Origin of the sequence: Cricetibacter osteomyelitidis (assembly GCF_004340985.1) — a bacterium.
Taxonomy (GTDB): Bacteria; Pseudomonadota; Gammaproteobacteria; order Enterobacterales; family Pasteurellaceae; genus Cricetibacter; species Cricetibacter osteomyelitidis.
In genome coordinates, this window is record NZ_SLYB01000003.1 from 1 (window position 1) to 115,343 (window position 115,343).

The following is a 115,343-nucleotide window of genomic DNA, read 5'->3' on the forward strand; positions in this document are numbered from 1 at the left end:
GGCTTTTTTGTATTGTTTATGGCTCAAATTATGCTCGTCTAGAGTATTTGCAAAAAAATCAGGGAAAATGACTGCTTGTGTGGTTATCTGAAAGGAAAAATCAAGAGAAAAGCGATAATGTAAAAAAACAAACCCACTTTTATCAAATTATTTTGAAAAGGTGGGTTTGTCAGTGGTCTGAAGAGCCGCAAGGCTCTTTTTTGTTTACTCAAATTGCTTATAGAGTTTCAACATAAAGTGCGGTAGAATTTGTAAAAATTTTGTAAATCCGATTATTATGCGAAAACTTTATTCCTTTATATTTTTATTCTTAATATTTTTCAGCCTCAATCTGCACGCCGGTTTATTTGATAATAATAAATCCAAATATTTGCGTTCGGAGCAAGCCTTTGTATTTTCTGCTCAGCAACAATCGCAACAAATGACATTGCATTGGCAAATTGCCGATGGCTATTATTTGTATAAAAAAGAAATCAATATTAAACCGCTTAATGCCGAAATTGGGAACATTGTGTTTCCTGTTGCAGAACAATACCACGACGAATTTTTCGGTAATGTGGAAATTTTCCGTCACGAATTAAATATTGATGTGCCGCTCACGCAAATCGCCCGGAATGCACTGTTGGAAATCACTTACCAAGGTTGCACCAAAGGCTTTTGTTATCCGCCGGAAACCCAAAGGATTACGCTCAAAAGTGCGGTTGAAAACGCCGAAATTTCTGCAAATTCCACCGCACTTTCCGAACAAGACCGACTGGCACAAGGCTTGGTACAAAATAAAACATCTATGTTTTGGTTTTTCTTACTGGGTTTAGGCTTAGCATTTACCCCATGCGTATTACCGATGCTGCCGTTGCTTTCCGCCATTGTAATCGGACAAAACCGCGGTAATACGATTCGTGCCTTTGGCTTAAGTTTTACCTATGTACAAGGCATGGCGGTCACTTATACGGCAATGGGCTTAATTGTCTCTGCCGTCGGTTTGCCCTTCCAAGTGGCATTACAAAGCCCTGCGGTGTTAATCACATTATCGGTGATTTTTGTCTTGTTGGCACTTTCCATGTTCGGTTTATTTGAATTACAACTGCCAAGCAGCCTACAAACAAAACTCACGGCTTGGAGCCAAAAACAACAAAGCGGAGCATACGGCGGCGTGTTCGCAATGGGTATGATTGCCGGACTTATCGCCTCACCCTGTATCACCGCGCCTCTATCCGGCGTATTACTCTATGTGGCACAAACCGGTGATATGCTTACCGGCGGATTAACGCTCTATTTGCTGGCATTGGGAATGGGCGTTCCGTTAATGCTGATTACCTTATTCGGCAATAAAGTCCTGCCGAAATCCGGCGATTGGCTGAACGCAGTCAAAACCGCATTCGGTTTTGTGATGTTGGCCTTGCCGGTATTTTTAATTTCCCGATTATGGCCTGAATGGGAATGGCGATTATGGTCGTTGTTGAGCGTGAGTTTCTTAATTTGGCTCGCTCTGCAATTTAAACAAGGCTGGTTCGCCCGTGTGGTGCAAGTGATTTTGTTAGTTGCTGCCATTATTATTGCGAAACCGCTACAAGATTGGATTTGGCAACCCACGGTTACACCGCAAAGTGCGGTGGAAAATTACAATAATTTTCAAGCCATCACCACTTATGAAGAACTACAACAAGTATTAGCCGATAACCCTAAATCTTTTGTGATGCTGGATCTTTATGCGGATTGGTGTGTGGCTTGTAAAGAATTTGAGAAATATACCTTTAGTGACAGAAACGTTCAGCAAGCCTTTGCAAATCTGCTGCTATTACGGGTAGATATGACAAAAAATTCAGAAAGCAACCGCACTTTAATGACGCAGTTAAACGTAATCGGTTTACCGACAATAATTTTCTTTGATCAACAGGGCAAAGAAATTTCCGGTTCCCGCGTTACCGGTTTTATGCCACCGGAATCGTTTTTAGATTGGTTAACAAATATCGGTATTATTAACAAATAAGAAAAAGTTATTTTCTTTTTTAATTATTGTTAAAAAATTGTAAGCTCACTACAATACGCCCCGAACAAACAATTCAACAATTTTTATAAAGGAAAAATAAAAATGGAAAAATTAAACAAATATCATCCCCTTGCTTTAGCATTATTACGTATCGTTGCCGGCTATATGTTCTTGTTGCACGGTACTGCGAAATTCTTTGAATTCCCGATTTCAATGACCGGTGGCAACGGCAGCGTACCATTATTCTCAATGTACGGCATAGGCGGTTTAATCGAAGTGAGCGGCGGTTTATTATTAATCTTAGGTTTATTCACCCGCCCGGCAGCATTTTTAATGTCCGGTCAAATGGCTTACGCCTATTTCATTATGCATGCCAAAGCGGCGGATATTTTCCTGCCATTGGCCAACCAGGGCGAATTGGCATTATTATACTCTGTCGTATTTTTCTTATTCGTGTTCAGCGGTCCGGGTGCATTTGCATTAGATAATAAATTTGTGAAAAAATAACCGCACTTTTTACCGGAATAGCTAAAGGGAAAACTATTGTGTTTTCCCTTTGTTTATTGATAAAGTCAATAATTTTAAACTCTCTCCCGTAAACGGGGGAAGATTTGTCAGCAATCTAAGGAAAACCCATTGTGTTTTCGCTTATTTTTTATTCCGCTCCCAATGCTGTTCCAACATTTTTACCAAATAGGTCATTACTTTGCCTTGTGATAGTTGACGGGAACGCAGGCAAATCACGGGAATCACATTGCCTTCCGGTTCGGCTTCCAATTTTAATTTTACCAATCGGCCTTGTTTTAACGCATTTTCCGCCAACCGTTCCGGTACATCTGCCCAACCAATATTGCCTTCCGCCAAATTCAATAAATTGTAGTAGCTGTTGGAATACCAAGGCATTGGTGACAAAGCATTGCTGAATAAATGCTCTTTATGCTCCAAACTTCGATGAACTAAATGGCGGTGACGGGTCAAATCATCCAAAGAAACAATGTCCGACTTTGCTAACGGATGTTCCGGTGCCGCCACGGCAATAAATCGGTTATAACCAAGAAAGAACATATCTAATTGATTTTGCGAGGTATAATTGCGATAAGCCACACCTAAATGAGCCTGCCCCGAATCAATCATTGTTTCAATATCAAAGGTGGAAGCCGTGATTAGTTCGATAATCGTTGTAGGAAATTGTTCGGCAACCTGTTGAAATAAGTCTGTTAAATCATCGCTCAGCAAGGTTTCATCAAAGGCAATAGTAATTTGATGTTCCTGAGTTTGTTCAAGTGCGGTGAGTTTTTGATCTAAAAATTGCGATTGTTGCAATAATAATTTAATCTGCGGTAATAATGCCTTACCGTTTTCCGTAAGCGTCACCGAACCTTTTTCCCGCACAAATAATTCTTGATTAAATTCAATTTCCAAATTGCCAATAGCCTGACTGATGCCGGATTGAGCCCGATTAAGCTTGCGAGCCACCGCAGAAAATGAGCCCAATTCCGTTACAGCGACAAAAATTTTTAATTGCTCTAATGTGTACATTTTGGCTTCCTACACTTCTACCCTATCACTTTTAGTGATAGAGTTTAACTTCTTTTATCATAAATTACGAGTATAATTCGTAGCAACGTTTGATTAAACTAAATTTTAGGAGTAAAAATGTCTTTAACAGAACGTATTTTCCACGCGATTTTATTTGAAATCTTTGTAGTGCTCTTCACTGTGTTATTAATGGCGGGAGCCACTCATCACGGAACCGGGGCATTATCCGGTACGATTATCGGTATTTCAGTTATGGCAATGGTGTGGAATATGGTGTTTAACTGGGCATTTGATAAATTCCATACGGGAGCAAGAGAAAAACGCAGTCTGGTTACCCGTTTATTGCACGTAACTTTATTTGAAGGCGGGTTGTTGCTCGCTACGATTCCCTTTGTCGCTTGGGCATTGAATATCAGCTTATGGGAAGCTTTTGTAATGGATATTGCGATGACAATTTTTGTGACGGCTTATTCTTTTGTTTATAACTATATTTATGATCATGCCAGAGCAGCTCTTATTGCCCGTCGTGGTGCAAAAAGAGTAAAACCGGCATAATCAAAAATCAACTATTCATTAGACGGCCAAGCATTAACCACCGCTTTTACTAAGGTTGCAAGGGGAATGGCAAAAAAGACGCCCCAGAATCCCCATAATCCGCCGAAGATTAATACGGCAATAATGATCGTAAGCGGATGCAAATTCACCGCTTCGGAAAATAAGAATGGCACTAATAAATTGCCGTCTAATAATTGACTAATCACATAAGCCGCCATGAGATAACCAAAGGTCGGGCTGATACCGAATTGCAGTAATGCCACCAACGCAACCGGGATCGTGACTAAGACCGCACCGATATAGGGCACTAATACGGAAAAACCTACGGCAACCGCTAATAGCAACGGATAACGCAATCCGAAAAATAAGAAAATAATATAGCTGACTACGGCTACAATCAGAATTTCAAGGGATTTTCCGCGGATGTAATTTGCAATTTGAAATTGCATTTCTTTCCAGACTTTAGATGCCAACGTACGGTTTCGCGGTAAAAAACGGCTGACTGCCGCCAATAATTCTTTCTTGTCTTTTAGCAAGAAAAAAACCATCAAAGGTACAAGAAAAATATAAATACCGATTGTCACCAAACTCATTAAAGAGGTTATCGAAAGTTTTACCACAGATTCGCCATAGCCTAGAATGCGTTCGCGGGATGCATTAAACAGGCTGTCCACCATGGCATAATCAATGACTTCGGGATAATGTTCCGGCAATGATAAGACCCATTCCTGCAATTGATTCACCATATTCGGCAAATCTTGGATTAAACTGAGCGTTTGGTTCCAGAGCGTCGGTAGCAAGAACACGACCATAAAAAATACGAGACTGATAAAACCGCCCAACACTAAAAAGAGAGAAAGTGCATGGGGTAATTTTAACGTATCGGTAAGAATTCGAATCGGCCATTCCAATAAATAGGCTAATACAATGGCAATTAATAGCGGTGCTATTAAGTGACTGAAAAAATAAAAGACAATAAAACCGAAAAATAAAATGGCAAACAATCCCATTGCTTGCGGATCGCTGAAGCGGCGTTTGTACCAACTTTTAATCATCTCAATCATAATGATTCCTTTCGTCGTTTTTCTTTGAATTATAACAATGATTAAGGCAAATAAACCAGGATAATATTCTGATAAAAATGAAAGTCGTTATTTTTTCAACAATTGATTTAAAGTTTGTCGGCTACCTTTGCTGATCACGCCAAGTTGTGTCAGTATATCAAAAATTTGTATCAAATCACCCGCACTTTCCGGCTGAATCAATAAACGTTTTCCAGTATTTAAATCAATCACTAAGATCTTGTCTTCGGTCAAATTAATTGCATGAATTTTATTATAATGGACAAACAAATTGCCATAAAAAAAGCCGTTATTTTTGAGAAGTAATGCCGGAAAACGGATAAATGCCGCATACACTGCCAAAATAATAATTGCAACCAATAAATATAAAGAAACTTTTTCAATACTGACCGCACTTTGGTAAATAATAATGCCGATTAATCCGATGAAGATGACGGCATCAATTTTCGCCCGCTTTTTTAACCGCACTTTAAGCAACGTTTTACCATACAAATGATCCATACCGAATTGATCGTAAAAAGCAAAAATAAAAAAGAAAATAATGCCGATGAGAATTAAAAGATTTGTCATATTAAGAAAACAAAAAATTCTCTCCCTTTCGGGAGAGAGAATAATTACATGTAATTAAGCTAAGATACCCGTCCAAGCACCGAAAATACCGATAGCAAAGAAGCCGACGATAATCCATAAAGCATTTACACGATTGCGTAGTAACCACATACAGCCAAAGGTGACTAATAGCGGCAATAAACCGGGCATTAAGCTATCTAAAATGCTTTGCACAGTAGTGACTTCCAAGGTACCGTCTTGCTTTTGGATTTCGGACACCACCAATGGCACGTTAATGCTGGTCCATTTTTGTACCAAGGCACCGATAATAAACAGACCTAGGATAGAAGCCCCTTCCGTGAGTTTTTGCAACAAACCGCCGCTCATATCGCCCACGACATCCAACCCTTTTTTATAGCCATAGGTTACGCCGTAGTAACGAGTCGCCAAGCGCACTAAGTTGAATAATAGGAAGAATAGAATCGGGCCTAAAATATCGCCGTTAAGCGCTAAAGTCGCCCCTAATGCCGCAAAAATAGGACGCGCGGTTCCCCAATAAATTGGATCACCCACGCCGGCAAGCGGCCCCATAAGACCGACTTTGATCCCATTGATCGCCGCGTCATCAATTTCTTTACCATTAGCACGTTCTTCTTCCATTGCGATAGTTACGCCCAATACCGGCGCGGCAACGAAAGGTTGGGTGTTAAAAAATTCAAGGTGGCGTTTTACGGCGTTTTTACGCTCTTCGGAATTTGGATCCGGATATAAACGTTTGATTACCGGCGCCATTGCATAGGCAAAGCCTAAAGCCTGCATACGCTCAAAGTTCCACGAACCTTGGAATAAATTGGAACGGAGCACTACCGCATTTAAATCACTTTGCGTTACTTTTCTTACTGTTTGTGAATTTTCAGTTGTCATAATTCAATCCCTATTAATCTAAACGGTTATCCAAGCCATTGTTATCTGCTGCTGCAACTTGCACTACTTGTTGGCTTTTGTTGTATTTAGGGTGTAATTGGATATAAAGGATAGCCATAATTGCCCCTAACACGCCTAATGCCACTAAGTTGAAATCGGTAAAACCGGCGATAACAAAGCCCGCATAGAAGAATGGCATTAAATGGCCTGCGCGCATCATATTGATAACCATCGCATAACCCACGATAGCGATAAAGCCACCGGCAATTTTCAGCCCCGTTGTGACTACTGCAGGAATGGCATCTAACATCGTTTGTACGGCATCGGTACCTGCTGTTAATGCAACGATTAATGCCGGGATCGCAATACGCATTGCTTGCAATAATAATGCCGAACAATGAAGCCAATCCAAACGGCTTAAATTACCGTCTTGAACGGATTTATCCGCCGCGTGTTGGAAACCGACGGTAATCGCACGCACTACATAGGTCAACACCTGTCCTGCAGCGGCAAGCGGAATCGCTACGGCAATACCGGTAGAAATATCCTGACGGCCCACAATAACCAAAATAGTGGAGATAATTGAAGCCAAAGCGGCATCCGGCGCAATCGCCGCACCGATGTTCATCCAGCCGAGCGCCATTAATTCAAGCGTACCGCCAATGATAATCCCCGTTTTAATATCGCCCAATACCAAGCCGATAAGCGTACAGGCAATAAGCGGACGGTGGGTTTGCCATTCATCAAGAATTGATCCCATACCTGAAATACAGGCAACGAGGAACACGAAAACAATTTGAATTGCTGAAATTTCCATTGTTATTTCCTTAGATTAAGTTGTTTTTCTTTAATAGATCCATCATATATTGACGGTTATCGTTAGAGACTTTGCGCACATCCAATTCAATGCCTTGTGCATCAATTTTCTTGAAGGCTTCAATATCCTTCTCATCAACCGATACTGCACTGGTGATCATCTTTTTACCATCTTTATAAGCAATACCACCGATATTCACAGACGTCATTGGCACGCCTGCATCAAGTAAACGCACGATATCACTAGGGTTGGTGAATAATAGCATAACACGATCATCTCCGTATTCCGGGTTGTTATAGACACGGATCATTTTTTCCACATCAACCACGTGAGCGGTCACACCCGGAGGTGCTACGCTTTTTAACATTGTAGAACGCACGGAATCTTTTGCCACATCATCGTTCACCACGATAATACGACTGACTTTGCTTTCTTTTGTCCAACGAGTTGCGACTTGACCATGAATTAAACGGTCATCAATGCGGACCAGACCGAAGGTCATACGTTTACCGTTATCCACAATTTGCGGCTGTGTTGCCGGTTGTGGTACGGCTTGTTGAGTAACAGACGTTTCTTCTTTTTCCGCTTCTTGGGATTTTAACGCACGCACACCGATACGGCCGCTTTCCAATGCAATTTCCACTAATTCGGACAGACTCGGACCGTCATCACGTCCCATAAAGGTTTCCACCAACATAGGTACGTTCACGCCGGTCACAATATCCATATTGTCTTTACCGTCTGCTACGCGACTTGCTGCATTAAACGGACTACCGCCCCAAGTATCTACCAAAAATAGCACTTCATCGCAGTGAGCCAGCTCACCTGCTAATTTTGCTTGATACTTTTGCATGATTGTTTCAGCATTTTCACCGGGCACGAAATCAATAAAAGCAACGTTTTCTTGTTCGCCAATCAACATTTCCGTTGTTTTCAGTAACTGCTCTGCTGCTACGCCGTGAGTTGCAATAATAATAGCAATACTCATTTTGAGCTCCTTATTTAATTTTAGTTAGAATTATTTTATTAAATAAAATTTATTAAATAAATTCGGGGGGAAGTCTATCACAATCAAGAAAAGAAATTGATATTAATTTACAAAATAGGAATAGCTTTTATTTGGAAATGTGATCTAAATCACAAAAAAATAACCGCACTTTTCTGCTATCAAATAAAGTGCGGTTAATTTTGATTAAATTTTATTGCGTACTGGTACTGGTCGTCGTACGATTTGCACGTTTACGTTCCATTTCAGTCAATAATTTTTTACGAATACGCACAGAAGTCGGAGTAACTTCCACTAACTCATCATCATCAATAAATTCTAAGGCTTGTTCCAAGCTGAATCTTAACGGAGTAGTTAATTGAATCGCATCATCTTTACCTGAAGCGCGCATATTGGTTAATTTTTTACCCTGCAAACAGTTTACGGTTAAATCGTTTGAACGGCTGTGAATACCAATGATTTGACCTTCATACACATCCGTACCGTGATCAATCATTAATTTACCGCGTTCTTGCAAACCCCAAAGTGCATAAGCCAGAGCTTTACCCGTTGCATTAGAGATTAACACACCGTTTTTGCGTTGACCGATTTCGCCCGGTTTTACATCATCATAATGGCTGAAACTGGAATATAACAAACCCGTACCGGAAGTCATGGTCATAAATTCGTTACGGAAGCCGATTAAGCCGCGACTTGGGATTACATATTCCAAACGGGTACGACCTTTGCCGTCCGGAATCATGTCGCGTACTTCGCCTTTACGATAACCCAAAGCTTCCATGACCGCACCTTGATGTTGCTCTTCGATATCGACAGTTACTTGCTCGAACGGCTCCTGTTTATGGCCGTCTTGTTCTTTGAAGATTACTTTCGGACGGGATACCGCCAATTCATAACCTTCACGGCGCATATTTTCGATTAATACGGATAAGTGCAATTCGCCACGACCGGAGACTTTAAATTCGTCCGGATTCACGGTTTCTTCTACGCGTAATGCCACATTGTGTACTAATTCTTTGTTCAAACGTTCTAAAATTTGACGAGACGTGACATATTTACCCTCTTTACCACAGAACGGAGACGTGTTCACACAGAAGAACATGGTTACGGTCGGTTCGTCCACGCTTAACGCAGGTAACGCTTCCACATTGTTTACATCACAAATGGTATCGGAAATATTCAATTCACCCAAACCGGTAATAGCAATAATATCGCCTGCGTTAGCAACATCTTCTTCAAAACGTTCCAAACCTAAATGCCCCAACACTTGACCCACTTTACCGTTGCGGGTTTTGCCTTCGCTGTCGATAATCGTCACTTGTTGATTCGGTTTAACAGAACCGCGTTTGATACGCCCGATACCAATAACGCCCACATAGTTATTATAGTCAAGTTGAGAAATTTGCATTTGGAACGGTGCATCTAATTCTACTTTCGGCGGCTCAACATATTTCACAATGGCTTCGAATAACGGAGTCATATCCGCTGCTAAATCTTCATGTTCCAAACCTGCCACGCCGTTTAATGCGGAAGCATACACAATAGGGAAATCAAGTTGTTCGTCTGTTGCACCAAGGTTATCGAATAAATCAAACACTTGATCCACTACCCAATCCGGACGTGCTCCCAGACGGTCAACTTTGTTGATCACGACAATTGGTTTCAAACCGTGAGCAAAGGCTTTTTGCGTTACAAAGCGGGTTTGCGGCATCGGGCCGTCGAACGCATCCACGATCAGCAATACGCAGTCTACCATGGAAAGCACACGCTCTACTTCGCCGCCAAAGTCCGCGTGTCCTGGGGTATCTACGATATTAATACGATAATCGTTCCAGTTAATTGCAGTGTTTTTCGCTAAAATAGTAATGCCACGTTCTTTTTCCAAGTCATTGGAATCCATTACACGCTCGTCTGATTCTCCGCGAGCGGCTTCTAATGTACCGGATTGTTGCAATAATTTGTCCACCAAGGTGGTTTTACCGTGGTCAACGTGAGCGATAATTGCGATATTACGCAATTTATTGATATCTAATTCGTTTTTCATTTGATATGTCTTGAGTTACTAAAGATAAAGAATATATAGTGAATTAAATTCGTTTTAGGACAGAACGGCGAATCGCTCGCACAGCGCGAAAACGAATTTAATCCACCATGTTTTTAAAAGCGGGCAATTATACAACGTTTTCCTCTTCTCGGCTATGAATTAATCTGCGGTAATATAAAAATTTTTGAAAAAACCACCGCACTTTATGTTTCTACTTGATTTTTCTACTTACGTTTCAGGCGTCCTAATAAACTGATGGAAGTGATAATTATCACGGCACCAATCCAGAAATTCACCGTCGGCGAGTTCCGCCACACCAACCAATCGCACAAGCTGGAAAAGATAACGCCGGTAAAAATAAACGGGCTAACCATCGCCACATTTTGAAAGCGAAACGCTTTGGTTAAGAAAATTTGGAAAATCAATCCGGTGATACCTACCAATACTAAATAATAAAATTCCGTTAAATTCGGTATCATCCATTCATAAGCAAAGATCATAGGGATAATCAATAAACTGACAAAATAGAAATAGAAAATAATTTCTAATGGAGAATGGGTCTGATTAAGTTTTTGTAAAGCAATAAACGCCAATGCAGAAAAGATCGCACCAAATAAACCGAGTAATAAATAATACAAGGAAATATCTTGAGTGATATCGCTTAATGTAATAGCAACTCCCACAAATCCCATCAACGTACAGCATACCGCTAACAGGGAAATTTTATTACGGAAGAGCAAAAAGGCAAACAACGGTACAAATAATGCGGATGTATTCATCAACAATACGGACAGCGAAACCGGTAAGTATTGCAAACTGTAAAACATACAAATCATACCGAGTAAACCGAAACCGTCGCGCATGGCGGAATAGCGTTTATCGCGAATTTTAAAACTAAAACGGGCATCTTTTTTGATCATCGGCAAAATAAATAGAAACCCTACAAAAAAGCGGGCAAACAACACTTCATTGGGCGGCAACGTGGATGACGCATATTTTACAAATACGCCCATTAATGCAATGCTGGCATACGCGATAATCATATAGAAAACAGATTTACCGTAGGATTGCGGTTGAGTGATTTTTTTCATTTTCCATGCAAATCTTATTAAACAATGATTAAAAATAGTATAGAATGTCGGACTTGTAAATTTGTTTTTTTAATTTTAAAGGATGTTTCTATGACAAATGCTGCGGCAATTGATGATGTATTTAGATTAATTGAAGAAAACGAGATTAAATTTGTTTTACTTCGCTTTACTGACATGAAAGGCAAAGAACACGGCGTTTCCATTCCGGTAAGTTTGGTTGATGAAGACTTATTTGAAGACGGTAAAATGTTTGATGGTTCCAGTGTGGAAGGTTGGAAAAGCATTAATAAAGCGGATATGCTGTTAATGCCGATCGCCGAAACCGCAGTCGTTGATCCTTTCGCTCAAATCCCTACCCTTTCAATCCGTTGTAGTATTTATGAACCAAGCACAATGCAGCTTTATGATCGCGACCCCCGCTCTATTGCCATTCGTGCGGAAAACTATTTAAAATCCACCGGTATTGCAGACAGCGTATTAGTGGGTCCGGAACCAGAATTTTTCTTATTTGACGATGTGCGTTTCGGCGTGGGTATGAACGGTAACAGCTATGAAGTTGACGATATTGAAGCGGCTTGGAATACCAATAAACGCTATGAAGACGGCAACAACGGCTATCGCCCGTTGAAAAAAGGCGGCTACTGTGCCGTTGCACCAAATGATACCGCTCATGATATCCGTTCTGAAATGTGCTTGATTCTGGAAGAAATGGGCTTAGTCATTGAAGCACACCATCACGAAGTGGCAACAGCCGGTCAAAACGAAATTGCAACTAAATTCAATACGTTAACATTAAAAGCAGACGAAACCCAAATTTACAAATATGTAGTACAAAATGTGGCTTACGAACACGGTAAAACCGCCTGTTTTATGCCTAAACCAATCGTCGGCGATAACGGTTCCGGTATGCACTGCAATATGTCATTAAGTAAAGAGGGTAAAAACGTATTTATGGGCGATAAATACGCAGGGCTTTCCGAAACCGCATTGTATTACATCGGTGGTATCATCAAACACGCGAAAGCATTAAATGCGTTTACCAATCCGTCCACCAATTCTTATAAACGTTTGGTACCGGGCTTTGAAGCACCCGTGTTGTTAGCATATTCCGCCAGCAACCGCTCCGCCTCAATCCGTATTCCGGCAGTGACTTCACCAAAAGCAACTCGCGTGGAAGCCCGTTTCCCGGATCCATTGGCAAACCCGTATTTAGCTTTCTCCGCCCTATTAATGGCAGGCTTGGACGGTATTATCAATAAAATCCATCCGGGCGATGCTATGGATAAAAACCTTTACGACTTACCGCCGGAGGAATTAAAAGATATTCCGGCAGTAGCAAGTTCTTTGGAAGAAGCGTTAAACGCCTTGGAAAACGACTACCAATTCTTAACCCAAGGCAGCGTATTCAGCAAAGACTTCGTGGATGCTTATATCGGCCTCAAACGTAAAGAAGTAGAACGTTTGAATATGACTCCGCACCCGGTTGAGTTTGAGATGTATTATTCATAATTTATTCAAATACCTATATTTAAGGACTAAGTTTTAAGCAAAAACTTAGTCCTTTTTATTTTCTGTTTTAAATTTACATAAAATTTCATATAATGATAACCATTTTTATTTAAAAATTTGTAAAGGAATTAATCAAATGATGATAGACAAACGGCTCATTAATACCGTGCCTGAAAGTAAAAAATGGATTTTGATCAATGTATTATGGAACTGGTTGGCATTACTGGGCGGAATTATAAGTGCGGTCATTTTCGGCTTAATTTTACAAAAAGCCTGGCAACATAATTTAACCGTCACACTCATTATTTTTTCCACCCTCGGTTTAATTGTTGCACTGGCATTACGCTCTTTCGCCGGTAAAAAAGCCGTGCAAGCCTCTTATTTGGCCAGTGTAAAAGTAAAACATCAACTTCGCACTTTAATTTATCAAAAACTGGCATACATGCCGCTTAATCAAGTAAACCAACAATCGACTTCGTCCATCATTCAAGTAGCTTCCGAAGGAGTGGAACAACTGGAAATTTATTTTGGCCGTTATTTACCGCAACTATTTTATAGCCTACTTGCTCCGCTCACATTATTTATTGTTCTCGTTTTTTTAAATGCCCCCACTGCGTTGATTTTACTCATTTGTGTGCCTTTGATTCCGCTTTCCATTATTGCCGTTAATAAAATTGCCAAACGCTTATTAGCAAAATATTGGGCGATTTATGTGGGATTAGGCAGCAGTTTTCTGGATAACTTACAAGGTCTGGTCACATTAAAAATCTACCAAGACGACGAATATAAAAGCAAACAAATGGATATTGAAGCGGAAAATTTCCGTACGATTACCATGAAAGTGCTGACTATGCAGTTAAATTCCGTATCTATTATGGATTTGCTGGCTTACGGCGGTGCTGCCGTCGGTATTCTGACAGCATTATTAGAGTTTCAAGACGGAAATTTATCTGTTTTTGCGGTAATCGTCTTTATTTTATTGGCATCGGAATTTTTTATTCCGCTGCGTTTACTCGGCTCTTTTTTCCATGTAGCAATGAATGGTAAAGCAGCTTCCGATAAGATTTTCACCCTACTGGATCTGCCGGTGGAACGTAACGAAAGTGCGGTCAAATTTGAAGAAAAAAATGAAGTAGCTATTCGCATAGAAAACCTGCACTTTTCCTATAACCCTGAAAAAACAGCCATTAACGGTTTAAGCCTAACTATTCAACCGAAGCAACTCACCGTCTTTGTAGGGAAAAGCGGCTGCGGCAAATCGACATTGGTTTCGTTGCTAATGGGATTTTATCGGGCACAATGGGGCGATATTTGGTTTAATCAACAAAATAGCCGGGATTTAGACCGCACTTCGCTGTATAAACATATTTCCCTTGTCAGCCACAGCAGCTATATTTTCAAAGGAAGCGTGCGAGAAAACCTGCAAATGGCTCAACAATATGCGGACGATAATCAGATGTATCAAGCCTTGGAACAAGTAAACCTGGCACAATTTATCCGAGAAAACGGCGGATTAGATATGCCGTTGCTCAGCCGCGGAACAAATTTATCCGGCGGACAAATCCAACGTTTAGCCCTTGCCCGTGCTTTATTACAAGACAGTGATGTTTATATTTTCGATGAAGCCACCAGCAACATTGATGTGGAAAGTGAAGAGATTATTTTGCAATTTATTCAACAACTCAAAACAGAAAAAACCATTATTATGATTTCTCACCGCTTGGCTAATGCGATCAATGCCGATCAAATTTATGTATTGCAAAACGGACAATTAGCGGAACAAGGCAAACATGGCGAATTAATGACCGAAAACAGTATTTACGCCGAAATGTTCCGACAACAAAAAAATTTAGAAATGCTGCGTGCTATATCTGATCACAAGGAGGTGCAATATGCGTAAGAACGGTTTTGTTATTATGTGGCATTTGCTTAAACTCATCACACCGCTCGCTCATATTATGGCATTCACCATTACAATGGGTACACTGGGTTTTCTGACCGCAATTTTTATTATGGTATTCGGTGCATTGGGATTATTGAATTTACTTGATTTTCAAGTTCATTTCAGTTTTTCCCAAATTCTCACCGCACTTATTGTATTCGCCGTGCTGCGTGGCATTCTACGTTATCTGGAACAGATGTCCGGTCACTACATCGCTTTCAAATTATTAGCATTATTGCGAAATAAAGTTTTTAGTGCATTGCGTAAATTGGCCTTCGTCAAACTGCAAAACAAACAATCCGGTCAACTTCTCTCTTTAGTTACAAACGATATTGAATTATTGGAAGTATTCTATGCCCACACCATTGCACCGATTGCTATCGCTTTTGTGACATCGGTCATTCTATTATTGGTCTTTGCACATATTTCTTTATGGTTTGTCTGGGTTGCGCTAGCTGCCTATCTCACCATCGGCGTAATTTTGCCGATTATCACCACTCAATCTGCACGTGAAGACGGCAGAAAATATCGAGAATTGGTCGGCGAAATGAACGATTATTTCTTAGACTCTATTCGCGGTATGAAAGAAGTACAACTGTTCGATAATCAACAGCAACGTTTGGTGGAAATCAATCGTCGCAGTCAGGCAATCGATCAAGCGTTCTTGAAAATCAAAGCTCAAGAAGGCAAAGTACGTAGCTACACGGAAATTGCCGTGTCTGCCTTTAATATTTTGATTTTATTGGTAGGATTATTTTTATACCAACAAGAAAGCATCAATTTTGCCGGTTTATTAACCGCAATGATTTTATTAATGTCCAGTTATGGACCGGTAATTGCCCTCAGCAATCTTTCCAATAATCTGTTGCAAACACTTGCCAGCGGTGAACGAGTATTAACCCTATTAAGTGAAGAACCGACACTGTCCGATGTGAAAAACAAACGGAATTTAGCTTATGTCGAACAAATTAACGTGCAAAATCTTCATTTTTCTTATGACAATGAACTGATTTTACAGGATCTGAATCTTACGTTACATAAAGGACAGATTTTGGGTATTCACGGTCGTAGCGGCAGCGGTAAAAGCACATTATTAAAATTGATGATGCGATTTTTTGATCCGCAACAAGGACAAATTCAGATTAATCAATATCCGTTATCGGAAATTAACACAGCCAGCTTGCGTGATAATATGGCATACGTTACTCAACAAACGTATATTTTCAATGAAACCATTTATGAAAATATTGCGATGGCAAACCGTTCGGCAAGCCGTGAACAAGTGATTGAAGCCGCACAAAAAGCATCTATTCACGAGTTTATTATGAGCTTACCGGAAGGTTATGACACTAAAATCAACGAATTAGGCAGCAATCTGTCCGACGGGGAAAAACAACGCATCGGCATTGCCCGTGCATTTTTGCACGATGCACCGATTATTTTATTGGACGAACCGACCAGCAATTTAGACAGCTTAAACGAAGCCATCATTTTGCAATCGCTCATTCAAGAAAAACAAGATAAATTGATGGTATTAGTTAGCCACCGAGCATCCACCATGGCAATTTGTGATCAAGTGATTGAAATTGAAAACGGACGAATGTCTTAATTTATAGCAGGGATAGCGACTAGGGCTATCCCTGTGTTATCACTGATTAACCCCTGTATCCGACAACGCCTGTAACAGCGAGCAATCGGCTTTTTCGCATAACCGGCTTGAGGAAAATGCTCCGTTAATTTAAAGCAGGTATCCAATAAAATGCTAAAAGAATCATGTGTGCTGATATTTGGCGGCAAGTCAGACATAAAAAAACGCCATTTAAAAACTTAGAATATAAATAGAATCCTTTTTATTCCATCCCCAAACTGTTTATAAAAAAGTGCGGTGGAAATTTTCAGATTTTCCACCGCACTTGATGAGCTTAGTATGATAATTTACGGATACAGCCGCTCTTTAATCCATTCACCGTTCTCCAATCGGTAACGGATACGATCATGCAGACGGCTCGGGCGACCCTGCCAGAATTCGATCATATCGGGAATAACGATATAACCGCCCCAATGTGCCGGACGTGGTACGTTTACCGGATAAGTCAGGGTGATTTTGGCAGCACTTAGCAATAGCGATGAATAATTTTCTAATACTTGGCTTTGCTGGCTTGCCCAGGCTCCAATGCGGCTGGTGTACGGTCGAGATGAAAAATATTCATCAGAATCCTGCTCGCTGATTTTCTCCACTCGTCCTTCAATACGCACTTGGCGTTGTAATTCCGCCCAGAAAAAAGTGAGATTGGCGAAAGGGTTTGCCGCAAGTTCCTGTCCTTTGTGGCTATCGTAATTGGTAAAAAAAACAAAACCTTGCGTACTAACTTCTTTCAATAACACCATTCTGGCACTCGGTCGCCCGTTTGCCCCTACGGTGGCGATATTCATTGCGGTTGGTTCGTTGACCTTGGCTTGAATGGCTTCTTTTTGCCACAGCTCAAATTGTTTAATCGGATTATCATCACATTGTTTAATGGATAATGCCCGTTTGGTGTATTCCTCTCGAATGTTATGTAAATCCATGGTTTCCTTCTTTAAACGAAATGAAAAGTGCGGTGAAAATTTTAACATTTTCTACCGCACTTGGTTCTTATTTCGCTAATAAATAAGTGCTTAATTTCGCAAAATCATTGTCCATTTCATCAGATAACAACGGTAATTTGTTATGTTTATCCAATGTTTCCGGTAATGGCAATTCAAGATCTAAAATGCGTTCCACGGATTCTTTGAATTTCGCCGGATGTGCGGTGCACAAGAACAAGCCGGTTTCGTTCGGTTGCAAATCGCCTTTTAATACTTCGTATGCAATAGCACCGTGCGGTTCACATAAATAACCTTTACCATACATTTCACGCAAGGTTTGTTCTGTTTGTGCATCTGAAATTGCTGCGGAATGCAAATCGCTTAACGACCAGCCGTTGCGTTTAAATAATTCTTCCACGCGCGGCCAATTGTTCGGACGGCTCACATCCATCGCGTTGGATAAGGTTGCTACCGTCGCATTCGGTTCCCATTTGCCGCTGGTTAAATAACGCGGCACAGTGTCGTTAGTATTGGTTGATGCAATAAAGCGTTTAATCGGCAAACCTAAAGTTTTGGCGATCAATCCTGCCGTTAAATTACCAAAATTACCGCTCGGCACGGAAACCACTAGATTTTCACGTTGTTCTTTAGAAAGCTGTGCAGCCGCTTCAAAATAGTAGCACACTTGAGCCAATAAACGGCTGATATTAATGGAGTTTGCCGAGTTCAAACCGATAGCTTCACGCAATTTTGCATCATCAAAAGCCTGTTTGACTAAGGCTTGGCAGGCATCAAAATCGCCATTGATTGCCACGGTACGAATATTGCCGCCCAACGTACAGAATAATTTTTCTTGTAACGGACTGATTTTGCCTTTCGGGTATAAAATCACCACATCGATATTTTCTAAGCCGTAAAATGCGTGAGCTACTGCCGCACCGGTGTCCCCTGATGTAGCAGTCAAAATAGTGATTTTGCCGTCGCCGCGTACAGTGGCTAAAGCTTGTGCCATAAAACGACCACCGAAATCTTTAAATGCCAGTGTCGGGCCGTGGAATAACTCTAACGCATAGATATTGTCTTCTACTTTTGCGACCGGTGCCGGGAATGTGAAAGCATTTTTCACCATTTCGCTTAATTGATAAGTCGGGATTTCTTCACCGATTAACGCCCCTAAAATTTTTTGGCTGCGATCTACCAAAGGCAATGCCAATAATTCATCGATGTTATTTAAAGTTGGGATCACTTTGGGAAAAAATAAACCTTGGTCTTTGCCTAAGCCTTGACGTACAGCTTGTGCAAAACTTACTTGTTCTTCCGGGTGTTTGATGTTGTATAAATTCATTTTGATTTCCGTTATAAAATTATTGGCGGATATTTTATATCCGCCCTATAAAATTAAGCAAGCTCTCTCGCCCCTTTATTATCAACTTTGCAAATATGCACGAAACCTTCGTTGTTTTGCAAATAATGGTTTTCTAAATAATTGGCTAATTTAATCGCTGTGGCTAAATCCGGTGCGATGCTGAACATCGTCGGACCTGAACCGGAAATACCAGAAACCAATGCCCCTAAATCACGGGCAGCCTGTTTCACTTCGGCAAAATTCGGCAATAGCGATTCACGATAAGGTTCGGCGATCACATCTTTCATCATCAATGCTGCCAGTGCGTCTTGATGAGTATGACAGGCGTGTACAAAGCTGCCTAAATGACGACCGTGTGCGATAACATCCTGACGGGTATATTGCTTCGGCAAAATCGCACGGGCTTCCGCCGTGGACACTTCAATGCCCGGATAAGCCAACACCCAATACCATTCATCAAAAAACGGCAATGTCTGGCTGATATTGCCCAAAGACTGCACCATTAACTGCACACCGCCCAAATAGCAAGGTGCTACGTTGTCATAGTGGATTGAACCGGAAATTCGCCCTTCCAATTCGCCCATCATTTCCAATAATTCCATTTTAGAAAACGGTTCATTATGGAATTTATTTAATGCTACCAAGGCTGCCACAATAGAACAAGCACTTGAACCTAAACCTGACCCGATAGGCATATTTTTTTCCAAGATTAAACGTAAGCCTTTGATGCGACCGCCGGCCAATTTTAAACGCTCACTAAATAGCACATAGGCTTGATAAACAATGTTTTTTTGTGGTTCTTTTGGTAATTTTCGGACAAAATAACCCGCACTTTCCAATTTAAAACCGCTGGCAATTTCATCAATTTGCACCACATCGCCGAGCAATGAACCGTCAATCGGCGAAATCGCCGCACCTAAGGTATCAAAACCCACGCTGATATTGGCACTGGATGCCGGTGCGTAAATGCGTAACATTAATTGGAGCCCCCGTTTTGTAGTGTTCTTAAAATATCGGCAAAGATCCCTGCGGCAGTCACCGCATTACCTGCACCGTAACCACGTAATAATAACGGAATCGGCTGATAATAGCGAGTATAGAATGCCAGAGCATTTTCACCGTTTTTCACTTTGTGTAGCGGATGATCACCGTCCACTTCCATAATGGACACTTTGCACTGACCGTCGTTGATTTGACCAACATAACGCAGCACCTTACCTTCTGCTTTGGCTTTTTCCACACGGGTTTTAAATTCAGCATCTAATTGCGGTAGCATTGCCATAAATTCATTAGCCGATTTTCCTTCGGAGAAACCTTTCGGCAACACACCTTCGATCACAACATCTTTTAATTCTAAATTCAAACCGCTTTCACGGGCTAAAATCAATAACTTACGGGCTACATCCTGACCAGAAAGATCATCACGCGGATCCGGTTCGGTAAAGCCTTTTTCACGGGCAAGTGCGGTAGCTTCCGACAGAGAAAATCCTTCTTCCAGTTTACCGAAAATAAAGGAAAGTGAACCGGATAAAATACCGTTAAAACTTTCCAATTCATCACCGGCAGCTAATAGATTTTGCAGATTTTCGATAACAGGTAAACCTGCCCCCACGTTGGTGTCGTATAAAAATTTACGTTGGGTGTGACGGGCATTTTCACGCAATTCTTTGTAATATGCCAATTCACGAGTGTTGGCTTTTTTATTCGGTGTGACAACATGAAAACCTTCTTTTAAGGCGCGAGCATATAAGCCGGCAACAGAATCTGCAGATGTGCAATCCACAAAGACCGGATTGACTACGTGATGCAATTTAATAAAGGACAATAATACATCAAAATCAGATGGCTGTGTGGCATTGTCTAAATCAGACTGCCAGTTTTCCAAATTCAACCCATTTTCGTTCAATAACATTTTGTTGGAATTTGCCAAAGCACAAACGCGGATTTCAATATCTTTTTGAGCAAGATAATTTTTTTGGCGTTTGACCTGTTCAATCAACTCCCCCCCGACACCGCCTACGCCGACTAAGAAAATATCGACCACTTTTTTGTTATTAAATAAGGCTTGATGGGTAGATTTTACCGCTTCAATGGCTTTGTTCAATGGCACGACCGCTGAAATAGAACGTTCGCTGGAACCTTGTGCAATAGCTACAATGCTGATATTAGCGTGTGCTAAAGCAGAGAAGAAGCGGGCTGCAATACCTTTGGCCGTTTTCATTCCATCACCCACCACGGAAATGATGGAAAGATCTTTGATAACATCAATAGGTTCAAGCTCTTTTTCCGCTAATTCTTTCGCAAATTCTTGGTTTAAGGCCTCTAACGCCCCTTTATAGAATTTCGTCGGCACACAGAAACTGATACTGTATTCTGAAGAGGATTGGGTGATTAAAATCACTGAAACACCGGCTTTTGACATTGTTGAAAACACGCGAGCCGCCATTCCCACCATTCCTTGCATACCCGGACCGGATACGTTAAACATTACCACATTATCCAAGTTAGTAATGCCTTTCACTTGCAAGCCGTCGGATTTCACATCCGCATTGATAATTGTCCCTGCTCCGCTCGGATTGCCGGTATTTTTGATTAAGCACGGAATATTGGTTTGCACTAACGGACCGATAGTACGCGGGTGGATCACTTTTGCACCGAAATAAGACAATTCCATGGCTTCGCGATAAGACAGGCTTGGCAATAAACGGGCATCCGGCACTAAACGCGGATCGCAAGTGTAAACACCGTCCACATCAGTCCAAATTTCACACATACTTGCACCTAAACAAGCTGCCAGGCACGCGGCAGAATAGTCGGAACCGTTACGACCTAACAGCACTAATTCGCCTTTTTCATTACCCGCAGTAAAGCCCGGCATTAATACGACATTTTGTTTTGGAATGGAACTCGTATCCACACGTTTGGTGGATTCGTCGATATCCACAGAAGATTCTAAATAACTGCCGTGAGCCAATAATTTTTCTACCGGATTAATCACCGTTACCGCATAGCCGTTGGCTTCAAACCAGGCTTTCATCATTGCGATGGAAAGTTTTTCGCCGCGAGAGTCGATAGTGGCTTTTACTGCATCTGGACATACGCCGGTTTTACGCATTTCATCTAATAAACCGGCAATTTGAGCAAATTCCGCATCAATAATAGCTTTGGTACCTGCTAGGTCAAATTGATTATTTTTTTCGTGTAAGCCGTTGATGATGTTGTAAAAGATGTTGACTGCGTCATTGAAATTTTCATCGGTAGGTTGGTTGGCAGTTGCTTTTTCAGAAAGGGCAACCAAGTGATTGGTGATTTTTGCCGGTGCGGAAAGAACGCCGCCCGCCTGCTCTTCCAAATGTGCCTGTTCGATCAGTTGGGCTGCCTGTACAAACCGCTCCGGATTGGCCAATGATGTGCCGCCAAATTTAAGAACTCGCATTGTGTTTCTCCTGTAAAATAAATTTTAATTTGTAATTATGAAAAAACCCGCTTTTTAGCGGGCCTTTGTGTATTCACTAAACGCACTCACCCGCACTACCTAATGGTAATGGTCATAATAATGGTGGTGGTTGAAGTGCGATTATTTTTCATAAAAGTTTCTTTTCAAAAATTAATGTCGTTAGAAATACCGAAAAATGCGTTCATTGTCAAATAGAAATTAAAGAAATTTTTAATTTGTTGAAATTTCTCAAAAACGAACCGCACTTAGCTCATTACCAGCCTAACATCGGTTTTCGTCCCGTTTTAACACAATCACACAAATATATTGTGTTTATGGAAACCAACAAAATCAATAAAGTACGGTTGTTTTTAAAAAAACTTATCCAAAATTTTATAATATTGTTTACCGATAGTCAGTGCCATTTTTTTCACCAGACGACCGCCATAGATACTTGGAATTTTCAGACCTTCAAACACACGCAAACGGTGATCATCACCTAAAATCGCTTCGCCGATGATCCGACCGGCTAATCCGCTTAATGCTACGCCGTGTCCCGAATAACCGTGAGCAAAATAAAGATTTTTTTGCAACTGACCGAAATGCGGTTTAGCATTTATGGTCATATCAATAGGCCCTCCCCAACCATAATCAATTTTGACATTTTCCAGTTGCGGAAAAACGTGCAGCATATTACGTTGCATAACCTCAATCATATGTTTATTGGAACTGGAGTCGCTGCCGAATAATAACCGATTATCCGCACTCAACCGATAATAATCCAAAAACAGATTATTATCGCAAACGGACATACCGTTATTGATCACTGAATCTGCCGTAGCCTGATCCAAAGGTTCGGTAGCAATAATAAAACTTTCCACCGGTAAAATTTTACGGGCAATACCTTGATGGATTTTTTTCGGCAAAATATCCACATAGGCATTGGTCGCCAACACTAAATTTTCTGCGATAACCGTGCTTTTTGCGGTTTTCACAATTACTTGGGAATCCGACGGTAATGCCACATCCACTACCGGGGAATTTTCATAAATACGTACGCCCAATGACAAACAGGCTTTTGCCAAACCTAAACAATAATTCAGCGGGTGCAAATGACCGGAATTACTGTCATACAATCCGCCAACATAAATATCTGATCCTAAATGTTGCTTGAGCTGTGCCTTATCCCAAATCTGCATATTAGGATAACCAAAAACAGTGCGGCAGGATTGAGCAGAAAAGATCAAATCATTCATTCTTCGATGATTCAATGCCGCCGTTAAATAGCCTTTTTTCCAATCGCATTGAATACCATACTTTGCAATGCGTTCATCAATAATATCAATGGCTTCCAGTGACATTTCCCACAAATAACGCGTGTTTTTCATGCCGATTTCGGTAATATATTCGTCAATACCGTCTTCAAAACCGTTAATTGCCTGCCCGCCACTGCGTCCCGACGCTCCAAAGCCAATACAAGCCCCTTCCAATACAATTACGCTTTTGCCTTTTTCCGCTAATTCAAGTGCGGTAGATAATCCGGTAAATCCCGCACCAATCACGCACACATCGGCACTCTCGGCTTGAGTTAATTCGGGTTGAGCCAATTGAGTATTTATTGTGTCGGAATAATAAGTTTTCAGGTGTTTTTGATAAGCAAACTTCAACATAAAATAATCCGTTGATTAAAATAAATTAATCCTACTCAGATCAGAAAATAAGTCAATTTATTTTCAATTCTGTTATAATTTTGCGAAATTTAACCGCACTTTAACTTAAATTCAGGAGAACAACATTGAAAAAACAATTATTCCGTACTTTAAAAATTTTAACCCTTGCCGGAACAACCTTATTCAGCAGCCTGTCTTTGGCCGCTGAAAAACTTTATGTGTATAACTGGACAGAATACATTCCATCCACTTTATTAAATCAATTCACCAAAGAAACCGGCGTAGAAGTGATTTATTCCACCTTTGAAAGCAACGAAGAAATGTATTCCAAATTGAAATTAGTACAAGGCGGTTATGATTTAGTTTTCCCTTCCAGCTATTACACGGGCAAAATGATTAAAGAAGGAATGTTGGAAAAGATTGATCTCGGCAAATTATCGAACGTTAAAAACATCACACAAAGTTTGCTAAATCAAGATTACGATCCGAATAATCAATATTCCCTGCCTTACGTTTATGGCTTAACGGGAATTGGTGTCAATGCAGCCGATGTTAATCCAGACAACGTAACCGGCTGGGCGGATTTATGGAAACCGGAATTTAAAAATAAAGTATTATTAATGGCCGATGCCCGGGAGGTTTTCCATATTGCCTTGTTATTGAACGGAAAATCCCCAAATAGCTCCGATGAAAACGAGATTAAAGCCGCTTACGAACGCTTAGAAACATTATTACCAAATGTTATCGCCTTTAACTCCGATTCACCGGAAATGCCATTCTTGCAGGGCGAAGCCTCCATCGGAATGTTATGGAACGGATCGGCGGATCGTGCACACAAAGAAAATGCGGATATTCAATTTATTTATCCGAAAGAAGGGGCGATTTTATGGATGGACAACTACGCTATTCCGAAAGGGGCAAAAAATATCGAAGCTGCTCATCAATTTATTGATTTTATGCTTCGCCCTGAAAATGCCAAAGTCGTTTTAGAAACAATGGGTTTCTCAATGCCAAACGAAGAAATGAAAGCTTTATTATCCCCGGAAGTGGCAAACGATAAAGTGTTATTCCCATCCGCAGAAGAAATTCAAAAAGCGATAATGCAATCTGATGTGGGTGATGCCGTAGATATTTATGAAAAATATTGGAGCCGTTTGAAAACTAATTAGTTTTTGACCGCACTTTATACCTTTATATTTAAAAAATTTTACTTTTTTTATTAACTTCGAACTGTTTATTCGTTGAAAAGGAAACCTAATGAAATTTGAATTAAAAACAACCAACGGCAGAGCCCGCCGCGGTCAATTAATCTTTAATCGCTCGCAAGGAGAGTTTACCGTGCAAACACCGGCGTTTATGCCGGTGGGAACCTATGGCACGGTAAAAGGAATGACACCGGAAGAAGTGAAAGCCACCGGAGCGGAAATTTTACTCGGCAATACCTTCCATTTATGGCTTCGTCCAGGGCAGGAAGTGATGAAAATGCACGGTGATTTACACGATTTTATGCAATGGCACGCACCAATTTTAACGGATTCCGGCGGTTTCCAAGTGTTCAGTTTGGGGAAATTACGCAAAATTACGGAAGAAGGGGTGAAATTCCAGAATCCGATTAACGGAGAGCGTATTTTCTTGTCACCGGAAAAGTCAATGGAAATTCAATATGATTTGGGTTCCGATATTGTCATGATTTTCGATGAATGCACGCCCTATCCCGCCACATTTGATTATGCAAAAAACTCAATGGAATTATCGTTGCGTTGGGCGAAACGCAGCCGTGATCGGTTTGACGAATTGAAAAACCCAAACGCGTTATTCGGGATTATTCAAGGCGGCACCTATGAAGAATTGCGGAAAATTTCTGTAGAAGGCTTAAAAGAAATCGGTTTCGACGGTTACGCCGTAGGTGGTTTGGCAGTGGGCGAGCCGAAAGAAGAAATGCACCGTATTTTAGAATTTATCACCCCGCATATTCCGGCGGATAAACCTCGCTATTTAATGGGCGTAGGCAAACCGGAAGATTTGGTGGAAGGTGTGCGTCGCGGTATTGATATGTTCGACTGCGTAATGCCGACCCGCAATGCCCGCAACGGCCATTTATTTGTCACCGACGGTATTGTGAAAATACGCAATGCGAAATATCGCAATGATACTTCCCCGCTCGATCCGGAATGTGATTGTTATACTTGCAAAAACTACAGTAAAGCCTATTTATATCATTTAGATAAGTGCGGTGAAATTTTGGGTGCAAGATTAAATACGATTCACAACTTGCGTTATTACCAACGTTTAATGGCTCAAATTCGCGAAGCTATCGAACAAGGCGGCTTTGAAGATTTTGTGCAGGAATTTTACGCCCGTATCGGCAAAGAAGTCCCGCCGTTAGACAGTTACTATAAATTTGAAGGATGAATTATGCTAAATATCGAACCGCAACAATTCGCCAGTTGGGCAGAGCCTATTGAAATGCTGTATGCCTGCCATAGCAAGGCCAAACGTTTTTGCAGACAATTGCAAATTTTGCCCGATTATTTGGCTAAAAACGGAGTAAATCAGGCGGTAAAAAACGACGTACAGCAAATTCTTACTTATTTTACGGTGTCGGCTCCGTTACATCACGATGATGAAGAAAAAGATTTTTTTCCGGCATTATCAAAGCATTATCCTGAAGCACAAAAAAATATTGATGAACTAGAAAATCAACATGTACTGTTACACAGCAATTGGGAAAAATTATCGGTGCAACTTAAGGAACTATTAAGAAATGAACGGGATAATATTTCTCGAAAACTGATCGATCAGTTTGTGGCCGGTTATGACATACACATTGCCCTTGAAGAACCATTATTTGAGTTAGGTAAACAATATCTATCTGAAAATGAATTAAACTCAATGGGTAAAATTATGTCAGACCGTCGACACGTTTAATATTTCGATATTTTATGCAATATCAATTGAATGTCACAAAATACCGTTGCCCGATACCGGTTTTGACGGTAAAAAAGGCATTAAAAACATTAAACGTGAATGATGAACTGCGGGTGTTGATCAACAATGAAAGTACGGTGGAAGATTTCAAATTATTATGCGAAACCAATCACTGTACTATACTTCTTGAAGCCACCATTGAAACCAACCATCCCGCTCAAAAAACATTAATTATTCGGAAAGTGAATCAGTAACCCGTGAAAGTGCTGTTGATTTTCGATATTTTTACAAGGATCTTAATATGAAAAATGTATTAAAAACTACCGTTTTAGCAACCATTATCGGTTTAAGCTCTGCCGGCGTATTCGCAAAATCCATACCAAGCGAAATCTATCAACCACGCGGTGCCCAATTAATCAAATCCGATCGTCAAGGTAACGGTGAATAGGAAGTGGAGTACCGCTTAAAAGGCAACGATGTTCGCGGTTTGGCGAAAAAAGTTATCGCTCATGCCAAAAGCAAAGGTTTCCGTGTGGAAGAATCTGAAATCGAGCGTGACGATGCTGATCTAAAATTTGAACGCGGTAATCAGGAACTTGATGTTTCCATCGAACTGAAAGGCAGAAACCGTATTGAATATAAAGCGGATTTGGATTTAGATAAAAACTAATTTTAACTAGGAAAGCAAATACAAAGTGCGGTAAAAATTTTTAAAATTTCACCGCACTTTTTTACTTAAAAATCTGACAGTTATTGTGATTTTATGTTCGCTTCAATCATTACGATTAAATCGGCACTCTCGCGCCCATATCGTATAAGACATTCGCTGACTTCATCGATTCTATCTTCTTGACATAATATTCTTAACTGAGCATAAAACTTCTTCGCTAATTGACGGGCTTGAGGAACGGAAAAGAATAGCATTCCTAGCTGCAAATAAGTCTTTTTAAAACTATTCAAAGCTAAGGTATAGAGCGGATTAGGTGAAACTTTCGCTAATTTACGAAACAAATCGTAGTCATATTCCACATAGGATTGCACATCATCCGTCAGGGCATCCTGATCGTTTAAAATCTCTAATGACTGTTCTTTGGCATATTTAAACGATTTCGGTATATACAACGTAGCCAATTCGGTTCTGGTTGCACGCATATTTGCCCTTAATTTTGCATGTTGTTCTTCATCAAGATTAATGATGGTTTCAATGATATGCAGACCTGATGTTTCCCAAATATCATTTACTCTGGTCGGCTTGCCGTGTTGAATCGTTAACCAACCGTCGCGCGCCAAACGCTGTAACACCTCGCGTAAAGTGGTACGGGTAACACCTATTTTTTCAGCGAGATCCCGCTCTGCCGGTAAAGCCGTACCGGGAGGGAAAATATGATTCCAAATGCTTTTGACCAGATATTCTTCTGCCAAAGCTGCCGGACTACGGGCTTGTAATATATCTTTCTGATTATTCATAGTTTAGTCTTTATACAATGAGGAAATAAAAAATGTGATCAAATTAACATTTTTCAAAAAAGCCTTATGATGGTATTATCCTTTAAAGTTATTTATATTACAATGATTAATGTCAATTAAACGCATTGACATAAATTATAATTAGGGTCATAACTATGCAAACTTTTTTAAAAAACTTTTTAGGCAAAAGTCCGAATTGGTACAAGCTGTCCATTCTGGCTTTTTTAATTATTAATCCAATCGTTTTTTTCTTTGTCAGTCCCTTTTGGGCGGGTTGGATGTTGGTGGCAGAATTTATCTTCACCTTGGCAATGGCATTAAAATGTTATCCGTTACCGGCAGGGGGATTACTTGCCATTGAAGCCGTTATGATAGGGATGACGCATCCTGAACATGTAAAAGCGGAAATCATGGCCAATTTTGAAGTGATTTTATTATTGATGTTCATGGTAGCAGGGATTTATTTTACTAAACAATTACTACTCTACGCTTTTACCAAACTCCTATTGAGTATTCGTTCTAAAATAGTTTTATCTCTGGCTTTCAGCTTAAGTGCCGCATTTTTATCGGCATTTTTAGATGCATTAACCGTTGTAGCGGTAATTATCAGTGTATGTATGGGATTTTACGGTGTCTATCACAAAGTTGCTTCCGGCTATCATTTTGACGATTCGACGGATATTACAACCGATAATAAAATCACCAATCATCAAGAAACTCTGGAAGAGTTCCGTGCATTCTTACGTAGTCTTATGATGCATGCAGGCGTAGGTACGGCATTGGGCGGTGTGATGACGATGGTTGGCGAACCGCAAAACCTGATTATTGCCGAACAAGCGGCATGGAATTTTAAAGAATTTTTCTTACGTATGGTGCCGGTCACAATTCCGACATTGATTGCCGGTATTTTTGTTTGTATCACCGTAGAAAAATTCAGATTATTTGGTTACGGAGCCAAATTACCGCGTAAAGTTTGGGCCGTACTCGCCTCTTTCGACCGGGCTCAAGAGAAAAAACTTAACAAACAAGAGCGTTTAAAACTCTATACACAAGCCATTATTGTAGTTTGGTTAATTTTCGGCTTGGCGTTCCATTTAGCCTCCGTTGGCTTAATCGGCTTAACGATCATTATCTTTGCCACATCGCTTACCGGCGTAACCGATGAGCATAGTTTTGGTAAGTCATTCCAGGAATCGTTGCCGTTTACCGCACTCTTGGTGGTATTTTTCTCTATCGTAGCAGTAATTATCGATCAAAAATTATTTGCACCGATTATTAGCTATGTGTTAGCCGCCAGCGAAAGCACACAACTTGCACTATTTTATATTTTTAACGGGATTTTATCCTCTATTTCCGACAATGTTTTTGTCGGTACAGTCTATATCAACGAAGCAAAAACCGCCTTTGAATCCGGTGTAATTTCTCACGAACAATTCGAATTGATTTCTGTGGCTATCAATACCGGTACAAATCTACCATCAGTGGCAACTCCAAACGGTCAAGCGGCGTTTTTATTCCTGTTGACTTCATCCTTAGCGCCACTTATTCGTCTATCTTACGGTAAAATGGTCTATATGGCTTTACCTTATACTATTGCACTATCAGTGGTCGGGTTATTTGCCGTAGAATGTATCTTACCGCCGGCAATGCGTTGGTTAGAACATGTCGGCTTGTTGATTGCGGTTTAATATGAAGGAATAACAAATAATGCTGAGTTTTTTTAAGACACTTTCATTACAACGCAAATACTGGCTTCTGTTGCTTATTTCAACTTTAGCTTTGGAAGCCACCGCACTTTATTTTCAGCATGGCATGGGATTAAAGCCTTGCGTAATGTGTATTTACGAACGAGTGGCATTATTTGGAATTGCGTTTGCCGCTATTTTTGGCAGTCTTGCGCCCGGTTTGTTGATTATGCGTCTTATTGCCTTAGTAATCGGTCTGGGCAGTGCAATCAAAGGCTTAACGATCACATTAACGCATTTGGATTATCAAACCAATCCCGCACCGTGGAAACAATGTTCTTTTTTTGCAGAATTCCCGGAAACCTTACCCTTGGATAAATGGTTACCGGCAGTGTTTAATCCGACCGGTAACTGTGCCGAAATTAGTTGGCAATTCTTAGGCTTTACGATGGTGCAATGGTTGGTATTTATCTTTGCATTTTATGTAGTTTTACTTGCTTTGCTTTTAATCAGCCAAGTCAAACGCAGCAGACCTTCTCAGCGTAATCTATTCCGTTAAAATTTTCTGAAAACTTACCGCACTTTCCCTTTTAGTTAAGACTAAAAGGGAAATCTGCTTTTTTTAAAGGTAACAAAAATGACAATTATCGGTCCTTATATTAATGCCGCCGCAATTATTATCGGCGGGTTAATCGGTGCGGCAATCGGCGGTCGCGTACCACAGCAATTACGCAGTAATCTTACTCTTGTGTTTGGGCTTTGTTCCATGGGTATGGGAATCACGATGGTGGCAAAAGTCGCCAGTATGCCAGCAATGATTCTATCGATTTTGTTGGGAACAATTGTCGGTGAAATTATTTTATTGGAAAACGGCATTAACAAAATTGCGGCAGCTACAAAAAACGTTATGGAAAAATTTGTACCGCCAACATCCGACCAAGATTCCCATGAAGAATTTTTGCAAAAATTTGTAGCGTTAATGATTTTACTTTCCTTTAGCGGAACAGGCATTTTTGGTGCAATGAATGAAGGGATGACGGGTGATTCCAGCATTCTAATCATTAAATCTTTTTTAGATTTCTTCACTACGATTATTTTTGCCACTACATTAGGCTTCTCCGTATCCACTCTTTTCATACCGCAAACACTGGTGCAATTGATTTTAGCTTACTGTGCCGTGTTTATCATCCCCTACGCCACAGAAGCTATGCGGGCGGATTTTGCCGCAACGGGCGGACTATTGATGATCGCTACCGGCTTACGTATTTGCAATATTCAAATGTTCCGTGTTGCCAATATGCTGCCGGCACTCTTTATCTCAATGCCGATTTCGGCGGCTTGGCTGCATTTTTTCAGCTAAAATTTTCAAAAAAATAACCGCACTTTATTGCATCGTTTTATGAATAAAGTGCGGTTATAATTTTATCCTTTTTACTTACTCAACTGCTTTTATGTTCCAAATACAGCACCGTTGCCGCTACACGGGAATGTACATTTAGTTTGCGTAACAGGTTACGGATATGCACTTTAACGGTTTCTTCGGAAATAAACAATTGACCGGCAATTTGTTTATTGGATAATCCCGTCGCAATAAGTTGTAATACGCCCAATTCCCGCTCGGTCAACGCATTAAGCGGATTATGCATTGAATGGCGTTCCAATAAAAATCCTTTGATGGAATCACTCAAAATCACTTCCCCCTGAGCAATTTGCTTAATTTGAGAAAGCAATGTGTCCGGTTCGGTATCTTTCAGTAAATAACCGTCCGCCCCGGCATCGACCAACGCAAAAATATCCGATTTTGCATCCGATACCGTTAAGATTACAATTCGTGCATCCACATCTTCGTTACGTAATGCCTTCAATGTATCTAATCCTGACAGCCCTTTCATATTGAGATCTAAAATGATCAGATCCGGCGAAGTTTTTAATGCCAAGGTAATACCTTCATTGCCATTACCGGCATCCCCTACCACTTGGAAACGATCTTCTAATTCGATTAGTTGTTTGATACCGCGACGCATCAACGGATGATCATCAATCAATAGTACTTTGATTTTTTCATTCATAAGATATACCGCTTTTTATATGACTCTATGTTGTTTATTATTCAAAAATATGTGTGGACTATTTTATACGGATTCACTGAAATGTAAATTAAATAAGTTATCTTTTCTGACTATACAACTCAACTTTTATTGAACCGTTTTCATTAATAAGTTGATAAAATTGCGGATAATTAAATTTATGAGCAACTTTACGATAAGCACCATCATCAACGCTGGATACCGTATAAATATGATTAATTTCTTTCACTTTTTCCATTTTACTGCCTTCGCAATGACGATAAATCTCTAAATGATTCATTTCGTCCAAAATATAGACATTAAAAGTATCATCATTATTGTCTTCGAAGAAAAACTGCATAAAACCTTCGCTGGCAAAGCTGTTAATAACCGTCGGATATTTTTGAGAAATGCCCTTCACCGTATTCGTCGTAGTAAAACCACGATTATCCGCCAAATTCTCGCTGTTTTTCGACCGCTCTCCAATGATTTCCTGCAAATTGATGCCCCGCTCGGCAAAAAAAAGTTGCCAGGTTTTCCCCGCCACACGCAAATTGCGAACGGTCGGCGAATGCTCATTATTATTTCGATTCAATATTTTCTGCACTAATTCGCTGACAGCCGCCTTCAAGGTCAGCCCGTAACGGTGGCTGTAACAAAAAATATTCAAGCCAGCGGTCTGCAAACTATTGCTGAACGTTTTGTGCGACAACATTTTGAGTGCCTGTAAAATAGCATTCGAACCGGAAAAATGATGCGTATGCACCTCGTTCCAAGAATTACGAAAAATAAGATCGATACTGCCCAATAAACTTTGTTGTTCCGGACCGAAGCTAAATAAATCGCTTGCTTGAAGTTCCATGCGGGGTTCGCCCACTAAACGTCGAGTCGGGTCATCGGTTAAATTCACACCAATCATGACATGACGAATTTCATAAGAACGCTGTAAATCTTCATTTTGTGCAGGAAGTGTATCTTTTGCTAACGACAAACGTAAATCCGTGAAAAATTGCCGTAATGCCGCCAAAGTCACTGTTGAGCTGGAAATATGTAATTGCGTCTTTACCGTAAACAATCCGTTAAAATAAGCATATGCTACTAAATAGCTGAGATTTCGATGATATTTCACATAACGTAAATTAGAAAACGCATTGACAAACGGAGCCTGATTAATTAAATACCAACCCGGTTGATGCACGCTACTGTTTTCCACTTGCACAAAAGTCAAATGCTTTTCCGACAAATTATGTGACATTTGTAAATTGAATAAATTAATTTTATTCGGTAATTCTTCAAAAGCGGTATAAAGTTTACGGGTCAAAATATAAATATCTTGCGGCATAATACTGGCATCAACATGATATTTCCGACCGAAATTCACTAAATTCCGATAGCTGAGCATCAGCATACTCATTAGCATTTCGTAACTTTTTTTCACCCGTTTGATTTTCCAAAACGGACGGTTATTTAAATCGTCGATCTTTTTTTGCGGCCACTGCCAATCTTTAATTAAACGTTGTAAAAAACAAATACGCCAATTATTTTTTTGATCAAAATGCACAATATCTTCACTGGCTTTTAAATAGAAACAACGACGGACAAAATCCAAACGCTGCGTGTCACCAAGTGCGGTCAAATATTCCGTCACTTTATCTAACATTGCGATATAAGGATCAAAACCTTCCACCGCTTCGCCTTGTAATAAACGACGTTTGAAATCTAATGCGATCAGTTGCGTATTCGGATATTCCTGCGAATAAACTTCCAATAAAAGAATTTTCAGTGCAGATTTATAAGGTGCGGCAATACTTTTATTTAATAACCACAATATCGCACCAAAATATTCATTGGCCGATAATCGCCCTAAGCCGCCAAAATCCACCCATTCGCTTAAGTCAACTTTACCCTCTTCTACTAATCGCTTAACTTGATTTTCATATTCGTGCTCATTTTCCGTATACACGTGCAACCATAACAACGGTTTTCCGGCTAATCGAATACTGGAACGATAAAATTCTTCCAATAACAGCATATATTGACTTGAACCGCAATTCTCACCGCATAATTCATCGATACGATGTTTATGCTTGAAACTTTGTTGATCCATCAAGAAAATATTAATATCAATTTGATATGTCTTTGCCCATTCCTGCAATAATAAAGTTTTTTGTTCCAATAACCGAAGATCATTCGAATCCAAATCCTGAATATGACAGAGCCAAATATCCAAATCTGAAGAAGAGGTTTGCGTAATCGACGAAATACTGCCCATTACATACAGCGCATCAATGGTATAATCCGCGCGGGTATTAAATTCTTTTACGGTATCTTCGAATCGACTTTTGGCGACCGAAACGGATAAAAACTGTTTTTGATAATCGGATAAAGTGAAGCCGGCAATACCTTGAGGTGCATTAGGCAAATAGCCCGGCAGTGCCGGGTGATTGGCGTGTAATAATAGGCTGATCAATTGGAATACATGACGAAAGGCATAGGAAGAATCGGATAACGCTTGATTAAAACGTACCTTATCCAATTCCTGCACATACTTTTTCGCTGCTTCCAAATTAAAGTACATCAAACACCAATCCTTTCCCCATCAAGCGTTATACTAAAAATCGGGAGATAAAATAAAATTTTTTGAACTCTACCACTTTTTAATGATTAGATCAAAGACTTAAATTATCACTGACTTTTCACCACAACAATGGTAGGATATAACACAATGAATTAGTTATATAATCACAATTATGAAAGAAAAAAATAAATTAAAAATTGCCACTCGCCAAAGTCCGCTGGCATTATGGCAGGCAAATTTTGTGAAGGGCGAATTAGAACAACGCTATCCCGATTTAACGGTGGAATTAGTGCCGATGGTAACAAAAGGTGATGTGATTTTAGATTCACCGTTAGCCAAAATCGGTGGTAAAGGTTTATTTGTTAAAGAACTGGAAAATGCACTGTTAGACGGACGGGCGGATATTGCCGTTCACTCCATGAAAGATGTACCGATGACGTTTCCTGAAGGATTGGATTTAGCCGTTATCTGTCAACGTGAAGATCCGCGTGACTCATTTGTTTCCAATACTTACCGCACTTTAACGGAACTACCGCAAAGTGCAACCGTCGGCACATCAAGTTTACGTCGTCAATGTCAATTAAAAGCGTTACGTCCCGATCTCAATATTCAATCTTTACGCGGTAATGTCGGTACCCGATTGAGCAAATTGGATAACGGCGATTACGATGCCATCATTCTGGCTTCTGCCGGATTAATCCGCTTAGGATTGGCAGAACGTATCGCGTCTTTTATCGAAATGGAAACCTCGCTGCCTGCGGCAGGACAAGGTGCAGTAGGAATTGAATGCCGCACGGATGATATAGAAACCAAAACATTGCTTGCACCTTTGGTTCACCAAGCCACAACTTATTGTGTATTAGCCGAGCGGGCTATGAATAACCATTTACAGGGCGGTTGTCAAGTACCTATCGGCGGTTTTGCCACATTACAAAACAATGAACTTTATTTACGTGCCTTAGTGGGAGCAGATGACGGTTCGGTAATTTTACGGGCCGAGGGCAAAAGTGCGGTCGAAAATGCTGAAGTTTTAGGCATTCAAGTTGCCCAATCCCTGCTGAAACAAGGTGCGGATAAACTGTTAAGTAAATTGCAGCAAGCTTAAATCAAGCGGACTACACATGGGAATTTTAATTACCAGACCGAACGAAGCCGGCATCACACTCACCGAACAATTAAATAAAGTCGGCATTACCGCATTGCATTTTCCGTTGTTGACGGTTTCCGGCGGTCGAGAATTAAATACGTTGCCGAATAAAATCAATCAGCTTAAAGCCGGTGATTATGTGATGGCCGTATCTAAAAATGCTGTTTTTTACGCTAATAAAACGCTCAAAGACGTAGGATTCCATTGGCGGAAAGATTTACATTATTTTACCGTAGGTAAAGGAACCGCTGCCACATTTTCCGCGGCAACCGAGTTGCCTACGCATTACCCGAACCGACAAGAAAACAGCGAAGGTTTATTGGCATTAGAAAAGATGCAATCGGAGCATGTTGAAAATAAAACCGTGCTTATTTTACGCGGTAACGGCGGTCGCGAACTATATCAACAAGAAATGCAACAACGCGGTGCAAAAATAGAAATTATTGAATGTTATCAACGTTTAGCAGTAATATATGAAAATAATTCGGAACAGGTAAGTTTATTGCAACGTTCCGGTATTAATAATATTTTAATCACAAATGCAGAAAGTTTGACTTATCTTATGGATTTTGTGCCGGAAAGCGAACATAATTGGTTAAAGAATTGTCAGCTTATCACAATTAGCCAACGTATTGCCGATATGGCGAAAATGTTCGGTTGGCAAAAAATCGTTATTTCGCCAAAAGCTGATAACAGCAGTTTAGTTCAAACGATTTTAGCGAATCAACCTATTTAAAAATTGAACACGATGGGGAACTCTATGGCAAGACAAAAACGCACATTTTCAGAAACTGAAAACAATGAAAATGTTACCACTGTAGATCAACAAGAAACGGAACAAACGACAGACCCTCAAACATCCGAAATACCGGATGAAATGGAGAAAACCGTTAAAGTCGAAACTGAAACTACCGATAAAAAATCAACCGCTAACAAAGAACCACAACAAGTTATTGTTAAAAAAGGCGGGGCAGGTTTAGCATTTTTGGCATTATTAGTGGCTCTGGGGGTCGGTGGAGCCGGCTATTATTTCGGCCAACAACAACTTGACGAAATTCAGCAAAAACTAACCGCACTTCAGAATGTATCGGCAACCGCCAGCGAAAGCGGCCAAATTGCAATTGAAATGCCAAACTTTGATCAAGAGCGAGCTCAAATCGAGCAATTAGCCAAAGATTATCAAGCCGCACAAAAACAAATCGGATTATTGGAACAGGATTTGGCCAGCAAAACTTCCGATGTCAATAACTTGCAAGCTCAAATCAATAAGCTGAATGCAAATACTAAAACGGATTCTAACGACTGGTTGCTTTCCGAAGCCGATTTCTTATTAAACAATGCATTACGCAAATTAGTTTTGGATAATGATATTGATACCACCATTTCTTTATTGAAATTGGCGGATGAAACATTAGAAAAAACCGGTAACGCAAAAGTCGCCGCCGTACGTACAGCCATCAACAATGACTTAAAACACTTATTGGCGGTAAATAATGTAGATCAAAACGCGATTATGCAACATTTATCCCAACTGGCAAACAGCTTGGATGAACTCACCGTATTGAATGTAAATTTTGAAGAGCAGGCACAAAATGACACGCCGACCGATTCACTGGAAGATTGGCAAGCTAACGTAGAAAAAAGTGCAACGTCATTCTTAAACCACTTTATTCGCGTCACTCCGCGCGGCGAAGCAGCCGATAAAGGTTTACTTGCACCAAATCAAGATATTTACTTACGTGAAAATATCCGCCTGCGTTTACAAATCGCTATTCTCGCAGTGCCGCGTCAACAAGACGATTTATATAAACAATCTTTAGAAGCCGTTTCTTCTTGGATCCGCAGTTATTTCGATACTAATTCGACCGAAACACAAAATTTCTTAAAATCAGTGGATGAATTATTAGATCAATCCATTTATGTCGATGCACCGGATCAACTCACCAGCCTAAACGCATTGGATTCTCTGCTTAATCGCCAAACCGTTGAAATGAAAAAAGTAGAAATCAACGTAGATAAAGGTTTAACGGAAGCTACCGAAGCAAAACAGGAAGAAGTGAACCCCAAAGTAATAAAACCGGAAGCCGCTGCCGAAAAAAGTGCGGTAGAAAATAAAGAAAATTCCGAACCTTCGGCTGAACCGAACGTTGAACAACTGCAAGAACCGCAACAATAAGGGAGAAATAGAATATGTTAAGAGTGCTATTCTTAATGCTCGTCTTATTGGCAGGGCTGATTGGTGGACCATATTTAGCGGGTAAACAAGGCTATGTATTGATCCAAACGGAATCCTACAACATTGAACTCAGCATCACAACCTTAGTGATATTCTTCGTGCTGGCTATGGCAATCGTCTATTTCTTAGAATGGATCGTCAGCCGTTTTTTCCGTTTAAGCAATAATACCTACTCATGGTTCTCTCGCCGTAAACAGAAGAAAGCCCAAAAACAAACCCTCGAAGGCTTAATGCGAATGGATATGGGCGACTACTCCAAAGCAGAAAAACTAATCGGTAAAAATGCCAAACATTCCGATGAACCGATTTTGAACTTTATCAAAGCTGCCGAAGCAGCCCAACAAAAAGGTGATGAATTTACCGCAAATAAATATTTAATTGAAGCCACCGAACTTGCCGGTAGCGACAATTTATTATTAGAAATTGCCCGTACCCGTATTTTATTGCAACAACATAAATTACCGGCGGCACGCAGTTCTATCGACAGCTTATTAATTCTTGCTCCGAATAATCAAGAAGTGCTTAAACTGGCGGTAGATATTTATTCCAAATCCAAAGCCTATCAAACCCTTGACGGTATATTGGAAAAAGTCGAACGTAGCGGCTTATATTCACAAACCGATTTTGTCGCCCTAAAACATCTGGTGGAAAACGGTATTTTAGATGAATTACTAAACGAAGAAGGACAAGACGGATTATTAGCCTGGTGGAAAGCACAACCACGCAAACGCCACAATGATGCCTTTGTACGTATCGGTTTAATTCAGCGTTTGATCGAATGTAACGATCATGAAACCGCCTCTGAATTAACCGAAGAAACGCTAAAAAAATTAACGGATCATCAAACTTCCGAATTAAAAGCGTTATTCGCCCAGATTATCCGATTACAGCCTTCTGACAGTTATAAATTAATCAAGCTACTAGGAAAACGGGAAAAATCGATTCCTAAAGAATTACAACATGATCTACATCGTGCCTTGGGTTATCTTTATGCACGTGACAATCAATTTGAAAAAGCCCGTCCATTCTTCCAAACCTTGCTTGAACAAGAACGCATAGCACATGGTGATGCAACAATGGCCGCTTACATTTTTGAACAACTTGGCGATAAAGTCGCCGCACAACAAATCCGCGAACGCGATTTGCAAGAAGTCATGGCAACATTACCAACAAACAATGTTTCATCTGCGCTTGAATCGGAATCAATAGATAATGCTGAAATCATCGCAATAGAAAATAAAGCGGAAAAGCAAAACTAAAAACCCAACTTAATTAACCTCACATAAAGAAAATGGCTATGAACGAAAGTTCATAGCCATTTTTGTTTGTATCAGAAGATTATATTTTTCTAATCATAATTTCATTTCATAGCCTAGTTAAAATGTTAACTAGATCACAAAATAATAAAAAAACACAAAAACAACTTTACTATTTTTTATAATTCAGTAAAGTAATTTACAAATTAGCTAACTATTGTTAAGGAAATATAAAATGGAAAAAATCAAATTTGCAACTCGATTAAATTCATTTGCTTCAAAAGCACATACTTATTGGCCTAATTTAAAAGGAAAACCATCAACTCGCCAAGTGATTGAAAGAGCTTCAACAGTAAAAGGATTGACTGATGTAGACTTAAATTATCCGCAACATATTCATGAAGATCCTAAAGAATTGCGTAAATTTATTGAAGGTTGTGGCTTAAAGGTCAATGGTATGGCTATGCGATACAGTATAAATCCGGAATTTCAATTAGGCGCATTTACTCATCCCGATGCTAAAGTTCGCAGTGATGCTATTGAATTAACAAAACGCGGTATTGATTGTGGTCATGAACTAGGCACAAATTTGATGACTATTTGGTTGGGACAAGATGGTTTTGATTATAGCTTCCAAGCTAATTATGAAAAAATGTGGGATGATTTAATTTTTGCATTTCGTGAAATTGCAGAATATGCCCCAGATTGCGATATCAGTATCGAATATAAACCGAACGAACCTCGTTCTTTCAGTATATTACCTGATGTTTCCACAACATTATTGGCTATAGCTGATATTGGCGCTAAAAATATAGGTATGACTCTTGATTTCGCTCATGTCCTATATGCAGATGAAATGCCTGCCTTTGCCGCATCAATGATCGCTCGACGTACAAAAATAATGGGATTGCATTTAAACGATGGTTATCACAAACGAGATGATGGCTTGATGGTTGCATCAGCCAATCCACGAGCAACTTTAGAATTAATTTGGCAATTAAGAAAAGAAGGTTTTAATGGGGCTTATTACTTTGATACATTCCCGGATGCTAGTGGTCTTGATCCTGTTCGTGAGTGTGAAGTCAATATTCAAACCGTACTTAAATTAATCAAAATATCCGATCAACTTAATAATATCAAAGAGTTGGAAGACGCTATCAATCAACAAGATGCTGTAGCCAGTCAAGCTATTATTAATGAATTTTTACTAGGGAAATAATCAGTTTTTAGGATTATTTTCAAATAATTCACCTTACTTAGAGGAAAAATATATGTGTAAATTTATTAAAACAGTATTAATTACGACCGCACTTTCTTTATCTGTTTCGCCGCTATACGCACAGTTGGCTCCACTTAATTCCGATACTGAAACGGATCGTATTAATTGGACTGAATTAGAAAGTAAGTTAGGACAATTTCCAACATTAAAAGATGGCCTTAAAATTGGTGGTGTTTCAAAAACTTTAACTAATGAATATTGGCGCTCTTTAGGTGAAGGATACAAAAACTTTGCCGATAAATATAACGTATTCGTATCTTACCAAGCTGCGGCAAACGAAGGTGATCAATTAGGTCAACTCTCTATTGCAGAAACTATGATCACTGAAGGTTATAGTGCATTACTATTCTCTCCTCAAACCGACGTCAATTTACAACCAGCTGCAGAAGTAGCACAATCCAAAAATGTACCTGTAGTAAATGTAAATGATGCAGTAATGCCGACTGCAACACATTATGTTGGGAATGTACAAAAAGATAATGGTGTTCGAGTAGCTAACTGGTTTATTGATAATCGACCTAACGGTGGAAAAGTAGCCGTTATTGAAGGACAACCTGGTGTATTTGCGGCTAAACAACGTACTGAAGGATTTACCGAAACAATCAAGAAATCAGGTAAGTTTGATGTGGTAGCCAGTGTCCCGGCTAACTGGAGTCGCGAACAAGCCTATAACGTTGCTACAACTATTTTGCAACGCCATCCTGATTTAATTGGTTTTTATGTCAATAATGATGGTATGGCGTTAGGTGTAATTGAAGCTGTAAAAGCAGTGAAATTGCAGGATCAAGTAGCAGTATTTGGTACTGATGGCATTTCCGATGCCTATAAATCTATCTTAGCTGGAGAACTTACCGGTACAGTGGATAGCTTTCCTGTGTTGACGGGTGAAGTTGCGATGGAAGTTGTACTGCGCTTGCAAGCAGGACAAAAACTACCGCGAGTAGTGACTACTCCGCAAGCATTAATTACTAAAGATAATGCAAAAACTTATTCAGATGCTAATCCTGAAGAGTTAAGAAAAATTTTGGCTAACTAAAATATCAAAAATACGGAGGGTTCTATGTGTGCAGATCGTCTAAGTATGCGTGGAATGACAAAGAAGTATGGTCAAGTCACTGTATTGCAGGATGTTTCATTCAATGTCCGCCCCGGTGAAATTCATGGATTAATCGGAGAAAATGGTGCAGGAAAATCCACCTTGCTTAATTTGCTATCCGGTGTACGTGAAGCAACCGAAGGCGAAATTTATATTGATGGACAAAAAGTCAATATCCATTCTCCTAGAGCTGCTAGAGAATATGGTATAGCGATGATCCATCAAGAATTGCAAAATGTACCGGAACTTTCCGTATTTCAAAATATGTTTCTAGGTCATTCCATTAAAAAAACATTCGGGTTATTTGTAGATAAAACGCAAGAACGCAATGTAGCGCTAGAGATACTGCGTAATTTAGATCCTTCTATTAATCCTGACGTTCCGATTAAGGAATTGAAAGTTGCTCAGCAGCAGATCGTCGAAATTGCTCGAGCATTATTGGCAAATGCAAAAATCATTGCTATGGACGAACCGACTTCCAGTTTAACGCCAAGTGAATTTGAACGTTTGGCTGAATTAATTAAAGGCCTAACATCGCAAGGGGTTTCAATTATTTATGTATCACACAAAATGGATGAATTATTTCAAGTTTGCAACAGAGCAACGATTTTACGTGATGGGAAATTTATTGATTGTGTTGAGATGTCGCAAGAAACCGAAGAGAGCTTAGTAACTAAAATGGTCGGACGTAAAATTGAAAAATTAACTCACCGCACTTATGCCACTGAAGAATGCATATTAGAAGTTAATAATTTGAGTCGAAATAAAGCTGTTCGGAACGTTAGTTTTAAAGCAAACAAAGGCGAAGTTCTTGGCATTTCAGGATTAGTCGGTGCCGGTCGAACCGAATTATTTAGATTGATTGCAGGTTTAGATAAGCCTACTTCGGGAGAAATAATTATTCACGGTAAAGCACTAAAATTGCACAGTGTTCGAACTTCGATTTCTAACGGTATCGGCTTAGTACCGGAAGATCGTAAAAAAGAAGGTATCCTGAGAGATCGCAATGTATCAATCAATATTGCCATGCCATCGATGAATAAATTTAGTCGCTCAGGATTTATCCGCAAAGGGTATTTGAACGATATTTCCTATAAATTAATGAATGAACTAAATTTAAAACCGTTGGATTTAAATAAAACGGTTGGTACTTTTAGTGGGGGAAATCAACAAAAAGTTATTATTGGTCGCTGGTTGGCCGCCGGTACAGAGATATTCTTATTTGATGAACCGACGAGAGGAATCGATATCGGAACAAAATCTGAGATTTATGATCTTATAGAACAATTAGCCAAAGATGGAAAAGTGATATTAGTTGTATCTTCCGAAATGCCGGAAATTATCAGAATTTCAGATCGCGTACTCGTAATGAAAGAAGGAAAAATTGCCGCCGAATTAATCGGTGATGAAATAAATGAAGAAAATATCGGCCAATATGCAATTGGTCAACAAAAAGCCGCAGCTTAACAATAAATATTAGGAGCATTCAATGAGTACAGAAACTATCGTAAATAAAAGTGCTTTTTCGCTTAAATTTAACGTAAGAGATGCCGGCACATTAGTTGGATTAATTATTATTTTTGTCGTATTTTCGCTACTGTCACCAGTATTTTTTACAGTTCCGAATTTACTCAATATTTTACAACAATCGTCCTTAAATGCCGCTATTGCCCTGGGAATGACACTCGTTATTATTTCTGCAGGTATTGACTTATCAGTCGGACCAACTGCAGCTATTGCCGCCGTTCTGGGGGCTAGTTTGATGGTTTCAGGCATACCGGTACTTATTGCGGTACTTGGTGCATTGGCTATCGGTATGTTGGGTGGTTTATTTAATGGTATCTTGATTGCGTATGCCGGGTTACAACCATTTATCGTTACTCTAGGTAGTTTATCGTTATATCGAGCATTATCACTAATTTATACTGGCGGTAATCCAATTTTCGGTATTCCACCCGAATTTAGAGCATTTATGAATGGTTCGTTGCTCGGTATTCCGAGTTCTATTGTGATTGTTGGCATTATAGCATTATTACTCTGGATCGTATTAAATAAGACCCCTTTAGGTGAATATATTTTTGCGATTGGTGGTAATGAAGAAGCTGCTCGGATATGCAGTGTGCCTGTTGCTAAAACCAAAGTGGCAGTTTATATGATATCTGGATTTTTATCTGCAACTGCGGGACTGGTATTAGTTGGTCGTTTAGGTGCAGCGGATCCGACATTAGGCAACCTGTGGGAATTAGATGCTATTGCAGCAGCAGCTATCGGTGGGGCATCGCTAATGGGTGGAAAAGGTAGTATTATAGGAACTATTTTAGGGGCAATAATTCTCGGCGCTTTGCGTAACGGGTTAACATTGCTAAATATTCAAGCTTTCTATCAATTACTGGCCACCGGCCTGATCATCATTGTTGCTATGCTAATTGATAGAGCAACCAGAGGAAAATAACAATGGCTCAGCTAGATCCGAAATCAATCGGTGCACATATTCGTACACGAAAACAACAACTCACACCTTTAGAGTTAAAAGTGATTGACCAGATTCTAGCTAAGCCTGATTTTTCAGAGATAACCCCATTAAAAGAAATTGCTGATGAAAATCAGGTTTCTGAAGCAATGATTGTGAAAATTGCAAAAAAATTAGGTTTTTCCGGTTATAGAGAACTACGTTCTGGTCTAGCATATTATAAGCAGTTAGAAATTGCTAATTTACATGCTGAAATATCTGAATCCGATAGCTCTGCTCAATTAATCAAGAAAGTGTTTGAAACATCAATTCAAGCTCTAGAAGAAACAATGGCTATTTTAGATATTGATGCATTCGATCGCTGTGTTGATATTCTACACAATGCTGAACATATTGATCTTTTTGGTATTGGTGGTTCGGCACAAATTGCAAAAGATATGATGCATAAATTTCTAAAAATAGGCATTAAATCCTCTGTTTATGATGATTCTCATATGATGCTAATGTCTGCATCAGTTTGTAATGATTTTAGTGCTGTTATTGCTATAAGTCATTCCGGGACAACAGCAGATGTAATTGAGCCCTTACAACTGGCAAGGAAAAATGGGGCAAAAACTATAGTTATTACTAACTATGCTACATCACCAATTACGCAATATGCTGATGTAGTGTTAAATTCCACATCGCAAGGCTCTTTGCTATTGGGTGAAAATGCAGCTTCTCGTGTAGCTCAATTGAATATTTTAGATGCTTTATATGCTGCGGTAGCCAAACGTGATTTAGATCGTTCCGAACGTAATTTACAAAAAACTCGTCTTGCGGTTAAGGGAAAACGAGTCAAATAAATCAGAGAATTTTATTATGAAAAAAGTAATTGTTGTCGGCAGTTTACATTATGATATTGTTGTTGAAGCGTCTCATAGACCTGTTAAAGGTGAGACTATATTAGGTCAAAAGTGGTTTCCTAAGTTTGGGGGCAAAGGTGGTAATCAGGCCGTTGCCGCTGCTAAAGCCGGATGTTCGGTTACGATGGTAAGTGCGGTAGGAAATGATGATTTTTCCGCATTTCTTTTAAACAGACTGAAACAATCTAATATCAATACTAATTTTATACAGCATATCGATTCTGCAAGTTCCGGCATGAGCGTAGCTATTATGGATGCTGAAGGCGATTATGGAGCAGTGGTTGTTTCTGGAGCGAATCTGCTTATTGATACACAACAATTAAAAAATGAGCACCTATGGGAAAATGCCGCCATGCTGATCTTACAAAATGAAGTTGCAGAAAAAGTTAATATTGCAGCTGCACAGCAGGCTCGTCAACACAATGTGCCCGTATGCCTCAATGCCGCACCAGCCAAAATACTTTCTCCCCAATTAATAGAGTTAATTGATATTTTAATTGTGAATGCAGTTGAAGCGGAAAATATGTGTGGTATTCGTGTCATTAATTTAGATTCTGCATTAGAGGCAGCCTTGATATTAGGTAAGCAATTTAGGCAAGTCATCGTTACAGCCGGTGGAGATGGTGTTGCTTATACAAACCAACAAGAACAGGGGTATGTACCATCAATAAAAGTAAAATTAATCAGTACGCTTGGTGCGGGAGATTGTTTTGTCGGTCATTTGTGTGCTTCATTGATTGACGGAACGCCACTGAGTGAATCAGTGAAACATGCCAACCGGAAAGCAGCAGAGCATGTATCAATGATTCAAAGTTAATAATTCAAAAATGTCAAAATGGCTATGAATTTTCATTCATAGCCATTTTTGTTTATATATCACTCAATTAATAATATGAATGTTCGCCGCGTTGATGTTCGGTGATGTCTTTAGCACCGTTCAATTCTCCGGGGAACATATTAACCAATTGTTTTTCCACACCATCTTTTAAGGTAACATCAACCATTGAGCAACCATTACAACCACCGCCGAATTGTAAAATGGCATAACCGTCTTCGGTAATTTCCATTAAAGTAATTCTACCGCCGTGGCTGGCTAATTGCGGATTAATTTGCGTTTGAATGATATATTCCACTCGTTCGATCAACGGCGCATCATCCGCAACTTTACGCATTTTGGCATTGGGTGCTTTTAACGTAAGCTGTGAACCCATTTCTTCCGTCACATAATCAATTTCCGCATCTTCTAAGAATGGCAAGCTGATTTCGTCGATAAATGCAGAAAAACCATTATATTTCAATTCAGTATCCGTTGATTCTACTGAATTAGCCGGACAATAAGACACTCCGCATTCTGCGTTTGGCGAACCAGGATTTACCACAAAAATACGAATATTGGTGCCTTCTTCTTGGGTTTCCAATAAACGGACAAAATGAGCCTGTGCAGCTTCTGAAATATTAATTTGTTCCATAATTGTTCCTATATCTGACTTTTTCAGTCGGAAATGATACGCCTCTCAAGGCATTTTGTCTATTGATAAAGTGGGATAAAGTTGCGATTTTACTATATCACGGTTAAAATGAGAATAAATCACAACAAGAAGGAACGATTGATGATTTTTCCCCTGTTATCTATCACGAGCTATTTTATCAGCACCCTGTTGCTCACGCCTACACTAGCGAAAATTCAAGCGGGCGAACAAAATATAAAGCCAAATAAAGAATTATTTTTTATTACCGCACTTTTAGCGGTAATCCTGCATTTTTTCAGCATTCTTCCGTTACTCGATCATATTAGCCACGGCGAAGTGTTTACTCTCACCGATATCGGTTCGTTGGTTAGCTTGCTCGTTGCCGCATTTATGACCTTCGCCATGCTTAGAATTAATACAATGTGGTTCTTATTGCCTATTGTGTATTGCTTCGCGATCATCAATTTATTATTTGTGATCGTAATGCCGGATCACGTGTTATTGATGTTGAGCCAAGATGTCGGTTTAACCATCCATATTATTCTTGCTTTATTTGCTTATGCGTTGTGCTTTATTGCGACGCTGTATGCCATTCAACTTTCCTGGATCGATCATAGTCTCAAAAATAAAAAAATGACTTTTTCACCGATAATCCCACCGTTAATGACGGTAGAACGACATTTTTTCCGTATATTATTAAGTGCCGAAATACTGCTTACCGTGACGTTGATTTCCGGTGCACTGTACTTGGCAGATTTTTTCGCACCACAAAATATTCAAAAAGCAATCTTCTCATTTTTAGCCTGGATTGTCTTTGGCTTGGTCTTAATTGGTCATCAAAAACTTTATTGGCGTGGAAAACGAGTGATTATTTATACAATTTCAGGTATGATACTATTCACTATTGCCTATTTTGGCAGCCGAGCAATGTTAAATATTTAGTTTTGTAGCGGTATAACAGTAAAAGTGCGGTAAAAATCACCGCACTTTTGAATGATTAATCAACAAAGGATTTATGCCTTGGACAGTATCCCCCTTAGTAGCTTATTTATAACTCTCATTATCTTATTGGTTTTATCTGCATTTTTCTCCAGTTCGGAAACAGCACTCCTTTCCCTTAATAAATATCGTATGCGATACTTAGCAGAGAAAGGGCATCGCGGAGCCAAAAAAGCAGAAAATCTGTTGAAAAAAACTGACAAACTATTAAGTCTAATCCTTATCTGCAATAATTTAGTAAATATTTTGGCTTCTGCTATTGCCACTATTATCGGTATGCGATTATATGGCGATATGGGGGTGGCTATCGCTACCGGCGGATTAACATTCGTCATGTTGATCTGTTCGGAAATTTATCCAAAAACCGTTGCGGCAATTTATCCGGAAAAAATTGCTTTCGGTGCGAGCCATATTTTATCGGCTTTAATGAAACCCTTAATGCCTTTGGTTTATTTGATGAATATCATCATCAAAGGGTTAATCAAACTGACCGGCCTGAATACCGAAGCGAAAGCTCATTCTTTAAGTCCTGAAGAATTACGTTCTATCGTAAATGAGTCCGGCAAATTTATCCCGTCCGCTCACCAAGAAATGCTACTGTCTATTTTAGATTTGGAACAAGTTACCGTGGACGATATTATGGTGCCGCGTAACGATATTGGCGGGATCGATATTGACGATGATTGGAAATCCATTATGCGTCAGCTTAATCATGCGGCACATAGTCGCGTTGTGCTGTACAAAGACAATATGGATGCTAATGTATTGGGGATTTTACGCGTGCGTGAAGCCTATCGTTTAATGTTGGATAAAAATGAATTTACCAAAGAAACCTTAATTCGTGCGGCAGATGAAATTTATTTTATTCCCGAAGGCACGCCGTTGAACGCTCAATTGCTGAATTTCCGTAATAATAAAGAACGGATCGGTTTAGTGGTTGACGAATACGGTGATATTAAAGGTCTGGTAACCTTAGAAGACATTCTGGAAGAAATCGTCGGCGAATTTACCACGTCCACCACGCCGACCATTGATGAAGAGGTAACTACACAATCGGACGGTTCCGTATTAATTGACGGTTCGACTAATATTCGTGATATTAATAAACTGTTTGACTGGAATTTACCCACCGAAGGTCCGAGAACCTTTAACGGCTTGATTTTAGAGCATTTGGAAGAAATACCGGAAGAAGGCAAAGTCTTCGACATCGACGAATTACAAATCACCGTCTTAGAAGTTAATGAGAATATGGTGAAACAGGCGAAGGTCGTTAAATTAAATAATTCAATCGGACTAGACTAACGCTAGTCCTATCCTTTTTCCGTCATCATTTCAAAGCCAAGCCGGCGGTAAATTTTATAACGTTCTCTCGCAAGAGCTTTTTCATTTTCTGCTTGCGGCACAAAATCAATAACCTGATGAAAATTTTGGGCAAAATCCGGCACGTTGTTTTGCAAAGAAATCAATAAATCACGGCGTTGGGCATTACGTTTGCCGACCCAGGAAATTTCAATCGGCGTGGCATAATTGGTAATCTCACCGGATAAATTATGCGGCACAAATTGATCAGGCTCCCGTTGCCACAAGGCCTCATCTAAATTCAATGCTTGTTGTTCCGTTTCACAGGCAATCAACACCCGCTTGCCAATCCGCCACGCATCAGCCGCCAAATCACAGGCAAGCACTTCTGCCGCAGATAATTCAGCGGTAGATTGTGTATGCTCAATCACATAAAACTTTGCTTGTTTTGCCATCTTGCTCACCTTGTACTTAACCCAATAAGGGTTGAATTTTAGCGAAAAACAACATAAAAATAAAGAAAATTACCCGTTTCAGTGATACACTACGCCTCAAATTTTATTTCTGATTTAACGTATTTTAACACTATGCTAGTTTCCGATTTCCATTTTGATTTACCCAATGAACTCATCGCCTGTTATCCTAAAACCGAACGCAAATCCAGCCGTTTATTGCAGCTCAATGGTGAAAACGGGGAGATTTTCCACCGCACTTTTGCCGATGTAATAGATTTAATCAATGAAGGGGATTTGCTGATTTTCAATAACACCCGCGTGATTCCCGCCCGTATGTTTGGACGCAAAGCCAGTGGCGGCAAAGTTGAAGTGTTAGTTGAACGCATATTAAGCGAAAGCCGTTTTCTCGCTCACGTTCGTTCATCCAAAGCACCGAAAGCCGGAACGGCGCTGTATCTCGGTGAAGATAAACTAGGTGACGGCAACGGTGTAAAAGCAGTAATGATTGGTCGACAAGATGCGTTATTTGAATTAGAAATTGCCGAGAAATCCACCGCACTTTTAGACGTATTACAACAAATCGGCCATATGCCACTGCCGCCATACATTGACCGCCCTGACGAAGAGGCGGATCAGGAACGTTATCAAACAGTATATAGCAAAGTGCCCGGTGCAGTGGCCGCACCGACTGCCGGTTTGCATTTTGATGATGAATTATTGGCTCAGCTTAAAACCAAAGGGGTAAATTTTGCTTTTGTAACGTTGCACGTCGGCGCGGGAACGTTCCAACCGGTGCGGGTAGAGAAAATTGAAGATCATCATATGCACGCAGAATATGTGGAAGTATCACAAGATGTGGCGGATGCCGTATTAGCCACAAAAGCGGCGGGAAAACGTGTTATCGCGGTAGGAACAACATCAGTACGTTCTATTGAAAGTGCCGCGTTGGCATCAGAACAAAATCGCAGTGGGAATTTGCTTGATCCGTATTTTTCCGACACCTCTATTTTTATTTATCCCGGCAAAAAATTCCGTGTGATTGATTGCCTAATCACCAATTTCCACTTACCGGAAAGTACGCTAATTATGCTGGTTTCCGCCTTTGCCGGTTATCAGCATACAATGAACGCCTATAAAAGTGCGGTAGAAAAGCGCTATCGTTTCTTCAGCTATGGCGATGCGATGTTTATTACTAAAAACACGGCGCTTTAAACAAAGTAAAAGTGCGGTAAATTTTCAAAAAGTTTACCGCACTTTATTGTTATTTCTATTTCTTAGAAACCTGAACCCTATAAGACTGGTTTCGCTTCCGCATTCCCACTAACTTTTGCTGCCATACTTCAACTGCTTTTTCATAAGTTAGATTATTTTGTGCAAATTCCAAAGCATTTTGAGCAATTTCGCGGTAATAGGCTTCGCCGTTACTTTCTACAAAATCTATTTGTTGCAATAAATCTGAAAAATCATTTTTCACTGGAATAAAATGTTTATACGGATCTAAATCGAAATGGAAATAACTCTTCCATCTGCGTTCTTGAATAAACAATACACGTCCTGTTGCCAATAAAAACGGAATACGTCCGCTATAACCGTTGCCTTCAATATCAATTAGATATTTGTAGTGGGTATGATCCGGCAGACTGATATAAGGTACAGATTTACCCAAGAACTTATTACTTACCATAGTATCATGAGCTTCGATTTTATCCGGATGTGCAGCTGCGATTTTCATAAACATCGAGCGATTTTTATGCGTTTGCACATTACCGATCCAAAACAGTTTATCGCTTTGCGGCGGCATTCTACTACGTCGAATAATTTCTGTCATCGTTTCGGTATAATTCGCGATCCCCGCCACCTTCCACGCATCAAATACAAAATCCGGCACACAAAACGGCAGATCTTCTTTATCTTCAACGCAATAATAAAAATGATACTCTTGTGGTTTTTCTTTAGGATAATCACCAAAGTGCACTATGATATTCATATTCAAATGCACTTTATCAAACAGCCCCTGCAATGCATCCAAAATCATTTTCATACTGGAATCGCCACGCAATTCAATGCGATCGTTTTGTTTAAAGCTATCTACTCCGCCTTTACGAATGGAAACTTCCATTGAATAATCCGTACTTGGTTTAAGTATTCTTTCTGATACGGGTTGAACTTTATTTTTTGCTCTATTTATCGTAATCGTAACCATTTCTAGTCCTTACATTAACTTAACCAACGATCTTTCTATTAATGAGCTTGTAATAATTTAAACAGCAAGACATTAACCGCTTTTTCATAGGTCAATTTGTTTTGTACAAATTCTAAGGCATTGTGGGCAATTTTGCGGTAATATTCTTCACCTTGTGCTTCCATAAATTTGATTTGATGCAGTAGGTTGGATAAATCGTTTTTTACCGGAATAAAGTGTTTATAGGGTTCAAGCGAAAAGTGAAAATAGCTTTTCCATTTGCGTTCCTGAATAAATAACACCCGTTGGCTTGCCAGCAAAAACGGAATCCTGCCGCTGTAACCGTTGCCTTCGATATCAATCAGATATTTATATTTGGTATGATCCGGCAGGCTGATATAGGAGGCCGGCTTGCCTAAAAATTTGTCACGTACCATGGTGTCATAGGCTTCGATTTTATCCGGATGGGCCTGGGCAATCTCCATCAGTTTGGCACGATTACGATGGGTTTTCACATTACCTATCCAAAACAGTTTTTCACTTTCATAAGGCTGGTTGCCGCGGCTGATAATCTCATTGATGGTGGTTGTATAATTCTCAATACCAGCCAGTTTCCACGAGTCAAACACAAAATCCGGTATGACGTGGTTGATGTCTTTTTCATCGGCAATGCAATAATAAAAATGATCTTTTTCAATCGCTTGTTGCGGATAATCACCGATATGAATCGTAATATCCCGATTTATACCAACCTGTCCCACTAACTTAAACAATGCATCCAGTAACATTTTAAGACTGGAATCGCCCCGCATTTCGATTTGTGCATTTTGTTTTACACTTGCCACGCCGCCTTTGCGGATGCTGATCTCCATCGAATAATCAGGCTGTTTTTGTGCCTCTGTCATGGTAAATCCTTATGCTGTTAATTATTTATAGTGTTTTCTGTTTTGTAAAATATCGGCAGAATCCGACCGCACTTTATTCTGCCAGCAATCGCTGCTGCCAGATCTCAACAGCTTTTTGATAAGTCAAGTGACTCTGCACAAATTCTAAAGCATTTTTTGTGATTTTTTGGTAAAAATCATCTCCCTGTTCATCTACCCACACTAATTGTTTGAGCAAATCTGACAAATCATTTTTTACCGGAATAAAATGTTTATACGCTTCTAAATCAAAATGAAACCAACTTTTCCATTTGCGTTCCTGAATAAACAATACACGCCCTGTTGCCAGTAAAAACGGAATTCTGCCGCTGTAACCCACACCTTCGATATCAATCAGATATTTGTACTTGCAATGGTCAGGTAAAGACACATAAGGTACATCCGCCCCGCCCTTTAAAGCTTTACCGATAAAGGTGCTGTATGCCTCGATTTTATCGGGATGGGCTTGGGCGATTTCCATCAATTTGGTTCGGTTACTATGGGTTTGCACATTGCCGATCCAAAAAAGTCTGTCACTTTCAAACGGCATTTTGCCGCGGGCGATGATCTCATTAAGGGTATCGGTATAATTTTCCACACCGGCAACCGTCCACGAATCGGCAACAAAATCCGGCACGGCATGGGGTAAATCTTTACGGTCGGCAACGCAGTAATAGAAATGATTTTTCTCTAATACCGTATCGGGAAAATCTCCCACATGGATCACAATATCTTTGTTTATCGACCGTTTTTGAAATAAACCGATTAATGCGTCAATCACCATTTTCAAGCTGGATTCACCACGTACTGCCATATGTCCGACTTGCTCGACACGGGAAATCATACCGTCTTGAATACTGATTTTGATATGAGCGTCCTGTGGCACAATAGAAAATCTCGGTTTCGGTCTGTTCGGAGTTTCTGCCGGTTTCGTGGCCGGTCTGGCTTTTGCTTTATTTATCGTAATAATCATATTTACTCTAATTGTTCTGTGTTATCTGCACGCTTCCCGCCAAATTTCTCGTATCAGTTTGCACCAATCATCAGCAAAGGCGGCGGTATCAAATAACGGTGATTGGCGGACTGTTTCCCGCATAGTGTTACGCAGGGTTGCCAGTGCTTGCCGTTGCGAAGGTTTTGCCCAATAGAGCGCTTTGTTGATGTATTCGGCGTACGAACGGCAGACAAACTGCGGAAAACCCGCCGCGCTCAGTAATTGTTCGCCTTGGCGGGCAATCATACCCGGTTGGGTGTATGTCAGCGTTGGCACGCCCATCCAAAGAGCATCTACGGTGGTAGTACCGCCCGGAAACGGGAAGGTATCTAAAATCAAATCGATGTTGTTATGTGCCTGCAAATAACCGAGCCACGGGCTTCTGCTGCTGAATTGTACGTATTGCGGATTAAAACCAAGTGCGGTCAGTTTTTCGGCAAATTTCTGCTGTTTCTGTTTGCCGATGGCATGTCCTTTAAAATGCCAACGAGCTTGTGGCAGAGCTTGGGCGATTTCGACCCACAGCTGCAATACTTCATCGCTGATTTTCAACGGATTTTGAAAGCAGCCGAAGGTGATATAGCCGTTTTTCAATGCCGGTAGTGTGCCAACTTCCACATCGGCAACCGGCGGTTGCATACAGAGGCGGGTATGCGGCAAGCGATAGACGGTTTCGCTGTATAAATGCTCTTCGCCCATCGGTACGCAATAAGGATCAGCGATAATACCGTTCATATCGGGCAAGCCGGTGGTGGCGAAATAGCCCAGCCATTCCAGCTGTATCGGTGCGGTTTGGGCAAAAAATACCCCCACGCGGTTTTTGCCGGTGTAACCGCTTAGATCAATCAGAATATCTACGCCGTCTGCACGGATTTGGTCGCGCACTTTAGCATCCGTCCAAGCATCGATCCGGTGCCAATGGGAAAATAGCGGACGTACTTGTTTGGCAAGATTGTCGTTCATATTGGTATTGAGATAAAGTGACCAATCAAATTGCTTCACTGCTTCAGATAATAACAATCCGCGTAAAAATCGCCCGACAGGGTGCATATCACGTAGATCGGCGGTAACTAAACCGATACGTAGTTTTTTCTCGGCATTGGCAGGGTTTGTAACCTTAATCGGAGGTAAGACTATACGGCTTTCCTGCACACAACGGGAAGCATAGTGCATAGTATCTCGGGCAATTTTTGCTGCATCGTAAGGAGAGTTGTAACATTGGGTCATCGCCCAATTTCCTAAGGAATCAATATAAGTCGGGTCATGGTTCAATACGCGTTTGTGCCAAAGTGCCGATTGCTGTGGCTGTTGCAACTTGCCATATACGGTAGCAATGTTGAACATTGTCGCCGTATCGTTAGGTTGTATAGTTAAGATTTTTTCATACACAGCTAAGGCTTGCGGATAATCCTGCTTATCCACATATACCGAACCTAATGTCAGCAATGCGGCTACGCCCTTGGGCTGGATGGCAAGCGAACGGTTAAGGTAATCTACCGCCTGCGGATACTGCTTTAAACGGTGGTAAACGGTGCCGATATTCGCCAATACTACAGCATTATTTTCATAATCGGGAATACGTTGGAATACCTCAATCGCATCCTGATAGCGGCTGCTACGCATCATCATTACAGCGGTGTTGTTTAACAATGCGTAATTTGTCGGATAATCAGCCAAGGCTTGTTGTGCTAATACGAGCGCATCTAATGCACCATTTTGCTTGTCCGTTTCCATAATGCGTTGAATATACTCGCCTGCAGTCGGTTTGTGTTCGGATGGTTGCACTGCTGCCGTTTGAACCGGCGGAATAGTCCGTTTGTTGCGGATGATTTGAACTGCCATTTATACCGCCTCCTGTTGGCAGGTTTGCTGCCAGATTTCCCTGATTAAATTGCACCAATCTTGGGCAAATTTTTCGGTATCAAACAACGGCGATTGCAACACTTGTTCACGCAAAACGGCACGCAATGCTGCTAAAGATTTACGCTGTGTCGGATTCGCCCAATAAAGGGCTTTTTCACGATATTCCGGTAATGAACGGCAGACAAATTGCGGTAAGCCCGCCGCACTCAGTAATTGTTCTCCTTGTCGTGCCACCATACCGGGTTGGGTAAAGGTAATCGTCGGCACGCCCATCCACAGTGCTTCCGTAGTGGTTGTCCCTCCTGTGTAAGGGAAAGTATCTAAGATCAAATCGATGTCATTATAAGCTCGAAAATAATCGGCATGACTGCTACGCCCGCTGAACAATAAACGTTCCGGGTTAAATCCCATTTCCACCAATTTTTGCTTAAATTCAAGCTGGCGGCTGGAATCAGGCATGTGTTCTTTACCTTTAAAATGCCAACGGGCATCGGGTAGCTGACGGGCTATGTCCAACCATTGCTTTAATACCTCATCATTAAGCTTTTGCGGATTTTGGAAACAGCCAAAAGTGATATAGCCGTTTTGCAATGCAGGTAACGGAGCAACACTGACATCATAACGCGGCGGTCGCATACATAAACGGGTATGAGGCAAATACCAGACTTTTTCGCTGAAAAAACGAGCTTCTTCTTTCGGTACGCAATATTCATCGGCAATCACACCGTTCATATAAGGCAATCCTGTGGTGTTAAACCAGCCCAACCATTGTAATTGCACCGGCACGACCTGTGAGACAAACAGGCTGGCACGGTTGTTGCCGGTATAGCCGTTTAGATCGATCAAAATATCTACGCCGTCTGAACGGATGGTTTCCACCAACTGTGCATCCAACCAAATATCAATATCGTGCCAGTGGCTAAACAGCGGGCGGATACGGCGAGCCAGCCGGTCATTATGGCTTTCGGTCATATATGCCGACCATTCAAACTGCTTAACAGTTTCTGAAGTGAGCAAGCCGTCAATAAAATAGCCAACGGCGTGTTCGCGTAAATCGGAAGAAACCAAGCCGATATGCAGTTTTTTATGTGGATTTCGTGCCAAAACAGGCGGCAATACTTGATGATAGGCGTTACTGAAGGCTTGTGCATACTGCTTGATGTCGTTGCTGATTTTTTCGGCATCATAAGGCTGCATATAATGCAGGGTAAATGCCCAGTTCGCCAACGCACTGTGATTTTTAGGCGCTAATTCCAAGGCACGGCGATACCAACGGTCTGATTGCTTTAAGTTTTTCAGCCTGCCATATACCAAACCTAAATTATATGGCACTTGAGCATTATCTTCCTCAATACTCAAAAACTTCAAATAGGTGTCAACGGCATCTAAATTATAGCCTAAACGTGATTGTGCGACCCCAAGATTGAGTAAGGCGGGCAAATGATTGGGTTTAATATCCAAGGCTTTTGTCAAATAATCTAACGCTTGTTTAAAGTTTTCCATCCGGATATAAGCTAAGCCTATATTGGTCAGTATTGAAATATTTTTTTCATATCCCGGAATACGTTCAAATAACTTAATCGCCTCTTCATAATATTTATTTTCGATCAGTAGAATTGCAGTTTTCCGCAATAAGCCTTGGTGTTGCGGAAATTCCGTCAAATAGGCTTTGGCAGCCGCTAATGCCGCAGATAAACCTTTTTGCTTTTCAATTTGGTCAATTTTCTTTAAATAATCGTCCGCTATGGGATTTACCGGAGAGCAAGATGCTTTTTTTCGCTGAATAATAATCGCCATTATTGCGCCCTTTTTTCACAGGCATCACGCCATGTTTGACGGATCAAATCACTCCAATCTTGTGCAAAACGGGCGTTATCAAATAACGGAGAAGCCAGCACTTGTGCACGCAAGCCGTTATGCAGCTGTGCCAATATTTCACGTTGTGCCGGATTTGCCCAATATAGGGCTTTTTCTATGTATTGCTCACGAGTGTGACAAACAAATTCATTCAAACCCACCGCACACAACATCTGCTCACCTTGTCGGGCAATCATACCGGTTTGAGTCAAAGTAATGGTCGGCACTCCCATCCATAAGGATTCGGCGGTGGTCGTGCCGCCCGGATAAGGGAAAGTGTCTAAAATCAAATCTACCTGATTATGGGTTTCAAAATATTCAGCCCGCAGGCTTGGACCGGTAAAAATCAGATGGTTAGCGTTAAATCCCAAACCGCTTAATTTGTCTGCAAATCGGTGCTGTACCTCACTGCCCGGCTTGTGTTCACCATTTTTAAATAACCAACGGGCCTCCGGCAATGCTTTTGCAATTTGTGCCCAAGTTTGTAGCACTTCATCATTGATTTTAGATGGATTTTGAAAACAACCAAAAGTTATATAACCGTTTGATAACGCCGGTAATGGTGCAACGGCAACCTGCTCTCTTGGCGGTTGCATGCATAAACGAGTATGCGGCAGACGATAAACTTTTTCGCTATATAAATGCTCTTCACCCACCGGTACACAATACGGATCGGCAATAATACCGTTCATATTCGGCAGACCGGTGGTGGCGAACCAACCCAGCCATTCTAATTGCAACGGTGCGGCTTGCACGGTAAAAATACCGAAACGGTTTTTCGCGGTATAACCGCTCAAATCAATCAACACATCAATGCCATCTGCACGAATCTGCTCGATGGCTTTGCTGTCTGTCCAAGGTTCAATATTGTGCCAGTTTTTAAACACCGGACGAACTTCGCGAGTCAGATTATCGTCAAAAGCACCGTTCAAATATGCCGACCAATCAAACTGTTTTGCCGCTTCAGACAGCAACAAACCCTGAATAAAGAAACCGACAGGATGGCAATCTTTTAAGTCTGCCGTCACTAAGCCGATGTGTAGTTTTTTCTCCGCCTCACGTGCTGTTGGTACAGACAGGTTCAACTTATGTGCCTCGGCACAGGCTTTGGCATAATGCATAATTTCTTTAGCAATACGCTCCGGTTCATAAGGCGTGCGATAATTTTGAATAAATGCCCAATTCCCCAATGCACTGGTAAAGCTCGGATCGAGCTCTAAGGCCTTTAAATAATATTCAGAAGCCCGTGCCAGATCGGTAGGCTGATACATTGTCGCCAAATTAAAGGCCACCTGCCGTTGGCTTGGATTTTTCGGCAAAGATAATGCTCGTTCATAATAGGCTATCGCCTGTACTTCATTGCCTAAGTCTTTTTGCACTAAGCCCATATTCAACACCGCATCCGGCTGATTGGGATCAAGTGCTAAGGCTTTGGCAAGATAATCGGCTGCTTTTTGATATTCGCGAATCTGACGGCTGGCCAGCCCAAGATTGGTTAATGCACCGACATTTTTGTCTAAATCAGGAATACGCTCAAACATGGCAATAGCTTCTTGCTGGCGATGTACCTGCATCAGCAATACCGCGGTCAGATTCAGCAAATTGGCGTTAGTCGGAAAATCTTTTACTGCCTGCTCCGCTAATACTAAGGCGTCTTGTGCTCCGCGGGATTTCCAAAGATTGTGGACTTCAATATAACGTTTTTTATCCGCCTCGGTCTGAGGTTGCTGCACACCGGCTTTTTGTAAAAATTTAGTCATTAAGGGGTTACTGATGGCTTTTTTCTGTTGCGGTACACGCGGTTTTTTACTCATGTTGGTCTTCCGATTTTATTTTTGCAAGCGGTCTTTTCTTTTAATATTTTGCAAAATCCGACCGCACTTTTCAAATGATTTATCCGGCTTGGTGCTCTGCCTGCCGACATCTGTCTCGCCACATGGTGCGGATTAAATCACACCAATCGCGAGCAAAACGTTCGGTGTCAAACACCGGTGATTCAGCTACTTGCTTACGCATACCGGCACGTAAATCGGCCAACTCCCGCCAGTGTGCCGGATTCGCCCAATATAAGGTTTTTTCAATATATTCTTCACAGCTGCGACAGACAAACTGTGTTAATCCCGCTGCACTCATCAACTGCTCACCTTGGCGGGCAATCATCCCCGGTAGCGGTAAAGTCAGTGTCGGCACCGCCATCCATAGTGCATCTGCCGTGGTAGTGCCGCCCGGATAAGGGAAAGTGTCTAAAATCAAATCAATATTATGATGAGATTTCAGATAATTTTCGCGCGATTGGCGGGCAGTGAAAATAATATTATCTGCCTTAAAACCAAGTGCGGTCAGTTTTTCAACAAATTCACGCTGTGAATTTTGATCAGACAGCCCACCGCTGGCACTTTGAAAACGCCAACGTGCCGTCGGCAAAGCTTCGGCGATTTTCCCCCAGGTTTGTAACACGCCTTCGCTGATTTTCAACGGATTCTGGAAACAGGCAAATGTCATATAACCATTTTGCAACGCAGGCAGTGGCGCAATATCCAGTTCATATTTCGGCGGCATCATACACAGACGGGTATGCGGCATACGGTAAACGGTTTCGCTGTATAAATGCTCTTCGGATTCCGGCACACAATAGGGATCGGCAATAATCGCATTGATATTCGGTTGGCCGGTGGTCGCAAACCAGCCCAGCCATTCCACCTGCAACGGTGCATTTTGGCTGAAAAACACGCTGATGCGGTTACGCCCTGTATAGCCGCTCAGATCCACCAGCACATCCACATTATCTGCCTGCACCTGCTCACGCACTTTTTGATCCGCCCAAGAGATAATTTCATGCCAGTGATCGAATAGCGATTCCACCCGACTACGCAAGTCGTCAAAATCGTGATTATTGACATACAGCGACCAATCATACTGCTTTGCCGCCTTTGATACCAACAGACCTTCTAAAAACTGCCCCACCGGATGAGATTCTTTGAAATCACCGGTAACAATGCCGATACGCAGTTTTTTCTCCGGATTCAAGGCTTTTACCGGTAACACGTCTATTGACTCGGCTTGGGCGCATAATCTGCCGTATTTCATGGTATTACGTGCAATACCTTCCGGATCGTAAGGGGAAATATAACATTGAGTCATCGCCCAGTTACCCATAGCAACCAAGTTTGCAGGATCGATATCCAGTGACTGCAAATACCAGCGGGAAGCCTCTTGCAGATTTTTCACCCGCATATAGGCTTGCGCCAGATAAAAACGCGCATTAGTGTTTTCCGGTTCCAGTGCCAGTGCTTTATGGAAATTTTCAATTGCCCGCTCCACTATATTCACATTCAGTAACGCCTGACCATAAGCCAACAGTGCAGTGATATTATGCGGGCGCAGGCACAAAGCTTTTTCCAGATAATCGATTTCCTGTTGAAATTGGTTCAAGCGGCGGTATGCCGTGGCGATATTGGACAATACCACGGCATCTTGGTCATAATTGGGAATGCGGAAAAACATCTCCAATGCCTGTTGGAAAGTCTTACAGCGTAAATGCATCACCCCGCCGTAATTTAACAGCGAGATGTTATCCGGATATTCCTGCAAGGCTTTTTGAATTTCCACTAAGGCTTCAGACGGACCACGTCGTTGCAACACCGCCCCGATATGATCCAGATGGGTTTTCAAAGATATTTTAGCAATCTCAGTCTGTTGTGCTCGCACTTTACCGACACGGTCGGTGATGGCAGTTTCCAATTTCGACTTAGGAATTTCTGCCTGTTTAACCTCTACTTTAATTTGTGATTGCAAACGAGCAGATGACACCTGCACTTTGACATTACCGGGAGCTTGTACCGTAATCGGCACATTAATATCTGCTTTGTTTACAGGCTTAATCCCCCTTGTCTGTAATAATCCACTGACAGCAGACAGTGTGTTGATAGTCTTTTTAATCACACGGACTTTGTTGTTCATTCTTATACCTTTATTTTTCCTGTGCTGCCTTTTTGCAAGCGTCCTGCCAAATCCGGCGAATTAAATTGCACCAATCTTCGCTGAATTTTACAGTATCAAATACAGGTGAGCTCAAAACCTGCTCACGCATTCCGACCTTTAATGCTGCCAGTTGCTCGCGGTTAGCCGGATTGCTCCAATATAACGCTTTTTCAACATACTCTTTGTGAGTTTGGCAGACAAATTGCGGATAACCCGCCGCACTCATCAGCTGTTCGCCTTGGCGGGCGATCATGCCCGGTAATGCCAGTGTTAAGGTTGGAACGCCCATCCATAGGGCATCGACAGTGGTTGTGCCGCCCGGGTAAGGGAAGGTGTCTAAAATCAAATCAATACCGTTGTGCGATTGAAAATATTTTTCACGTGCTTCGCTGTCGGTAAAAGTCAGATTATCAAGATTAAAACCGAGTGCCACCAGTTTTTCTTGGAATTTAATTTGTGCCGGTTTGCCCGGTGCATTAAGCGTACTTTTAAAATACCAACGGGCATCCGGCAGGGCTTGGGCTATTTTCGCCCAAGTTTGCAAGGTATCTTCACTGATTTTCAGCGGATTTTGATAACAGCCGAAAGTCATATAGCCGTTTTTTAATGCCGGTAATGTATCGATTTTCACCTGCTGATACGGCGGTTGCATACACAAACGGGTATGCGGCATACGGTAGATTTTCTCACTGTAAAGATGTTCTTCCGATTCCGGCACACAATAAGGGTCGGCAATCATCGCATTCATATGCGGCAGACCCGTAGTAGCAAACCAGCCTAGCCATTCAACCTGAACCGGTGCGGTTTGTGCCATAAAAATACCGGCACGGTTTTTCCCGGTGTAACCGCTTAAATCAATGAGAATATCCACTCCGTCTGAACGGATCTGCTCAATAGCTCGGGCATCCGTCCATACGCCGATATTGTGCCAATGTTTAAACAAGGGACGGACTTTTTGGGTCAGGCGGTCGTCATAAACACCGTTCATATAAGCAGACCAGTCAAATTGTTTGGCAGATTCATCACTTAGTAAACCTTCTAAGAAATACCCCACCGGATGCACATCTTTCATATCTGCGGTCACTAAGCCGATATGCAGCTTTTTCTTCGGATTTTCGGCTTTCACGGCAGGCAGTCGGATATTACGCCCTTTTACTGCTTTTTCGGCATAAGCAATGGTTTCACGGGTAATGCGTTTGGCATCGTAAGGCACCATATAATTCTGAATCAGTGCCCAGTTGCCTAATGCCGACAGGTGGGTCGGATTCAACTCCAAGGTCTTACGATAGCAGGCATTGGAAGCGGGTAAATCCTGTAATCTGCCGTAAGTTGTCCCTAAATTGTAGGAAATTTCTGCATTTTCCGGATCTTTATCCAAAATCTGGCGGTAATATTTCACTGCATCCGAATAGTTACCTAAATCCGTCTGCACCAAGCCCATATTTTGTAAGGTCGAAGCCCTATTCGGATCAATCGCTAAAACTTTATGGAAAATCTCAGCCGCTTTTTTGTATTGCTGCATCTGGCGGTAAGTGACCCCGAGATTGGTCAATACGCCGACATTTTTATCATAATCGGGAATACGTTCAAATGTTGTCACCGCTTCTTGAAAACGATTGTTTTTCATCAGTAAAATTGCCGTACAGTTTAGCAATGCCACCGATTGAGGATATTGTGCCAGTGCCTTTTCCGATGCGGTCAAAGCGTCCTGTGCACCGCGTGCTTTCTCAATCTGTGCAATTTCCGCCGTCAGCTTTTGTGTAGCTTGGGCGATGTTTTGAGTAGCTTGTTGCGGTTGTGTGTTCTTTACATCCACACCTGCTTTTTTCAGAAAACCGCTCATAAAAGAGGGGGTCTTTACCGCGCGTTTGGGTTGAACGATTCTTGTTGGTTTCTTACTCATAAAATTATCCTATTTTTAACCGCACTTTTACGCTTTGTTTTGCTCAACGGCATCTTGCCAAATTTGCTGAATCAAAGTACACCAGTCTTTACTGAATTGTGCCGTATTAAATAACGGTGAATTTCGTGCTTTCTCACGCATGGTTAAACGCATTTGATTTAATAAATTACGGTTAGCCGAATCCGCCCAATACAATGCTTTTTCCACATATTGCTGAGGCGAATAAGTCACCAAATCAGCGAAACCGGCAGCGGATAACACTTGTTGCCCCTGACGGGAAAGCATACTCGGCAATGCCAGCGTAATAGTCGGTACGCCCATCCATAAAGCATCTACGGTAGTTGTTCCGCCCGGATAAGGGAAGGTATCTAAAATCAAATCAATCTTGTTGTAAGTGGGAAAATATTCTGAGAAATGGGTTGTGCCGAAAAATTCGACTTGATTCATCGGAAAACCTAACTTTGTTAATTTCTGTTTGAAATCCGGCAAGTCTTCACTGTCGGTACTCAAACGTGCAGCTTGAAAACGCCAATGTGCACTTGGCACTTTTTTTGCTACTTCCGCCCACAGTTTCAAGACATCATCATTGACCTTGGTCAGATTTTGAAAACAACCGAAAGTGATATAACCCTTTTCTAAGGCCGGACTCAGATTGACTTGTGCCTCAGTACCGGGATAGTTCATACACAAACGCGTGTGCGGCAGGCGATAGACTTTCTCGCTGTACCATTTTTCCTCTTCCGACGGCACGCAATACGGATCGGCAATAATTGCTTGCATGGTCGGCAAGCCTGAAGTCGCAAAATATCCAAGCCAAGTTACTTGCACCGGTGCTGATTGGGCGGCAAAAATAGCTAAACGATGTCCGGCAGTTAATCCGTTTAAATCCAATAGAATATCAATTTCATCTTGTTCTATTTGCTTGATGACCTCTTCATCACTTAATGCTTTGATTTTATGCCATGCTTTAAAAGTGGGACGTATTTGTTCGCTCACTTCATCGAATACATCGGAATTGGCATATGCGGTCCAGTCAAACTGTTTAGCCTCCTCCGACATTAATAAACCACGGGCAAACAGCCCGACCGGATGACGACGTAAATCGGATGATACGACACCGATATGCAAACGCTCTTTGGCTTTAGCCAATCTTTGAACAGCGTGAACAGCTTGTTTAACATAGGTTTCACCCAAACGAAAACTGTCCCTTGCCGTCTGCTCGGCTTGATTTAATACATATTGGCGATTAAGAACAAGGCTCACTTGTGCATCAATATCATCAGGTTTGATTTTCAATCCCTGCTCACAAGCTTCGCAAGCTTTATCAAATTGAAGCGTAAAATGATAACACTTACCTAAACCGAACCACAGATCCGCATTATGTGGATCTAACTTAACCGCCTGCTCGTAATATCGCACCGCACCACGATAATTTTCCAATCGACGTTTAGACCAAGCACCGTTTTGCCAAGCCGTCACATTATTTTGATCTAACGCCACAATTTGATCGTAATAGATCTCGGCATCACGATATTCCTTTCGATTAAAATAAAGTGCGGCGATATTTAGCAACGTTTTTAAACTATCCGGTTCAACGGCAAGCACCTTTTTATAGTTTTCAATCGCTTCATCAATACGGTTTTCATCACGTTGCAATAAAACAGCCAAATTCCATAACGCATCTTTATTGTCCGCCTGTAATTGTAGTGCACGTCGCAAATTTTGTTCGGATAAATCCAATTGGTTAAGTGTTTGATAAGCTTGACCGATATTACTGTAAGTTGATGCGTTTTTTTGTGTATCATCAATCTTCAACCATAATTCCAATGCTTCGGCAATACGTCCGCTTTGTGCCAATAATACGCCCGTTAAATTCAGAATATTACCGTCTTTCGGAAATTCCGCGGCAGCCTTCAATCCTAAGGATAACGCCTGAGCCACGCCTTGGGTTTGCCATAATTTAACTAATTCAATATAACGCTGTTTCGCTGTCTGCGGATTGGAAGAAGGTTCTTGTCCCTGAATCCGTACTGATTGCACTTTTGATTTTACGGTAGAAACCCCGGCCTTTTGAAAAAATTTATTCATCAGGGGATTAACAGAAACAGGACGCTTCTGTGACGTACGGACGGGCTTTTTACGCATAAAATATTTCCTAAAATAACAATTGATAAGGTTTATCGACCAAAATCAAATAAAAGTGCGGTTAAAATTCACAGGATTATAATAAAAAATAACCGGAAACTCAAAAGCGATTCCGGTTATTTCCGTTATTTCATTCGTTAGGCAAGCGCACTGACAACCAATTAATATTTTTAACAAAAAATTAATACATTCAAACGGATAGATCAAAAATTATCCAACCCGAATTGATATAGGGTATTTTTCTTATAACCGTATAATTCCGCCACAATCGCCGCCGCTTTTTTCAGCGGTAATTCTTGTGCAATCAATTGCAACGCTTTAATGGTTTGCGGATTGATTTCATCATTGTCGGATTTCCGTTTACCTTCGATGATCAACACCATTTCGCCCTTGGTGCGATTCGGGTCTTCCGACAGCCATTGGCGTAAATTACCCACGCTATCACCGGAAATGGTTTCCCACGTTTTGGTAATTTCGCGAGCCAGCACAATATAACGATCAGCCCCCAGCACGGTTTCCACATCAGCTAAAGTAGCTAAAATGCGGTGAGTGGATTCATAAAAGATCAAAGTGCGGTCTTCTTCCGCTAAATTTTGCAGTTTATCGCAACGAGCTTTGCTTTTTGCCGGTAAAAAGCCTTCGAAACAAAAACGATCAGAAGCAATACCTGAAGCACAAAGTGCGGTAATCGCCGCACAAGCCCCCGGCAACGGTACGACTTTAATGCCTGCCAAATGGCATTTGTGCACCAAATGAAAACCGGGATCGCTGATTAACGGTGTGCCCGCATCGGAAATTAACGCAATATTATGACCTTCTTGTAATTTCGCCACCAACACATCGGATTTTTGTTGTTCATTATGATCATGCAGTGCAAAAAACGGCTTTTTAATACCGTAATGACTAAGCAATAAACCGCTGTGGCGGGTGTCTTCGGCGGCAATCAGATCTACTTCGGCAAAAACTGTTAATGCACGCTGAGTAATATCCTGTAAATTGCCGATTGGCGTGGCAACAATATATAAAATACCTGAATTATTCATAAATTTCTGTCTTTCTATTTGATTTTATGAGTTGAGATAAGTAAGATCATCAAAGTCTATTCATTTTTAATGGAGCAACTATGTTGACTATTCTATTACAACGCATTGATTTTAGAAAATTATTAATGCTGGCATTGTCTTTATTTTTAGCAAGTTGTACGAATTTATTTACAAATCCGATTACCGAATCGCTAAAAAGTGATGCCAATGCCAATTCCGATTTTTATTTAAATCGTGTATCACAAGCCAAAGATCTTGAAGATAAGCAAAGTTATCAATTACTTGCTGCTCGTGTGATGGTGAATGAAAATAAAATCGCTCAAGCGGAAGCTCAACTGGCAGAATTAAAAGATTTAAATGATGAACAATTATTGGATAAATCACTCATTGAAGCAGATATTGCCGCGGTAAAAAGGGAAAATCAACGAGCTGCCGCTAAATTGCAAACCATTAATTTGAGCTTGCTAAGCAGTTCACAAAAATCCCGCTACTATCAAACGCAAGCCCGTCTCGCCGAAAACAGCAATGATATTTTAGCTGCCGTGCGTGCCCGTATTAATATGGACGCTTTAATTAAAGATACGCAGCGAAAACAAGAAAATATCGACCGCACTTGGGCCTTATTGCGTACTGCGAATAAAGGCATTATAAATACCGATGTATCCAATGAGCCTACATTAGCAGGGTGGTTGGCATTAACACAAACCTATAATGATAATGTTTCGCAACCGTCACAATTGACCCTCGCATTGCAAAATTGGCGTAACAGCTACCCGAATCACAGTGCGGCGTTCCAATTCCCGACAGAATTACAATCCGTGCTTAACTTCCAACCTACGGTTGGAGGCAATGTAGGATTGATTTTGCCTTTAAGCGGTGACAATCAATTAATCGGTACCACCATTAAAGCCGGTTTTGATGATGCCCGCGGCACGGAAGGGACGGCAGTACAAGTGTTTGATTCTGCCAGTACGGATGTAAACAGCATTGTGGAACAGGCAAACCAAAGCGGTATTACATCCTTGGTTGGTCCTCTGTTAAAACCGAACGTAGATACTGCATTAAGTAATGCGGCAATTAATAACTTTAATGTATTGGCATTGAACTCAACACCAACCTCTAAAGCCATGGGCAAAGTATGCTACTACGGTTTATCGCCGGAAGACGAAGCGGAGGATGCCGCAACAAAAATGTGGAGCGACGGGATTCGTAAACCGTTGGTCATTGTACCGCAAAATGATTTGGGACAACGTGCCGCCTCCGCATTTAACGTTCGTTGGCAACAACTTTCTGCGACCGACTCTGTGGTGAAATTCTACAATGAAGTGGATGATATTATTTACAATTTACAAGATGTCATCGGTCAGGGCACACAAGCGTTATATGTGATTGTGACACAAAGCGAGCAATTACAAGGCATTAAAACCGCAGCGGATAACGGTAACTATGGGGTGAAAATTTATGCCAGTTCCCGCGGAAATTCCGCCAACAACGGTCCGGAATTCCGTTTGGCAATGGAAGGTGTTATCTTCAGTGATATTCCGTTCTTTACCGATACCACATCGGCTCAATATAAAAAAGTCGAAGCACAAACCAGCGGTAACTATCAGTTAATGCGTTTATATGCCATGGGTGCCGATGCCTGGCTTTTATCTAATCGGTTCAATGAATTACGTCAAGTGCCGGGGTACACAATCAGCGGTTTAACCGGTAAACTAAGTGCCGGTCCTAACTGTAATATCCAACGTGACATGAGCTGGTTCCAATATCAAAACGGTGAAATTGTGGCGATTAACTAATCACTATGTTTTCACCTAAACGGCAGCAAGGGGCGAGATTTGAACAACAGGCTCGCCTTTTTTTAGAATCTCAAGGCTTGCGGTTTATTGCGGCTAATCAAAATTTTAAGTGCGGCGAGCTGGATCTGATTATGGCTGACGGTACCACCACGGTGTTTGTGGAAGTCCGTCAACGGAAAAACGATCTTTATGGTTCTGCCATCGAAAGTGTCGGCAAACAAAAACAACAACGATGGCTTGCAGCAGCCAATATGTGGCTGGTTCAACGTAACCTTTCCCTTGAAGATGCCGACTGTCGTTTTGATCTCATTGCTTTTGGTCGTACGGAACAAGACATTGAATGGCTTCCTAATTTTTTAGATTAAACTATGTTAGAAAAAATCAAAACGCTCTATACGGAAAGCGTACAAACTCAAATTTCTGCGGCGGATCAACTCCCCGAATGTATTGTTCAAGCCGCTGAACAACTGACGAATTGCTTATTACGCGGCAATAAAATTATTGTATGCGGCCACGGTAAATCTTATGCGAACGCGCAATTTTTAGTCGCGAATTTACTTAATCGCTATTCTTTGGAACGTCCGAGTTTTCCCGCTGTCTTACTTTCTATGGATGGTGCGGTAGGTTCTGCGATAATTTCCGACAATAATATTAACTCGCTTTATCAACGCCAATTTAACGCGGTAGCTCAGAAAGGTGATATTTTAGTCGTATTATCTCCTTTCGGCGAAGAAGAATGCGTATTAAATGTGATTGACGGTGCCTTAAACAAAGAGTTACAAATTATTGTACTGAACAGCTTAAACAATGACCATATACACGGTTTGTTGTCGGAGCATGATTTGGAAATTTCAACGCCAAGTGCCAAAGAAAGCCGCATTTTAGAAAGCCATTTATTTATTATCAACGCATTATGTGAATTAATCGATCATCTTCTTTTTTCACATTAAACAAGCTGATATACTGCAATAAATCTTGATATTAAAGGAGAATAATATGAAACACGCAATTAGACTCGCACTTGTACTCGGCACTATGGTAGCCTTGCAAGGTTGTGTGGCACTAGGCATTGGCGCCGCCGTTGGTGTCGGAGCTAAAGTAGCAACGGATCCGCGTAGTGCCGGCACGCAAATCGATGATGAAACTCTTGAAGAACGCGTTATTTACGCCATCAAAAAAGATGAACAAATCAAAGCTGAAGGTCGAGTCAATGTAGTTGCTTACAGCGGTCGCGTATTATTAATCGGTCAAGTACCGCAAGAAGGCTTAAAAGATATCGCCAAAAGCCTGGCGGAAGGTGTTGAGGGTGTCAAGCCGGATCAAGTGTATAACGAACTCCGTATCGGTCAACCGATTACGGCCGGTCAAATCTCGAAAGATGCTTGGATCACATCTCAAGTCAAATCAAAATTGTTAATAAATTCTGATGTTAAAATGACCGCAGTAAAAGTCATTACCGAAAATGCGGAAGTCTTTTTAATGGGTAATCTCACTCGCTCACAAGCGGATGCAGCGGCTCAGGTTGCGGCAAATACTTCCGGTGTGACTAAAGTAGTTAAAGTCTTTAAATATTTGGATTAATTATCCGTTCTCAATTATTAAAAGTGCGGTGAAAATTTCTCAAATTTCCACCGCACTCTTGCTATTTAATCAAAGTAAAAATGAAAGTTCTAGGAATCGAAACCTCTTGCGATGAAACCGGTGTCGCTATTTATGACGATGAAAACGGTTTATTGGCAAATCAACTCTACACGCAAATTGCTCTGCATGCCGATTACGGTGGTGTAGTGCCTGAATTGGCATCTCGCGATCATATCCGCAAAACCGCTCCATTAATTCAAGCGGCTCTGGCAGAAGCTAATTTAACCGCACAGGATATTGATGGCATTGCCTACACCTCCGGCCCAGGTTTGGTAGGAGCGTTATTAGTGGGAGCGACCATAGCTCGCTCGCTGGCTTATGCCTGGAATGTACCTGCCGTGGGCGTACACCATATGGAAGGACATTTGCTCGCCCCGATGTTGGCGGAAAACGCACCGCACTTTCCTTTTATAGCCTTATTGGTATCAGGCGGTCACACTCAATTAGTGCAAGTGGACGGTGTAGGAAAATATCGCTTATTGGGCGAATCCATTGATGATGCCGCCGGTGAAGCCTTTGATAAAACCGCAAAATTGCTTGGTTTGGATTATCCGGGCGGCCCTGCTCTATCTCGTTTGGCAGAACAAGGCAATGCACAACGTTTTACTTTCCCACGCCCAATGACAGATCGTCCCGAACTGGATTTCAGTTTTTCCGGCTTAAAAACCTTTGCCGCTAACACCATTGCCAATGCAATTAAAGAAGAAGGCGAATTAACGGAACAAACCCGTTGCGATATTGCTTATGCCTTCCAACAAGCCGTAGTGGAAACCTTAGCCATCAAATGCCGCCGGGCATTAAAAGAAACCGGCTTTAAACGCTTAGTAATAGCCGGCGGTGTGAGTGCCAATAAACAATTACGCCAATATTTAGCGGATTTAATGACCCAATTAGGCGGAGAAGTCTTTTATCCGCCGCCGCAATTTTGCACGGATAATGGAGCCATGATCGCCTACACCGGCTTATTACGGCTAAAAAACGGCGAACAGCAAGATCTTGCCATATCCGTTCGTCCCCGTTGGAATATGACGGAACTACAGGCCATCTAATGCGTCTTTTTATTGCGGAAAAACCCAGTCTGGCTCGTGCCATTGCCGATATTTTACCGAAACCGCACCAACGAAGTGACGGTTTTATCAAATGTGGCAATGACGACTATGTGACTTGGTGTGTGGGTCATTTACTGGAACAGGCGGAACCCGATGCTTACAATCCCATTTTCAAACAATGGCGATTGGAACATTTGCCCATTGTGCCGGATAAATGGCTGTTGATCCCGAAAAAAAGCGTGGCAAAACAATTACAAATCGTGGAAAAACTTATCCGACAAGCGGATATTCTCGTTAATGCCGGTGATCCGGATCGTGAAGGACAACTGTTGGTGGATGAAGTGTTTAGCCACGCCAATATCCCATCAGAAAAACGTGAACAAATTCAACGTTGTTTAATCAGCGATCTCAACCCAAGTGCGGTGGAAAAAGCAGTAAAAAAATTACAACCGAACCGTAATTTCGTGCCACTCGCCACTTCCGCCTTAGCTCGTGCCCGTGCCGATTGGCTGTACGGCATTAATATGACCCGCGCATTTACCATTCGCGGACGACAGGCAGGTTATAACGGCGTATTGTCCGTAGGTCGCGTACAGACACCGGTGTTAGGGCTTATTGTCCGTCGTGACTTAGAAATCGAAAATTTCCAACCAAAAGATTTTTTTGAAGTGCTAGCCCATATTCAAGTACCAGAAACGCCACAAAATCCGACCGCACTTTTTACCGCTTTATGGCAACCCAGCAAAGCCTGCGAAGATTATCAGGACGAAGACGGTCGGGTGATTTCCCGTGCCTTGGCGGAAAATGTCGCCAAACGCATTGCAGGGCAGGAAGCAACAGTCACCGACTATTCGGATAAACGGGAAAAAGAAACCGCTCCACTGCCCTATTCTCTTTCTGCGTTACAGATTGATGCGGCGAAACGTTACGGTATGTCGGCACAAGATGTGCTGGATACCTGCCAACGCTTGTATGAAACCCACAAGATTATTACTTACCCGCGTTCCGATAACCGCTATTTACCCAATGAGCATTTTACTGAACGAATGAAGGTGTTTAATGCCATTCAAAGCCATTCGCAACAATATCAGCCATTACCGGCAATTTTAAATACTAATCAGAAAAACCGGTGCTGGAACGATAAAAAAGTGGAAGCCCACCACGCGATTATTCCGACGGCAAACAGTCGCAATGTACATTTATCGCAAACGGAACAGCAAATTTATGATTTAATTGCCCGCCAATATCTGATTCAATTTTGCGCCGATGCGGAATACCGCAAAAGTAAAATCACCTTGAATATTGCCGGCGGTACTTTTGTGGCTTCCGCCCGCAACTTACAAACAGCCGGTTGGAAAGAATTATTCGGCAAAGAAGATGATAACGAACAGCAAGAACCATTGTTGCCTATTGTGAAAAAAGGTCAAATCCTCTTTTGTGAAAAAGGTGAAATTGTCAGCAAAAAAACACAACCGCCAAAACCGTTTACCGATGCCACTTTACTATCGGCAATGACAGGAATCGCCCGCTTTGTGCAAAATAAAGAATTGAAAAAGATCTTGCGGGAAACTGACGGTCTCGGTACGGAAGCCACGCGAGCCGGCATTATCGAACTACTGTTTAAACGGGAATTTTTGTATAAAAAAGGGCGTAATATCCACAGTACCGAAGCGGGCAGAATTCTGATTCAAGCCCTGCCGGAAATCGCCACCCAACCGGATATGACCGCCCATTGGGAGTCCCAATTAGACAGCATCAGCCGCAAACAGGCCAGTTATCAACAATTTATGGCGACTTTACTACAAATGCTGCCCGATCTCATTGGTTATTATGACTATGCCGCATTGCGCAAACTCAGTAAAGTCAGCCAAACGACTACAACAAAAACAGCAACAAAAACAAATAAAAGCAAATCAACCAAATCACGCAACAAAAACAAAAGTGCGGTAAAAACTGACTGAATTTAGCACAATTAAGGTTAAAATAAAGAAAACTGCTTGCGAAGATGTCCGGCTTCCGTTATCATTCGTGCGTTAAAAATTTTATATAATGAAGAGAAGAAAATAATGGGTTATTCAGTATTGTTAATGGTTTATGCCTTGGTGGCAATTGCATTGATCGGCTTTGTATTAATTCAACAAGGTAAAGGTGCAGACACTGGTGCGTCTTTTGGCGGCGGTGCTTCCGGTACAGTATTCGGTTCTGCCGGTGCAGGTAACTTTTTAACCCGTACAACTTCAATTTTGGCTATCGCTTTCTTTGGTTTAAGTATTGTGATTGGTAACATTAATTCTCATCGTAACAATGTGCAACAAGGAACCTTTGACGATTTGTCGCAAGCGGCGGAACAGCTTCAGCAACAACAATCCGAAGTTCCGGCATTAGAAAATAAAAATAGCGATATACCTCAATAAAATTTAAGAATTTAGCACTTGTGGTGGAATTGGTAGACACGCTATCTTGAGGGGGTAGTGTCCGCAGGACGTGAGGGTTCAAGTCCCTCCAAGTGCACCAATAACGAAAAAAAGCCTAGTTAACCGCTAGGCTTTTTTCTTAGGTTAAAGAATGAAAAAAGTATTATTGCTATTCTTACTTTCCCTGCTTTGTTTTTCTGCCAAAGCTGACCGCAGTTTGTGGTGTACGGTAGTGAAAATTTCGGATGGCGATACCTTTACTTGTTTATTAAGCAATAACAAGCAGTTAAAAGTACGAATGGATCAAATTGATGCTCCGGAAAGAAAACAGCCTTTTGGCAATCATGCCCGTCAGCTGTTGGGGAAATTAATTCACAAACAACCTGTAATGTTATCAATTTCCGGCTATGATCGCTATCAACGTACGCTGGCAACAGTTTATAATATGCAAAAGCAAAATATTAATTTGATGATGGTGCAACAAGGGATGGCTTGGGCTTATGAGCAATATGTGCGGGATCCCATTTATCTCGAAGCTCAACGACAAGCAGTCCAACAACGTATCGGCTTATGGCGGGATAAAAATCCTATTACACCAAGTTTATGGCGTAAACAACAAAAAAATCAGATAAACGGATATTAACAATGGGCTTTAGCGCAACACAATTTCGTCAGGATTTTCCTTATTTTAATCGAACTGATGCGGTGATCTATTTAGATTCGGCTGCCACAGCGTTGAAACCGCAGGTATTAATTGATGCCACGATAGATTTTTATCAATCTGCCGGTTCGGTGCACCGCAGTCAATATGATGAAAAACAGACCGCACTTTATGAGCAAGCCCGCAGTCGGGTGAAAAGTCTGATTAATGCGGAAAGCGAACACGCGGTAATTTGGACTTCCGGTACAACACAAGCCATTAATATTGTAGCAAACGGGTTAATTCCTTATATTCAAACCGATGATGAAATTATGATTAGTGAAGCGGATCACCACGCCAATTTCGTCACGTGGTCGGAAATTGCCAAAAAGTGCGGTGCAAAAATCAGAATTTTACCCATTAATGACGATTTTCTGATTGATGAAAAAGCACTACTTGCCGCACTTAATAAGAAAACCAAATTAGTGGCGATTAATGCGGTTTCCAACGTCACCGGCACGGAGCAACCGATGATTCGCCTTATTCAACAAATTCGCCAACACAGCACCGCACTTATCTTGTTTGATTGTGCCCAAGCGATTAGTCACGTCAAGATTGATTTGCAACAGCTGGATGCGGATTTTATTGCCTTTTCCGCCCATAAATTATACGGACCAAACGGCGTGGGCGTGTTGAGCGGTAAGCTATCATCGCTCAATTTATTGCAACCATTGCTTTATGGCGGCAAGATGATCGAGAAAGTAAGCCCGAAGCAAATCACCTTTGCCGAATTGCCTTACCGCCTTGAAGCCGGCACGCCGAATATTGCAGGTGTAATCGGCTTCAATGCCGTGTTGGAATGGTTGGAAGCGGTTGATGTTCAAGCAGCTGAACAACACGCCATAACGCTTGCCGAGCAAGTGAAAGCACGGTTAAAAAATTATCCGAATTGCCGTTTATTCAATTCACCACAACCAAGCACGGTGGTCAGTTTTGTATTTGATGACATCGCCGCTTCGGATCTCAATACTTTACTCAGCGAACAACAGATCGCCTTGCGAGTGGGTGAACACTGTGCTCAGCCTTATTTGGCACGTCTCGGGCAAACTGCTACCTTACGGTTATCCTTCGCCCCTTATAATACGCAGCAAGATGTGGACGAGTTTTTCAAAGCATTGAATAACAGTTTGAATTTATTAGGTGAATAATGAATTTACAAGCACAATTAATTGCCGCCAAAACGTGGGAAGAACGTTATCGCCTGATCATTCAAGCCGGTAAAAACCTCTCTCGTCCCAATAACGAAGAATTGCAAGCCATGTCGCTAATTAACGGCTGTGAAGCGAAAGTGTGGTTTAAAATCTCCCCAAATTCCAACCGCACTTTTCATTTCAGTGCCTACAGTGAAGCCCGTATTATCAACGGGCTACTGTGGATTTTGCTATTGGAAATTCAAGATAAAAGTGCGGTGCAATTGCAAGTATTTTCACTCACCGATTATTTCGATAAATTAGGCATTGCCCAACGGCTTAGCACCACAAGGCTTAATGGATTGAAGCAAATTGAGCAGATATTGCACCAATTAAATTAATCACCGCTTATTACCTGATTTTTCGGTGGTACCGGGGCAAAATAGCCCACCAACAATAACAGTACACCCACGGCAATAAAGGAGACGATTCTGGCGATACTGCCGCTATTGCCTAATTCTACTAGGAATAATTTCACCACTACAACGCCCATTAATCCGGCACCAATCAGCCAATTTAAACGTTCCTGACGTTTATGGCCAAACATCATTAAAGTAATCGCAGCGGTCGCCCATACGATTGATAAAGTGGATTGCAAGCTGATAGAGGCAAGTAACTCGGTTAAACGCCACGGAATATCATCGTAATAATGCCACATCCGCAGCACCATTATATTCAGCAACAAGAACCCAAATACCGCATAGCCTATATACACCATTGCTTTATGCAGTGACCAGCCGCAGATATGCAACCATTTCCATAACACAAAAGCAAACAGCAGGCTCAGTAGTTCGTATGGATTCAACACCGGAATATACGGGAAATTCGGTACAATGCCGTCCGCGCTAAACGTCATCAATGACCATATTATCAAACAAACAATGGTCGGCAATATGCCAATATCCACAAGACTGCTTAATTTATGCTGTTTGAGTTGTTTGGCAAATTTCACCACCAAGATAAACGCAACCAAAGGCACAATAGTCATCACGCTAAACAGCCAGATTTCCGCCACGTTTTCCCACTTGTTTTCCCAACGAATTGATAACAATGTAAAGGACAACACGAATACATTAAAGCCTACATTGTGCCAAATAATACGTAGTGTTTTTTTAATACGCAACCGCAACTCTTTCATAATGGCAAAATGTAAAGCTAAGGCACAGAATCCACTAATCAAGGAACGCAATAGTTGTGGTTCATAGAAATACTGATGTACGTTTTCATAAAATGTTGCCGCGACAAACAATGGCATAAATGCCAAAGTTAACAGGCTGGCTTGTAACCAGCGTACTTGCCAAGCCCAATACAAAATCACTGCGAATGACAACACCAACGCCGATACTTCCTCAACCCATTCAAAGGATATAAACACATAATAAAGTTGCAGCAAGGCACAAATCAGCACAATCCAACCTAAAATATTTTGCAGTTTTGGTAATTTTGCCGGTTTCCACCGCACTTTATGCAATGTCCACGACGTTGCCAATGCGACAACAGCAACAACTATAGCACTGATTTTCAAACTTAATGCACTGTATTCTGACGGATAACGCAACACTGCAAATAGTGCAAAAACCACCGCACTTGCCACAGCAAACACCCGATTTTCTCGATGATATTGAGCGAATCCATACGCCAAACCAAGCAGTGCACTGACAATGATCGTGGCTTCATCCGACCAAATAGCTAAATTATATAAACGCCATGGTAAGACAGTAGTTAAGAATAAGGTCGCAGCTAACACTGCACCAGCGGCAGATTTTTCCCAATTTAAACTATCTTTGCAATAACGCTGCCACAGCCAAGGAATCAAAGCCCCTGTTGGAATCATCAATAACGCCGTATGAATAGGGAAATTAAATTGATCAAAATGGAACAACCAAGCCAATGCAAACTCAATCATTGCAAAGGCTCGGAATTTCGGTAGTTTGAATTTGATCGCCGCAGCATAAATTAGCAAAGATTGTAATGCGATCAGCCATAATGCTATCGGCATTTGCAAGATATCCAACATTTCCAATCGCAGCGGAATTGCAGCTGCCTGAATAAGTGTTAAGGCCAATACAACGCCTACGGCAAATTTTTCCCACTGTGCAGATTCACTTCGGCGATAACTCTGCCAAAGCACAGCAAAAGCAAAACCGGATACCAACACAATAAATGCGGTGGTCATCGAGAAATCGAAGTTGATAAAATGTTTCAACCAACTTAATACGAATAACAAAGCGGCAAAAGTACGAGATGCGGGCAAACGCTGACGAATACTGAATCCATACACCAATGCTGCTTCTAAACATAAGAAAGTGGCTTTCCAATTACTGTTTTGCGTATCTAAGAACACCAAGGCGGATGTGCCTAAAATCAAAGCTAAGGCAAACATAGCATCAGAAACAATGCGGATATCCACCTTAGAATGGCGAACTAACGTGCCTAACAGCCCATAAAATACAGCAAATCCCAAAGCTGACCACATTGCACCGTTTGTCCAATGATCCGTCATTGCAATTTGATAAACAAAGGCACTGAACGCTACACCAAATAATAAACTGGAATCAAGCACACTGATACGCCCTATAGATTTCAACCAATTGCTGAAAATCTCACTTATCGGGGCATTATTCACATCCACCGGTTGCGGTTGATTTTGCAATGCCAATGCCTGACGATGTGCAAATCGCCATACCACGATGCTGTATAACACCAGATGGAACACTAAAAAGGTTTCGCAAACGCAGAAAAGTTCTGGATTGTAATATTTCATCCCCCAAGTACCGCTGATTAACAAAGTGCCAATGGCACCGATTAGATTTAACGAACGCCAGGATTTAAACCACGCCATTGCGGCCACACCGCAATTGAGCAAGCTGAGATAGCTAAATAAGGCGAGATAATTGCCGCTGCCGTCGGAAACTAAAATTGGAGATGCTAAACCGCCTAATAGTGCAACTTGTGCCAAAATACGGGCATCCTGCAACACGGCCAGCACAGCCATTACCACTACTAATCCAACTTGAATACCAAACACCACAGATTGCGGCAATAAGGTATGTAATTTCAATGCTCCCAAAGCAGTGAGATACAGCACGGCAATTCCTAAGCCTTGCAACGTTAAGCCGTATTCACGGCGTCGGTGACGCAAATACCAGCCAATCACACCGCATACCGCACCTGCAACCGCCACGCTGATATAACGACTTTCGATAGGAAAGGTGAAATGTTCTGATGCAAAACGTAATAAGAATCCCAAACCTAAGAATAGAATCACTGCGCCCACTTTTAACATTGGATTACCGGAAACCAGCCACTGCCAAATTGGGTTTGGTGCGGATTCTTTTTGTGGTTTAGGTTGTTCTTGCTCGCTTTGTGTCCAAGGAGCAATTTGTGATTGCCCAACTGCTGTGCTTTCGGCAATTTGTACAGATTCAATTTGCTGTTCTGAAATAGCTGTATCAGCCATTTCAGCCATGATTTCATCTACTGTTTCCGCTGTTTTATCCATTGCTTCACAATCTGTGATTTTATTATCAAGATCCGCCGCATTACTACTAAACACTTTTATCGCCGATATTTCAGCTTGCGTTTCATTGGTGATTGCCACATCATCAAGTGCAGTGGATTTTTGCGGAATTTCGGTGGTTTGTATTTGTTCGTTTTCAGCAATGTTTGATTGAGAAAACGACTCATCCGTATGATAAAATTGGTAAATTTCATCTCTGGTTCGTAAATGATTGATTTGTTCATTCAGCAGAAAAACTTGGCGTTCTAGCATGGAAATTCGTTTGCCAAGTTCATGCAATACTTCTTTCTGTGATGTGTTGTCGTTTTTTTGCGTATGTGCCGATTGGTGATTTTCATGTGCATTATCTTTGAAACTTGATCGCATTAACGCTATCACCCCACAAAAAACCAAGCCCATTATAAGCCCACCTTCAGCACTTCCATTAAATAATCCGACGATTGTCGAACCAAGACAAATCAAAAGATAAAGCACTATTATCATAAACGCTCCTTATGACACAAACACCGCCTGCACCAGCCATATATAAAGTCCTGTTCCTACCGCCATGGAAAGAAACATATTTTTCTGCCAAAAATGCAAGGCCAGGGTGACGACACCGGCAATAAAATCCGGTGCACCACGATAGCCTTGCAGCACATCAATATTTTTGTAGCAGTAAATTACCAACATTCCAAACATCGCTGCGGGCAGCACTTTGCCGAGATAGCGGATATATTCGGGAATCGGGCGATTAGCGGGAAATACCCAAAACGGCAACAAGCGACACAGATGCACGCCTATGACTCCCATTGCAATAGTAATGATTTCTTGCGTTAAAGTCATTCTAAACGCTCCAGTTTACCGGCTAATTTTTGTCGGCGTAAAGTTAAAATCAACCAAATCACGATTAATGTAGGAATTAAAAATTGTTCTTTCCCCACAAAAACCAAGCAGCATAATGCCACACCTAAGCCTAACAATGAGCTTTCGTGGGATTTTTCTTTCATCCAGTTTTCTGCAAAAATAATAATAAATAAGGCGGTCATGGCAAATTCCACGCCTTTTAAACTAAAAGGCAAAATCGCACCAAATAAATTACCTAATGCGGCTCCGCTCACCCAATAAATCTGTAAATACAAGGTAACGAAAAACATATACCAGCCCTTATCAATGTGAGGTGGGATTTTTGCCATATAATTCAATGAAAAAGCTTCATCAACCAATCCAATGATGAGATACCAGCGTTTTTTGCCGTTTTGTGCACCGTATTTTTCCAACATTGAAATACCGTAAAAAATCTGCCGTCCGCTGACCATTAAGCACACTAATAACACACTAAGCGGTGCAAAAGGAGCAATTAAGGAAGTTGCCACAATAAATTCCACCGAGCCCGCATAAATCAACGTCGCCATCGCTACCGGATACCACACGCTAAAGCCAAGTGCCTTCATATAGATACCATAGGACACGCCTAAGAATAAAAATCCTGCAATCATAGGAGCGGAATAAGGGAACGCCGCTTTTGCTGCGGCTTTGATGGGTGATGTTGTTATCATAAATGTTGTTTTATAAAAAAATTGGCTAATGCCTTAATCATATAAGGTATTAGCCAAATTCTCAACTATTCTGACCGGAGATATTTTATACGGTTTAAAACGCAGCTTTATACACTGCTAAAATATCCTCTGCGGTGCAGTCTCTCGGATTACCCGGTGTGCATACATCATTAAATGCCTCAACAGAAAGTGCGGCCAAATCCTCTTCTTTCACACCGATCGCAGAGAGTTTTTGTGGGATCTGAACATCTCGTGCTAATTGCGTAACGGCATCAACCGCAGCTTGACGATATTCAGCCTGAGTCATTTCATCAACGCCTTTAACGCCCATTGCCCGTGCAATTTCACGGTATTTTTCGCCAGTATAATCTTTATTAAATTCCATTACATAGGGCAATAACACTGCATTGGCAATGCCATGTGGCGTGTCATAATAAGCAGAAAGTGGATGTGCCATGCCATGTACCACGCCTAAGCCTACATTAGAGAACCCCATACCAGCTACATATTGACCAAGAGCCATACCTTCACGACCTTCAGCTGTGTTATCTACCGCACCACGCAAGCTACGAGAAATAATTTCAATGGCTTTTAAATGCAGTGCATCGGTAAGTTCCCAGGCTCCTTTGGTGATATAACCCTCAATTGCATGAGTGAGTGCATCCATACCGGTTGCAGCGGTTAAACCTTTTGGCATGCTTGCCATCATATCAGGATCAACGATGGCAATAGCGGGCACATCATGCACATCCACACAAACAAACTTGCGTTTTTTCTCTTCATCGGTAATCACATAGTTAATAGTGACTTCCGCTGCAGTACCTGCGGTAGTTGGTACGGCAATAATCGGTACGCATTTTTGGCGAGTCGGGGCAACGCCTTCGAGTGAAAGCACATCGCTAAATTCCGGATTATTGGTAATAATACCAATTGCTTTGGCACTATCAATCGGCGAACCTCCGCCGATAGCGATCATATAATCAGCGTCTGCGGCTTTGAATTTTGCCACACCCGTTTTAATGACATCAACACTTGGATTGGCTTTCACTTCATCAAAAATCTCATAATCAAGTCCTGCTGCATCTAAAAGTGCGGTCACTTTTTCAGCTACTTTAAACTTGATCAAGTCCTTATCCGTGACAATTAAACCTTTTTTAAAACCACGACTTTTCACTTCATGGACGATATGCTCAATCGCACCTTTACCGTGATAACTGGTTTCATTCAAAATCATTCGATTTGCCATTGTATAACTCCTTAATTTTATTTTTTATGATTCGTTAATAAGGCGGTAATCAAATCACCGCCTTATGTTGTTTTGTTTATTTTAAAACTTTCCAGCTTCTGTAACCGTAGATTGCGATAACGACGAAACAGATAAGAGGAAGAACAAATGATGCGTTCACTGCGGGTAAGCCGGCAACTACGCCTTGGTCAATGATAGAGCCTTGTAACGGTGGCATCAATGCACCACCCACGATAGCCATTACAAGACCGGCCGCACCTAAGGCCGATTCTTCTTTTAAGCCGTTTAATGCAATACCGTAGATAGTCGGGAACATTAAGGACATGAAGCCTGATGTTAAAATTAAGCAGTATAAGCCCCACACGCCGTCAATGAAAATAACCCCTAAGATACTGAAGAAACCGCCTATTGCGAAAAGTAATAACATAAATTCAGCTTTGAGATATTTCATTAAACTGGTGCTGATAAAACGACTACAGATAAAGATAGTCATAGCAATAATATTGAAGTTTTGTCCTTCTGCCTTAGTGAAACCTAAACGTTCTGCGTATTGCACAATGAATGTCCAGCACATAATTTGCACGCCTACATAGAACACTTGGGCAATCACACCTTCACGATATTTGGCATTTTTAATTAAGCGACTAAATGCTTCACCCAAGGAGATTTTATTACCTTCTTCCACTTTTACAGCAGGCATTTTGTAGAATGCAATAATGACTAATACCGCCACAACCACAAAACCTAATGCAATATAAGGATCACGAATTTCAGCTAAATCATGGGTACGAACGCCCGCTTTTTCCGCTTCTGATAAGGTAGAGAAAATGAGATTTCCCGCCGCATCACGTTTATCAGATTCCAAATTAGTGAGCACCAATTGTGAAGCAACGAACATTCCGGTAATCGAACCCAACGGGTTAAACGATTGTGCAAAGTTCAAACGACGTGTTGCAGTTTGCGGATCGCCCATGGCTAAAATATACGGGTTTGCAGTGGTTTCGAGGAACGCAAGCCCGAAGGTTAAAATATAAAGTGAAAATAAGAAGAACGTGAACACTTCATATTTAGCCGCAGGCCAAAATAAAAATGCACCGATAGCATATAGTACAAGACCTAACATAATCCCCGCTTTATAACTATAACGGCTAGCGAATAAAGCGGCAGGAATTGCCATGGTACCGTAACCACCATAAAACGCAAATTGCACTAATGCAGCTTCAGAAGCAGGTATTTCCATTACAGTTTGGAACACTGCCACCATCGGATTGGTTATATCATTCGCAAATCCCCATAAAGCAAATAAACTGGTGATTAGAATAAATGGCACAACATATTTTTTCTCAAGAACTTTTGCTGTCATACGATTTTCCTTCTAAAATATCGAGTCAGTAATCAATTTATTCTTCTATACGCAAACCATAAGATTTAAATTTTTCTAATACAACTTTCATTTCTTCTTTTGGTAGTAACGGAATTTCTAAGCCGGTGGCAAGTAATTTTAAATACCAGCTTGCTAACACTTCCACTTCGTGTGCCAGCCATAGAGCTTTATCTAAATTTTGATCGGCAGCGATTAAGCCGTGATGAGCAAGTAAAATGGCTTTACTTTCTTTAATGCCTTCACGCACATAATCCGCTAATTTATGAGTACCGAAAGTGGCATAAGGCACACAAGGAATATGATCAGTACCGCCGACCGCAATCATGTAGTGAATGGCCGGAATCGGTCTTTCTAAAATTGATAATGCCGCACAGTTTAAGGCATGATTATGCACTACAGCATCCACATCATTGCGTGCTTCATATGCGGCCAAATGGAATTGCCATTCGCTAGACGGCAATTTGCCCTCTTCGTGTTTACCGTGTTTATCCACATACACGATTGAATCTTCCGTCAATAATTCATAAGGTGTGCCTGTTGGAGTGATTAACATACCGTTTTGATAACGTACGCTGACATTACCTGCGGTACCTTGATTTAAACCAAGTCTGGTCATTTCAAGACAAGTATCAATAATTTTTCTGGATAATGCTTTACGATTACTCATTTTATTTACCTCTAATTTAAAAATTTATTTAATAGGCGTAACACCTTTTTTGATAATAATATTGCCGTATTTAGCGGTTTCTCCGGTAATTACCACAGCATAGGCTTGTTTTGCACGTTCATAAAAAGCGAACCGTTCAATGCGTTCTAAATTTGGTACAATTTCCACCGCACTTTTAATTGCTGCCAAATAACGGGCTTCCACACTAGGATCTAAAGTATCTCCAGTAACGGCCTGCATCATAATAAGCGGTGCTTCCACATAGGCATCAAATTCAAATAATGGACTGATACCAGTTAATAAAGTGTCAACACCAATGCCGTCAGCACGGATCACTTTGGGATGGAGTTGATGTGCAGGAAAGTGGGCATCAGACAAAACCAGTTCATCGCCATGTCCCATTTCTGCAAGTATTTTCAATAATTCCGGTGAAATTGCAGGGTGGATTCCTTTTAACATTGTGGTTCTCCTTTTGGTAAAATTCTCATTTTTTCAGGTTTCATCGCTTGTTGAGCGGCTTGGTTATCGGCATACACGCCTACTCCGGTAAAGGTAAACATCGCAGCACCCAACACGGTACTTTCTGCCACATCAACGACGTCGATAGGTAAGCCCAACACATCCGCTCGAATTTGATTCCATAAACGATTTTTTGAACCACCGCCTACACAAATGATGCTGTCGGCTTTAAATTGACTTATTTGTTGCAACACTTGCAAGCCGTTTTTTAGTTGATTAGCCATATAGAAAAGGGCGGCACGATAAATCTCACCACGAGTTGAGAACATGGAAAGCCCTGCGATCTCACCTTGCCCTAATTGCCCCAAAACACCTTGAAAATTGACCGCACTTTGTGAAGCAGCTTCCCCTTCGCTGATCATAGTTGAATAATATTGGTCGGTGCCGACTACATCAGCAAAGAACATTTTGCCAATCCATTCCATAATGCCTGAACCAACCCATTGCACCGCAGGATTAAAGCAGTTGGCTTGAACATCAAATTCAGTGGTTAAACCTTGCGAAATAAATTCAAAATGCGGAGATGCGGTTTGCGTTCTCGCCATTAAAATTTCCCACGTGCCCGAACTTAATACCGGTTGATTTAAACTGGCTCCCGAACCGAATACCGCAAACTGTGTATCATGCCCGCAAGAAATCACAGGAACAGGATTTAAGCCGAAACGTTCGCAAAGTGCGGTCGATAATTGCCCAATTTTTTCGCCTGCATCGACCATTGGTGGAAAATGCTGACTGTTCAATCCTAAGATGTTCAACACTTCGTCGTCCCAGTCATGCGTTGTCAAATTGGTCATCATAGATGTACCTGCCATAGTGCGATCCGTGGTAAACACACCAGTTAAACGTTGGCTAAGCATTGATGAGATAAACACCCATTTATCCATTTGAGCAAATACTTCCGGCTGATTTTCTTTTAACCAAAGTAATTTGAAGAGTGTATTAAAACTGTATTGCCCGATACCGTTGCGTTGATAAAGCTTTTCCACATCTAAATAGTGCGAAAGATTTTCCATCACAGAAATGGTACGCGGACATTTCCACGAAATAATCGGGTAAAGTTGCTTACCGTCTTTATCAAAGGGTGCACCGTCCACACCAAAGGTAGTGACGGAAATGCCGACAATTTCACTTAAATCAATTTGTTGTTTTTTGAGTGCAGATAATGTCTGATCCGCACAGAATGTTAATTTTTGCCAAATTTCTTCAAAATCCCAAATGTGATAATCAGGATTTTCTGCCACCAAATGAGTGGCATTCGGTAAATGGCTTGAAGCGACAATTTTGCCTTTTTCATTGATGGCAATTGTGCGTAAATTGGTTGCCCCGCAGTCAAAAATAAGCACTAAAGACATGTAAATCATCTCCTAAATCTCCCTATCCCCTCTTTTAAAAGAGGGGACTTAGGAGAATCTCTTATTTATACAATGGTCCAAAGTTAGCACAAGCGCGATAATCCTGACCTTCCTTGTCTTGACCAAAACCATTCCATGCACTTGGACGGAACACATCTTTATCTGCCACGTTATGCATACACACTGGAATACGTAACATTGACGCAAGGGTAATTAAATCCGCACCTACGTGACCATAAGTGGCTACGCAGTGGTTCGCTCCCCAGTTTGCCATCACCGAATACACATCAGTAAATGCACCAGTACCTGTCAGACGTGGCACAAACCAAGTACAAGGCCAAGTTTCATTAGTACGTTTCATCAAGATATCATGAGCCTCAGCAGGTAATTCAATAGACCAACCTTCGGCAATTTGCAACACCGGACCAAGACCACGAATAATATTGATACGATGCATAGTAAACGGCATACCGCCCTTAGTGTTAAATTGAGAAGATAAACCGCCTCCACGGAAATATTCATGTACCGCAGGGCACCATGAAGTATGTTCTAAACAACGTCGGCCGTCAGCTTCTGTGACTTCCCAAGCTGGTTTAATGACCGGATTACCGTTTTGATCTTGATGTTGACCGCTACCATCTAATGCGGCAGAACCTGAGTTAATAAGATGGATAAAGCCCGATTCCGGACGAAAACCGGTGGCTTTCTCACAAGCTTCAGGGCTCCAGTAAGTACGTACATCGGCAAAAATTTGTGCTTGACCGGTCAACTGATTACCAAACAACATATTCACGCCATTTAAACTATCGTTTTCCGTTGCCAAAATATGTGGTGGACGTACCCCATTCCAGTCGTAAGTAGAATTAAGAATAGCTTCCATAAAATCGCCATTTGGTAAATGATCCGTCCATTGACGTTGACCTTGGAAACCAGCGGCAATAGCATTGTGTCCCATTGATTCTTCCACATAATTCATTTCGGCTAATTTTGGATTGCCTATCATTAAATCACGAGCAATAATGGTCATTTTCACCACATCTTCCCAAAGTTTCGCTCTTTCGTCGGCAGAACGTTGATATTCAGGATTATTAACATCAATGCCTTCTTTACAATATTGTTTTACCCAAGCCAACGCCAATTCCACTTCATCTTTATCATAAATTTCACGATCTAAACGACGTTTGATTTCGGTCATATCCACATATTCATTACGCATACCCAAGTATTCTTGGAAGAATTGTTGATTTACGATTGAACCTGCAATCCCCATAGACACTGAACCGATAGATAAATAAGATTTACCACGAATATTTGCCACCGCAAGACCGGCACGGGCAAAGCGTAATAATTTTTCTTTTACATCTTCAGGAATACTCGTGTCGTCGGCTTCCTGCACTTCAGTGCCATAAATTGAAAATGCCGGCAAGCCCATTTGAGAATGACCCGCAAGAGCGGCCGCTAAATATACGGCACCCGGACGTTCTGTACCGTTAAAACCCCAAATGGCTTTTGGCATAAACGGATCCATATCAATAGTTTCTGAACCATAGCACCAACAAGGTGTAACGGTAATCACCGCTCCCACATTATTAAGTTTAAATTTTTCTGCACAAGCAACGGCTTCTGCTACACCACCAATGGTGCTATCTGCAATTACACATTCGACAAAAGAACCGTCAGGATGACGAATGTGGGTTTGCAATAGTTGAGCAACGGACTCCGCCATATTCATGGTTTGTTCTTCAAGGGATTCACGAACGCCCATACGACGACCATCAATAGTAGGACGAATACCGATTTTTACTGGTGTTGATTTAAATTGTGTCATATCTATTTCCTCTCTGATTTGAGTTTTTAGTTAAACAACTAGAAACTTGCGTTTCGTTGAGATTATTTTTCACTAAAACAAGCAAAGAAAATAGAAATTTTTAAATTTAATGTTAGATTTGTGACCGAGTTCACAAAATTCGGGCATAAAAAGAGAAAAATAACCAAATAAAATGCCCGATTAGCATATTAAAAATGACAAATCGGGCATTTCGGTCATAAATTTTAGCAAACGGTTAATAGCACATTATGTTCGTGGCAATAATTATTCAGCAAATTTGAGGGTTGTTGGTTGGTAAATAGAATATCCAGTTGAGATAAATCAGCTAATTTAATTAAATTGCTTTTACCAAATTTAGAATGATCCAATAATAAAAATTTTTGTTCCGAAGCATCCATTATTTTTCTTTTTAATGAAGCATTTAATTCATTTGATTCCCATAACGCGCCATTTTCGTCTAAACCGGTGCAGGAAAAAATACCAATATCAATATGCAAACGCTGTAATAATTGCTCAGATAAAGGGCCGTAAAAAGCATCGTATTTTGCCGAATACACACCACCGGTGGCAATCGTTTTTATATTAGTTTTATTAACTAATGCGGTGATATTATGCATAGAATTAGTCACCACAGTACAAGGTATATCAGGAATAAGTTGAGCAAAATGCCAGCTGGTGGAACTGGCATCAAGTCCAATCACAGCATCTTCAAACACATATTCCATAGCTTGTTCTGCAATACGATGTTTTTCATCATAATTGGAACGCTGCCTTGCTTGAAAAGAACTCCCTACATCTTTCGTTTTACGGCTAACAGCACCGCCATGCACACGATAGAGCAAGCCTTGTTTCGCCAAATAAGTTAAATCACGGCGAATAGTTTCTACCGAAACCCCAAGCTCTGCCGCTAATACATTGACATTCACTTTGCCCTGCAAATTTAGCTGCTGCAAGATAGATTCTTCTCTTTTTTGCATCTTCATACCCCAAACGGTCATAACGGTCATTTAATTTGATTATAATGATTACAATACAAAAAAGAAAGCTAAGATATTTTTAATATGCCAAAAATCTGAAAATTCTACCGCACTTTTAACCATTTTTATGATTCCAACACCGACAATCCTGTCAATGTGGCAAAACTTTGTGATTTCACGGTTTGATAAAAATCATCAATATAGGCGACATTCGCATCACTTTCACGGAATGCGGCGTATAAATTGCTGTATAGCCCTTGTTTGGTAATTTTTTTCGCCACCACATAACCGCGATCCAAATAAGGTTTGGCAGCCCAGTAAGGCAAGGAGGCAATACCACGTTTACTGGCAACCAGTTGAATAATCGCAATAGTCAATTCACTGGTACGGCGGTTAGGCATAATGCCTTTAGGCTGAAGTACCTTGCGTAATAAATCCAGCATATCATCGGGCACAGGATAAGTGATCCAGGTTTGATCGATAAAATCTTCCGCTTCCCAAATTTCTTTATCAGCTAACGGATGATCTTTAGCACATAATCCCACCATTTCATAAGAAAATAGCGGTTTATGAATAATCCCTTGTGTTTCTTCAATTTCCGACACCACAGCCCAATCTGCACGATGAGTCAGCAATAAGCCTACGGTATCCGTATGGAAGCCGGACACAATATCCAGTTCAACTAAAGGCCAGTGGCTACGAAAAGAATCCATTGCAGGCATTAACCAATCAAAACAGGTGTGACATTCCACCGCAATACGCAATTCCCCCGCCTCACCTTGTTTGACACGTGCCAAATCCCGTTCTGCTTCCATCACTTTCGGTAAAATCTCGTTTGCCAGTTGGATTAAACGTTCGCCAGCCGCGGTGAAACGTAACGGCTGAGTTTTACGCTCAAATAATGGCATATCATATTGTTCTTCCAGAAATTTAAGTTGGTGAGATAGTGCCGATTGTGTGAGATACACCCGCTTTGCCGCTTGTGAAACACTGCCGGTTTCCTTCAATGCCAGCAATGTTTTAAGATGTCGAAGTTCAAGAAAAATCGGTTTCATTAAGATTATTCATATAATAAAAGAATATGTTGAATAATAATACAGAAAAACTTCGGAAAAAGAAACCGCACTTTGCTCTGTAAACTCGCTAAAGTGCGGTAGATTTTGGTTAAATTTCAGTAAATATTTAATTTGATTTTCCTCTAATAAGAATTAAAAATTGATAAAAAAATACCGCTCTTGAGAGCGGTATGGTATTCAATTCACTTTACATTACATAGTTTGTGTAAATGTACGAGTGATTACATCTTGTTGTTGCTCTTTAGTTAAAGAGTTGAAACGTACCGCGTAACCGGATACGCGAATAGTTAATTGCGGATATTTTTCCGGATTTTCCATCGCATCTAATAACATTTCACGGTTCATGACATTCACATTCAAGTGTTGACCGCCTTCCACTTCGGCTTCGTGGTGGAAATAACCGTCCATTAAGCCTGCAAGGTTACGTTTTTGTGCTTCGTAATCTTTACCTAATGCGTTTGGTACGATTGAGAAGGTATATGAAATACCGTCTTTCGCGTATGCAAACGGCAGTTTAGCCACCGATGTCAATGAGGCTACCGCACCTTTTTGATCACGACCGTGCATTGGGTTCGCACCCGGTCCGAACGGAGCACCGGCACGACGACCATCCGGAGTGTTACCTGTTTTCTTACCATATACCACGTTAGAAGTAATAGTAAGAACAGATTGAGTCGGCGTTGCATTGCGATAAGTTTTGTGCGTTTGAATTTTTTTCATGAAACGTTCAACTAAATCCACTGCAATGTCGTCCACACGGCTGTCGTTGTTACCGAATTGCGGATATTCACCTTCAATTTCAAAGTCGATAGCCACATTGCTTGCCACTACATTACCGTCTTTATCTTTGATATCGCCGCGAACCGGTCTAACTTTCGCATATTTGATTGCTGAAAGTGAATCCGCCGCAACAGAAAGGCCCGCAATACCGCAAGCCATCGTACGGAATACGTCACGATCGTGGAATGCCATTAATGCCGCTTCATAAGCATATTTATCGTGCATAAAGTGGATGATATTCAACGCAGTCACATATTGAGTTGCCAACCAATCCATAAAATGGTCCATACGAGTCATTACATCGTCAAAGTCAAGATATTCATCTTTGATTGGCTCAGTTTTAGGACCCACTTGCATACCTAATTTTTCATCGATACCGCCGTTGATTGCGTAAAGCATGGTTTTCGCCAAGTTTGCACGAGCACCGAAGAATTGCATTTGTTTACCCACAACCATCGGAGATACACAACAAGCGATAGCGTAGTCATCGTTATTGAAATCCGGACGCATTAAGTCATCGTTTTCGTATTGTACGGATGAAGTATCAATAGATACTTTCGCACAGTAACGTTTGAAACCATCCGGTAATTGTTCTGACCAAAGAATCGTTAGGTTCGGTTCAGGTGACGGCCCCATTGTGTATAGGGTATTTAAGAAACGGAAGCTGTTTTTAGTAACCAAAGTACGGCCGTCTAAACCCATACCTGCTAAAGTTTCAGTTGCCCAGATAGGGTCACCGGAGAATAATTGATCGTATTCAGGCGTACGTAAGAAACGAACCATACGTAATTTCATAACTAGATGGTCGATTAATTCTTGTGCTTCTTTTTCAGTGATTTTGCCTGCTTTTAAGTCACGTTCGATGTAGATATCCAAGAATGAAGATACACGACCGAATGACATTGCCGCACCGTTTTGAGATTTAACGGCCGCAAGATAAGCGAAGTAAGTCCATTGAACCGCTTCCTGTGCATTGGTTGCCGGTCCTGACACATCATAGCCATAGCTCGCAGCCATTTCTTTGATTTTACCAAGTGCACGATGTTGTTCGGAGATTTCTTCACGTAATTGGATGGTTAATTGAAGATCTTCGCCTGATTCCAAACGTGGTTGTAACGAATTGAATTGACGTACTTTATCTTTCATTAAGAAATCAGCACCGTACACGGCTAAACGACGATAGTCACCGATGATACGGCCACGACCATACGCATCCGGTAAACCTGTTAATACGCCTGATTTACGGCAACGTAAAATATCCGGCGTATAAACGTCGAATACGCCCTGGTTATGTGTTTTACGGTATTCGGTAAAAATATGTTTTACTTGCGGATCTAATTCACGACCGTAAACTTTACAAGAACCTTCCACCATTTTAATACCGCCGAACGGCATAATGGCACGTTTTAACGGAGCATCAGTTTGTAAACCAACGATTTTTTCTAAATCTTTGATGATATAACCCGCTGCGTGTGAAGTAATAGTTGATGGATTTGAAGTATCGAAATCATAAGGTTCGTGTGTTTTGTTTTCTATTTTGATGCCTTCCATTACTTTGTTCCAAAGTGTGGTTGTTGCATCTGTTGCACCCGCTAAAAAAGATTCGTCGCCTTCATAAGGAGTATAGTTCTGTTGAATGAAATCACGTAAATTTACGTTTTCTTGCCAGTCACCACCGACAAACCCTTCCCAGGCTTTTTGTTGAGCTTCAGTTAATTGAGCCATTTTTTGACATCCTTACATTGTTTAATAAAACTATAAAAATTTGTAACGGTATAAACCACATACCGTTACACCTAACAAATTTTAGCGTTTAATGCGGACGGTTAATATTCCACAACGCTAATGCAATACAAACACCGCCACCGACAATATTACCCAAGGTGACAGGTATTAAATTCTTCACTATAAAATGATAGACATCTAAATCCGCATATTGTTCAGGATTTAATCCGATTGCCTGCCAAAATTCCGGTGAACTGAAATGTGCGGTAATAATTCCCATCGGAATCATAAACATATTCGCTACGCTATGTTCAAAACCGGAAGCGACAAATAAAGCGATCGGCAACATCATAATAAAGGCTTTGTCGGTTAATGTCTTACCCGCGTAAGTCATCCATACTGCGATACAAACCATGATGTTACAAAGAATACCTAAACAGAACGCTTCAGTCCAAGTATGATGAATTTTATGTTGTGCGGTATTTAAAATAGTCAGTCCCCACTGACCGTTCGCCGCCATAGTTTGTCCGGCAAACCAGACCACCGCCACAATAAATAACGCCCCGACGAAGTTACCCAAATACACCACGCACCAGTTACGTAACATCTGTAACGTATTAATTCTTCCGCTGGCACGAGCAACCGTCGTCATTGTTGATGAGGTAAATAATTCCGATCCGCAAACCACAACCATAATCACACCCAACGAAAACACCAAACCGCCGACCAATTTGGTTAGCCCCCAAGGAGCCGAACCTGCCGCGGTTTGTGTGGTAGTATAAAAAATGAAAGCTAATGCGATAAATGCACCGGCGGGAATTGCAGAATAGAAAGAAAGGAGTTGTTTTTTAGTTGCTTTATAAACACCGACGTCTTCGCCGATTTGCGACATCTCAGCAGGCTTTAACATCACTGTGTTGTCCACATTGTTTTCCATTGTATGCCTCCAATTTAAGAGAGAATTAATAAGACTCAAGGTTTACATTTAGTCTCAACTTTAAGTATCGTTAAGATACTTCAAAAAAATTTTATAATTTATAAATATTTTTAATTATAGGACTTTTTACAGCCCGTGCCAACTTTTTTTATCCCCTATCGGAGTTATATTTTAATATATTGACTTAAATCAATAATTACAAAAAATTGCTATTTTTTTAAAATTTTGGTACAACAACCACATTTATTTCACTAAGAAAAAATAAGGACAATATTATGGCAACCGAAACCATTTTCAGCAAAATCATCCGCAAAGAAATTCCTGCAGATATTGTATATCAAGATGAATTAGTGACTGCATTCCACGACATTTCACCACAAGCTAAAACTCATATTTTGATTATTCCGAATCACATTATTCCAACGGTAAACGATGCCACAGAACAAGATGAATTAGCATTAGGCCGTTTATTTACTGTTGCGGCAAAACTCGCTCAACAAGAAGGCATTGCCGAAGACGGCTATCGTTTAATTGTGAACTGTAACAAACACGGTGGTCAGGAAGTGTTCCACTTGCACATGCACTTAGTGGGCGGCGAACCTTTAGGCAGAATGTTGGCAAAATAAGATGAAAAAAATAATTTTTCTATTTTTGACCGCACTTTTAGCGGCTTGTTCCAGTCAACCGAATCTAGTGCACACCAATAAGCCGATTTTAAATATCGAATCCACACTTAATCCGAATGTGGATGTGTCATTGCACAGCAGCAGTGCAACAATCCGCAACACCAGCGATTATGCATTGTCGATTAATTATTTGGTGACTTGGTATAATGCCAATGGCATCACGCAATTACCGGACAGCGTTCAAGATAAACAATTCCAATCGTTCCGCCTGCAAGCCAAAGAAAAAATCACCTTGCAATTTACCAAACCCACAAACGAAAGTATGATTTATCGTTTGTATATGGCACTCAAATAATCGAGCATTACTATGTCAACCTTACTTATCGATCTCAAAGGCCAAGAACTCAACCAAGAAGAAGTGGAATTATTGGAACACCCTTTGGTGGCAGGTTTGATTTTATTTACCCGTAATTTTTATGATCGCAAACAGATTCAGGCTTTAATCAAATCCGTCCGCCAACGCGTGAAAAAACCGTTGTTGATCACCGTAGATCAAGAAGGCGGTCGCGTACAACGTTTTCGCAACGGATTTACCCAACTGCCCGCCATGCAATCTTTTGCCGAATTAATTTCCGATTCGCAACTGCAACAACAAACCGCTATGGAAGCCGGTTGGTTGATGGCGGTAGAAATGACGGCGTTGGATATCGATCTGAGTTTTGCACCTGTATTAGATCTCGGTCATCAATGCAAAGCCATTGGTGATCGCAGTTTTAGCAATGATATCGAACCGGCAATTCGTTTGGCGGGTGCATTTATTCAAGGTATGAAGCAGGCAGGAATGGCAACTACCGGCAAACATTTCCCCGGTCACGGTCACGTTATTGCGGATTCCCATTTAGAAACGCCTATTGATGATCGCGAAAGTGCGGTGATTTTTGAGCGAGATATTCAACCGTTCCAACAACTCATCGCTCAAAACTTATTGGATGCGGTGATGCCTGCACATGTGATTTACAGCCAATGCGACAGCCAACCTGCCAGCGGTTCCGATTATTGGTTAAAAACCATTCTACGCCAACGTTTCGGCTTTAAAGGTGCGATTTTCTCTGATGATTTAGGCATGAAAGGGGCTGGATTTATGGGGGATTTTGTACAACGTTGCCATAAATCGCTCAATGCCGGTTGTGATTTGCTTTTGCTTTGCAATGAACCTGAGGGCGTGGTGCAAGTATTAGATCATTTCAAACCGCAAGAATCCGCAGAACAAACTGCTCTACGCCAACAACGTTTAAATGATTTATTTAAAAAAATATCACCTAGTTGGTCAGAATTAGAAAAACATCCCCGTTGGCTGGAAAATTCGGCAAAACTGACCGCACTTCAGCAGCAATGGCTGGAACATAAAGCACAGACAGCGATAGCATAATGAACATAGCCATTCCTTGTGAACATTATCAAAAGGGGAATTGCCGTTCCTGCCAATGGCTTGAATTGCCCTATAATGCTCAACTCACTAACAAAACACAACATCTGAAACAACAATTAAGCAATTTGGATTGCTCGCAGTTGAGCTGGCTTCCGACACAACAATCACCACTCACCGCCTTTCGCAATAAAGCAAAAATGGTGGTGAGCGGCGTAGTAGAACGCCCTATTTTAGGCATTTTAGCGGATCCAAATGATCCTGCAAGTGCGGTTGATTTAACGGATTGTTTACTCTATCCGACTCATTTCCAAGACATTTTCAACGTGCTGAAAGATTTTATTGCCCGTGCAGGTTTAGTGCCTTATAACGTGAAAAAACAGCGTGGCGAACTAAAATATATTTTGCTCACAGAAAGTCGAATTAGCGGCGAATTAATGCTTCGTTTTGTGGTGCGTTCCGATAGCCGTTTAGCCTTAGTACAACGGGAATTAAACGGTCTTATGAAAAAAGTGCCGCAATTAAAAGTGGTAAGTTTAAATATTCAACCGCAACACGCAGCGATTTTGGAAGGGGAACAGGAAATTTTCTTAACGGAGCAGCAAACGCTGGCAGAAAATTTTAATGACATTCCATTGTTTATCCGTCCGCAGGGATTTTTCCAAACCAATCCGAGCGTGGCTTCCAATTTATACGCAACAGCACAAGATTGGATCAAAAATCTGCCGATTATGCGCTTATGGGATCTGTTCTGCGGTGTAGGCGGTTTCGGTTTGCATTGTGCCAATGCGTTGCAACTTCAGCATCCCGATCAAATCATCAAGCTCACAGGGATTGAAATTTCACCTTCTGCCATTGAATGCGCTACACAATCTGCTCGGCTGCTCGGTTTAAGAGATGTCAAATTTCAATCCTTAGACAGTGCCAATTTTGCATTAAACCAAACACAACAAACGCCGGATTTGGTAATAGTAAACCCGCCCCGTCGCGGTATCGGCAACGCATTAAGCAAATTTCTCAACAAAATGCAACCGCACTTTTTGCTTTATTCAAGCTGCAATGCGGTCACAATGGGACAGGATCTGAAATCCCTAACAAACTACAAAATGCGGAAAATCCGATTATTCGATATGTTTCCCCATTCAAGTCATTATGAAGTATTGGTGTTGTTGGAATTGCATTAAGTTTTAGCCAATGGTTTCACCGTTGGTTAACCGTGGGTGAAACTCAACGGATATTAAATCTCATCTAAAGGCTGAATTAAAATTTTAGAACGTCGTTGGTAATTGTAATGCCGGCGTTTTTTCTCCGGCAAATCATCCACTCCGGCTAAGCGGAATCCGCGTTCTTGGAACCAATGGACTGTGCGGGTGGTGAGCACAAAGAGTTTTTCGATGCCTAAATTGCGGGCACGTTTTTGAATGGCTTCTAATAAAATGTCGCCGCGAGATGAATTACGATAAGCCGGATGCACGGCAACACATGCCATTTCCGCCATTTTTTCATCCATATAAGTATTGAGTGCCGCACAGGCGATAATCACGCCGTCGCGAACAATCACCGTGTAATTGCCGATTTCCATTTCCAACTGTTCACGGGAACGTTTTACTAAAATACCTTGTTGTTCCAACGGATAAATCAGATCTAATAACCCTGGAATATCCTGCACTGTGGCGATACGGATTTCTTCCGAACTTTCCATTGAAAGCTGCGTGCCGATACCGTCGCGGGAGAATAATTCTTGTAATAAGGAACCGTCTTCATCATAACTCAATAAGTGGGCACGCTTCACGCCGGAACGACAAGCTTCAATCGCCGCCTGTAAAAAACGGGCTTGCGAACTGTGATATTGTCCGCTACCGATAAGATTTTGCAGATAAACATCGGCATCTTGCGGCAACAAGTCAGAAATCACTTCCCCCTGTTCATTTAAAATCCCTTGTTCCGGTGCAAAACCGATCAATTTTTCTGCTTTTAATTTGATCGCCAACTGTGTTGCCACTTCTTCAAAAGGTAAATTAAAATTTTCACCTGTGACCGAAGGGGCTATGGGCCCGATTAATATGATGGAATCTTTATCTAATTGTTGTTGAATACTATCCACGTCGATACGGCGGATTTTACCGCTTAGCATATAATCCACACCATCATCTACGCCGATAGGTTGAGCTAAAATAAAATTACTGCTCACCACATTAATTACCGGCGAATGCGCGGGACGGAGAGATAAACGGGCGGTAATATCATAGTGCAAACTGCCAACTGCCTGCTTTACCAATTCCAATGTGCGGTTATCCGTGATACGGATATTTTTATGATAAGCCGGCTGAATATTATGCTTTATTAACAAATCATTAATTTGATAGCGTGCACCAAAAACGATAACCAGTTTAATACCTAAACTGTGGAGCAGACTTATATCACTGATAATATTAATGAAATTTTGACTAGCAACAGTATCACCGTCCAACATAATCACAAAGGTTTTACCACGGTGCATATTCACATAAGGGCTGGACTGTCTAAACCATTGGACTAACTCTGTGCTGCGCATATCATTTTTCTCAACTCAATAATTATTCATTTAATGTGAATTTATATTCATTTTTAACCTTTGGCAAGTAAAATTTTTACTTTACAAAAAATTAGCCGATTTAATCGGCTAATCAAAAATATTTAATGATGATAATAATTGGCACAAATCACACTTGCCACCGTATCCAAGGTTGAACCTTTTTTTAAATCGATGGTTTGTCTGCCTTTTTGACGTACGGTTTCACGCAGTCCTTCGCCCCAAAATTCGGAATAATAGTCGATATCCAAACGGGTTAAACGATGGTTTTTGCAATTAATGGTTTTCGCCTGACGAGCGGATTTTGAATATTCTTTCGGATATTTAGGATAAATATGATAACCACGGGTTAAATTCACCACCGCTTCAAAATGTACCAATTCAGGTTCTTTGTTATCCTGCCAAATGGAACCGGCATCAATAAAATACTGGGCTTTCGGCATAACTTGAATATAACCCGCCTGTACTTCCGTAGGCGGTGTAAGAATAATCGGTTTGGTAACATCCGTTGTCGGCGGACTCACTGAACAGCCCGCTAATACAAGTACTGCAATAGGTAGTCGTAATTTTTTCATATTCCCCCCTCATAACTTGTTTCCTTCGGTTCTACTATGAACCACAATACGGGGAAATTCAAGCTAAAGTGCGGTTTAATTTGGAAAAATTTTAATTATTCAAAATTCGCTTTTGCTTCAAAAACCATAGGCTCACCGGTAATGGGATGCGTAATTTTCAAGCATTCCGCATGTAGACATAATCGCGGTGACATCGCTTTCGCTTGCGGATGGGCATAGAATTTATCACCTAAAATCGGATGGCCTAATGCTAACATATGCAAGCGTAACTGATGTGAACGTCCGGTAATCGGTGTCAATTTCACTCGAGTACTGTTATCGGCTAAGCGAGCTAAAACTTCATAAATTGTTACCGCACTTTTACCCCGTTCAAAACAGATCATTTGCCGTGGCCGATTTTCCCAATCGCAAATGAGCGGTAAATCCACCGTACCGCTATCTTGTTCCAAATGCCCCCACACTAAGGCTTGATAATATTTTTTCGGTTCCCGCTCGCGAAATTGGCGTTTTAATTCGCAATCTGCAGCTTTACTCATGGCAAATGCAATAATCCCGCTGGTGGACATATCCAGGCGGTGTGCAGGTTCGCAGAAACCGTATTTATCTTTAATGCGGCTCATTACACTGTCATAATATTGCGGTTGATTGCCAGGCACGGAAAGTAATCCGCTAGGTTTATTGATCACCATCAGGTGATTATCGTGATAGATAATATCCAACCAAGGTTCTGTGGGCGGGTTGTATTCAATTAATGCCATATTGAAAAAAGTATAAAAAATTAAGGACGGTCTATTATGCCGTCCTTAGTGTATTCATGTCTATCATTTATTCGCCGGGAAATAAGAACGGATTAATTCCGCTGCGGAAAAATTCTTTTTGTTCCATTTCCATATCCAGGAATAACGTTGCCAGATCGTCTGCGATAGGCTCTACATAAGGATCTTTTTCTTGATACACAACTTTCAGATAACTATGGCAATCACCACAGCTCTCCGCTTTTACCGGTGCATTTTCGCTATCTAAAGACCAATATTCCACTTTACCGGACTGATCGCAATTCGAACATTTGCTGCGAACCATATTCCATTCGCTTTCGCATAATGCACAATGCAGATAACGCAAGCCTTGTGTTGAACCGAAATGGATCACACTGGCTGTTGGTGCAGTGCCGCATACCGGACAAACATGTAATTGCTCACCGCTTTCTGCTTTGGCATTGCGTGGCAATTGTTGTGCTAATTGCAACCAATAAAGGGATAAAGCAGCCCAAATAAATAACGCTTTATCGCTGCCGACAGCCCTATAATCCTGCGCTAACAATTTATCTGCCAACGCATTGATTTCACTGCTTGCGGCTTTTTCCAACCATTCAATAGTTTGTTGAGCCTGCTCATTGGCGTGAGGTTTGACTTCAACCAAAAGTGCGGTCAAAATTTCCAACCAAATAGGATTCCGTTGCCAGGTTTTTGCATTAAGCGGAAATTCATCACTCAATTGTACCGCATCAAGTTGTTGAGTAAATTTTATATCATTCAACACCTTTAGCTGTGCATCGGCAATTTGTGCGGAAAACAGCAAATAATCCGCTAAAGGAGAATTCTCTGCCAATTTTCTCAAACGTTCCGCACGACGTTGATAAAGATTTTTCGGATTTGCGAAAAGTAGCGGGGGACTACTTAATTCCCCCGCGTTTTTCACGATTTCACTTTCTGGTAAAATTCGGATACTCATATTATGCCTTCTGTTTATCAGCGTCCTGTACCGCTTTCTCTTCCGCTTCTAATTTAGGTAAAATTTGAGTACGGAACCAACGCGGGTGATGTTTTTTCGCCCAACGTGCGGAAACTTTGCCTTCCACCATACCGGTGATAGAACCTTTCACCCAGAATGCCATATACATGTGCACCATAATACCAAGAATAAAGGCAATTGCTGTAACAGCGTGCAATGCGATAGCGACACGTCTTACCGGAACGGAAAATTCATTGGCAAAATAAGGCTGCCACATGATTATCCCTGTAACCAACAAAATAATTAACGCCACTAACATTGTCCAGAACAACAATTTTTGTCCCATATTATAGTGTCCTACATCAGCTACGTGATGCTCGTTACCTTTCAGCACATCCACGACTTTAAACAACCATTGGAAATCTTCTTTTTTCGGGATGTTGTCACGCCAGTAAGTGAAAAACAGCACCATAAAGGCGGCGATCATCACAATACCGGAAAACGGATGCACAATTCGAGCGATTTGCGGTGTACCTAATATATCGGCAAGCCAAGCGAAATCAGCGAAGAAAAATGCCAAACCTGAAAGTGCGGTCATAAAAAAGGTTAAAGCGACAAGCCAGTGGCTTAAACGTTCACGTAAGCTGTGACGCAATACTTTACGATTTAAATCTACCATTTCTGCTTCTCCTTAATCATGATCCGCATGCGGATCAAGCGGTTTTTCTTCATCATCCAACGCTTCGGTATTCGGACCGATACCAATGTAGTGAGCTGCCGCAGCAACAGCTAAGCCGCCCATTGCTACTGCAGATAACGGTTTTAAGATACCTTTCCAGAAATGCGTAATCGGGCTGACTTCCGGATCTTTCGGTAAACCGGAATACAATTCAGGTTTATCACCGTGATGTAATACATACATGACATGCGTACCATTCACGCCTTCCGGATTATACACCGCTGCATTTTCATAACCGCGGGTTTTCAATTCTGCTACACGTTGTTCGCCTAATTTCAGCATTTCTTCTTTACTACCGAAACGGATTGCACCTGTCGGACAGGTTTTCACGCAAGCAGGTTCTTGACCTACACTCACACGATCCACGCATAAGGTACATTTGTACACACGGTTGTCATCCGGATTTAAACGCGGAATATTAAACGGACAACCTGTAATACAATAACCACAACCGATACATTTATCGGATTGGAAATCAACAATACCGTTGGCATATTGAATAATCGCACCCGGCGCAGGACAAGAAATCAAGCAACCCGGTTCGGAACAGTGCATACATCCGTCTTTGCGAATTAACCATTCCAAGCGATCATTCTCTTCTACTTCATTGAAACGCATTAATGTCCATTGTTTTGCGTTTAAGTCGCGCGGGTTATCATAAACCCCTGTGCAACTTTCCGGCGCGGCACGCACATCATTCCACTCCGAACAGGCTACCTGACAGCCTTTGCAGCCGATACAGGTAGTTACGTCGATTAATTTCGCGACTTCAAATTTGTAGTTGCGAGCTTGTGGCGGTGGCGTTAAATCGGATGTTGCCGATGCTCGAATAATATCTTGAGTTAAAACAGCTGTCATCTTACGCCCCCAATTTCTCAATATTAACTAACATACATTTTGACTCGGGAGTTTGCGTATTCGCATCACCGGCACGTACTGTTAAGTTATTCGCAAAATAGCCTTTTTTCGCTCCCGTAGTTGCTGCGAAGCCCCAGTGAATAGGAATACCTACGGTATGAATCGGCTTACCGTCAGAAACCAACGGACGAATACGTTTAGTCACCACTGCAACTGCTTCGATAAAACCACGTTTTGAAGTTACTTTTACGTGATCTCCGTTTGCGATGCCTTTTTCTTTCGCCAATTGCTCACTGATTTCAACAAGTTGTTCAGGTTGAGAAATTACATTTAATAAGGCATTCTTAGTCCAGAAGTGGAAATGCTCGGTTAAACGATAAGTTGTTCCTACATACGGGAATTCTTCCGATGTACCAAGATCTGCTTTATCGCTTGATAAAATACGCGCTACCGGACTTTGTACCACATTAGGATGTAATGGGTTCGTGCCGATCGGCGTTTCCATTGGTTCATAATGCTCAGGGAACGGACCGTCAGCCATGCGGTTACGCACGAACAAGCCGCTCACGCCTTCCGGTTGCATAATAAACGGTAGCGTTGGACTATTTGGCGGTGCCGTGCCAAAGTCAGCAATATCCACATAGTTCCAGTTTTTGCCATTCCATTTCACCAACTGACGTTTTGGATTCCACGGATTACCCGCTAAGTCTGCAGAGGCACGATTATAAATAATACGGCGGTTCAGCGGCCACGCGAAGCCCCAACCTAAGGTATTACCTAAGTTTGATGGATCGGAATTATCACGGTTCGCCATTTGGTTGCCTTTTTCCGTCCATTGACCGGCATAAATCCAGCAAGCGCCGGATGTCGTACCATCATCACGCATTTGAGCGAAGCTGGATAACAACTGACCTTTTTTCAAGATCAAATTGCCGTCTTTGTCATATAGGTCTTCCAACGCATAACCGTTGTTTTCTTTTGCTACTTCAAAGGCTTTAGGTTCAAGCGGATTTTGATAATTCCAACTCATTGCTTCTAATTGTTCAAGCAAAATTGGTTTGGCATTTTTATCTTGATGATATAAATGAAGTAATTCTGCACGAAGTTCCGACATAATTTCACCATCTGTTTTCGCTTCTCCCGGGGCATCAGCCGCTTTCCAGTGCCATTGTAACCAACGACCGGAGTTTGCAATAGAACCGTCTTCTTCGGCGAAACAGGTTGTCGGCAAACGGAATACTTCAGTATGGATTTCAGCCGGATTCACATCATTGAATTTACCGTGATTCTTCCAGAATTCAGATGTATCGGTAATTAACGGATCGAAAATAACCAAATATTTCAAATTACTTAATGCTTTAATCACTTTACCGGAGTTCGGCCAAGAAGCAATCGGGTTCATACCCTGGCAGAAGAAACCGTTTATTTTACCTTGATACATTTCTTCAAGATAACGTAATTGATCCATACCGCCGGTCGGTAATTTAGGTAAGAAATCATAACCGAATTGATTATCTTTGGTTGCTTTATCACCATAGAACGATTTCAGCATACTCACCATAAATTTAGACGTATTTTGCCAATAGTTGGTTTGATCTTTCATCATCGTTTTTGGCGTAATACGCCCCAAGAATGATTCTAAACTTAAATCATTTTCTGTTGGCAATGGAATATATGCCGGCAACATATGCGGGAATAAGCCTAAGTCGGTAATCCCTTGTACGTTAGAATGACCGCGCAATGCGTTTACACCACCACCGGATACACCGATATTACCCAATAATAATTGGATCATCGCCATAGTACGGATATTTTGTGCACCTACGGTATGTTGAGTCCATCCCAACGCATATAAGAAGGTTGCCGCTTTATCAGGAGCCGACATTTTGCCGATTTCTTCACAGAAAATATGGAAATCTTTTTGCGGAGTACCGGTAATACGTTCAACCATTTCAGGCGTATAGCGAGAAACATGGTCTTTTAACATATTAATGACACAACGTGGATCTTGCATGGTCATATCACGCATCGGTTGTCCTTCAGCGTCAAATTTGTATGTCCAGCTTGAACGATCATATTTGCGTGTAGCTTCATCGTAGCCGGAGAATAAACCGTCTTCGAATTTGAAGTCATCACCTACAATAAACGTGGCATTGGTATAGTGTTTCACGTATTCATGCTGAATCTTATCATTACTCAATAGATAATTGATAACGCCTGATAAGAACGCAATATCCGTACCCGAGCGAATAGGCATATAAATATCTGCCACCGCAGCCGTACGGTTAAAACGTGGATCCACTACCATAATTTTGGCTTTGTTATGTGTTTTCGCTTCTACTGCCCAACGGAAACCCACAGGATGAGCTTCGGCAGCATTACCGCCCATAACAATAACGAGATCAGAGTTTTTGATATCAACCCAGTGATTGGTCATCGCACCGCGACCAAATGATGGAGCAAGACTTGCTACCGTTGGTCCGTGTCAGATACTCGCTTGGTTGTCGGTATAAATCATACCGAGTGAACGTACAAATTTTTGAGTAAGAATACCGGTTTCATTACTGCAAGCGGAACCGGCCAAGAAACCTGATGTCATCCAACGGTTCACTGTCGTGCCATTTTTATTCTTCTCGATAAAGTTTGCATCACGGTCGGCTTTCATATGTTTGGCAATACGTTCAATAGCTTCATGCCAAGAAATACGTTTCCATTCATTGCTGCCGGCTTCACGCACTTCGGGATATTGCACGCGGCGATCGCTGTTGATGTAATCTAATGCACCCGCACCTTTAGGACAAAGTGCACCGCGACTTACCGGATGATCCGGGTCGCCTTCAATATGAAATACTTTATTTTTAACATTATGTGCCGTATCACCGATGCTATACATCAGCATACCGCAACCCACTGCACAGTAGGTACAATTTTGTCGCACTTCTTTAGAACGCAACAATTTGTATTCGCGTGGTGCCGCCATTGCCGTTGCCGGTGCAAATCCAAGCACAGCTGCAGACGTTCCTGCCATTCCCCCTGCACAGATCTTAAAGAATTTTCTTCTTGTGACCTGCATAATCACTCCTTTAGGTATGATGGTTCGATAAATATCGATTAAAAGCTAGTACTTTTCATCGAAAATCAGAAAAGCCTAAAATTTGGTATATAATACCATTTATCAATGAATAAACCATAACCAAAATAGCTTAGATCAGGGGAAAAGTTTGATGTGGATCACAAAAATGAAAATTAATTTTTTCAAAAAATTAACATTTAACCAACAAAATAAGAACCTTTCTCAATCAGAAATGCAACAAAAGCATACCGCACTTTATCCGCAATTAACGGAAAAAAATGAAGTTCTGGCAAAAGAAATGCCGGTTGCACTTATTTATAACGACATCTCTCATACGGTTATGATGTGTTCACCGTGTGATTTGGAAGATTTTGCCCTCGGTTTTTCGTTAGCTGAAGAAATTATTGAAAAACCATCGGACATTTATGGCATGGATGTGGTGGAAGTGTGTAACGGTATGGAAGTACAAATCGAAATGGCAAGTCGTTGTTTTGTCGCCTTGAAAGATCGTCGTCGTTCCATGGCAGGGCGTACCGGCTGTGGCGTGTGCGGGACAGAACAACTGAATCAAGTCATCAAAAAATTACCTAAATTAAACCGCACTTTGCACTTTAATCTCAATCAATTAGACGGTTGTTTGCATCAATTACAATCAGCACAAGAACTCGGCAAGCAAACCGGCTCCACTCACGCGGCAGGATTTTTTGATCCGCAAGGATACTTATTGGCGATTCGCGAGGATGTAGGCCGTCATGTCGCATTAGATAAACTACTCGGCTGGCACGCTAAAGCCGGTAAACCGCAGGGTTTTATTGCTGTCACCAGCCGAGCCAGTTACGAAATGGTACAAAAAGCCGCAACTTGTGGCATTGAAATGTTGGTCGCGATTTCTGCGGCTACCGATCTCGCCGTCAATATGGCCGAACAAGCCAATCTTACATTGATCGGCTTTGCCCGTGAAGGTCGAGCAACGATTTATAACGGAAAAGAGCGGTTGATTTTGGAATAATTTTTATTTTTCTTTTTAAAATAATTTTTACCTGTAAAATACCGAAGTGCGGTTAGCATTGTCATTAATTTGTAATAAAAAATTGTTAAATTTAAACCGCACTTTAGAAAAACATTAAGGAGAAATTTATGAAATTAAAAACCATCACTGCAGCAATGATACTTGCTACCTTGACCGGTTTAAGCACTCAAACATTGGCAAAAAATATGAATAATCAAGATAAATTAGTCATTGCTCACCGTGGTGCAAGCGGTTATTTACCGGAACATACGCTAGAATCCAAAGCGTTAGCATTCGGACAAAAAGCAGATTATTTGGAACAAGATTTGGCGATGACCAAAGATAACCGCTTAATTGTTATTCACGATCATTTTCTAGACGGTTTAACCGATGTAGCAAAAAAATTTCCGACCCGACACCGTGCTGACGGACGTTATTATGTCGTAGATTTTACTTTAGCCGAAATTCAAACATTGGAAATGACTGAAAATTTTAAAGTTGAAGACGATAAACAAAAACAAGTTTATCCAAAGCGCTTCCCGATGTGGAAGTCACATTTTACTATCCATACTTTTGAAGATGAAATCGAATTTATTCAAGGTTTAGAAAAATCTACCGGTCAAACTATCGGAATTTATCCTGAAATCAAAGCGCCTTGGTTACATCATCAAGAAGGTAAAGACATTGCATTAGAAACACTCAAAATATTGAAAAAATACGGTTATACACAAAAATCTTCCCCGGTTTATTTGCAAACCTTTGATTTCAATGAGTTAAAACGCATTAAAAATGAATTATTACCAAAGTTGGGAATGGATCTTAAACTAGTTCAATTAATAGCCTATTCCGATTGGGGCGAAACGCAAGAAAAAAATAATGAAGGTAAATGGATTAATTATAGCTATGATTGGATGTTCCAACCGGGTGCTATGCAAGAAGTAGCAAAATATGCCGATGGTGTCGGACCGGGTTGGTATATGCTGATCGATGATAAGAATTCAAAACTCGGTAACATACAATATACTCCGTTAGTGAAAGAAATTGCCGCTACCAAAATGGAATTACACCCATATACAGTGCGCAAAGACAGTTTGCCGGAATTTTTTACTGATGTAAATCAAATGTATGATGCACTTCTTAACCATGCAGGTTCGACTGGTATTTTTACGGATTTCCCTGATACCGCAATAAAATTTTTAGAGAAAGATAAATCATCAAAATAATATTGATGAGATAACAATAAAGGATAGCTCATCGCTATCCTTTATTATTTATACTACATTATCTTATTCTTCGGCATCTTCTTTTGCCCATTCCAAGGAACGTTTCACTGCTTTTTTCCAGCCTTTATAGCGTCTGGTACGTTTTTCTTCATCACCATCCGGAATGAAAGTCCGTTCAATAGCCGCTTTATCGCGTAACTCTTCCAAATCTTTCCAGAAACCGGTCGCCAAACCTGCAAGATAAGCCGCACCTAAGGCTGTAACCTCTTTTACTACCGGACGTTCTACCTGAGTTGCCAAAATATCCGCTTGGAACTGCATCAAGAAGTTGTTTGCCGTCGCCCCGCCATCGACACGTAACGCTTGTAGTTTCGCACCGGAATCCGATTGCATCGCCTCCAACACATCACGAGTCTGATAGGCTATAGATTCTAATGTTGCACGTACAATATGATTACGATTAGCCCCTCGAGATAATCCGAAAACAGCACCGCGTGCATACGGATCCCAATAAGGCGCTCCTAAACCGGTAAATGCAGGAACCACATACACACCATTACAATCAGGCACTTTTTGTGCAAAATATTCGGAATCATAGCTGTCATGCACAATACGCAATTCATCACGTAACCATTGAATTGACGCACCGGCAATAAACACCGAACCTTCAAGTGCATACGCCGGACCGCCTTTAGCGTCACAAGCGATTGTTGTTAATAAGCCGTTTTGTGATTGAATTGCTTTATCACCGGTATGTAATAACATAAAGCAGCCTGTGCCATAAGTATTTTTAGCCTGACCCGCATTAACACATAAATGTCCGTAAAGTGCGGCTTGTTGGTCACCGGCAATACCTGCCACCGGAATACGAACCCCGCCTTTACCACCGATATTAGTCTGACCGTACACCTCGGAAGAATTACGTACTTCCGGTAGCATTTCTTTCGGAATATCTAATAATTCCAACATCTTATCATCCCATTTCAGGGTATGAATATTAAATAGCATAGTACGGGAAGCATTAGTGTAATCAGTTACATGCGCTCGTCCTTGGGTTAATTTCCATACTAACCAAGTATCTACCGTACCAAAAAGTAATTCGCCTTTTTTCGCCCGCTCTCTTGCCCCTTCTACATGATCTAAAATCCATTTTACTTTAGTACCTGAGAAATAAGGATCCACGACCAAACCGGTGGTTTTGCGAATATATTCTTCATGACCGTCTGCTTTCAATTTATCAGTAATATCCGCTGTACGACGACATTGCCATACAATAGCATTATAAATCGGCTTACCGGTTTCCTTTTCCCACACAATAGTGGTTTCACGTTGGTTTGTGATACCGATTGCCGCAATTTGATCAGAAGTAATTCCCGCTTGTGCCACGACTTCATTTAACGTCGAACTTTGTGTTGCCCAAATTTCCATCGGATTATGCTCTACCCATCCGGCTTGCGGATAAATCTGAGTAAATTCACGTTGGGCAATCCCCACAATATTGGCATCATGATCAAGTAATACCGCTCTAGAACTGGTTGTGCCTTGGTCTAAGGCAATAATGTATTTTTTATCGGTCATAAGAAATCCCCTGTTTTTTTATTTTTAATTTCCAAAATAACTAATTATAGTTATTAAATAAATACTTATTAAAATCTAACAAATAAATCACGTGCTAAAACTAATCTAAAAAAAATAAAATGAAAAGAATATTTTTTTGATTTTTTGACATAAGTCACATTTTTATTTCAAAATAAAAAAGAGTAAATTTATTTTGTGATCAAGATAACATTTTTAAAAATTAATACTTGATTTATATTGTTTTATAAGAAGAATAACATGCTAGCTTATTATACGAAATAAATGGATCACACAGAAATTTAATAAAAAACAATTGCAGAAATGCAAAAATAAAACGCATTATTAGGAGAAAAAATCATGAATGCATATTTAGCAGAATTTTTAGGGACGGCCTTACTGGTTCTTATGGGAAATGGTGTTGTTGCCAACGTTTGTTTAAACAAAACGAAAGGACAAAGTTCGGGATGGATTGTTATTACTACGGCCTGGGCATTTGCCGTTTATGTTGCGGTTGTTTTTGGCGGTCCGTATAGCGGAGCTCATTTTAATCCGGCCGTAACTATCGGATTAGCTGCTACAGGAACATTTGCTTGGTCAATGGTTGGCGGATATATCGCCTCACAAGTAGCCGGTGGCGTAATAGGCGGATTATTGGTTTATTTAATGTATAAAGATCATTTTGCCGCAACTGAAGAAGAAGGTAGCAAACGTGCATGTTTCTGTACCGAACCGGCAATTCGTAATTATTCAAGCAACTTTATTAGCGAGGTCATCGGCACCTTTGTTTTAGTCTTTGTGATTTATTATATTACCGGTGCTCAAATTACCTTACCGGAGGCATCTTCCGCCACACCTATCGGTTTAGGCTCTATCGGTGCATTACCCGTAGCGATTTTAGTGTGGGCGATTGGTCTTAGTTTAGGCGGTACCACCGGCTATGCTATTAATCCTGCACGGGATTTCGGCCCGCGCTTAGCACTTTTCTTATTAAGCGGAAAATTAAAAACATCACCCGATTGGGGATATGCCTGGGTACCGGTCTTAGGTCCTACTGTTGGAGCATTACTCGCCGCAGGTTTATACATGACAATCATGTAACTCACACTGGTTAGTTAAAGGACAAAGTATATACTTTGTCCTTTATACTACAAAATTAATAAATTATCATTTGAAAAAACTTATGATTTTTTGTGATCTTAATCACAAATCTACTATTTTTAGTTCTATTATTCTATGTTCTGTGTTATTGTTCGCACCTTGAAAAATGTTTTATAAAATCGATTAAAACTTCTTCATTCACAAAAAATGTAGCATAAATAATAACAACTATATTGGAGAGCAAAGCATTATGTTTGGTCCATTTAAACCGGCTCCGCATATCGCGGAATTGCCGTCAGATAAAATAGATTCCACCTATCGTCGTTTACGTTGGCAGGTGTTTGCAGGGATTTTCTTTGGTTATGCCGCCTATTATTTTGTACGTGCAAATTTCGACCTTGCACAAAAAGGCTTAATTGAAGCGGGGCTATACAATAAAGCCGAATTAGGGATTATCGGTACCGGTGCGGGTTTAGCTTACGGATTGTCTAAATTCGTTATGGCTTGGATGTCAGACCGTTCTAATCCAAAAGTCTTTTTACCATTCGGTTTACTATTATCCGGTTTATGTATGACCATGATGGGCTTAATGCCTTGGGCTACATCCGGTATTTTAGTTATGTTTGTCATGATCTTCTTAAACGGTTGGTTCCAAGGTATGGGATGGCCTCCATGCGGACGTACTATGGTGCATTGGTGGTCAAAATCCGAACGTGGTACTATCGTATCCATTTGGAACTGTGCTCATAATGTCGGCGGTATGGTACCGGGTGCAATGGTACTATTGGCCAGTGCCGTTTATTTCAGCACACACGGTGTTGAAGCAACCGCAAAAGATGTATGGCAACAAGCTTTATATTATCCGGGTATTGCCGCTATGGTTGCTGCCGTACCGATCTATTTAATTATGAAAGATACGCCTCAATCCTGCGGTTTACCGTCAATTGAAAAATGGCGTAATGACTATCCTGAAGACTATAATGAAAAAACCAGTGAACATGATTTAACCGTTAAAGAAATTTTGCTTAATTATGTATTAAAAAACAAATTGTTATGGTATATCGCCATTGCAAACGTGTTTGTTTATTTAATCCGCTACGGTGTTTTAAAATGGTCACCGGTATACCTTGGCGAAGTTAAACACTTTAATATTAAAGGTACGGCTTGGGCCTATACGATTTATGAATTAGCGGCAATTCCGGGCACGTTACTCTGTGGTTGGGTATCAGATAAAGTGTTCAAAGGTCGACGCGGTTTAACCGGTTTTGTTTTCATGATCTTAACGACTATCGCAGTTGTTGCATTATGGAAGAACCCGGCAACACCGGAAAGCGAGTTAGCACAATATGCAGGTCATGCTTGGTATGAAAACCCATATCAGTTAATCGACTTTATTCTAATGACCACTATCGGTTTCTTAATTTATGGTCCTGTAATGCTAATCGGCTTACATGCTCTTGAATTAGCACCGAAAAAAGCAGCAGGTACGGCTGCCGGTTTCACCGGTCTATTCGGTTATTTAGGCGGTACGGTTTCAGCTTCTGCAGTTGTAGGCTGGGCAGCACAATATTATGGCTGGGATGGTGGCTTCTATGTAATGATCACCGGTGGTGTATTAGCTATATTACTAATGTTAATTGTAATGATTGAAGAAGGCAAACATAAAGCCAGATTAGCAGATCATTACGGTAATTAATGATAAAAAAGGAAGAAGATAAATTTCTTCTTCCTTTGATTTTTATTTCTAATTCACTAAAAATAACACTGTATTTTTTAATTAATAAAAATATATTTTTAATTATAAATATAATATTTAACTGAACATAAAACATACTTTTTATTTATATAAAAATATCAAATATGATTTATTTCATATTTTCATTTCATTCTTATTTAAGATTCAATTCACATCATTATTTATTATGAAATAATCATAATGCTTAAATGATCTATTATTGTGGAAAATATTATGAAAATGTCATCTCAACTTTATAAAAATGTCGGTGACTTATCTCCAATAAATACAGATGTCATTATTATTGGAGGCGGAGCTACTGGTGCCGGTGTAGCTCGAGACTGTGCTTTACGTGGGTTAAAATGTATCTTATTAGAACGTCGGGATATTGCAACCGGAGCAACGGGACGTAACCATGGATTATTGCATAGCGGTGCTCGATATGCCGTAAACGATAGAGAATCGGCAGAAGAATGCATCAAAGAAAACATGATCCTGAAACGCATTGCCCGTCATTGTGTGGACGATTCCAAAGGTCTGTTTATCACCTTACCGGAAGACGACCTCGCCTATCAAAAAACCTTTATCGAAGCCTGTACCGCATCGGGCATTGAAGCTCAGCCGATCGAACCTGATTTAGCCAAATACCTTGAACCTTCCGTTAATCCTGATCTTGTCGGTGCGGTTGTAGTGCCGGACGGTTCTATCGACCCGTTTCGCTTAACTGCTGCCAATATGATCGACGCGACAGAACACGGTGCACAAGTTTTTACTTATTGCGAAGTCAAAGGTTTAATTCGCGAAGGCGGACGAGTAATCGGTGTCAACGTATTCGATCACCGAAATCATGCCGAACGTCAATTTTTTGCTCCCGTTGTCGTCAATGCAGGGGGAATCTGGGGACAAGGCATTGCAGAATATGCAGATTTGAAAATTCGTATGTTCCCGGCAAAAGGTGCGTTATTGGTCATGGGACATCGTATCAATAATTTAGTCATCAACCGTTGCCGCAAACCCGCGGACGCCGATATTTTAGTACCGGGCGATACCATTTGTGTTATCGGCACCACATCCGAGCGTATTCCTTACGATCAAATCGATAACATGGAAGTCACTCCGGAAGAAGTGGATATTCTTTTCCGCGAAGGAGAAAAACTGGCTCCGAGCTTACGCCATACCCGAGTCTTACGGGCTTATGCCGGTGTTCGTCCGTTAGTTGCGACGGATGACGATCCGTCCGGTCGGAACGTAAGCCGCGGCATTGTTTTATTAGATCACGCCGAACGGGATGGTTTGGACGGTTTTATTACGATTACCGGCGGTAAATTAATGACTTATCGTTTAATGGCTGAGTGGGCCACCGATTTAGTCTGTAAAAAATTAAATAATAATAAAAAATGTGAAACAGCCGACCGCACTTTACCGGGTTCCAGTGAAAGTCGTGAAGAAACTAGCCATAAAGTGACATCTTTGCCAACGACTATTCGCCATTCTGCCATTTATCGTCACGGTTCTCGGGCGACCCGATTAGTGACAAATGAACGGCTGGATCGCTCTTTAGTATGCGAATGTGAAGCAGTCAGTGCCGGTGAAGTTCGCTATGCGGTAGAAGAATTAAATGTTAATAACTTAGTGGATCTACGCCGACGTACCCGTGTGGGAATGGGAACTTGTCAGGCGGAACTTTGTGCTTGCCGAGCTGCCGGTTTGATGGCCCGCTTTGAGATTGCGACACCGCAACAATCGACAACGCAACTTGCCGCATTTATGGAAGAGCGCTGGCGAGGTATTCAGCCTATTGCTTGGAGCGATGCTTTGCGCGAAGCGGAATTTACCAGTTGGATCTATTACAGTTTGCTCGGTTTAAATGATGTACCGACCCAAACAACACAAGGAGTGAATAATAATGAATTTTGATGTTATTATTATCGGCGGAGGATTAGCCGGTCTGACTTGTGGCATTACATTACAAGAGAGCGGAAAACGTTGTGCAATTATCAACAACGGTCAACCGGCACTTGATTTTTCATCCGGTTCAATGGATTTACTCAGTTGCTTGCCGAATGGCTCAAAAGTGCGGTCATTTTCACAAGCGTTTGAGGCATTGAAAACACAGCTGCCACAGCACCCTTATGCAATTATCGGTGAACACACCGTTTCTCAAAAAGCGAAACAATTTGAGCAATTGATTCAATCTTTAAATTTGGAATTGATCGGTTCATCGCAAGAAAATCATCAAAGAGTGACCGCACTTGGTGGATTACGCAGCACTTGGCTATCACCAAACAGCGTGCCGACGGTTACTTCAAATGAACCCTTTAACCACGCCCGTATTGCCGTGCTGGGCATTGAAGGTTATCACGATTTTCAACCGCAATTATTGATAGAAAACTTAAAACAAAACCAACAATTTGCTCATTGTGAATTTTCTACCGGCTTTTTAAATATTCCTGAATTAGATCAGTTGCGTCAAAATGCAAGGGAATTTCGCAGTGTCAATATCGCACAGTTATTAGAACACAAATTGTCGTTTCGCGATTTAGCGAATGAAATCAAACAGGCTGCAGGGAACGCAAGTGCGGTCTTTTTACCTGCTTGTTTCGGACTGGACGATCAATCATTTTTTAACGCATTGCAAGCCGTTACAAAATTGGCATTATTTGAATTGCCGACATTGCCGCCATCATTATTGGGCATTCGTCAACATCGACAACTTCGCCAACGTTTCGAAGAGCTTGGCGGATTAATGATGAACGGTGATCGTGCATTACGTGCGGAATTCGACGGAGATAATGTCCGTTGTATTTATACCCGCTTACACCAGGACGAAGCAATTTATGCGACACATTTTGTGTTAGCTGCGGGCAGTTTCTTTAGTAACGGTTTAATCGCAGAGTTTGAGCGGATTTATGAACCGGTCTTTGGAGCGGATATTATTCATACCGCATTATTAAACGCAGAAGATCGTTTTTCTTGGACGAATAAACGTTTTTCTTCACCACAACCGTATCAATCTGCCGGTGTGATCATTAACGCACAATGCCAAGTACAAAAGAGCGGTCGGTTTTTAGCAAATTTATATGCCGCAGGTAATGTAATCGGCGGTTATAACGGTATTGAGTTAGGATGCGGTTCGGGTGTGGCAGCCGTGACTGCTTTAATTGCAGCAGAACAAATTGGAGGTACGGAATGAACATCCAAGAGTTAATCGCAAATGCCAAACAAAATATACAATCCTCCGTTGTACATCAGCACAGCGATAACAGTTTTGAAAGCTGTATAAAATGTACTGCTTGTACGGTTGTGTGCCCGGTGTCCCGCAACAATCCGTTTTATCCGGGGCCGAAACAATCCGGCCCGGATGGCGAACGACTACGCTTAAAAAGCCCGAATTATTTTGATGAAACATTAAAGTATTGTACTAACTGTAAACGCTGTGAAATCGCTTGCCCGTCCGACGTTAAAATCGGTGATATTATTGTACGTGCGCGCAATCGCAATATCGAGCGTCAGCATAAACCGCTGGTACATAAATTACGCGATGCGATTTTGAGTAACACCGATATTATGGGAACGCTCAATACGCCGTTAGCCCCCATTGTAAACACGATTACCGGCTTAAAAGCAACGCGTTTTCTGCTGGAAAAAACGCTCAATATCAGTAAGCAACGCACGCTGCCTAAATATGCATTCGGTACATTCCGCAACTGGTATATGAAAAATGCCATGCAGGAACAAGCCAAGTATAAAGAGAAAATCGCTTACTATCACGGTTGTTATGTAAACTACAACAATCCGCAGTTGGGTAAAGAATTTATTGATGTTTTCAATGCATTAGGCATTGGCGTGGTGTTATTGGAAAAAGAAAAATGTTGCGGTTTACCATTGAGCGTAAACAGTTTTCCCGAGCGGGCAAAAAAAATCGCCCAATTTAATACCGACTACATTGAAAAAATGGTGGACGAACAAGGCTTGGATGTAATTAGTGAAGCGTCAAGCTGTGCGTTAAATTTACGTGATGAATATCATCATATTTTGGGCATCGATAATGCCAAAGTACGACCGCATATTCATATGGTAACGCCTTATTTATATAAAGTATTGCAACAAGGCAAAACACTGCCGCTCAAACCGTTAAAATTACGCGTAGCTTATCACACTGCTTGTCACGTGGATAAAGCCGGTTGGGCACCTTATACTCTGGAAGTATTAAAACAAATTCCGGGATTAGAAGTGGTGATGTTGCCATCGCAATGTTGCGGTATTGCCGGTACATACGGTTTCAAAGCGGAAAATTATGATGTATCACAAGCTATCGGCAAAAATTTATTTAAACACATTAATGCCGGTGGATTTGATTATGTTATTTCCGAATGCCAAACCTGTAAATGGCAAATCGATATGTCATCAAACGTGACCTGTATTCACCCGATCACATTATTAT

The 115,343-nt window shown here is 41.2% G+C and carries 96 protein-coding genes, 1 tRNA gene and 1 pseudogene (1 of these 98 running past the window's edge); 49 read left to right on the forward strand and 49 right to left on the reverse strand.

What is annotated here, in order from left to right; genetic code table 11:
• The first annotated feature begins 277 nt into the window (after positions 1 to 277).
• Both EDC44_RS01955 and EDC44_RS01960 read left to right on the forward strand, forming a co-directional pair.
• The gene (locus tag EDC44_RS01955; RefSeq protein ID WP_131974849.1) at positions 278 to 1,990 is read left to right on the forward strand and encodes a protein-disulfide reductase DsbD; all 1,713 of its coding nucleotides are present in this window, start codon (positions 278 to 280) and stop codon (positions 1,988 to 1,990) included.
• Between the two features lie 102 nt (positions 1,991 to 2,092).
• Positions 2,093 to 2,497, forward strand: coding sequence for a DoxX family protein (locus EDC44_RS01960; protein ID WP_131974851.1), 405 nt, complete (start codon positions 2,093 to 2,095; stop codon positions 2,495 to 2,497).
• Positions 2,498 to 2,638: 141 nt separating this feature from the next.
• Here EDC44_RS01960 and EDC44_RS01965 read toward each other — a convergent pair whose 3' ends face one another.
• Positions 2,639 to 3,529: a LysR family transcriptional regulator gene (locus EDC44_RS01965; RefSeq protein ID WP_131974853.1), complete on the reverse strand. Its 891-nt coding sequence runs from the start codon at positions 3,527 to 3,529 to the stop codon at positions 2,639 to 2,641.
• Positions 3,530 to 3,646: 117 nt separating this feature from the next.
• On the opposite strand from EDC44_RS01965, the gene EDC44_RS01970 reads away from it, so the two are divergent.
• Positions 3,647 to 4,084 (forward strand): PACE efflux transporter, encoded by a 438-nt coding sequence (locus EDC44_RS01970; protein ID WP_131974855.1) that lies wholly within the window; start codon positions 3,647 to 3,649, stop codon positions 4,082 to 4,084.
• Positions 4,085 to 4,095: 11 nt separating this feature from the next.
• On the opposite strand, the gene EDC44_RS01975 is transcribed toward EDC44_RS01970, so the two are convergent.
• The 7 genes from EDC44_RS01975 to EDC44_RS02005 form a co-directional block, all read right to left on the reverse strand.
• Positions 4,096 to 5,148: an AI-2E family transporter gene (locus EDC44_RS01975; protein ID WP_131974857.1), complete on the reverse strand. Its 1,053-nt coding sequence runs from the start codon at positions 5,146 to 5,148 to the stop codon at positions 4,096 to 4,098.
• A gap of 87 nt (positions 5,149 to 5,235) precedes the next feature.
• Entirely contained in the window at positions 5,236 to 5,736 is a 501-nt protein-coding gene (locus EDC44_RS01980) for a DUF986 family protein (protein WP_131974859.1), read from the reverse strand.
• Positions 5,737 to 5,790: 54 nt separating this feature from the next.
• Positions 5,791 to 6,639: a PTS mannose transporter subunit IID gene (locus tag EDC44_RS01985; RefSeq protein WP_131974861.1), complete on the reverse strand. Its 849-nt coding sequence runs from the start codon at positions 6,637 to 6,639 to the stop codon at positions 5,791 to 5,793.
• Between the two features lie 13 nt (positions 6,640 to 6,652).
• The gene (locus tag EDC44_RS01990; RefSeq protein WP_131974863.1) at positions 6,653 to 7,456 is read right to left on the reverse strand and encodes a PTS mannose/fructose/sorbose transporter subunit IIC; all 804 of its coding nucleotides are present in this window, start codon (positions 7,454 to 7,456) and stop codon (positions 6,653 to 6,655) included.
• A gap of 10 nt (positions 7,457 to 7,466) precedes the next feature.
• Positions 7,467 to 8,444 (reverse strand): PTS mannose transporter subunit IIAB, encoded by a 978-nt coding sequence (gene manX / locus EDC44_RS01995; RefSeq protein WP_131974865.1) that lies wholly within the window; start codon positions 8,442 to 8,444, stop codon positions 7,467 to 7,469.
• Positions 8,445 to 8,655: 211 nt separating this feature from the next.
• Complete coding sequence (typA, locus tag EDC44_RS02000) at positions 8,656 to 10,506, reverse strand: translational GTPase TypA (RefSeq protein ID WP_131974867.1); 1,851 nt, start codon at positions 10,504 to 10,506, stop codon at positions 8,656 to 8,658.
• A 224-nt stretch (positions 10,507 to 10,730) separates the two neighbouring features.
• A complete protein-coding gene (locus EDC44_RS02005) occupies positions 10,731 to 11,597 on the reverse strand; it encodes a DMT family transporter (RefSeq protein WP_131974870.1) in 867 nt (288 codons plus the stop codon).
• A 90-nt stretch (positions 11,598 to 11,687) separates the two neighbouring features.
• Between EDC44_RS02005 and glnA the strand changes: the two genes are divergently transcribed.
• The 3 genes from glnA (at position 11,688) to EDC44_RS02020 (ending at position 16,657) form a co-directional block, all read left to right on the forward strand.
• The gene (gene glnA / locus EDC44_RS02010; protein WP_131974872.1) at positions 11,688 to 13,106 is read left to right on the forward strand and encodes a glutamate--ammonia ligase; all 1,419 of its coding nucleotides are present in this window, start codon (positions 11,688 to 11,690) and stop codon (positions 13,104 to 13,106) included.
• A gap of 136 nt (positions 13,107 to 13,242) precedes the next feature.
• Positions 13,243 to 15,006: an ABC transporter ATP-binding protein/permease gene (locus EDC44_RS02015; RefSeq protein ID WP_131974874.1), complete on the forward strand. Its 1,764-nt coding sequence runs from the start codon at positions 13,243 to 13,245 to the stop codon at positions 15,004 to 15,006.
• Positions 14,999 to 16,657, forward strand: coding sequence for an amino acid ABC transporter ATP-binding/permease protein (locus EDC44_RS02020; RefSeq protein WP_131974876.1), 1,659 nt, complete (start codon positions 14,999 to 15,001; stop codon positions 16,655 to 16,657). The genes EDC44_RS02015 and EDC44_RS02020 overlap by 8 nt, the downstream gene beginning before the upstream one ends.
• A 326-nt stretch (positions 16,658 to 16,983) precedes the next feature.
• Here the strand turns inward: EDC44_RS02020 and pdxH are convergent, their stop codons facing one another.
• The 5 genes from pdxH to EDC44_RS02045 form a co-directional block, all read right to left on the reverse strand.
• Complete coding sequence (pdxH, locus tag EDC44_RS02025) at positions 16,984 to 17,616, reverse strand: pyridoxamine 5'-phosphate oxidase (RefSeq protein WP_131975117.1); 633 nt, start codon at positions 17,614 to 17,616, stop codon at positions 16,984 to 16,986.
• Positions 17,617 to 17,683: 67 nt separating this feature from the next.
• Positions 17,684 to 18,961 (reverse strand): threonine synthase, encoded by a 1,278-nt coding sequence (thrC, locus tag EDC44_RS02030; RefSeq protein ID WP_131974878.1) that lies wholly within the window; start codon positions 18,959 to 18,961, stop codon positions 17,684 to 17,686.
• Between the two features lie 53 nt (positions 18,962 to 19,014).
• Positions 19,015 to 19,959 carry a homoserine kinase gene (gene thrB, locus EDC44_RS02035; RefSeq protein ID WP_131974880.1) on the reverse strand — a complete coding sequence of 315 codons (945 nt, stop codon included), beginning with the start codon at positions 19,957 to 19,959 and terminating at the stop codon, positions 19,015 to 19,017.
• The gene (gene thrA, locus EDC44_RS02040) at positions 19,959 to 22,418 is read right to left on the reverse strand and encodes a bifunctional aspartate kinase/homoserine dehydrogenase I (protein ID WP_131974882.1); all 2,460 of its coding nucleotides are present in this window, start codon (positions 22,416 to 22,418) and stop codon (positions 19,959 to 19,961) included. The genes thrB and thrA overlap by 1 nt, the downstream gene beginning before the upstream one ends.
• Positions 22,419 to 22,789: 371 nt before the next feature.
• Positions 22,790 to 24,088, reverse strand: coding sequence for an NAD(P)/FAD-dependent oxidoreductase (locus tag EDC44_RS02045; RefSeq protein WP_131974883.1), 1,299 nt, complete (start codon positions 24,086 to 24,088; stop codon positions 22,790 to 22,792).
• Positions 24,089 to 24,243: 155 nt separating this feature from the next.
• Between EDC44_RS02045 and EDC44_RS02050 the strand changes: the two genes are divergently transcribed.
• The 5 genes and pseudogenes from EDC44_RS02050 (at position 24,244) to EDC44_RS02070 (ending at position 27,686) form a co-directional block, all read left to right on the forward strand.
• Positions 24,244 to 25,257 carry an extracellular solute-binding protein gene (locus EDC44_RS02050; protein WP_243647883.1) on the forward strand — a complete coding sequence of 338 codons (1,014 nt, stop codon included), beginning with the start codon at positions 24,244 to 24,246 and terminating at the stop codon, positions 25,255 to 25,257.
• An 88-nt stretch (positions 25,258 to 25,345) separates the two neighbouring features.
• Positions 25,346 to 26,500, forward strand: a complete 1,155-nt coding sequence (gene tgt / locus EDC44_RS02055) for a tRNA guanosine(34) transglycosylase Tgt (RefSeq protein WP_131974887.1) — start codon at positions 25,346 to 25,348, stop codon at positions 26,498 to 26,500.
• A 3-nt stretch (positions 26,501 to 26,503) separates the two neighbouring features.
• Positions 26,504 to 27,016 carry a hemerythrin domain-containing protein gene (locus EDC44_RS02060; RefSeq protein WP_131974889.1) on the forward strand — a complete coding sequence of 171 codons (513 nt, stop codon included), beginning with the start codon at positions 26,504 to 26,506 and terminating at the stop codon, positions 27,014 to 27,016.
• Positions 27,017 to 27,030: 14 nt separating this feature from the next.
• Positions 27,031 to 27,270: a sulfurtransferase TusA family protein gene (locus tag EDC44_RS02065; protein ID WP_131974891.1), complete on the forward strand. Its 240-nt coding sequence runs from the start codon at positions 27,031 to 27,033 to the stop codon at positions 27,268 to 27,270.
• 47 nt (positions 27,271 to 27,317) lie between these two features.
• Positions 27,318 to 27,686, forward strand: a pseudogene (locus EDC44_RS02070) (hypothetical protein).
• 80 nt (positions 27,687 to 27,766) lie between these two features.
• On the opposite strand, the gene fadR reads toward EDC44_RS02070, so the two are convergent.
• Positions 27,767 to 28,483: a fatty acid metabolism transcriptional regulator FadR gene (gene fadR / locus EDC44_RS02075; RefSeq protein WP_131974893.1), complete on the reverse strand. Its 717-nt coding sequence runs from the start codon at positions 28,481 to 28,483 to the stop codon at positions 27,767 to 27,769.
• Positions 28,484 to 28,638: 155 nt separating this feature from the next.
• Here fadR and nhaB point away from each other — a divergent pair, with 155 nt between their 5' ends.
• From nhaB to EDC44_RS02090, 3 genes are all read left to right on the forward strand, one after another.
• Positions 28,639 to 30,171: a Na(+)/H(+) antiporter NhaB gene (gene nhaB / locus EDC44_RS02080; RefSeq protein ID WP_131974895.1), complete on the forward strand. Its 1,533-nt coding sequence runs from the start codon at positions 28,639 to 28,641 to the stop codon at positions 30,169 to 30,171.
• A 19-nt stretch (positions 30,172 to 30,190) separates the two neighbouring features.
• Positions 30,191 to 30,727: a disulfide bond formation protein DsbB gene (dsbB, locus tag EDC44_RS02085; protein WP_131974897.1), complete on the forward strand. Its 537-nt coding sequence runs from the start codon at positions 30,191 to 30,193 to the stop codon at positions 30,725 to 30,727.
• Between the two features lie 78 nt (positions 30,728 to 30,805).
• The gene (locus EDC44_RS02090) at positions 30,806 to 31,528 is read left to right on the forward strand and encodes a DUF554 domain-containing protein (protein ID WP_131974899.1); all 723 of its coding nucleotides are present in this window, start codon (positions 30,806 to 30,808) and stop codon (positions 31,526 to 31,528) included.
• 79 nt (positions 31,529 to 31,607) lie between these two features.
• On the opposite strand, the gene narL is transcribed toward EDC44_RS02090, so the two are convergent.
• Complete coding sequence (gene narL, locus EDC44_RS02095) at positions 31,608 to 32,237, reverse strand: two-component system response regulator NarL (RefSeq protein WP_131974901.1); 630 nt, start codon at positions 32,235 to 32,237, stop codon at positions 31,608 to 31,610.
• 97 nt (positions 32,238 to 32,334) lie between these two features.
• On the reverse strand, positions 32,335 to 34,812 hold the full coding sequence (locus tag EDC44_RS02100; protein ID WP_131975119.1) for a class I adenylate cyclase: 2,478 nt from the start codon (positions 34,810 to 34,812) through the stop codon (positions 32,335 to 32,337).
• A gap of 172 nt (positions 34,813 to 34,984) precedes the next feature.
• Here EDC44_RS02100 and hemC point away from each other — a divergent pair, with 172 nt between their 5' ends.
• The 10 genes from hemC (at position 34,985) to EDC44_RS02150 (ending at position 46,018) form a co-directional block, all read left to right on the forward strand.
• The gene (gene hemC, locus EDC44_RS02105; protein WP_131974903.1) at positions 34,985 to 35,917 is read left to right on the forward strand and encodes a hydroxymethylbilane synthase; all 933 of its coding nucleotides are present in this window, start codon (positions 34,985 to 34,987) and stop codon (positions 35,915 to 35,917) included.
• A gap of 16 nt (positions 35,918 to 35,933) precedes the next feature.
• Positions 35,934 to 36,695, forward strand: a complete 762-nt coding sequence (locus EDC44_RS02110) for a uroporphyrinogen-III synthase (RefSeq protein ID WP_131974905.1) — start codon at positions 35,934 to 35,936, stop codon at positions 36,693 to 36,695.
• 12 nt (positions 36,696 to 36,707) lie between these two features.
• Positions 36,708 to 38,135: a uroporphyrinogen-III C-methyltransferase gene (locus tag EDC44_RS02115; RefSeq protein WP_424276021.1), complete on the forward strand. Its 1,428-nt coding sequence runs from the start codon at positions 36,708 to 36,710 to the stop codon at positions 38,133 to 38,135.
• A 14-nt stretch (positions 38,136 to 38,149) separates the two neighbouring features.
• Positions 38,150 to 39,454, forward strand: coding sequence for a heme biosynthesis protein HemY (locus tag EDC44_RS02120; RefSeq protein ID WP_131974909.1), 1,305 nt, complete (start codon positions 38,150 to 38,152; stop codon positions 39,452 to 39,454).
• Positions 39,455 to 39,686: 232 nt separating this feature from the next.
• A complete protein-coding gene (locus EDC44_RS02125) occupies positions 39,687 to 40,670 on the forward strand; it encodes a sugar phosphate isomerase/epimerase family protein (RefSeq protein ID WP_131974911.1) in 984 nt (327 codons plus the stop codon).
• Between the two features lie 52 nt (positions 40,671 to 40,722).
• Positions 40,723 to 41,766: a sugar ABC transporter substrate-binding protein gene (locus EDC44_RS02130; protein ID WP_131974913.1), complete on the forward strand. Its 1,044-nt coding sequence runs from the start codon at positions 40,723 to 40,725 to the stop codon at positions 41,764 to 41,766.
• Positions 41,767 to 41,790: 24 nt separating this feature from the next.
• Positions 41,791 to 43,293: a sugar ABC transporter ATP-binding protein gene (locus tag EDC44_RS02135; RefSeq protein WP_131974915.1), complete on the forward strand. Its 1,503-nt coding sequence runs from the start codon at positions 41,791 to 41,793 to the stop codon at positions 43,291 to 43,293.
• Positions 43,294 to 43,315: 22 nt separating this feature from the next.
• Complete coding sequence (locus tag EDC44_RS02140; protein WP_131974917.1) at positions 43,316 to 44,278, forward strand: ABC transporter permease; 963 nt, start codon at positions 43,316 to 43,318, stop codon at positions 44,276 to 44,278.
• Positions 44,279 to 44,280: 2 nt separating this feature from the next.
• Complete coding sequence (locus EDC44_RS02145) at positions 44,281 to 45,141, forward strand: MurR/RpiR family transcriptional regulator (RefSeq protein ID WP_131974919.1); 861 nt, start codon at positions 44,281 to 44,283, stop codon at positions 45,139 to 45,141.
• A 16-nt stretch (positions 45,142 to 45,157) separates the two neighbouring features.
• Complete coding sequence (locus EDC44_RS02150) at positions 45,158 to 46,018, forward strand: ribokinase (protein ID WP_131974921.1); 861 nt, start codon at positions 45,158 to 45,160, stop codon at positions 46,016 to 46,018.
• A 67-nt stretch (positions 46,019 to 46,085) separates the two neighbouring features.
• Here the strand turns inward: EDC44_RS02150 and nfuA are convergent, their stop codons facing one another.
• On the reverse strand, positions 46,086 to 46,670 hold the full coding sequence (gene nfuA / locus EDC44_RS02155) for a Fe-S biogenesis protein NfuA (RefSeq protein ID WP_131974923.1): 585 nt from the start codon (positions 46,668 to 46,670) through the stop codon (positions 46,086 to 46,088).
• A 141-nt stretch (positions 46,671 to 46,811) separates the two neighbouring features.
• Between nfuA and EDC44_RS02160 the strand changes: the two genes are divergently transcribed.
• Together EDC44_RS02160 and EDC44_RS02165 are read left to right on the forward strand one after the other, a co-directional pair.
• The gene (locus tag EDC44_RS02160; protein WP_131974925.1) at positions 46,812 to 47,612 is read left to right on the forward strand and encodes a cytochrome C assembly family protein; all 801 of its coding nucleotides are present in this window, start codon (positions 46,812 to 46,814) and stop codon (positions 47,610 to 47,612) included.
• Positions 47,613 to 47,690: 78 nt separating this feature from the next.
• Entirely contained in the window at positions 47,691 to 48,971 is a 1,281-nt protein-coding gene (locus EDC44_RS02165; protein WP_131975121.1) for an HlyC/CorC family transporter, read from the forward strand.
• Between the two features lie 8 nt (positions 48,972 to 48,979).
• Here the strand turns inward: EDC44_RS02165 and EDC44_RS02170 are convergent, their stop codons facing one another.
• The gene (locus tag EDC44_RS02170; protein WP_131974927.1) at positions 48,980 to 49,423 is read right to left on the reverse strand and encodes a DNA polymerase III subunit chi; all 444 of its coding nucleotides are present in this window, start codon (positions 49,421 to 49,423) and stop codon (positions 48,980 to 48,982) included.
• Between the two features lie 132 nt (positions 49,424 to 49,555).
• Here EDC44_RS02170 and queA point away from each other — a divergent pair, with 132 nt between their 5' ends.
• Positions 49,556 to 50,635: a tRNA preQ1(34) S-adenosylmethionine ribosyltransferase-isomerase QueA gene (queA, locus tag EDC44_RS02175; RefSeq protein ID WP_131974929.1), complete on the forward strand. Its 1,080-nt coding sequence runs from the start codon at positions 49,556 to 49,558 to the stop codon at positions 50,633 to 50,635.
• A 55-nt stretch (positions 50,636 to 50,690) separates the two neighbouring features.
• Here the strand turns inward: queA and EDC44_RS02180 are convergent, their stop codons facing one another.
• From EDC44_RS02180 to rsmI, 10 genes are all read right to left on the reverse strand, one after another.
• Positions 50,691 to 51,626 (reverse strand): glycosyl transferase family 90, encoded by a 936-nt coding sequence (locus EDC44_RS02180; RefSeq protein WP_131974931.1) that lies wholly within the window; start codon positions 51,624 to 51,626, stop codon positions 50,691 to 50,693.
• 38 nt (positions 51,627 to 51,664) lie between these two features.
• The gene (locus EDC44_RS02185; RefSeq protein WP_131974933.1) at positions 51,665 to 52,510 is read right to left on the reverse strand and encodes a glycosyl transferase family 90; all 846 of its coding nucleotides are present in this window, start codon (positions 52,508 to 52,510) and stop codon (positions 51,665 to 51,667) included.
• Between the two features lie 73 nt (positions 52,511 to 52,583).
• Positions 52,584 to 53,501, reverse strand: coding sequence for a glycosyl transferase family 90 (locus tag EDC44_RS02190; protein WP_131974934.1), 918 nt, complete (start codon positions 53,499 to 53,501; stop codon positions 52,584 to 52,586).
• 21 nt (positions 53,502 to 53,522) lie between these two features.
• Positions 53,523 to 55,364: an O-linked N-acetylglucosamine transferase, SPINDLY family protein gene (locus EDC44_RS02195; protein ID WP_131974936.1), complete on the reverse strand. Its 1,842-nt coding sequence runs from the start codon at positions 55,362 to 55,364 to the stop codon at positions 53,523 to 53,525.
• On the reverse strand, positions 55,365 to 57,182 hold the full coding sequence (locus tag EDC44_RS02200) for an O-linked N-acetylglucosamine transferase, SPINDLY family protein (protein WP_131974938.1): 1,818 nt from the start codon (positions 57,180 to 57,182) through the stop codon (positions 55,365 to 55,367).
• Positions 57,182 to 59,056: an O-linked N-acetylglucosamine transferase, SPINDLY family protein gene (locus EDC44_RS02205; RefSeq protein ID WP_131974940.1), complete on the reverse strand. Its 1,875-nt coding sequence runs from the start codon at positions 59,054 to 59,056 to the stop codon at positions 57,182 to 57,184. The genes EDC44_RS02200 and EDC44_RS02205 overlap by 1 nt, the downstream gene beginning before the upstream one ends.
• A 79-nt stretch (positions 59,057 to 59,135) precedes the next feature.
• Positions 59,136 to 61,202: an O-linked N-acetylglucosamine transferase, SPINDLY family protein gene (locus tag EDC44_RS02210; protein WP_131974942.1), complete on the reverse strand. Its 2,067-nt coding sequence runs from the start codon at positions 61,200 to 61,202 to the stop codon at positions 59,136 to 59,138.
• A 10-nt stretch (positions 61,203 to 61,212) separates the two neighbouring features.
• Positions 61,213 to 63,126 (reverse strand): O-linked N-acetylglucosamine transferase, SPINDLY family protein, encoded by a 1,914-nt coding sequence (locus EDC44_RS02215; protein ID WP_131974944.1) that lies wholly within the window; start codon positions 63,124 to 63,126, stop codon positions 61,213 to 61,215.
• Between the two features lie 27 nt (positions 63,127 to 63,153).
• Positions 63,154 to 65,271, reverse strand: a complete 2,118-nt coding sequence (locus EDC44_RS02220; protein ID WP_131974946.1) for an O-linked N-acetylglucosamine transferase, SPINDLY family protein — start codon at positions 65,269 to 65,271, stop codon at positions 63,154 to 63,156.
• A gap of 203 nt (positions 65,272 to 65,474) precedes the next feature.
• Positions 65,475 to 66,314, reverse strand: coding sequence for a 16S rRNA (cytidine(1402)-2'-O)-methyltransferase (rsmI, locus tag EDC44_RS02225; RefSeq protein ID WP_131974948.1), 840 nt, complete (start codon positions 66,312 to 66,314; stop codon positions 65,475 to 65,477).
• Between the two features lie 83 nt (positions 66,315 to 66,397).
• Between rsmI and EDC44_RS02230 the strand changes: the two genes are divergently transcribed.
• The 11 genes from EDC44_RS02230 (at position 66,398) to EDC44_RS02280 (ending at position 75,448) form a co-directional block, all read left to right on the forward strand.
• Positions 66,398 to 68,113 carry a penicillin-binding protein activator gene (locus tag EDC44_RS02230; protein WP_131975123.1) on the forward strand — a complete coding sequence of 572 codons (1,716 nt, stop codon included), beginning with the start codon at positions 66,398 to 66,400 and terminating at the stop codon, positions 68,111 to 68,113.
• Between the two features lie 5 nt (positions 68,114 to 68,118).
• A complete protein-coding gene (locus tag EDC44_RS02235) occupies positions 68,119 to 68,478 on the forward strand; it encodes a YraN family protein (protein ID WP_131974950.1) in 360 nt (119 codons plus the stop codon).
• A gap of 3 nt (positions 68,479 to 68,481) precedes the next feature.
• Positions 68,482 to 69,063: a D-sedoheptulose-7-phosphate isomerase gene (locus tag EDC44_RS02240; protein WP_131974952.1), complete on the forward strand. Its 582-nt coding sequence runs from the start codon at positions 68,482 to 68,484 to the stop codon at positions 69,061 to 69,063.
• 46 nt (positions 69,064 to 69,109) lie between these two features.
• The gene (dolP, locus tag EDC44_RS02245; RefSeq protein WP_131974954.1) at positions 69,110 to 69,694 is read left to right on the forward strand and encodes a division/outer membrane stress-associated lipid-binding lipoprotein; all 585 of its coding nucleotides are present in this window, start codon (positions 69,110 to 69,112) and stop codon (positions 69,692 to 69,694) included.
• Positions 69,695 to 69,774: 80 nt separating this feature from the next.
• Positions 69,775 to 70,803 (forward strand): tRNA (adenosine(37)-N6)-threonylcarbamoyltransferase complex transferase subunit TsaD, encoded by a 1,029-nt coding sequence (gene tsaD, locus EDC44_RS02250; protein ID WP_131974956.1) that lies wholly within the window; start codon positions 69,775 to 69,777, stop codon positions 70,801 to 70,803.
• Positions 70,803 to 72,764 carry a DNA topoisomerase III gene (locus tag EDC44_RS02255; RefSeq protein ID WP_131974958.1) on the forward strand — a complete coding sequence of 654 codons (1,962 nt, stop codon included), beginning with the start codon at positions 70,803 to 70,805 and terminating at the stop codon, positions 72,762 to 72,764. The genes tsaD and EDC44_RS02255 overlap by 1 nt, the downstream gene beginning before the upstream one ends.
• A 105-nt stretch (positions 72,765 to 72,869) precedes the next feature.
• Positions 72,870 to 73,217 (forward strand): preprotein translocase subunit SecG, encoded by a 348-nt coding sequence (gene secG, locus EDC44_RS02260; RefSeq protein ID WP_131974960.1) that lies wholly within the window; start codon positions 72,870 to 72,872, stop codon positions 73,215 to 73,217.
• Between the two features lie 14 nt (positions 73,218 to 73,231).
• Positions 73,232 to 73,317 (forward strand) — tRNA-Leu (locus EDC44_RS02265).
• 51 nt (positions 73,318 to 73,368) lie between these two features.
• Positions 73,369 to 73,860, forward strand: a complete 492-nt coding sequence (locus EDC44_RS02270) for a thermonuclease family protein (RefSeq protein WP_131974962.1) — start codon at positions 73,369 to 73,371, stop codon at positions 73,858 to 73,860.
• Positions 73,861 to 73,862: 2 nt separating this feature from the next.
• Positions 73,863 to 75,065, forward strand: coding sequence for an aminotransferase class V-fold PLP-dependent enzyme (locus EDC44_RS02275; protein WP_131974964.1), 1,203 nt, complete (start codon positions 73,863 to 73,865; stop codon positions 75,063 to 75,065).
• A complete protein-coding gene (locus EDC44_RS02280) occupies positions 75,065 to 75,448 on the forward strand; it encodes a SufE family protein (protein WP_131974966.1) in 384 nt (127 codons plus the stop codon). The genes EDC44_RS02275 and EDC44_RS02280 overlap by 1 nt, the downstream gene beginning before the upstream one ends.
• On the opposite strand, the gene EDC44_RS02285 is transcribed toward EDC44_RS02280, so the two are convergent.
• From EDC44_RS02285 to focA, 13 genes are all read right to left on the reverse strand, one after another.
• Positions 75,445 to 79,110 carry a DUF2339 domain-containing protein gene (locus EDC44_RS02285; protein WP_131974968.1) on the reverse strand — a complete coding sequence of 1,222 codons (3,666 nt, stop codon included), beginning with the start codon at positions 79,108 to 79,110 and terminating at the stop codon, positions 75,445 to 75,447. The two genes, EDC44_RS02280 and EDC44_RS02285, sit on opposite strands and share 4 nt — an antisense overlap.
• 9 nt (positions 79,111 to 79,119) lie before the next feature.
• Positions 79,120 to 79,452, reverse strand: coding sequence for a branched-chain amino acid transporter permease (locus tag EDC44_RS02290; RefSeq protein ID WP_131974970.1), 333 nt, complete (start codon positions 79,450 to 79,452; stop codon positions 79,120 to 79,122).
• Positions 79,449 to 80,165, reverse strand: a complete 717-nt coding sequence (gene azlC / locus EDC44_RS02295; protein ID WP_131974972.1) for an azaleucine resistance protein AzlC — start codon at positions 80,163 to 80,165, stop codon at positions 79,449 to 79,451. Before azlC ends, EDC44_RS02290 begins: the two co-directional genes overlap by 4 nt.
• Before the next feature lie 94 nt (positions 80,166 to 80,259).
• Entirely contained in the window at positions 80,260 to 81,411 is a 1,152-nt protein-coding gene (gene fucO, locus EDC44_RS02300) for a lactaldehyde reductase (RefSeq protein ID WP_131974974.1), read from the reverse strand.
• 76 nt (positions 81,412 to 81,487) lie between these two features.
• Positions 81,488 to 82,774 (reverse strand): L-fucose:H+ symporter permease, encoded by a 1,287-nt coding sequence (fucP, locus tag EDC44_RS02305; RefSeq protein WP_131974976.1) that lies wholly within the window; start codon positions 82,772 to 82,774, stop codon positions 81,488 to 81,490.
• 37 nt (positions 82,775 to 82,811) lie between these two features.
• The gene (gene fucA, locus EDC44_RS02310; protein WP_131974978.1) at positions 82,812 to 83,462 is read right to left on the reverse strand and encodes an L-fuculose-phosphate aldolase; all 651 of its coding nucleotides are present in this window, start codon (positions 83,460 to 83,462) and stop codon (positions 82,812 to 82,814) included.
• Positions 83,463 to 83,486: 24 nt separating this feature from the next.
• Positions 83,487 to 83,921 (reverse strand): L-fucose mutarotase, encoded by a 435-nt coding sequence (gene fucU, locus EDC44_RS02315; RefSeq protein ID WP_131974980.1) that lies wholly within the window; start codon positions 83,919 to 83,921, stop codon positions 83,487 to 83,489.
• The gene (fucK, locus tag EDC44_RS02320; protein ID WP_131974982.1) at positions 83,915 to 85,333 is read right to left on the reverse strand and encodes an L-fuculokinase; all 1,419 of its coding nucleotides are present in this window, start codon (positions 85,331 to 85,333) and stop codon (positions 83,915 to 83,917) included. Before fucK ends, fucU begins: the two co-directional genes overlap by 7 nt.
• Before the next feature lie 61 nt (positions 85,334 to 85,394).
• Positions 85,395 to 87,161, reverse strand: coding sequence for an L-fucose isomerase (fucI, locus tag EDC44_RS02325; protein WP_131974984.1), 1,767 nt, complete (start codon positions 87,159 to 87,161; stop codon positions 85,395 to 85,397).
• A 224-nt stretch (positions 87,162 to 87,385) separates the two neighbouring features.
• Positions 87,386 to 88,138 (reverse strand): DeoR/GlpR family DNA-binding transcription regulator, encoded by a 753-nt coding sequence (locus EDC44_RS02330; RefSeq protein ID WP_131974986.1) that lies wholly within the window; start codon positions 88,136 to 88,138, stop codon positions 87,386 to 87,388.
• Between the two features lie 125 nt (positions 88,139 to 88,263).
• The gene (locus tag EDC44_RS02335; RefSeq protein WP_131974988.1) at positions 88,264 to 89,193 is read right to left on the reverse strand and encodes a LysR family transcriptional regulator; all 930 of its coding nucleotides are present in this window, start codon (positions 89,191 to 89,193) and stop codon (positions 88,264 to 88,266) included.
• A gap of 213 nt (positions 89,194 to 89,406) precedes the next feature.
• Complete coding sequence (gene pflB / locus EDC44_RS02340; RefSeq protein WP_131974990.1) at positions 89,407 to 91,719, reverse strand: formate C-acetyltransferase; 2,313 nt, start codon at positions 91,717 to 91,719, stop codon at positions 89,407 to 89,409.
• A gap of 88 nt (positions 91,720 to 91,807) precedes the next feature.
• Positions 91,808 to 92,656, reverse strand: coding sequence for a formate transporter FocA (focA, locus tag EDC44_RS02345; RefSeq protein ID WP_131974992.1), 849 nt, complete (start codon positions 92,654 to 92,656; stop codon positions 91,808 to 91,810).
• 275 nt (positions 92,657 to 92,931) lie between these two features.
• Here focA and hinT point away from each other — a divergent pair, with 275 nt between their 5' ends.
• Genes hinT through rlmC form a run of 4 tightly spaced genes read left to right on the forward strand, consistent with a single transcriptional unit; the run spans position 92,932 to position 95,892 of the window.
• Positions 92,932 to 93,282 (forward strand): purine nucleoside phosphoramidase, encoded by a 351-nt coding sequence (gene hinT / locus EDC44_RS02350; protein WP_131974994.1) that lies wholly within the window; start codon positions 92,932 to 92,934, stop codon positions 93,280 to 93,282.
• Between the two features lies 1 nt (position 93,283).
• Entirely contained in the window at positions 93,284 to 93,637 is a 354-nt protein-coding gene (locus tag EDC44_RS02355; protein ID WP_131974996.1) for a DUF1425 domain-containing protein, read from the forward strand.
• Between the two features lie 12 nt (positions 93,638 to 93,649).
• Positions 93,650 to 94,711 carry a beta-N-acetylhexosaminidase gene (gene nagZ, locus EDC44_RS02360; RefSeq protein ID WP_131974998.1) on the forward strand — a complete coding sequence of 354 codons (1,062 nt, stop codon included), beginning with the start codon at positions 93,650 to 93,652 and terminating at the stop codon, positions 94,709 to 94,711.
• On the forward strand, positions 94,711 to 95,892 hold the full coding sequence (gene rlmC, locus EDC44_RS02365) for a 23S rRNA (uracil(747)-C(5))-methyltransferase RlmC (protein WP_131975000.1): 1,182 nt from the start codon (positions 94,711 to 94,713) through the stop codon (positions 95,890 to 95,892). Before nagZ ends, rlmC begins: the two co-directional genes overlap by 1 nt.
• 53 nt (positions 95,893 to 95,945) lie before the next feature.
• Here the strand turns inward: rlmC and argA are convergent, their stop codons facing one another.
• The 7 genes from argA to fdnG all read right to left on the reverse strand — a co-directional run bounded on the left by argA (position 95,946) and on the right by fdnG (position 104,256).
• Positions 95,946 to 97,262 carry an amino-acid N-acetyltransferase gene (gene argA, locus EDC44_RS02370; RefSeq protein WP_131975002.1) on the reverse strand — a complete coding sequence of 439 codons (1,317 nt, stop codon included), beginning with the start codon at positions 97,260 to 97,262 and terminating at the stop codon, positions 95,946 to 95,948.
• 122 nt (positions 97,263 to 97,384) lie between these two features.
• The gene (locus EDC44_RS02375) at positions 97,385 to 97,855 is read right to left on the reverse strand and encodes a surface-adhesin E family protein (protein WP_131975004.1); all 471 of its coding nucleotides are present in this window, start codon (positions 97,853 to 97,855) and stop codon (positions 97,385 to 97,387) included.
• 95 nt (positions 97,856 to 97,950) lie between these two features.
• The gene (rluA, locus tag EDC44_RS02380) at positions 97,951 to 98,613 is read right to left on the reverse strand and encodes a bifunctional tRNA pseudouridine(32) synthase/23S rRNA pseudouridine(746) synthase RluA (protein WP_131975006.1); all 663 of its coding nucleotides are present in this window, start codon (positions 98,611 to 98,613) and stop codon (positions 97,951 to 97,953) included.
• 67 nt (positions 98,614 to 98,680) lie between these two features.
• Positions 98,681 to 99,586, reverse strand: coding sequence for a formate dehydrogenase accessory protein FdhE (gene fdhE, locus EDC44_RS02385; RefSeq protein ID WP_131975008.1), 906 nt, complete (start codon positions 99,584 to 99,586; stop codon positions 98,681 to 98,683).
• Position 99,587: 1 nt separating this feature from the next.
• Positions 99,588 to 100,265, reverse strand: coding sequence for a formate dehydrogenase subunit gamma (locus tag EDC44_RS02390; protein WP_131975010.1), 678 nt, complete (start codon positions 100,263 to 100,265; stop codon positions 99,588 to 99,590).
• Positions 100,266 to 100,277: 12 nt separating this feature from the next.
• A complete protein-coding gene (gene fdxH / locus EDC44_RS02395; protein ID WP_131975012.1) occupies positions 100,278 to 101,183 on the reverse strand; it encodes a formate dehydrogenase subunit beta in 906 nt (301 codons plus the stop codon).
• Position 101,184: 1 nt separating this feature from the next.
• Positions 101,185 to 104,256 carry a formate dehydrogenase-N subunit alpha gene (fdnG, locus tag EDC44_RS02400; protein WP_165870213.1) on the reverse strand — a complete coding sequence of 1,024 codons (3,072 nt, stop codon included), beginning with the start codon at positions 104,254 to 104,256 and terminating at the stop codon, positions 101,185 to 101,187.
• 148 nt (positions 104,257 to 104,404) lie between these two features.
• Here fdnG and fdhD point away from each other — a divergent pair, with 148 nt between their 5' ends.
• Together fdhD and glpQ are read left to right on the forward strand one after the other, a co-directional pair.
• Entirely contained in the window at positions 104,405 to 105,265 is an 861-nt protein-coding gene (gene fdhD, locus EDC44_RS02410) for a formate dehydrogenase accessory sulfurtransferase FdhD (protein ID WP_131975018.1), read from the forward strand.
• Positions 105,266 to 105,393: 128 nt separating this feature from the next.
• Entirely contained in the window at positions 105,394 to 106,488 is a 1,095-nt protein-coding gene (glpQ, locus tag EDC44_RS02415; RefSeq protein ID WP_131975020.1) for a glycerophosphodiester phosphodiesterase, read from the forward strand.
• Between the two features lie 63 nt (positions 106,489 to 106,551).
• Here glpQ and glpK read toward each other — a convergent pair whose 3' ends face one another.
• The gene (gene glpK / locus EDC44_RS02420) at positions 106,552 to 108,066 is read right to left on the reverse strand and encodes a glycerol kinase GlpK (RefSeq protein ID WP_131975022.1); all 1,515 of its coding nucleotides are present in this window, start codon (positions 108,064 to 108,066) and stop codon (positions 106,552 to 106,554) included.
• A 357-nt stretch (positions 108,067 to 108,423) separates the two neighbouring features.
• Here glpK and EDC44_RS02425 point away from each other — a divergent pair, with 357 nt between their 5' ends.
• The 5 genes from EDC44_RS02425 to glpC all read left to right on the forward strand — a co-directional run.
• Positions 108,424 to 109,164: an MIP/aquaporin family protein gene (locus EDC44_RS02425; protein WP_131975024.1), complete on the forward strand. Its 741-nt coding sequence runs from the start codon at positions 108,424 to 108,426 to the stop codon at positions 109,162 to 109,164.
• A gap of 250 nt (positions 109,165 to 109,414) precedes the next feature.
• The gene (glpT, locus tag EDC44_RS02430; RefSeq protein ID WP_131975026.1) at positions 109,415 to 110,860 is read left to right on the forward strand and encodes a glycerol-3-phosphate transporter; all 1,446 of its coding nucleotides are present in this window, start codon (positions 109,415 to 109,417) and stop codon (positions 110,858 to 110,860) included.
• Positions 110,861 to 111,133: 273 nt separating this feature from the next.
• Positions 111,134 to 112,816 carry an anaerobic glycerol-3-phosphate dehydrogenase subunit A gene (gene glpA, locus EDC44_RS02435; RefSeq protein WP_131975028.1) on the forward strand — a complete coding sequence of 561 codons (1,683 nt, stop codon included), beginning with the start codon at positions 111,134 to 111,136 and terminating at the stop codon, positions 112,814 to 112,816.
• On the forward strand, positions 112,806 to 114,092 hold the full coding sequence (glpB, locus tag EDC44_RS02440; RefSeq protein WP_131975030.1) for a glycerol-3-phosphate dehydrogenase subunit GlpB: 1,287 nt from the start codon (positions 112,806 to 112,808) through the stop codon (positions 114,090 to 114,092). Before glpA ends, glpB begins: the two co-directional genes overlap by 11 nt.
• Positions 114,089 to 115,343, forward strand: partial view of an anaerobic glycerol-3-phosphate dehydrogenase subunit GlpC gene (glpC, locus tag EDC44_RS02445; RefSeq protein ID WP_131975032.1) — the 5' portion only. The gene runs 20 nt beyond the window's last position; the window shows 1,255 of its 1,275 coding nt (coding positions 1-1,255); its start codon is at positions 114,089 to 114,091; its stop codon lies beyond the right edge, outside the window. The genes glpB and glpC overlap by 4 nt, the downstream gene beginning before the upstream one ends.

Excerpts from the sequence above, each read along its gene's own strand:
- EDC44_RS01955 (WP_131974849.1), top strand. The coding sequence starts at position 278 with ATGCGAAAACTTTATTCCTTTATATTTTTATTCTTAATATTTTTCAGC.
- EDC44_RS01960 (WP_131974851.1), top strand. The coding sequence starts at position 2,093 with ATGGAAAAATTAAACAAATATCATCCCCTTGCTTTAGCATTATTACGT.
- EDC44_RS01965 (WP_131974853.1), bottom strand. The coding sequence starts at position 3,529 with ATGTACACATTAGAGCAATTAAAAATTTTTGTCGCTGTAACGGAATTG.
- EDC44_RS01970 (WP_131974855.1), top strand. The coding sequence starts at position 3,647 with ATGTCTTTAACAGAACGTATTTTCCACGCGATTTTATTTGAAATCTTT.
- EDC44_RS01975 (WP_131974857.1), bottom strand. The coding sequence starts at position 5,148 with ATGATTGAGATGATTAAAAGTTGGTACAAACGCCGCTTCAGCGATCCG.
- EDC44_RS01980 (WP_131974859.1), bottom strand. The coding sequence starts at position 5,736 with ATGACAAATCTTTTAATTCTCATCGGCATTATTTTCTTTTTTATTTTT.
- EDC44_RS01985 (WP_131974861.1), bottom strand. The coding sequence starts at position 6,639 with ATGACAACTGAAAATTCACAAACAGTAAGAAAAGTAACGCAAAGTGAT.
- EDC44_RS01990 (WP_131974863.1), bottom strand. The coding sequence starts at position 7,456 with ATGGAAATTTCAGCAATTCAAATTGTTTTCGTGTTCCTCGTTGCCTGT.
- manX (WP_131974865.1), bottom strand. The coding sequence starts at position 8,444 with ATGAGTATTGCTATTATTATTGCAACTCACGGCGTAGCAGCAGAGCAG.
- typA (WP_131974867.1), bottom strand. The coding sequence starts at position 10,506 with ATGAAAAACGAATTAGATATCAATAAATTGCGTAATATCGCAATTATC.
- EDC44_RS02005 (WP_131974870.1), bottom strand. The coding sequence starts at position 11,597 with ATGAAAAAAATCACTCAACCGCAATCCTACGGTAAATCTGTTTTCTAT.
- glnA (WP_131974872.1), top strand. The coding sequence starts at position 11,688 with ATGACAAATGCTGCGGCAATTGATGATGTATTTAGATTAATTGAAGAA.
- EDC44_RS02015 (WP_131974874.1), top strand. The coding sequence starts at position 13,243 with ATGATGATAGACAAACGGCTCATTAATACCGTGCCTGAAAGTAAAAAA.
- EDC44_RS02020 (WP_131974876.1), top strand. The coding sequence starts at position 14,999 with ATGCGTAAGAACGGTTTTGTTATTATGTGGCATTTGCTTAAACTCATC.
- pdxH (WP_131975117.1), bottom strand. The coding sequence starts at position 17,616 with ATGGATTTACATAACATTCGAGAGGAATACACCAAACGGGCATTATCC.
- thrC (WP_131974878.1), bottom strand. The coding sequence starts at position 18,961 with ATGAATTTATACAACATCAAACACCCGGAAGAACAAGTAAGTTTTGCA.
- thrB (WP_131974880.1), bottom strand. The coding sequence starts at position 19,959 with ATGTTACGCATTTACGCACCGGCATCCAGTGCCAATATCAGCGTGGGT.
- thrA (WP_131974882.1), bottom strand. The coding sequence starts at position 22,418 with ATGCGAGTTCTTAAATTTGGCGGCACATCATTGGCCAATCCGGAGCGG.
- EDC44_RS02045 (WP_131974883.1), bottom strand. The coding sequence starts at position 24,088 with ATGTTGAAGTTTGCTTATCAAAAACACCTGAAAACTTATTATTCCGAC.
- tgt (WP_131974887.1), top strand. The coding sequence starts at position 25,346 with ATGAAATTTGAATTAAAAACAACCAACGGCAGAGCCCGCCGCGGTCAA.
- EDC44_RS02060 (WP_131974889.1), top strand. The coding sequence starts at position 26,504 with ATGCTAAATATCGAACCGCAACAATTCGCCAGTTGGGCAGAGCCTATT.
- EDC44_RS02065 (WP_131974891.1), top strand. The coding sequence starts at position 27,031 with ATGCAATATCAATTGAATGTCACAAAATACCGTTGCCCGATACCGGTT.
- fadR (WP_131974893.1), bottom strand. The coding sequence starts at position 28,483 with ATGAATAATCAGAAAGATATATTACAAGCCCGTAGTCCGGCAGCTTTG.
- nhaB (WP_131974895.1), top strand. The coding sequence starts at position 28,639 with ATGCAAACTTTTTTAAAAAACTTTTTAGGCAAAAGTCCGAATTGGTAC.
- dsbB (WP_131974897.1), top strand. The coding sequence starts at position 30,191 with ATGCTGAGTTTTTTTAAGACACTTTCATTACAACGCAAATACTGGCTT.
- EDC44_RS02090 (WP_131974899.1), top strand. The coding sequence starts at position 30,806 with ATGACAATTATCGGTCCTTATATTAATGCCGCCGCAATTATTATCGGC.
- narL (WP_131974901.1), bottom strand. The coding sequence starts at position 32,237 with ATGAATGAAAAAATCAAAGTACTATTGATTGATGATCATCCGTTGATG.
- EDC44_RS02100 (WP_131975119.1), bottom strand. The coding sequence starts at position 34,812 with ATGTACTTTAATTTGGAAGCAGCGAAAAAGTATGTGCAGGAATTGGAT.
- hemC (WP_131974903.1), top strand. The coding sequence starts at position 34,985 with ATGAAAGAAAAAAATAAATTAAAAATTGCCACTCGCCAAAGTCCGCTG.
- EDC44_RS02110 (WP_131974905.1), top strand. The coding sequence starts at position 35,934 with ATGGGAATTTTAATTACCAGACCGAACGAAGCCGGCATCACACTCACC.
- EDC44_RS02115 (WP_424276021.1), top strand. The coding sequence starts at position 36,708 with ATGGGGAACTCTATGGCAAGACAAAAACGCACATTTTCAGAAACTGAA.
- EDC44_RS02120 (WP_131974909.1), top strand. The coding sequence starts at position 38,150 with ATGTTAAGAGTGCTATTCTTAATGCTCGTCTTATTGGCAGGGCTGATT.
- EDC44_RS02125 (WP_131974911.1), top strand. The coding sequence starts at position 39,687 with ATGGAAAAAATCAAATTTGCAACTCGATTAAATTCATTTGCTTCAAAA.
- EDC44_RS02130 (WP_131974913.1), top strand. The coding sequence starts at position 40,723 with ATGTGTAAATTTATTAAAACAGTATTAATTACGACCGCACTTTCTTTA.
- EDC44_RS02135 (WP_131974915.1), top strand. The coding sequence starts at position 41,791 with ATGTGTGCAGATCGTCTAAGTATGCGTGGAATGACAAAGAAGTATGGT.
- EDC44_RS02140 (WP_131974917.1), top strand. The coding sequence starts at position 43,316 with ATGAGTACAGAAACTATCGTAAATAAAAGTGCTTTTTCGCTTAAATTT.
- EDC44_RS02145 (WP_131974919.1), top strand. The coding sequence starts at position 44,281 with ATGGCTCAGCTAGATCCGAAATCAATCGGTGCACATATTCGTACACGA.
- EDC44_RS02150 (WP_131974921.1), top strand. The coding sequence starts at position 45,158 with ATGAAAAAAGTAATTGTTGTCGGCAGTTTACATTATGATATTGTTGTT.
- nfuA (WP_131974923.1), bottom strand. The coding sequence starts at position 46,670 with ATGGAACAAATTAATATTTCAGAAGCTGCACAGGCTCATTTTGTCCGT.
- EDC44_RS02160 (WP_131974925.1), top strand. The coding sequence starts at position 46,812 with ATGATTTTTCCCCTGTTATCTATCACGAGCTATTTTATCAGCACCCTG.
- EDC44_RS02170 (WP_131974927.1), bottom strand. The coding sequence starts at position 49,423 with ATGGCAAAACAAGCAAAGTTTTATGTGATTGAGCATACACAATCTACC.
- queA (WP_131974929.1), top strand. The coding sequence starts at position 49,556 with ATGCTAGTTTCCGATTTCCATTTTGATTTACCCAATGAACTCATCGCC.
- EDC44_RS02180 (WP_131974931.1), bottom strand. The coding sequence starts at position 51,626 with ATGGTTACGATTACGATAAATAGAGCAAAAAATAAAGTTCAACCCGTA.
- EDC44_RS02185 (WP_131974933.1), bottom strand. The coding sequence starts at position 52,510 with ATGACAGAGGCACAAAAACAGCCTGATTATTCGATGGAGATCAGCATC.
- EDC44_RS02190 (WP_131974934.1), bottom strand. The coding sequence starts at position 53,501 with ATGATTATTACGATAAATAAAGCAAAAGCCAGACCGGCCACGAAACCG.
- EDC44_RS02195 (WP_131974936.1), bottom strand. The coding sequence starts at position 55,364 with ATGGCAGTTCAAATCATCCGCAACAAACGGACTATTCCGCCGGTTCAA.
- EDC44_RS02200 (WP_131974938.1), bottom strand. The coding sequence starts at position 57,182 with ATGGCGATTATTATTCAGCGAAAAAAAGCATCTTGCTCTCCGGTAAAT.
- EDC44_RS02205 (WP_131974940.1), bottom strand. The coding sequence starts at position 59,056 with ATGAGTAAAAAACCGCGTGTACCGCAACAGAAAAAAGCCATCAGTAAC.
- EDC44_RS02210 (WP_131974942.1), bottom strand. The coding sequence starts at position 61,202 with ATGAACAACAAAGTCCGTGTGATTAAAAAGACTATCAACACACTGTCT.
- EDC44_RS02215 (WP_131974944.1), bottom strand. The coding sequence starts at position 63,126 with ATGAGTAAGAAACCAACAAGAATCGTTCAACCCAAACGCGCGGTAAAG.
- EDC44_RS02220 (WP_131974946.1), bottom strand. The coding sequence starts at position 65,271 with ATGCGTAAAAAGCCCGTCCGTACGTCACAGAAGCGTCCTGTTTCTGTT.
- rsmI (WP_131974948.1), bottom strand. The coding sequence starts at position 66,314 with ATGAATAATTCAGGTATTTTATATATTGTTGCCACGCCAATCGGCAAT.
- EDC44_RS02235 (WP_131974950.1), top strand. The coding sequence starts at position 68,119 with ATGTTTTCACCTAAACGGCAGCAAGGGGCGAGATTTGAACAACAGGCT.
- EDC44_RS02240 (WP_131974952.1), top strand. The coding sequence starts at position 68,482 with ATGTTAGAAAAAATCAAAACGCTCTATACGGAAAGCGTACAAACTCAA.
- dolP (WP_131974954.1), top strand. The coding sequence starts at position 69,110 with ATGAAACACGCAATTAGACTCGCACTTGTACTCGGCACTATGGTAGCC.
- tsaD (WP_131974956.1), top strand. The coding sequence starts at position 69,775 with ATGAAAGTTCTAGGAATCGAAACCTCTTGCGATGAAACCGGTGTCGCT.
- EDC44_RS02255 (WP_131974958.1), top strand. The coding sequence starts at position 70,803 with ATGCGTCTTTTTATTGCGGAAAAACCCAGTCTGGCTCGTGCCATTGCC.
- secG (WP_131974960.1), top strand. The coding sequence starts at position 72,870 with ATGGGTTATTCAGTATTGTTAATGGTTTATGCCTTGGTGGCAATTGCA.
- EDC44_RS02270 (WP_131974962.1), top strand. The coding sequence starts at position 73,369 with ATGAAAAAAGTATTATTGCTATTCTTACTTTCCCTGCTTTGTTTTTCT.
- EDC44_RS02275 (WP_131974964.1), top strand. The coding sequence starts at position 73,863 with ATGGGCTTTAGCGCAACACAATTTCGTCAGGATTTTCCTTATTTTAAT.
- EDC44_RS02280 (WP_131974966.1), top strand. The coding sequence starts at position 75,065 with ATGAATTTACAAGCACAATTAATTGCCGCCAAAACGTGGGAAGAACGT.
- EDC44_RS02285 (WP_131974968.1), bottom strand. The coding sequence starts at position 79,110 with ATGATAATAGTGCTTTATCTTTTGATTTGTCTTGGTTCGACAATCGTC.
- EDC44_RS02290 (WP_131974970.1), bottom strand. The coding sequence starts at position 79,452 with ATGACTTTAACGCAAGAAATCATTACTATTGCAATGGGAGTCATAGGC.
- azlC (WP_131974972.1), bottom strand. The coding sequence starts at position 80,165 with ATGATAACAACATCACCCATCAAAGCCGCAGCAAAAGCGGCGTTCCCT.
- fucO (WP_131974974.1), bottom strand. The coding sequence starts at position 81,411 with ATGGCAAATCGAATGATTTTGAATGAAACCAGTTATCACGGTAAAGGT.
- fucP (WP_131974976.1), bottom strand. The coding sequence starts at position 82,774 with ATGACAGCAAAAGTTCTTGAGAAAAAATATGTTGTGCCATTTATTCTA.
- fucA (WP_131974978.1), bottom strand. The coding sequence starts at position 83,462 with ATGAGTAATCGTAAAGCATTATCCAGAAAAATTATTGATACTTGTCTT.
- fucU (WP_131974980.1), bottom strand. The coding sequence starts at position 83,921 with ATGTTAAAAGGAATCCACCCTGCAATTTCACCGGAATTATTGAAAATA.
- fucK (WP_131974982.1), bottom strand. The coding sequence starts at position 85,333 with ATGTCTTTAGTGCTTATTTTTGACTGCGGGGCAACCAATTTACGCACA.
- fucI (WP_131974984.1), bottom strand. The coding sequence starts at position 87,161 with ATGACACAATTTAAATCAACACCAGTAAAAATCGGTATTCGTCCTACT.
- EDC44_RS02330 (WP_131974986.1), bottom strand. The coding sequence starts at position 88,138 with ATGCAAAAAAGAGAAGAATCTATCTTGCAGCAGCTAAATTTGCAGGGC.
- EDC44_RS02335 (WP_131974988.1), bottom strand. The coding sequence starts at position 89,193 with ATGAAACCGATTTTTCTTGAACTTCGACATCTTAAAACATTGCTGGCA.
- pflB (WP_131974990.1), bottom strand. The coding sequence starts at position 91,719 with ATGGCTCAATTAACTGAAGCTCAACAAAAAGCCTGGGAAGGGTTTGTC.
- focA (WP_131974992.1), bottom strand. The coding sequence starts at position 92,656 with ATGGAAAACAATGTGGACAACACAGTGATGTTAAAGCCTGCTGAGATG.
- hinT (WP_131974994.1), top strand. The coding sequence starts at position 92,932 with ATGGCAACCGAAACCATTTTCAGCAAAATCATCCGCAAAGAAATTCCT.
- EDC44_RS02355 (WP_131974996.1), top strand. The coding sequence starts at position 93,284 with ATGAAAAAAATAATTTTTCTATTTTTGACCGCACTTTTAGCGGCTTGT.
- nagZ (WP_131974998.1), top strand. The coding sequence starts at position 93,650 with ATGTCAACCTTACTTATCGATCTCAAAGGCCAAGAACTCAACCAAGAA.
- rlmC (WP_131975000.1), top strand. The coding sequence starts at position 94,711 with ATGAACATAGCCATTCCTTGTGAACATTATCAAAAGGGGAATTGCCGT.
- argA (WP_131975002.1), bottom strand. The coding sequence starts at position 97,262 with ATGCGCAGCACAGAGTTAGTCCAATGGTTTAGACAGTCCAGCCCTTAT.
- EDC44_RS02375 (WP_131975004.1), bottom strand. The coding sequence starts at position 97,855 with ATGAAAAAATTACGACTACCTATTGCAGTACTTGTATTAGCGGGCTGT.
- rluA (WP_131975006.1), bottom strand. The coding sequence starts at position 98,613 with ATGGCATTAATTGAATACAACCCGCCCACAGAACCTTGGTTGGATATT.
- fdhE (WP_131975008.1), bottom strand. The coding sequence starts at position 99,586 with ATGAGTATCCGAATTTTACCAGAAAGTGAAATCGTGAAAAACGCGGGG.
- EDC44_RS02390 (WP_131975010.1), bottom strand. The coding sequence starts at position 100,265 with ATGGTAGATTTAAATCGTAAAGTATTGCGTCACAGCTTACGTGAACGT.
- fdxH (WP_131975012.1), bottom strand. The coding sequence starts at position 101,183 with ATGACAGCTGTTTTAACTCAAGATATTATTCGAGCATCGGCAACATCC.
- glpQ (WP_131975020.1), top strand. The coding sequence starts at position 105,394 with ATGAAATTAAAAACCATCACTGCAGCAATGATACTTGCTACCTTGACC.
- glpK (WP_131975022.1), bottom strand. The coding sequence starts at position 108,066 with ATGACCGATAAAAAATACATTATTGCCTTAGACCAAGGCACAACCAGT.
- EDC44_RS02425 (WP_131975024.1), top strand. The coding sequence starts at position 108,424 with ATGAATGCATATTTAGCAGAATTTTTAGGGACGGCCTTACTGGTTCTT.
- glpT (WP_131975026.1), top strand. The coding sequence starts at position 109,415 with ATGTTTGGTCCATTTAAACCGGCTCCGCATATCGCGGAATTGCCGTCA.
- glpA (WP_131975028.1), top strand. The coding sequence starts at position 111,134 with ATGAAAATGTCATCTCAACTTTATAAAAATGTCGGTGACTTATCTCCA.
- glpB (WP_131975030.1), top strand. The coding sequence starts at position 112,806 with ATGAATTTTGATGTTATTATTATCGGCGGAGGATTAGCCGGTCTGACT.